The following is a 115,343-nucleotide window of genomic DNA, read 5'->3' as shown; positions in this document are numbered from 1 at the left end:
CACAAACGAGATTATCGCCAATGCTGCGGCGGCAATTGTCATTATTGGTGTTCTGGCGGTGGTCGGCTTGCTGACATGGTTTAGACTTTGGGGGCCGCTGTGGCGAGACTGGCTGACCAGCGCGGATCACAAGAAAATCGGCATCATGTATATCGTCTTTGCCATCGTGATGCTGGCGCGGGGGGTGTTGGAAGGCGTGGTCATGCGCGCGCAACAGGCGGTGGGGCCAGGCGATGGATTTCTTGAGGCCGAGCATTTCGCGGAGTTGTTCAGCACCCATGGCACGATCATGGTCTTCTTTGTGGCTGTACCTTTTGTCTTTGGCGTCGCGAACTATGTGATCCCGCTGATGATCGGCGCGCGGGACGTGGCGTTTCCCAGACTAAACCAGATCGGGCTTGGGATTACCGTCTCGGCCGGGATGATGCTGATGGTCTCGCTGGTGGTCGGAGAGTTTTCGACTGGCGGCTGGACTGCCTATCCGCCATATACCGGGGCCGCGTTCAATCCTGGCGTTGGGCCGGATTACTGGATCTGGGCCATCGTGGTTTCAGGTGTCGGTACCACCCTGACAGGCATAAACTTTGCCGTGACGATCTATAAGCTTCGTGCGCCTGGGATGAAGTTCATGCGGTTGCCGATGTATTGTTGGACGATCATATGCAGCTCGATCCTGATCATCTTTGCAATGCCGCCTTTAGGGGTTGCCGCGCTACTGCTAGCTGCCGACCGATATCTGGACTTCCATTTCTTCACGAACGACCTCGGCGGCAACATGATGAACTATGCCAATTTGTTCTGGCTGTTCGGCCACCCAGAGGTCTACCTGCTCGTCCTGCCTGCCTATGGAATCTATTCCGAGGTTTTCGCCACATTCTCAGCTAAACGGCTGTACGGCTACAACTCACTGGTCATCGCTACCATGTCGATTGCGGTGTTGTCCTTCACGGTCTGGCTGCACCATTTCTTCACGATGGGGCAAAGCGCCTTGATCAATGCGGTATTTGGCATCGCGACCATGCTGATTGCCATCCCGACCGGCGTAAAAGTCTATGACTGGATGGCGACGCTGTGGCGTGGGCGCATTCGGTTTTCGGTGCCGATGCTCTATAGCCTGGCGTTTCTGATGTTGTTTGTGATCGGCGGGCTCAGTGGTGTTGTACTGGCCAACCCGACTGTGGACTATCAGGTTCACAACACCCTGTTTCTGGTGGCGCATTTTCACAACGCGCTGCTGCCGGGTGTGCTGTTCGGCCTGTTGGCGGCCTACAACTACTGGTTCCCCAAGGCTTTCGGGTTCCGTCTGAACGAATTCTGGGGCCGCGTCTCAGTTTTCTGCTGGACCGTTGGGTTCCTGCTGACATTTATGCCGCTATACTTTGTCGGGCTTATGGGGATGCCCCGGCGGTCTTTCAGTTACGCTGACCCATCATTTCAACCTTATATGATCGTCGCCATCATCGGCGCATTGGTTATCACCTGCGGGCTGTTCTCGATCCTGATCCAGCTGTGGGTCAGCATCCGAGACCGGGATAAGACACGCGTGCCTGTGGGCGACCCTTGGGACGGGCGCACGTTAGAGTGGTCAATCCCATCGCCGCCACCGCCCTACAACTTTGCTATTATCCCTGAAGTCACTGGTAGGGATGACTTTGCAGCTACCAAAGAACGGGGCGAGGCCTATCCGACGCCCGACGCGTATGAAGATATTGAAATGCCGCGCAACACCGGTATTGGCTTTGTCCTTTGTGTTCTCAGCGGCATCTGGATGTTTGCACTGGTCTGGTGGATCTGGTGGCTGGCGGCGTTGATCACCGTTCTAATCATCCTGTCCATCATTGTCTGGACCTTTGATACCAGTACTGAACTGGTCATCCCGGCGGAAGAAGTCCGAAAGGAACACGAGGCCTGGCTGGCACTGGTTCACAGTTCAAGCGCAGTTGACCGCGATCATGAAACAGCAACGGAAAACTGCGGCCTTGCTCGTCCTGACATGGAGGCCGCGACATGAGACGCGCACCATCGCAAAGTTATCCGGGCCTGAACCTTGGTGAAGACCACGCCAGTGCCGACAAGTTCTCTGAGGTTGTCACATTTGGGTTCTGGGTCTTTCTGATGAGCGACCTGGTCTATTTCGGTCTGATGTTCGCCATCTACATCACGATGATTGATGCGCAAGCTGGCGGGCCCGGACCGCACGAGCTGTTTGACCTCAAAAGCATCTTTGCCCAAACCATGATCCTGCTGACCAGCAGCTTGACGGTCGGTCTGGCCATGTTGGCACTGAAATACAACTTGCCGCGGGCGCGCATTGTTCTGTGGTTCGCAGTGACGCTTTTGTTAGGCCTCAGCTTTCTGGTTCTTGAAATCCGCGACTTCATGGCCATGGCCGAAAAGGGAGGTATCCCTCAGCGTAGCGGGTTCTTGTCGGCATTCTATGGGTTGGTGCCATTGCACGGGCTGCACGTGGCGGCAGGATGCCTCTGGCTGATCGTGCTGGGTATCCAGTTGCGGGTGATGGGCCTGACTGATCTGCTGATGTCGCGCGTCGTGCGATTGGCTCTGTTCTGGCATTTCCTCGACCTGATCTGGATTGGCATCATCACCATCGTGTATTTCGGAGGCTTGGCCTATGGATAGACGAACCGAGATGCACCATCGCGAGCGTCGGCGTTACGTGATCGGCTATGGCGGGTCGCTGTTGCTGACATTGGCAGTTTTTCTGATCGCGTACTGGATCGGGATAGAAACAAAAGGTGTCTACCTGTCCATCGGCTTGCTGGGCCTGGCGCAGTTGGTCGTACAGCTGGTGTATTTCCTGCACATTGATCGACGCCGAAGCAGCCGCGAAGATCTGGATCTGATCCTTTTTTCAACGCTTGTATTGTTGATCATCATTGGTGGAACAGTTTGGATCCTGGGGAATCTGGCAATCCGCATGCATATGCACGTTATGTAAAACCGCCCGTCAGCACCAATCCGACCCACAAGGCCAGCCAGCACAGCATCAGACTGAGCAGGATGTTTCCGGCTGCGAATACAATTGTGCGATTGCGGTGCAGTTCCAACGATTGATAGGCAAAACTGGAAAAGGTTGTGAAGCCTCCGCAGAAACCAAAGACCAACCGTTTTTCTTCCTCTGCCATCTCGACAGGGCCACCAAGGTAGCCAATCCAGAGGCCCAGCAACAGGCTGCCCGCGACATTCACGATCAATGTTGAATAGGGCAGATCGTGGGTTACCCGCCGCGTAAGCCAGTGACGCATTACAGCCCCCAGGCCTCCGCCCAGCCCGAACATGGCGTGTAGATAGAGATCGGTCATTCCCGGGCCCTCCCGATCCGGGATCGGCGACCCAGCGCCTCGCCAAGAATGGCAGCGCCAAGACCAAAGATGATCTCGGCAGTGATTGCAGCAATGACGGACCAGCCGTCGGTTTCCGCAATCCGCTCCAACTCGGCTACGAAAGATGAAAACGTCGATAAGCCGCCACAGAACCCAACCGCGCCCAGATGCAGAAAATGGGCATGGATCCGGTGACGCACTGCGTAGAGCCAGCCCAGAATGAAACAGGCTGCCACGTTAATGCCAAAAGTGGCCGTCAGCATAGGCGCGCCGGGGACTTCCAGCGCAAACGCCTCGCGCAGCAGCGATCCCGCTGCCCCGCCAACAAAGACGGCGCAGTACATCAGGGCGCGATCACTGACGTTGCGTGCTGAATTTGCCATTGCGATTGATCCTGCTCTGGCCTGCGTTCTTATTGCCATACAGTTTGCACATGCGCGGATCAACGGTCTGGATGGGGTCATCAACCACCGGTCGCCAAACCGGAGGATTCCGCGAAAGGGGCTTCAAATACTTGCAATCTAAGGCCTATCTGTTTCACGATTGAACCAGGGTCGGGCCGGCTGGGCCTGCAACTGCGCTCGGCGCGTCCAAAAGGAGATCATTTATGATTGTTCGCAGGATCTATTTTGCTGTCACCTTTTTCATTCTGCCCCTGACAGTTTTGCTAGGGTTGTTCTGGGGGCACGCCTTGTGGCTGCTAGTGCTGGTCGTTCCTTATGTTCTGATCGGTTACTACGACCTGAAAACAAACAAGCACAATGTTCTGAACAATTACCCGGTACTAGGCCATTTCCGGTACATGCTGGAGTTCGTCAGTCCCGAAATCCGCCAGTATTTTGTGGAAACGAATGAAAGCGGGCGCCCTTTCAACAGGATCATCCGCGGGTTGGTCTATTCGCGCGCGAAAGGGCAAGTTGATACTCAGGCTTTCGGCACCCAATACGATATCATGACCGTTGGCTACCATCGCGCCAATCACTCGCTGGCACCAAAAGACGTGGACGCTAGCGAAGAACGCGTGGTGCTGGGCGGCCCACAATGTACGAAACCCTATAGCGCGTCGCGGTTAAACGTGTCTGCCATGAGTTTCGGCGCCCTCAGCGCCAATGCCATCCGTGCATTGAACGGCGGGGCCAAAGACGGCGGTTTCGCCCACAACACTGGGGAGGGCGGTCTGTCGCCGCACCATTTGGCCGAGGGTGGAGACATCATCTGGCAAATCGGCACCGGCTATTTTGGCTGCCGAACACCCGAGGGTGGGTTCGACAAGGACAAGTTTGCCGAAAAGGCGCAAAAGGATGTCGTCAAAGCCGTCGAAATCAAGCTGTCGCAGGGCGCAAAGCCTTCCCATGGTGGCGTGCTGCCAGCGGCAAAGGTCGACAAAGAGATTGCCGAGATCCGAGGTGTACCGGAGCATCAGGACGTGATCTCGCCACCGATCCACTCGGCGTTTGAGGGCCCGACTGGGTTGATGGAATTTGTGCAGCACCTGCGCGAAATGTCGGGCGGAAAACCCGTTGGATTCAAACTGTGCATTGGTAACCCATCCGAGTTCATGGCAATTTGCAAGGCGATGCTTGAGACGGGTATCCTGCCCGATTTCATCACTGTGGATGGCGCGGAAGGCGGAACCGGCGCAGCCCCGGTCGAGTTCACCAACCGTCTCGGTATGCCAGTGAATGAGGCATTGATCTTCGTGAACAATTGCCTGCGCGGTATAGGAGTTCGGGACAAGATCCGCATTATCTGCTCGGGGAAAGTTGCAACCGGGTTTGATATGGTCGAGAAATTCGCTTTGGGCGCGGATATGTGCAACGCCGCACGGGCGATGATGTTTGCGGTCGGATGTATTCAGGCGTTGCACTGCAACACCAACCGATGTCCTTCAGGGGTTGCCACACAAGACCCGATCAGGGGAAACGCGATAAAAGTGCCGCAAAAACGGCAGCGGGTGCATCGTTTCCATGACAGCACGCTGGAAAGCTTTCGCGAATTACTGGGGGCAATGGGCAAAGAGAAAGTCTCGGAACTGCGCCCCTCGGATATTCGCCGCCGCACAGCGGACGAGCGTGAACGATCTTATGCCGAACTCTACGAGTCTATCGATGAAGGCGCATTGTTGGCGGATAAGGTTCTGCCGCCCTATGCCGAGGATTGGAACCGGGCTTCGTCAGCTCATTTCTGATCTTTAGCAGAACCAAGTCACAGTGGGCGCCAAAATCGCTCTCGGGGCTCGACTAAGAGCGCGAATCCCGAGGATTATTAGCCGAATGCGTATGGATCCTTCGAACGCTCCACTCGACAGCATCCCGCATGGTTTTCCCAAGGGCTACATCGAAGGCTTCGACCAGATCGGGGGTCTGATCGCTGACAGCTAACACGTTTTCCCGAAACGAGCTGGAGGCGATAATCTTGTCTTCGTACTCGTCAATGATCTTGATGTTGATTCGAACTTCCACACGCACGGTCTTTGCGTCTTCGGTTTCACTGACCACAATACCCTGAAACTCACGCAAATCGGGCGCGATGACGTAGTCGGCCCGCAGCCCGACAGTCGAACGGCCCACCGCGGCCACCTTGCCGGAGTTCTCGTAGCTTTCGACCATCAGGGCCTGCACGATTAGGGGTGCGCGGTCCACCCAACGGGCTCGGGGCAGGTATTGCACTTGCAGTGCCGTGGGCTGAACCGCGATTTGATCCGTATTGACTGCTGCCGTAGCAGTGGGTTCTTCAACGACGATCTGCTTTCCTATGCGCGGCAGCGACGGTGAAAACGTGCTTTTCGGCGTCAGAAGGTACAGGTCGTTCGGTTTGGACGCCTGTCGCAAGGTGTCAAGCCCAGTGCATCCAGCCAAAAAAGCCAGAACCAGAGTCATAATTAGAGGCCGGATCATTGGCGAAACTCCGATGCTTGAGTGCCGAGTAGGAAGCGGGCCGGATCGCGTTCGACCTTGTCGACCAGCCGGTCCAGACTGATGACCAGACGCTGCGATTCCTCGATGAACCGGACGAATTGCGGCAGGCCCACGCGAAGGAAGTCCGAAACCTGCCTGCGGTTGTCCTGAACAATACCGTCGATGGTTCCAAGCAGGTCTGATGCTGATTGAGATGCGCTCAGGATATCATCCGAAACCTGGTCGATCTTGGCGGTGATATTTGATACGGTTTCGGTCACTTGGTTTGCTGCCTTGCGCACATCTTCGGCAACCGGTGCAATGTCCTCGTCCATCACCCGGTTGGCCGAGTCAAAGGCGCGTTCCGCTGACGTCAGTGCGGCTTTGGCGGTGTCTATCGCCGAATTGATTGACCCGAGAGTCGTGTTCGCGTTGGCAAAGGTCTCGGTGACAGTGCCAAGCGTGAGACTGCCTTCTTCGGACAGGACGATCAGGTGATCCGCCAGCCTAGTGCCACGTTCGATGAAGGGGCGAATTTCCTGCGCAATAACCTGTTCGGCGGTTTGCAGGGTCTCGTTTGCCGTATCCAGCGTGGTTTTGGCGGATTCCGAGGCGTCCTTTAGGCTTTTCAGTGTGTCGGTACCGGTGGTCAGTGTCGTCTCGGCGGTGTCGGCCAGCGTATCCAGACGTTTGGTAAAGGCTCCGATGTCCTTCGCAGCACCGCCCAGATCGCCGGAGAGTGTTTCAAAGTCGGACAGGGTTTTGTCCAGCCGTCCCGAAGCAGATGCCAGATTGTCGAGAATGTCGGTTACGGATTTGCGGTTCTCTTCATCGACGACCTTATTCAAATCTTCCAACAGGGTCAGGGCCTTATCAAGCACTTGCGGGGCGCCCTCCAGCAATGACTGGATCGTGCTGCGCTTGCTTTGAATGACGCTGTTCTGCGACAAGCGCTCAGCCTTGGGTGAGCCGCCGGACAATTCGATATAGGCAACTCCGGTCACGCCCAATGACTGCAATTGGGCAATGGTGTCCTTGGTGATCGGGATGTTGGCGTCCACTTCGATGCGAACACGGACTTTGGAAGGATCGTCGTCATCCAAATTCAATGATATGACCTGTCCAACTGGCAATCCGTTGTAATTCACGCCACCCGCGGCTGACAGGCCTGAAACATTGTCGAACAGAACCTCGTAATAGGCATATTGCCGGGTCACCTCGAACTTGGCGAGCCATAGGAAAAAGCCGAAAACCCCAAGAATACCTGCAAGGGTGAACGCGCCGATCAAGATATAATTCGCTCGGGTTTCCATCGCCTCTACCTGCTTTGCCCCTTCTGTTGTGCCGCGCGGGCGCGGGGGCCTGTGAAATATTCCTGCACCCAAGGATGATCGACCTTGGTCATTTCTTCTATCGGACCTTCAACCAGCACGCGTTTTTCTGCAAGCACTGCGACGCGGTCGCATATGGCATAAAGGCTGTCCAGATCATGGGTTACCATGAAAACAGTCAATCCCAGCGCCTGTTGCAACTCTCCGATCAGATCATCATAGGCGGCGGCCCCGATCGGGTCCAATCCGGCAGTGGGTTCGTCCAGAAACACGATCTCGGGGTCCAGCGACAGGGCACGCGCCAAAGCAGCCCGTTTGCGCATACCGCCTGACAGTTCAGAAGGGAACTTGCTGCAACTAAGTTGCGGCAACCCAACGAGGCTGATCTTGAGCCCGCCAAGCGCTTCCATCAGGCTTTCACTTATGCTTGTATGTTCGCGCAAGGGCGCCATCACATTCTGTAGCACTGTCAGCGAGGAAAACAGCGCGCCGTCCTGAAACGCAACACCCCAGCTTTTTTCGATGCGCTGGCGGTCTTCTTCGGGCCCGTTCAGCACGTCGACACCAAGTACTTCGATACTGCCTGCTGCAGGTCTGTTCAGGCCGACAATTGTACGCAACAACACCGACTTGCCGGTGCCAGAACCACCTACGACGCCCAGCACTTCGCCTCGCCAGACATCCAGGTTCAGGTCCTCATGAACCACCTGTTCGCCAAACCGGTTGGTCAGATTGCGCACACGGATCACGGCTTCGCGCTGTGCATCGGATTTGACGGTGTCCTGCAAGGCGGTTCCGTCCATGTCAGACCCCAAGCTCGGAGAAGAAGATCGAGAACAGCGCGTCTATGGCGATGACCATAAAGATGGATTGCACAACCGACGCGGTGGTTCTTTGCCCCACGCTTTCGGACGAGCCCTTGACCTGCATTGCCTGCCAGCAGGCAATCACACCGATTACCAGCGCAAAAAACGGTGCCTTGATCAAACCAATCGCCAATTGCCAGACATCGGTGTTTTCTTTCAGGCGGGTGACGAACATGCCGGGGCTGACACCCAGATCGATCCAGCTCATCAACGCGCCACCGATCAGACCTGCCATATCGGCCACAAAACCCAGAATAGGCAGCATGATCAGCAGGGCCAGAACACGTGGGATGACTAACACCTCGATCGGGTCCAGGCCCAATGTGCGCATAGCGTCGATTTCTTCCTGCACCTTCATCGACCCGATCGAGGCGGTAAAGGCCGATCCCGACCGACCCGCAACGATGATTGCAGTTAGCAAGACGCCCAGTTCACGCAGGATCGATATCGAGATCAGCTCGACCACAAATATTTCGGCTCCGAACTGCTTTAGCTGTGTCGCTCCCTGAAAGGCCAAAACAACGCCGATCAGAAACCCCATCAACGAGACGATGGGCAGCGCTTTGAACCCGGCTTGCTCCATCTGCGACACCAGCGCTGCACGGCGCAAGCGCCAAGGCATGATCATCGTTCGCGCCAGTCGGTGGAGCGTCAGACCCAGAAACTCGAGTATGGATAGCGTGTCCTGCCACCCGCTTGCTGTTCGCTCGCCCAGACGCGCGATCCAGTTGACGATCCCGCCCGGAGGAGCCTGTTCACCGACTGCTTTGGGGATATTGCGTGCAACCGTGTCGATTAATGTGGAGTGCGCAGGCTGGACCCCCTTGATTTGTACGTCGGCGCCACCTGAGGTTAGACGTTGCTCTAGTTTGGCGATCAGCCAGGCGCCGCCTGTGTCCAGAGCCTGAACCTCTGACATGTCCAGAACAACCGCTCCGCCAGCGGGTTTGACCGCCTTGAACCCGTCCTCGACAAACTCGAGCGATTGGGTCAGCAAGTCGCCGGTAATCCGTATGCAAACACCAGTTGCATCGCTGTCCGAGGTTATTGTGGGTCGCGTCATGAGCATATGTGAAGTGAAACACCAGATTGCTGCAACGTGTTTGTGCCAACCTGTTGGAATTTTTAGGTTCAGGGTGCGCTGCGGTTACAGTGGGGCGAGCGAGTCGAGCCGGGACATATTCCAAAAAATGTAGACAAACGAGATACTAAAGGTATCGTTGCCACGAAGATTTCTAGTTTTGATTGAGTGGTGTCAGGCAAATGACGGGGCCATCAAGGGACCCTCCCGTCGACGTTTCATCCGACCTGTTGCACGTCTGCGCTTAGGAGGAATTTCATGATCAATTGGTTTGTGAATATTCTGCAAACTTACCCGGAACTTGCGGTTTTTCTTTCCATCGGCATCGGGTTTCTGGTTGGCCCCTGGAGGTTGATGGGCTTCAGTCTCGGAACCGTCACTGCAACCCTGCTGGCGGCCGTTGTAATCGGACAAGCGCATATCGACATCGATTCCGCGGTCAAATCTACCTTTTTCATAATGTTCATTTTCGCCGTTGGTTATGGTGTCGGCCCGCAATTCATACGCGGCCTCAAGGTCGATGGGGCACGGGAAGTTTTTTTCGCGCTCAGCGTTCTGGCTCTTTGCCTGATCATTCCATTGGTGGCAGCCAAGGTGGCCGGGCTCGAGCTGGGTTATGCCGCAGGCCTTTATGCTGGTTCACAGACGATATCGGCCGCGATAGGCGTGGCCACTGACCAGATAGACCAGCTGGGCTTGTCGGCCGAGCAGACCAAGACCTACGCCAACCAGATTCCTGTCGCTTACGCGGTTACTTATATCTATGGCACTATCGGTTCCGCGATCATTCTGGCCAAGATCGGCCCTCGTCTGATCGGTGTTGATCTAGTTGCAGCCTGCAAGGAATACGAAGCCAAGCTGGGTGGCGGAACTGCTGTCGATACCGGGGAAGGTATCGTTTCGGCCTATCGCGCGATTGAAGCCCGGGCCTTTGAAATTCCGGAAGGCAGCGATCTGTTGGGGCAGCCGGTCAAGGATTTGTTGCCGGGTGTTCGCATCTATGCGGAACGGCTCCGTCGTGGCGACCAGATCATCGAAGTGGACGGCGATACTTTGCTTGAGGCCGGCGATGTCGTGATGTTCTCGGGCCGCCGCGCCGATTTGGTTGGGCTACTTGAGACCAATCTAAAAGAGGCCGATGCACCGGATCTGCTCAGTATCCCGTCGGAAAAATTGGATGTTCTTGTCACCAGCAAGCAAGTGCATGGCAAGACTCTGAAAGACCTCAGCAAGATGTCGATTGCTCGGGGGGTATACCTGTCGAAATTGATGCGGAACATGGTCGAGTTGCCATTGTTGCCCGGTACGGTTGTCCATCGCGGGGATATTCTGACATTGCAAGGCAGTAAGCGCCACGTCGAGGCCGCAATCGCCGAAATCGGTTATGCGGATCGGCCCGTGGACACGACCGATCTGGCCTTTGTCGGCTGGGGTATTTTTATTGGCGGCATTGTTGGAACGCTGGCCATCATGATGGGCGGCTTTCCCATAAGCCTGTCGACGACCGGGGGCGCCCTGTTGTCAGGGCTGGTCTTGGGTTGGTTGCGGACCGTGCATCCGACCTTTGGGCGCATTCCCGGGCCGTCGCTCTGGTTGATGAACACGCTGGGTCTGAACGTTTTTATTGCGGTGATTGGAATCACCGCAGGGCCGAGTTTTGTCGCCGGGTTACAACAGGCGGGTGTGGCGCTTTTGCTGTGGGGTATCGTCGCGACAACGCTGCCGATGATCTTTTCGGTCTATGTCGGTCATTACGTGTTTAAATTCCACCCTGCCATCCTTTTCGGCGCCTGCGCCGGGGCGCGCACGACCACGGCTGCTCTTGGAATGATCCAGGAAGCCGCACAAAGTCGCATTCCCGCCCTTGGCTATGGCATGCCCTATGCCATCGGCAACACGCTGTTGACCATCTTTGGCATGGTCGTTGTTCTGATCCTCAGTTGATTTGGAAAGGTTTTATCAATGGATAGAGTGAAGTTACACGACTACGAAGCGCTCAGCCCATTTCAAATCAAGGATGAGCTGATCCAGCTAGCCTCGGCTGAATCACGAAAGGCCAACAGTGCTTTTCTGAACGCCGGGCGAGGCAATCCCAATTGGATAGCCACGCGCCCACGCGAGGCTTTTTTTGCTCTGGGTCAGTTTGCGATCACGGAATCCAAACGGGTGATGAGCCATCCTGCCGGGCTGGGCGGGATGCCTGCAATGAAAGGATGCCATGCCCGCTTACAGGATTGGGCGGCAGAGAATGCCAAAATGCCCGGCGTCGACACCTTGGTCGATGTCATTGGACATGCCATCGCGGCCTTCGAGTTTGATGCAGATGAGTTCGTACACGAGCTGACAGATTCCGTCATTGGCGACAATTACCCGGTTCCTGATCGGATCCTGAAACACAACGCCGTCATTGCGCATGAATACCTGATGTGGGCTATGTGCCGGGGTCACCGCCCGGATACGGTATTTGATCTGTTCGCCGTCGAAGGCGGTACCGCCGCGATGTGCTATATTTTCAAGACACTTAAAGCCAACCGACTGCTGAACCCGGGCGACACAATAGCCCTGTGTACCCCTATCTTCACCCCGTATCTGGAAATGCCCGAGCTCGAGGATTACAGCTTGGAGTCTGTCCACGTGGAGACCGACGAAGAGGACGGATTCCAACTGACGGATGCGGCGGTGGAGAAACTGAAGGACCCAAAGGTCAAGGCGTTCTTTCTGGTCAATCCAGGTAACCCCTCTTCGGTCGCGCTGAGCACGGCGTCATTGCGGAAACTGGCCGATCTGGTGGAAAATCATCGCCCCGATCTAATCGTTCTGACCGATGATGTTTATGGCACTTTCGTTCATGACTTTACTTCGGTCATGGGGCATCTGCCGCGCAACACGATCGGGGTGTATTCCTATTCCAAATACTTCGGCTGCACAGGCTGGCGACTTGGCGTGATCGCAGTGGCGCAGGACAATATCTTTGACCTCAAACTTGCCGACCACCCGGAGGAGATCAAACAGACGCTCGACAAACGCTATGGCACACTCAGCCTGACGCCACGAGACATCCGCTTCATAGACAGACTGGTGGCCGACAGCCGCGACGTGGCACTGAATCACACTGCGGGACTGTCGCTGCCTCAGCAGGTGATGATGACACTGTTTTCTCTGTGCGAACTGGTGGACACGAAAAAGGCGTATCAAACCGCTTGTATGGAGTTGGTCCATCGCCGTTTCCAATTGCTAACCGACGCTATGGGCATCGAGGTCAAATCGGGTGAGCACTATGATGCCTATTACGGTATCATCGATTTTGAGTACTGGTTGCGCAAATATGTGGGCGAAGAGGTGGTGGAGTGGATCAAGAAGAACGTGCACCCGCTGGATATCGCCTTCAAACTGGCCGAGGACTACGGAATTGTGCTGCTCAACGGCAGCGGCTTTGATGCGCCTGACTGGTCGGCCCGGGTGTCGTTTGCCAACCTTCCTGACGAAGCGTACACCCAGATCGGCACTGCGGTACGTTCGGTTGCAAGGGGTTATGTTCAGGCCTATCGCGCGGCGAACAATCAACCACTTCACGGCTGAACCAGACCCCTACACCTGCGCCTGAACTGGTGCTACCCATGGGCGCAGGAGAGAATGATTTGAACGTTAGCGAACAGCGCATCAAGGCAATGACCACGGCCGGCCTGAACTTGATCGGTCAGGCCTTGTCGATTTACGACAGCCAGTTGCGGCTGGTTCTTTGCAACTTGCGGTTTCAGGAAATGTTTGACCTGCCCGACGATCTGGCACAGCCAGGCGCTCGGTTCCACGACACAATTCATTTTCTGGCCAGTCGTGGTGAGTATGGTGAATTGGCTGACGTCGACGAGATGGTATCGCAGCGCGTTGATCAAGCACTGGCGTTCGAACCACACTACATGGAGCGCACTCGCCCCAATGGTCAGGTAATTTCCGTTGAAGGCGCGCCTTTGCCTACGGGCGGCTGGGTGGCTGTTTACACGGACATTACCCGAACGAAACAGGCCGAGGACTTGTTGCGTGCCCGATCCGAGGAGCTGTCCGGCCAACTGTTGGACAGGGCGGAAGAACTTTCGGCCTCCAACCGGAAACTGGCCGCAACCATTACTGCATTGGAAGAGGCCAAGCGGCAGCTCACTGAAATCGAAGCCCGAACGCGCATGACAACCGAGATGATGCCGGCGCATATCGCCCATCTCGATGCGGATGCGCGGTATGATTATTCCAATCGTCGCCTCAGCGCGGTCATGCCCGGCCGCCCATCGGATATTCTGGGATTGCACATCTCGCAGGCTCTTGGTGCGGCGGCTTTTGAGCGAGTCAAACCGCATCTGGACAAGGCCTATAACGGCCAAACTTCGGTATTTGAGTTTACCGAGGATCAGGATCAACGCCGCATTCGGGTTTCGTTCACGCCAGATGGGTCAGGTGGCGTCTATGTGATGTCTGTGGATATTACCGAAGAGACGCAGACGCGTGTTGCCCTGCAGCAAACCCGCCGTCGTGAAATGGCGGCTCAAATGACCAGCGGATTGGCGCATGATTTCTCGAATCTGCTGACGATCATTCTGGGAATGCAGTCCAAACTGGCCAAGATGGGTCTGCCGGATGAGGCCGGCACGTTGGTTGCTGCGACCCAACAGACTGCGCGCCGTGGCGGACAGCTGCTGAACCGAATTGCGGACATGACCGGACACCGAACACCGCAGCCGCAGGCCACCGATATGCGGGCCTTGCTTGAGGATCTGCGGACGCTTGCCTCTCCTTCATTACCACGTGGGATGGGGCTTTCGGTGGTCAATACTTTGCCCGAAAAGGCATTAATGCTGGATCCCGGCATGGTGCAAGATGCACTGTTGAACCTTGTATTGAACGCGCGCGACGCATGTGGAGCCTCCGGCCAGATAACCATCAGCGCCCACGCCATAGGCCAGATTTGGGCGGAAATTACCGTCTCGGACACCGGTCCGGGTTTCTCTGCTGAAGCGCAGGAAAAAGCACTTAACCCGTTCTTCACAACCAAGGGCAGCGACGGATCCGGGCTGGGCCTTCCAATGGTTTATGACACGGTCAAACTGGCGGGTGGGGACCTGCAGTTGCGCAACACGCCGTCGGGCGCGTCTGTGGTTTTGCGTTTACCCTACCGGCCAGCACCACCTGCCCAATCTGGCCTTGTTCTGTTGGTCGAGGACCAGGACGATCTGCGTAGCCAGTTCCGCGATATGCTGGTCGATCTGGGGTGTACTGTCATTGAGGCTGCTTCGGTTGATGAAGCGATGGCGCTGACCGCCGATATCGAGGACATTGCGATGGTACTTTCGGATATTCGCCTTCAGGCTGAGGATACCGGACTCGACCTGATTGAACGCCTGAACGGTGCCGTGCCTTGCATCTTAATGACGTCGCTGCCCTATTCCGATCCATTGCACGTCCAGGCGCTTGCTGTGGCGCCAGTGCTGCACAAGCCGTTTACCAAAGCGCAATTGTCCGCGCTGATCAGAACCGAGGCCTCCTGATGACCCAACCGTTGGTTACAATCCTTGATGATGAACCGGAAATCCGACAAATCCTGACCGATACTCTGGAGGAGGCAGGATTTCGCACTCAGAGCTTTTCCCGTGCGCGCGAGTTTGAAGCCTCACTGAAACGGGTCACACCGGATGTCTGCCTGGTTGACCTGTCGTTGCCCGACACAGATGGGCTGGCGCTAGTACATCGTCTGGCACTGGAGCAGGGGGCCGCAGTCATCATCATTTCGGGTCGGGCACAAGTGCAGGATCGGGTAACTGGGCTTGAACTCGGGGCCGACGATTACATCACCAAGCCGTTTGATCCGGCTGAGGTGGTGGCAAGGATCCGTGCCCGCCTGCGCGCGCCCCGGAGCGGAGTGCAGGCTTCAGATGTGGCAAAATTCAACGGATGGACCGCGCAGTTTGATCGCTACGTATTGATTGACTCTGAGGGTTCAGAAACCCCGTTTAGCCACGCGGAAGGAGAGGTTCTGCGATTGTTCCTCGAAAGTCCAAAGCGCTTGATAAGCCGTGCCCGTATGCAGGAGATGCTGGGCGGCGGCGCCGGTGACAGTTTCGACCGCGCGATGGATGTTCGCATATCGCGGCTGCGCACAAAGCTCGGAGAAGACCCTAAAAACCCAAGATTGATCAAAACGATATACGGTGCCGGTTATATTTTCCTCGGGGATGTGGAGTGGCGACATTGATCTAATGCCCGGGCCGTTTTTTAAAGGATGCGCCGCCGGAACCTGATACCATAAAATGTGGAACAAGTTCTGTTTTGCAGCTGACTTTATTCGCGTAAAGCTTGGTCCTTTATCTTGAGAACTGGTTGAATCAGGTATTCAAGAACTGTTTTACGCCCCGACAGGATATCGACCTCAGCAATCATGCCTGGGATGATCTCGACGGCGATTCCACCTGCATCCAGCATTGTGTTCTCAGTGCGGATTTCAACAATGAAGACCTCTTCTTAGTTACGTTCCGATCGTGTGACGGTGTTGGCCCCGATGCGAATAATCTCACCTTGCAGGCCGCCATATCTTGCAAAATCATATGCCGTGATCTTGACCTTTACACGCTGACCAGAATGCAGAAACCCAATATCATCTGGCCGGACATAAGCCTCGACCAGCAATGAATCATCCAGCGGGACGACTTCAATCAATTCTTCACCGCTGCGGGCCAGCCCGCCGATGGTTGAGCGGTGAATCCTGTTAACCACTCCACGGACCGGTGTGCGAACTTGTGCCCGATCGGCGCGACTACGCAGCGCGGGCAGGGCAGGTTGAAGCGCTGCCAGCTCTGCCATGACCACCGCCAAATCGGTGAGCGCGGCGCTGCGAAATCGACTGCGGACGGACTTAATCCGATCGTCGACCTCGTCCAAGCCTGATTTTAGTCGCGTGATCACCGCCTCAGCCCTGACTTTGCGGCCTTTCCATTCCGCCTCGTTGCGGCGCAGATCAAGCAGAGTTGTAGTTGGTTCCATACGCTGCTCGACAAGCGGCGCCATGATTGCTCGTTCTTCGGCCAGAACTAATAATGTCTCATGCGCCATGACCTGATCAACCAAGCCTTCTTCGAGTTCCTGTTGCCGTTGCTGCCGTTGGCGTTCCAGGATGGCTATTTCGGCCATCAGCTCAGCTTGCCGTCCCTGATACAACGCTGTTTCCGATCGAACAACATCAGGAGCCCCCCGGATTAGCCGCGGTTCAAAAGCAAGATGCGTTTTGTCTATTTCCGCCTGTAGTCGCTGAGCCCGAGCCATCAGCCCAAATGCGCGCTGTTGTTCCTGGCTCAACTCGCTGTCAATCTGGGTTGCATCGAACTCCATCAACAAAGTGCCGGCGTCGACGATTTGCCCTTCGCGCACGTGCAAGGTCTGCAGAACGCCAGGTTCAGTCGCCTCGATCATTTGAATGTCGCCCGAAGGCACGATGCGTCCGTCCGCCCGCACAACATCATCCAGTTCCGTGAAGTTGGCCCAAAGACCCGCCGTCAACAGGCATCCCAGGATCACCAACAACAGCAGCGATCCACGCAACGGGGCACGCCCCCGCATCTCGCGCGCCAGAGTGTCCAGATCAGGATGCCGCGACATTCAGATGCCTCCTGGATTTGTCTGCATTTCTGGTCAACAGGCTTTTGGGCCCATCCGCGCCAACCTTGCCGTCCTCGATAACAATGACCCTGTCGACCAGTTCCAATAGGCTGGTGCGATGCGTCACAATCACCATTGTCGTGTTTCTTGTTGCTTCTTTTAGCCGTGCGATGACTTCGGCCTCATTCTTTACGTCCATCGCACTGGTAGGTTCGTCCAGCAGCAAGACCGGAGGGCAGCCGATCAGTGCCCGTGCCAGAGTGATGGCCTGTCTCTGGCCGCCGGAAAGACCTTCCCCTCGTTCCTCCAGCCGCAGGTCATATCCGCTGGGGTGCCGGGCGACGAACTCTTCGACACCGGCAATCCGACCCGCCCGGATCAGGGCTTCGTCGCTGGGGCGAACGGTGCCAGCGCTGATATTGTCTCGCACCGATCCGGAAAATAGCCAGACGTCCTGTAACACCGACCCTATGTTGCGCCGAAGGTCGCCCGGATCTATTTGCCTGATATCCAGGCCGTCCAACATCACCGATCCCACCCGTGGCTGGTAAAGTCCCAGCAACAGTCGGGCGACCGTACTTTTGCCCGAACCTATGCGACCGAGGATTGCCACCTTTTCCCCGGGCGCAACGGTGAACGATACGCCTTTCAGGGCGTCCTCCACCTGGTCGGGATAGGCGAAGTGGACATTGTTGAAGGTGATTCCACCATCGAAACTGGAGCGGCTGATCCAGTTGCGCCCTTCAGGGCGCTCACTTTCGGCACGCATCATGGCGTCCAGGTTTCGATAGGCGCTGCGCGCCTGATTTATGCGGGTTAAAGTCTGTGCCAACTGTCCCAGAGGTGCTAGTGCCCGCCCGGTCAACATGACGGAGGCAACAAGCGCTCCCATGCTTGCCTGGCCATCTGCGATCAGAAATACACCGTAGAACACAATCAAGACCTGAGCTGCTTGTTGCGTAAATCCGGTCAGGTTCAACGCAAGCTGGGTCACGGCCCTGCTTCGCATTCCGTGGTTCGATTGACGCTCGATTGCCTCTTCCCAGCGGCTTCGCATTTGTTGACCAGCAGCTGTGGTCTTGATGGTTTCAAGACCAGTGACTGCTTCGACAAGTACGGACTGTTTTGATTGGCCGTCCGCAAAGCTTTTTTCAGCCAACCGTGACAACAACGGTTGAATTGCCAGTCCAGTCAGCAAAACCACGGGTACGGCCAAGGCCGGTATCATCGCCAAAGAACCGCCAACCATATGGATCACAAAGATAAACAGACCGATGAAAGGCAGATCAACAACTGCAACCAGCGTGGCCGATGTGAAAAACTCACGTAACGTTTCGAATTCACGCACAGTGCTGGCCATCGCACCGGTTGATCCGGTGCGGGAGGTCATGCGGATGTTCAACAACTGGTCGAAGACACGCCGACCCATGAACAGATCAGCGTTCTGACCGGCGCGATCGATGAAGCCAGCGCGTAATATCTTGATAACAAAGTCAAAAACCAAAGCCAGGCAGACGCCGGTTGTTAAGGCAATCAAAGACTCGGTCGCCTCATTGGGAAGAACTTTGTCATACACGATCATTATGAAAATCGAGGTGGACAACCCCAGTACATTTGCCAATGCAGCCGCCAACGCGACCTGGGCGTAGGACCAGCGGTTCGCTGCCAGAGCTGACCAAAACCAGTGACCGCTTTGTTCCGTTGATCCGGGCGCAGAAGTTTCACGGTGTTCGCGCCGAAACAGCAGTGCATAGCCGGTGTATCTTTCGCTCAGTTGGCCTTCTTTCAGTTCGCCGATACCGTCTCCGATTGCCGGATCATAAATCAGCAAATCTCCTGTCTGCGAGCGGCCGTGATAGACAACGGCTCTGTCATTTTCCAACAGCAAAATCGCCGGGACCAGGGCGGCATCGAATAATCGAAGTTGTCGCGCTCCGAAACCCGCCTGAAGCCCGACTCGGTTCGCCGCGGCAATCACATCGCGGACGGAAATGTCGCTACCCTTTCCTGATTGGACCGCGTGCAGAGCAGCAACCGTCATGGGACGTTCGAGTGTGGTGGCCACATGGAGCACGCAGGCTTCCAGATCAGTCAATCGCATGTCGGTCATCATAGATCGATCCATTGGTTGAGCGTGATGCCGAACAGATCCAGAATGTCGCCTGTCAGGCTCAGTGCTGCATAGTTCGTCAGAAAGAAGCTCTGTTCCGCCAGAATGAGACGCTCTTGCGCGTTCACGAAATCCCGTTGCGCATCCAGAATTTCGATCAGGCTGCGGCGGCCAATTGAAAACTGCGCGCGGGCCGCGGCCACACTGTCTGCATTCGCGCGCATTGCGACCCGTGCATCGCGCAACCGTTCAGCACCGGCCTTTTGGTCCGAGCGAATGAAATCCAACTCGCGCCTGATTTCTCGAACCAATGCTTCGCGACTGGCTTCGGCTTCCTTTACACGGGCCTCGGCTGCTGCAATGGCAGCGCGACGTTGGCCTGTACTGTCCAACTCGTAATTTAAGGACAAATCTACGCCAAAATTTGCGTCCCTGCTATCGTCTTGGTTGGCAAAAGCCGCAACACGTATGTCAGGTTGGCGTCGTGCTTGCGCAGCTGCCCATTCCGCCTTGGCAGCCATCAGGCTGGCGTCTGCCCGCCGGACTTGTGGGCTGTCCATGACGATCTGTGTGTTGCTGCGGTTCAGATCCGGTGCCGCAACAGGTGGAGATAAACCGCCTGGCGCTGCACCAAAAACTTCACGAAACCGCGCTTCGGCCCGATCTGTCCGGGCTCGAGCATCTGCGAATCTGGTTCTGGCGTCAGCGACACGGGACCGAGCCGTCAGTACATCCGCATTTGACCCCAAGCCACCCGAAACGCGGTCAGCGATCTGTTGTTCGATCTCTTCATGTACTTCGACATTCTCTCTTGTGATCTCCAGGATTTCCCGACGATCCAGAACCAGAACATATGTTTCAATGGCTGCCAGCGCTGTCGCCGCCGCAGTCTGTATCTGGTCTCCGCGACTTTCCAGAACACGTGCTCGCGCAGCGACCAGATCACCTTTTGCCGCGCCTCCGTCGTAGACCAACTGGGAAACACGAAGATATGGAGAAACATCCGCGACATCAGAGTCTATGCGTTCAGATCTCGCATTCACACCCAACGAAACCTTCGGGAGAAACGCCCCTTGTGCAGCATCCCTTTCAGCTTGTGCAATATCCAATCGCGTGTCGCTTTGTGTAAGGTTAGGGCTGTCCTGCACCGCTAATCGCACTCGTTTCCCAAACGAACTATCAGTAATTCGGCTTGATGCTTGAACAGCTCCGGCTCCGGTGCTGCCTTCCGAAAACGACATCTCGACCGCCGACAAATCCGGTGCACGCGTGCAGGCAGTGAGTTGCAACACCAATCCCAGGGCAGTCACAACTCTGATGAGGCACCTAAACTGCATGGGCGATCTCCCAATCTGAATGCTCTACGGCGGAGTCCATGGCCAGTGCTGTGATGAACCCGCTCAGCTCTGCAGTGGGTTCAGTGGTTTGAGGCGTCAGGGAAGCGCGTTGATGAGCCCGTGCCAGCCAGTTGCAGTGTGAAAGAGAGACCTGATGTGCGTGGATCATCTGCATGGCCCCGCTGTTGAAGAGGACCGATATATGAGACTGTGGCAGGCGCTCCAGCCGCGACCCGTCAATTCCGAGCAGGCCATTGGGAAGGGGGTTGCCGTCATACTCCTGCAGCGGCGTGAACAGGTTCATCTCTTCAAGGATCAAACAAAGTTTGCGCGCTTCAGACAACGTGAATTCGCGGTTCTGAAAAAATCTGAGAATGTCGCGCAGTTCGGAAGTCAGTCTGCCGTCATTGGCAAAGAATGCCTGATCACGGTCATCCGTTGTTACCAGGCCAGACGCCTCGTTGACGTACAAACGGGACTGGCTGACACCGCACGGTGTTGTCTTATCCACTGGCTCAGCCAGGAAAGGGTAACACCGCAGCGCGGAGGGGACGTAACTTGCCAGCCAGCTTCCGCTTGGCGATACAAAAGGAGTTCCGGCGCCGCTGTCCATTGCTAACAAAGCGAATGGGTAGACGCTTTCCGCCTCTTTTCGAAATACGACGGGAAACGCTGCTGCCGCCAATAAAAGCTCAGCTTTGACTAGGAGGCATTCATTAAAGCCCTGCGCAAATTCATATGAGGTGTAACGACGCCAGTAACGATCACGATGGCGATCAATGCTTACTGGGAAAAGGCCATTCTGTGCCATGCTAACCCTTCGTGTTCGTTAGGGCGATGCGATCAGTCCGCATCGCCAGTGTTCGCACTCGTGGTTCAGGCCGACGCGCCTGTGGGATCAGTATGTAGAATATTGTCGGAGCTCAGCCCGCTAAGATCAGAGAGCCCGTCGAATTGGGCAAGTGTTTCAACAGAAGCAGTGCCTGGTGTCGTGAAATCGACCTTGACCAGTACACCGTCGGTTCCGTTGGTTGCCATGACGTAAATCTCGTCGCCGGATTTTGCACCTGCCAGCCCTTCTACGGCGGTCGCAATTGTGTCAACGGACAAATCTGCCAGCGTATCCTGAAGCCCGACAAACCCGGTATTGGTTCCCAGGGTATCCCCGACGATCAAGGTTTCTACGCCAGTACCGTTCCCTCGCAACGATGCAACGTCCAGCCCGTGGAATATCAGTGCATCGGAGACGTCCTCTGCAGAACCCAACGTGAATCCGTTGATGGTATCCACGCCATTGTCCGCTGGTGCAGCCTCAAACACTACAACATCCCGGCCTGCACCGGATATGTCGATGGTGTCGTCCCCATCCCCTCCGCGGACAACGTCGTCGATATCTGACCCAGTCAGACTGTCATCGCCGCTGGTGCCCAAAAGAAATTGTGATGGGCCACCATCAGGGGTTGTGATTGTCAGTTCGATTGGCTTCGTCGAATCCTGAACCGTCATGGTAAAGGTGACAATGGGTTGAGACAGGTCGCCATAACTTGTCGCAGCACCCGCAAAGCTGATGGTAGACGGACCAGCAGGACTTGCGAGAAACAGGTCGAAATCGCCGTTTTCTGTGTCTGATCCATTGTCATACGAAACAACCGACGGGTCAAAGCCAAGATCAGCGGTTACGGCCAGGCCACTGGAGATGTCCCGATCCGCGTCGGCGTACACTTCGAATGTTATCGTCGCACCGTTTTGATCCGCTTGGGTAATGATGTAGGCCGCAGGTGAATGTGCGGTCACATGATCTGATGCAGGGTCGGGGTCAGGTCCACCAGAGACCGCTGCCTGAGCTTCGAAATTCATCGCGTCCCCGGCAACAAGCCCTGCGAAATCCGAAGCCGGCAAGCTCAAGCTCCAACTGCCGTCCGCAGCAATGGTTGCGCTTCCTACGGAAACAGAATTGAGCGTCACATCCACTGATTGGCCTGCCGCTAGACCAGCCGAAGAGCCGGTTACCGTCAAACCGCCGAGCTGGGCATCGCTCAGCGCGACAGTTTCGTTTGTTCCAACTGGGTCAATGCTCAGGGTCGGCCTGAAATCGGTGGTCAGAGATGCTGTCGCGTCCGGAGCAGCGTTTCCGGCAATGTCCTGCACGGATGCCGTGACTGTATAGTTGCTGCTATCTGCCAAAGTTGCCAGATCCGCCGATGGAACCGTCGCGACCCAGGAACCGCCAGAAACCGTAGCCGTGTAGTTTTGCCCTCCCAGGTTAACAGTCACAATCTGTCCGTCTTCTGCCGTGGTCGTGCCGGTTACGGTCAGATCCGCCCCTTGTTCTCCGATGTCCAACACGGGGCCTATCGGTAATGGGTCGACCGTTATTTAAGGCGAATTGAAGTCTGTCCCAAACCTTGCCGATGCGCTGGCGCTGTTACCCGCCGCATCCGAAACAATGGCACTAACATCGTAGGTTTCGCCGTCTTGCAAACTGCTCAGCGAAGCGGCAGGGGCGGTGTATACCCAAGCACCACCGGTTACTGTTGCGGTACCGTTTACATCTACCGTACCATCGGGGCGGACAATTTCGATTGAAACAACCGTGCCGTCAGGAGCGTCCGAAGCGCCCGTCACAACCAGATCCGTCGACTGCTCCGCTGCATTCATGATTGCACCGTCAGACAATGAGGAAATGCTCAGAGTGGGGGCAGTAAAATCGGTGTCGAAACTGCCTGACGCTTGCGCTGCGGGGTTTCCTGCAGCGTCCGATACATCCGCCGTTGCAGTAAGTGTAGCTGCATCCGACAATGCGCTCAGGTCAGTAGAAGGGACAGTTACAGTCCACCCACCGCCGGTTGCTGTGCCGGAATAGGTTTGACCATTCAGGGCAACCGTTACAATCTGACCGTCCTCTGCTGTGGTTGAACCGGAAATGATCAGCTCTGTACCCTGCTCTACTGCGTTCATCACGGCGCCGTCCGAGAAATTGTCGATACTCAGAGCCGGGGCTGTTACGTCTTTGGACACCGCAACGTTGGCTTGTGGGGCAGAGAGCCCATCGGTGTCCGAGACATCCGCAGTCACGGTGAAATTTCCGCCGTCAGCCAAGGCACCCAGATCGGCACTGGGAACGGTTACCGACCAACTGTTGCCGGAAACAGTGCCAGTGTATGTCTGCCCATCGAAAGTTACAGTGACCTGTTGACCATCAGTTACATTGCCGGTCATCCCGCTGATGACCAAGTCAGCGCCAACTTCAACTGCGTTGATGCCTACACCCACAGACAGAGGTGTGATCGCGATCGTAGGTCCGGTCAGATCAACCGGTACGGAAACGGAGGCCGGAATGGCTGGGTTGCCTGACGTATCGCTGACCATCACACTGATCGTAGCCGGGGTGCCTGTCGACAGGCTTGCTAAATCGGCGCTTGGGACCGTTACACTCCAACCGCCACCCGAAGCGGTACCAGTGTAATCTTGGCCATCAAATGTCACGGTGACGGTCTGACCATCTTCGGCAGTTGTTGTTCCTGTTAGAACCAGATCGCTGCCCACATCCAAAAGGTCGATCAAGCCGCCGGCCACGGTATCCAACGTTACAGCGGGCGCACTGAAATCCGTTTCAAAACTGCTACTTGCCTGATCGGCCGGATTGCCGGCGAAGTCAGAGACATCAGCGGTCACGGAGATCGTAGAAGCATCGGGCAAAGAGGTCAGGTCCGCTGTTGGCACGGCGACGGTCCACTCACCGTTGGTGACTGTACCTGTGTAGGTCTGCCCGTTGATCGTTACCGAGACAGTCTGTCCGTTTTCAGCATCCGTCGTCCCTGAGATATTCAGGTCTGAGCCTTGCTCCACGGCATTCAGAATTGCCCCTGCTGAGAATTCAGAAATGCTGAGCGTCGGGGGAATTGTGTCAACGACGTACTCTACTGTTTCAACAGATATTTCGCCGCCACTGTCGTCCAAATTCCGAATTGTAACGATCGAAACCCCTTGCGAAAGACCAGCTGCCTCGACCTCAGTCAAAGACAGGCTCCAGTTTCCATCAGCGTCTGGCGTAACAACCTTTGTCAGAGACCCGATAGTGATTTCGACCGAAGCCGTGCCCTCTGGGGCGGTAAGATTGGCGCTGTTGTTGTTCAGCGCGTTCGCCTGCAATCCGGCGAGACTTAGGCTTGGCAGTTTTGGAGCAGGAGGAGTGACCCCAGTGTCGCCTCCATTGTTCGTGTCGCCCCCATTGTCGGAAGCATCGCTACCACCACCCCCTCCCGCTGCTGCGGCACCTGCCAACCCAACGCCGCCCAGAACAGCGCCGATGCCACTTACGCCACCGGTTGCGGCCGCACCGCCCGCCTCGGCGACTGCGCTGAATTCCACAATCTCGCCAACGGCGGCGTCGGCAATCATGATTGCTCCGTTTTCAAGGACCTGAACGTTCTCGGCGGCTACGATCAGTGTTCGACCATCCGCCATTTTCAGCTGCAGATCTCCGTTGGACAGCAGCTTGACCGAGCGAACGCCCGGGATCGATTCTGCAAACTGATAGGTGGCCAGCTCGGCATCAGTGGCTTGTGCCAGCGCGGGCAGGGCCATCAGCGTCGAACCCAGCCCACCGGCCAATCCTCGCCCGGCCCATTTTTGAAGCTTGCCATCGATCCACTTGCGGACATGACGATTGCGCCCTCTTTCAGGAAGGTTTTCCGAATTCTCGTTGGTCGAAACGGGTTTTTTGGTCATGATGCCCTCACATTTAACGGTTGCAATCTGCCGGGATACGCCCCGGAAATCGCAGGGATTTGTCAGTCAGTCTTGCGGCCGGGTGACCCATGCAGTCGAACCGGAAAAACTTGAGTTAAACTGAAACCGAACTCCTCGTTTTCACCACATTCCTGCTCTGGTTTCGGCCTGGGCATTCGCTCAACCTGTTGTCACGACCAAGGGTGGCTAGGGGTGAGTGTGATGATGCTTCAATTCGAAAGTGTGGTGGCAACGGGGACCGCGGCGCTCGATTCAGGTATCGGCGATACGGCTTTAAAAACGTTTAACGGTGAAACGTATCTCTTCAGTATGACCGGGATCAGCGGAGGCGTAGTCTCATGGCATTTGGTAGACGGAGCCGCGCCGGTCATTCAGGATCAGCAGTACTACGACGTTACCATCAGCCAGCAAGTTGGCCGCAGTGGTGTCCCTGTGACGCTGGCGGGCAGCGACCAATTGCTTCTGGATGTAGATAGAGCAACCGGACTTGTCAGTTACGATCTTAATTCTGACGGTACCATCGGTGCATTGCGCGAAACCGGAGGCCTGATCGGTGGCGGGGATGTTTCGTCAGCAGTGCAGGTCTCGTTCGGTGCGGTTGATCTGCTGGCTCTGGCCCATTCGGATACCGGGCAAATCAGAACCTATCACATCAACAATGATGGTTCCCTAACGGCTACCGATTCGGTGATGATGCAGGCGGGTATGCTGCAAACACTGCAATCAGGTGCCGGCCAGTTCGTTATTGCCGCTGACACGACGAGTAACGCCATCACAACCTTTGCCGTCGAACCGAGTACCGGCGACCTCACAGAAATCACTGGTAACAGCGCCATCCAAACCCTAGGAATCAACGCTCCCACAGCTGTCGAGGTCGCCCAGGCCTATGGTGAATCGTGGGTGGTCGTAGCGGCGGCCGGCAGCAATTCGCTAAGCGTCATGAAGTTAGGCAGCGATGGTCGATTGACTGCGACGGACCACGTCCTGGATACATTGCACACCCGATTTGGATCCGTTCAGGATATGTCACTGGTCGAGGTCGCGGGGCGCGTGTTCGTAGTTGCGGGCGGTGGGGACGACGGGGTCACCCTATTCACACTGACGCCGGATGGCCAGTTGGTCCATATGGACAGCTTCGCTGACACGCTGTCCAGCGGACTTCAGAATGTGGAATCGCTGAGCGTTGCTCAGGTCGGTGATCAGCTGCAAGTTTTTGCCGCATCACAACAGGATGCCGGTTTGACCCAGCTGAGCGTCGACGTCTCGGATCTGGGTGACGTCCGGCAGGGATATGGCACCGTTACCGGTACGGCGCAGGACGATATGCTGAGTGGAGGGGTTCTGGACACAGTATTGAAAGGCGGTGCAGGCGACGACATCCTGATCACCGGCACCAGTGCTACAACCATGACCGGGGGCGCAGGGGCGGATACTTTTGTAGTGCGCGAAGGCAGCGGCCTGACAACGATCACCGATTTCCAGGCGAGGACAGATCGATTGGACCTGTCTGACTTGCCGTTTCTGCGGTCTCCGGCGCAACTGAATTTCACCAGCACTGCCCAAGGTGCGCGCATTCAATATCGTGACGAGACGATCGATGTTGTCTCGGCCTCTGGCGGGTCTTTGAGCAGTTCCGATATCTTTGGCGCAGGATTCGATGGCCCGGACCATATTCCCGTTAACTTCAGTAATGTTCCGGACAACAATGCGTTGCCCGGCGTTCTGGGTGCCGTGGCCTTGGATTCCGATACGGCAAACCCGGCTCTGCAAGGGGCTGAAGTTCAATTCACACCGGACGGCGGGTCGACCATAACCGCACAGGCCAATGATCAGGGAGAATTCCACTTGGGCATACCGCCGGGCACATTCCCCGGCGACTTGGATATCGTAAAATCCTATTCCACGGCCAGTGGAGAGATCACTGCACTGGATGCGTTGCAGGTTCTGCGGATTGCGGTGGGGCTAGACCCGATTTTCGGTCCTGCCACAGCGGAAAACCTGATAGCGGCGGACATTACCCGCGATGGAACGGTCAATGCGCTTGACGCCTTGGCAATCCTGCAGGTTGCCGTCCGCCAACCTACTGCCCATGATGCTGAATGGGTGTTTCTAGATGCTGCAGCCGATTTGTCAGGGATCACCAAATCCAACGTCACATATGATACTGGTGTTTCCGTCACTGTCGTGGATGGGGCGGTAACCGCAGACATGACCTCGATCCTGCTGGGCAATGTCGAGGCCGTCTGACGGTCCTGCAGGTTCGCCTTATTTTTCGCGAAACGCCCGGTAGAAATAGTCCGACATCGGTTTTACCAGATAAGAAAGCGGTGTGCGCTCATCGGTCTTGATCATTGCCTCAACTGGCATACCCGGCAGCAACTCCTGATCGTTGAGCCGTTCGAGCTGACCGTCATCGGGCACGACTTCGGCCCGGTAGAACGTGAATCCGGTGCTTTCGTCAGTGAATGTATCTGCCGAAACGTTAATAACGTGGCCATAGAGTTCGGGTGTTTCGCGTTGGTTGAAGGCAGGAAACCGCAGCGCAACTTCCTGACCCCGATGCAACTGGTCGACATGCAGCGCATCCACCTTTGCCGCCACGACCAGAGGGGTGTCCTGCGGCACCACATACATCATTGGTTCGGCAGGCCGGATCACGGACTGCACTGCAAAGACCTGGCTGTCGTAAACCGTACCGGCCACCGGGGCGCGAATGTCCAGCCGCGACATCCGCTCGGTTAGTGACAATCGCTGTTCCGACAGTTCAACCACCCGTGCCTCGACATCGCGCAGCTCGGTGATGGCCTCTTCTCTGCGTGTCGCTTGCAGCTCAACGATCTGGATTTCGGTCGTTGCGATTTGCCCTTTCAAGCGCGCGACTGAGGCTTCGAGACGGCCGATTTCACCCGTTAGGCTCGCCTGCTCGCGTTGCAGGGCAGAGACCCGGCTGGCCTGGGTCAGGCCGCGTTTCAGCAGCCCCTCCTGATCGGTCAACTCATTCGCGATCAACTCCAGCTGAGTCCGTTGGGATACCAGCTGCGCCTGCGTTCCCTCGATCTCGCTTTCGATTTGGATACGCTGTTTTCCCAGCTGCTCGGTTTTCTGGTTCAAGGTGTCCAGGCGCGCAGAGAACAAGCGTAATTGTCCTTCCAACAGCTCAGGAGCAATCTCCTCCTGGCTTTGCAATTCCTGCAGCCTAGTGGCCAGACCCTGATCATCTTCGTCATCGCGTTCGGCCTCTAGCCGGGCCTTGCGGGACAGGAGTTCGAAGAGTTGGGATTCGACTATCGTTTTCTCCGAAGCCAAAAAAGTATCGTCCAGCCGCAAAAGCAATTCGCCGCGCACCACAGAATCTCCGTCGCGTACGAAGATTTCGCCGACAACGCCACCGTCGGGGTGTTCAATCACCTGCCGGTTGCTTTGCACCTCGACGATACCTTGCGAGATGACTGCCCCTGCCAATTTGGTTCGAATGCTCCACACACCTAATCCGATGACAAGAATGGCCAAAGCCGAGAAACCAATGATAGCCGGAACCGTGATGTTCCAGGCTGGGCGTTCAGGGGATCCCATCATTTCTCACCCACCTTGTTCAGGTGCCGTTTGATGACATTTGCGTTTTGCACCATTGAATTGAGAACCTCGTCCCGAGCGCCGGATTTGACGATTTGACCTTTTTCGACAACAACCAGATCATCACATTCCGAAATAGCCTGCGGCCTGTGTGTCATGATAATCGCTGCCTTTCCGGCAGTCTTGAAACCGCGAACAGCCGCGTTCAGTGCTTCAGTCCCTTCGGCGTCAAGGGCAGAGTTCGGTTCGTCGAGGATCAAAAGAACCGGGTCGCCATATAGCGCACGCGCCAGCGCGATCCGCTGTTTCTGCCCGCCCGACAACTGGCTGTCATTGCCCTCAAGGAACGTGTCATACCCTTTTTCCAGACTCAGGATCATCTCGTGCGCGTTGGCCTTCTTTGCTGCGGCAACAACGGCTTCGGCATCCGGTGTCTCTGACATCCGGGCGATGTTTTCAGCAACGGTTCCGTTGAACAGGGTTACTTGCTGCGGCAGGTATCCGATGTGATTTCCCAGATCGTCGGAATCGTATTGATCCAGTGTTGCGCCGCCCAAACGAATTTCACCCGCTGCGGGGATCCACAGACCCAGCAAAGCTTTGGCTAAGGTGGTTTTACCGGAGCCACTTTTCCCGATCACGCCAAGCGCCCGACCCGGTTCAAGATTCAATGACGCGCTGCGCAAGGTTGGCGTTTTTATTCCGGGCGGGATGACGGTCAGGCCCTTGGCTACCAGTCGGCCGGTCGGAACCGGCAGTTTAGTGCGCGGTTGCTCGGGCGGAGTCGAGTCGAGAAATTTGTTCAGAGAGAGCCAGCCCGTGCGCGCGCGTTCAACCAGCGCCCATTGGCCTACTGCCATTTCCACAGGCGCCAGCGCCCGTCCTAGCAGGATCGAACCGGCAATCATTGCGCCTGGTGTCATCTCGTTGCGTAGTACAAGCAATGCCCCCAACGCCAGCATCGCAGATTGCAGGAAAAGCCTCAGCGATTTGGTCAGAGAAGTGAAGCTGCCAGTCCAGTCATTTGCGGCGATGGTTTGCGAGAGGGCCGCGGTGCGCTGTTTCAGCCAACGTGTCGTCACATCCTTTTGCATCCCCTGCGAACGTACGACTTCAGCTGCTTGCCGCGCGTGTTCGGCAAAGGAATTTGCCTGTGCTGACGCGCCCTGCGCCTCGGCCACCTTGCGGTGAGTCATTGCCTGGTTCAGCGCGGCAATAGCGATCAGAAGCGCGCCACCAGCGACCGCAAGCCAACCTAGCAGCGGGTGAAACAAAAAGATCGCTGCTAAGAAAATTGGCGTCCATGGAATGTCCATCACCGCAAGGAAAACAGGAGATGCGAGTAATGAGCGGATTGTTTCCAGATCGCGCAAAGCGGTTGCTGGTGCCGACCTGACTTGCGGGAATAGCGACCGGCGCATGGTCGCTTCGAACACCCTTTCGTCAAGCATGGATTGGAACCGAGCCCCAAATCGCGCCATGATCCGGCCGCGGGCGTAATCCAGCATCGCCATCAATGCGTACAGCAGCGCAACCAGCAAAAACAGCGCGGTCAGTGTTTCAACCGAACGTGATCCAAGAACCCGGTCGTAAATCTGCAACATGAACAGCGGTCCTGTCAGCATCAACAGGTTCACGAAGATGCTGAACAGAAATGCGAGGGATAAGAACACGATCCCCTGATTGCCCACATTCAGCAATTCCTGTCGCCGCGGTGCGGGCATACGATTTCTAAAAATCACGACTGTTGGTCCTTATTATCCCCAGTTGAGCCCGACCGGTGGTGACGACCCAATTGTTGCTCGACATCTCAACACTGTATATCGGCGCGCTCAACACGAACAACGGGGGTTTGTAATCTCGCCTTAATAGATGAGCCAGTTGTATAGTCCTGAACGTGGATTTCCAGCAAAAACACGCCGAGTGAACATGAGAAAAAGATGTTTCGTCGTCTCATTTCCAAATACGCAACAGGACGGCAGTAGCGCAGAAAATCTCCGCCATTTGAAACTGTTCCAGCCGTTTGGAGCTAAGTGAAGTCAGCGTGTCCCAGGTCAGCAACCGCGATCAGCAACATCACGCCAGTCGTGGGGATAAATCACTGTTCGACGAAACTCAGAACTGCGCTCTGCATGAACGCTTAGATATGGCTCCTTTTCCGATTTGGTAACCTGCCTTCGCGACTCGCGCCCATGTGCATTTTTCCTTCATACAGCGCAATCTGGATGCCGACTACGCTCGCAAAATGGCCCGGTGTTCCAAAACGGGAGGGACGATGATGCTCCAGTGTCAGTCAATGTAACCTGCTGGACAGTGTCCAGAGGCGGAACTACCCTGCTGCAAAACTGCCTAACAGGAGGTTTCACTTGATGTCCAAGATACTTGCGATCACTGCAGCGTCATTAGCATTCTCAACCGCAGCTTTTGCCGAGGGGAATTGCGCCGCTGGTAAAACTCTTACAGACGGGAAATTCACCGTGGCAACCGGGAACCCTGCTTACTATCCTTGGGTACTGGATGACGCGCCAGAGAAAGGTGAGGGGTTTGAGGCCGCCGTAGCCTTTGCCGTGGCCGAGGAGATGGGTTTTGCCGCCAACGACGTCGTATGGATCAGATCGTCCTTTGATGAGGCGATTCAGCCTGGCGCAAAGGAATTTGACGTCAATATGCAGCAATACTCGATTACGCCTGAACGAGATCAAGTGGTCGATTTCTCGGCACCCTACTATACGGCTCCGATGGCCGTTCTGGTCAGCCCGAATGCAACCGACACCGCTCCGACGCTGGATGCGTTGAAAGGTCTGCAATGGGGCGCTGTTGGTTCGACGACGGCTGTGCCGAAACTGGCGGCCATCATACAACCGGACAATGACCCCCTTCTTTACGGCGACAACGCGGATGTGAATGCGGCGATGATTGCAAACCAGATCGACGCCGCGCTTTTCGACTTGCCGACTGCCTTGTTCCTGAGCGCAGTGATGATCGAAGGCTCTAAAGTCATTGGCCAATTCGCGCCGGATCAGAGCGACAACCCCGATCAGTTCGGCATGCTGATGGAGGAAGGCAACCCATTGAAATCCTGCATCGATGACGCGCTTGCAAGTTTGTCCGCAAGCGGCAAACTGGCAGAGATTGAGGCAAAATGGCTGCAGGACACCACGGGTGTTCCATTGATAAAGTAATATGAGTAAGTCCAAAGCGGCGGGGATGACCCGCCGCGAACGCTATGAGGCGCAGCAGAGGCGCCGGTCCATGGTGATCGCTGCAACAAGCACTGTCACCGTGATCGCCGCTTTTTATTTCCTGGTGCCGCTGGCACCTGGCTGGGCAAAGGTGCAGCAAAGCTTTTTCAATGGCGCGGTGCTGGTCAAGACCTTTCCCAAGCTGCTGGAAGCCTTTCGTGTCAACGTAATGATCTTTGCGTGGTCGGCACCTGCGATTGCCGTTCTCGGCCTTCTCATCGCGCTGGCCCGTGATGCAAAATCACCTGCACTGTTCCCTTTGCGTATTTTCGGTGCTGCCTTCACGGATATTTTCCGGGGTGTGCCCGTTATCCTGACTGTTTATCTGATCGGGTTCGGGATTCCCGGTCTGGGGCTGCCACGCCCGTGGAACTCACCTTATATTTGGGGGTCGTTGGCTCTGATCCTGACATATTCGGCCTATGTGGCCGAGATTTTCCGCGCAGGGATCGATAGCGTCCACCACAGCCAACGGGCCGCAGCCTTGTCCTTGGGCTTGTCCGAGCGGCAGGTGATGCGCGACGTGGTGCTTCCTCAGGCGATACGCAACGTGGTTCCTTCGCAGATGAACATGCTGATTGCATTGCAAAAAGACGTTTCGCTGCTGAGCTTTATCGGACCAGTGGAGATCTTCCGTCAGGCCGGGGTTTTCAAATCACTTCTGGCCAACTTCACCCCATATGTCGGAGCGGCCATCATCTTTCTGATCGTGACGATCCCGGCAACACGCTATGCGGATCATCTGATGGCACGACAAATGCGAGAGCGCAGCTGATGGCTAAACTTGAACTGCAAGGCGTGGTCAAGCGCTTTGGAGATCGCACTGTGTGTGATGGAATTGATCTCTCTGTCGAAGAAGGGCAGATGGTTTGCCTGATCGGAGCGTCAGGTGGAGGTAAGTCTACCCTCTTGCGCTGCATCAACCTGCTTGAGCCGATCGAGGATGGGGCAATATTCCTGGATGGCGAGGATATCTCGGTCCCCGGTCGTGACCCACAATCTGTCCGGGCGCGTATTGGAATAGTCTTTCAGAGCTTCAATTTGTTCCCGCACATGAATGCGCTTGAGAACGTGCTGCTTGCGCCGCGCCGTGTACGTGGATTGTCGCGGGCGGAGCTTCAGCCGGATGTCGAAGCTCTGTTCGACCGGTTTGGGCTTGGGGACAAGATGTACAACTACCCCGATCAACTATCGGGCGGACAGCAGCAGCGCGTTGCTATTGTCCGCGCGCTTGCGATGCAGCCAGAAGTCATGCTGTTTGACGAAATTACGTCAGCGCTCGACCCGCAACTGGTTGGAGAAGTGTTGGATGTCCTCCTGATGCTGAAAAGGCAGGGCATGACTATGGTAATGGCCACGCACGAAATGGGTTTTGCGCGCGAGGCCGCGGATAAAGTGTGTTTTCTGAAAGACGGTCGCATCATAGAAGAAGGCCCGCCTGAGGTTCTGTTCGAAACGCCGGCGCACGAGCCAACACGCAGGTTTCTGGCTAGGGCCTTGAAGTAGGCTAACAAACCTTTGATTTCGTCAAGGCGCAAGCGTTTATCGCAATTTACAGGAGCCGACAGTTTCAGCGACAATCGGCGAGAGCCTTAGCCGCGCGGAGGTGCCGTACTTTTTCGAACAACCACGTCATGAGGCAGGAATAGCGGGCCGGTAGGCGCCGAATGGTTCTCCAGTAAAGACAGAAGCGTTTCCACCGCGCGTTGTCCAATCAAGTTTCGCGCCTGATGCGTAGTTGTAAGTTTAGGTTGGAAAACGCGCGAGAACGGAATGACGTCGAAACCCATAACCGAAATTTGTTCGGGAACGGAAAATCCCGAGGCTTGAAGGCTGCGAACGAAACCCATAGCTGATTCATCGTTCGCACAAAAAACAGCCGTCGCCGCAGTGTGTTGCTTCAGAAGAACTTCGGTTGCCTTTTGACCGTCCTGAAAAGTAAATCCGCCGGGTATCATTGCGATGTTGGCCTGCAGTCCCGCAACTGTCATAGCTCTGGTATATCCGGCCAATCTGTCTTCGGTCAGCGTGTTACTTTCGGGTCCGCTAACGTGCACAATGGCGCTGTGCCCCAGGGACAAAAGGTAATTGGTGGCGTCATAGGCCGCCTTTTTATTGTCCGTTCCAACGTGCGGCACGGTGCTGCTCTCTATGCGTTCAGAAATAGATACGATTGGAACATCATCAGGTGTATGCCCTTGCGGTGGCGCAGTGCCGTTCAGAATTAAGGCGCCATCCGCGCGTCCGTTGCGCAGGTTTTCGAGAATGCTGGCATATCTTTTGTCGTTGCCATTGGTATTGCCGACCAAGATTGTCAGTTTCGCGCGAGTGGCGACCTCTTCGATCCCGGACGGGAATTTGGAAAAGAAAGGGTTTGCGATGTCGGGCAGAATGACCAAAACCGTGCCGGACCGGTTTCGCCGTAACATCTGAGCGGTCGTATTGACGCTGTAACCTGTTGCAGTGACGGCGTCGAATACAGATTTTCGGGTGGTTTCTGAAACAATATCAGGGGATTGCAGGGCGCGGCTTACCGTTGTCGTGGACGCGCCTGCAACTCGTGCGACGTCCCGGATTGTCGGTCTTTTTTTGAGGGTTCTTGGTCATACTGCCACACTCGTGGCGGCGAAAAAGTCAATTCGTAATGGGCTAAAATAAGAATGAAACGATTTCATAAGGCGCGCGGCTATGAATACTTCGATCTTCCGGGGAAGGGGCATGAAGTTGGGCGTAAACCTGCTTTGCGAGGGTGGATTAATTGGCAAGGAGCACTTGGAGCACTGACGTCTGGCTGCGCAAGAGGGCTTTGATGGCGTCGAAATTCCTGTTCTCGATGGAACGCCACATCATCGCGCCTGGTTAGCCAGGGAGCTAGATACGATAGGGCTGGAGCGGACGTGCGCTTCCATCGTTCCTGACCCAAATGCGAACCCGACCAGTGCATAACCGGAAATTCGTGCCCGCAGGTTCGATCATTTGGATTGGATCCTGTATTGTGCAACCGCGCTGGATTCCGGCAGTTTTAGGGCGTGGGCCGGGGAGGCTCACGCGCTCGCCGGCGAGAACGGTGCAGGCAAATCCAAGCTGATGAAGTTTCTGTCCCGGTTCTGTCAGGCGGAAGAGGGCGAGATCTACCTGCACGGTCAGAAGGTTCGGTTTCAGCACCTGCTTGAAGCGCTCGCCCAAGGTGTGAGCGTAATTTATCAGGAGTCTTCTCTACTGCCCGACCGGACAGTTGCCGAGAATTTCTTTCCGGGAAGTGAGCCCGTAGGGGATGGGGGTTTTTGGATGCTGAACGGATGCGGTCGGAGACTTCGGACGTTCTGGCCTTGTTTGGCAACCACCATAGATTCGAACCCGACACGCTGGCGGGGAGTTGGATGTCGCGCAGCGGCAGATGGTTGAAATCACCAAGGCTTTGTCACTGAACGCCAAGGTCATCGTTATGGATGAACCGACCGCTGCGCTGAACGAAGCGAAATGTAAGCTTTTGTTCCAACCGGTGGATGACTTGCACGGCCCTGGCTAAAACGGGTTTTAGGGCGCCGAGAGCAGAGAAAATCACTGGCCTGCCATTGGGGCATTTATGTGTTTTGCGACAAGCCTCTGACGACGTCCGCGTGGGAAGCTCGCGCCTTTTTTGCGGAGCAGGAACAGACTGGTGTGTTGTCCATACTGACCCACAACTATCGGGGCACTCCGATGGTTCGGCAAGCGCGCCATATACAGGTGGAATATGTGCAGGATTGGCTTACCGAGCCCGCCCCTGATGGCAACAAGCAGGCTAAATGGCGCACCGATCCATTGAAGTCAGGGGCAGCGGGTGAGTTGGGGGACATTGGTGCGTACGCATGTCAATTGGTGTGCTTTGTCAAAGGACAACGGGCGACCCAAGTTGCGGCGGGCTTAACGGCATTTATGCCTGAGCGCTGGGTAGATGATAATGTCGCGGTTCTATTGCGTTATTCCGATGGTGCGAAGAGTATGCTTTGGGCTAGCCAAATCGCGCCAGGCAACGAAAACGAATTGTCTCTGCGGGTTTGTGGCGACAAGGGCGGCATGGAATGGAAACAGGGAGATCCCTATCGATTGTGGTACACACCTTTCGGAGAACGCAAGCAGCTGCTAACCCGAGGTGGCGGAGGAGCCAAGACGGCGGCCAATGCGGTCACACGGGTGCCCGGTGCCATCCCGAAGGGAATTTGGAAGCCTTTGCGACGAATTACACTTCGACTGCACACGCGATCCGGTCACATCAGGGCGGCCTGCAACCTGATCCGGAAATGTTATTCACCAGCTTGGAAGAGGGTGTGCACGGGATGGCCTTTGTGGAAGCTTGTTTACGTTCGTCAGCCGGAAACACGGTTTGGGAGGCCATTAAAAGCTAAAGCTGCAAGGGTTATCTGCTTGGTTGGCAACGATCAAATGGCCTCGGGGCGGAAAATCAGGCGACAACTCTGACAGCCTATCTGGTTTCGAGCCAACTCGGTCCAATATTCTCAGCTCATTTGTACGATCAACGAAGCTTGTGGTTGTATTGCGAGCCGTCCAACTGCGAATGGTATCGTTTTCCCGGGGCAATAAGCCAGTTAGAACTCTCCGACGGCCCCGGTTTCTCCGAACGTCAGCCAATCCAACATCGCTGATTGGTCAGTTTTCAGCGGTTATAAAGCCGGACTTAAGTTACCCACCCGTGCCTACAGAAAACCGGCGGGTTCGCGCTCTACTTCGGAGTTTGAAGTACAAACCAGTTTTCGCAATGTGAAAGATAGGCCGTGGCTATACAATGCCGGTGACTCAAGTTAAGAGGCTTCCTTTAACTTTGGATGATGCGCTGACTGCAATACCGCACGGCTCACATCACCTGGCCGATACAAAGAACCATCACCGTGAAACAAACCATCGCAAACGCGCTTGCCCGCAAGGGTTATGATACATTGACACAAGTCCAACAGGCCGTGACCCAGCCTGAATTGGATGGGCGCGACATGCTGGTATCAGCGCAAACCGGATCAGGAAAAACCATCGGGTTTGGTCTGGCGATTGCACCTACGTTGCTGGGCGACGGCGACACGTTCGGGACGTCCGGCGCCCCATTGGCCTTGGTCGTCGCGCCGACACGGGAGCTGGCGCTGCAGGTAAAGCGTGAACTTGGCTGGCTCTATTCCGATGCAGGTGCGTTTCTGGCGTCGTGCGTCGGTGGTATGGATATGCGCGACGAACGACGTGCACTGGCACGCGGTGCACATATCGTAGTCGCTACTCCGGGCAGGCTACGTGATCATATCATGCGGGGCTCGATTGATCTGACCGCGATCCGAGCTGTGGTTCTGGATGAAGCCGACGAAATGCTTGACCTTGGGTTCCGTGAGGATCTGGAGTTCATTCTTGACGAAACGCCTGCAGAACGTCAGACATTGCTGTTTTCTGCCACTGTGCCGCGCGCAATTGCCAATCTGGCGACGCGGTATCAGCGCGATGCAGAACGTGTCAGTACGGTTAGCGAACAAACCCAACACGCCGATATTGACTACCGAGCCATGGCGGTGGCCCCGCGCGATGGTGAAAACGCGATTATCAATGTTTTGCGCTATTATGAAGCGCCCAATGCCATCGTGTTCTGCAATACTCGAATGATGGTATCGCGCCTGACTACGCGCCTGTCGAACCGGGGGTTTTCGGTTGTGGCTCTGTCCGGCGAGTTGACCCAAAGCGAACGATCCAATGCATTACAAGCGATGCGTGATGGTCGGGCTCGGGTTTGTGTGGCGACAGATGTGGCAGCGCGTGGAATCGACTTGCCGAACCTCGATTTGGTGGTGCACGCCGAACTGCCAAACAGCCATGAGACCCTGTTGCACCGTTCCGGCCGAACAGGTCGTGCAGGGCGCAAGGGCGTCAGCGCATTGGTTGTGCCGCCGTCATCGCGAAAAAAGGCGGAACGTATTCTGAAGTTCGCCAAACTAACTGCGGACTGGGGGTCCGCTCCGTCAGCTGATGAGGTGCAAGAGCGCGATCAGGCCAGGTTGTTTGCATCTGATGACTGGCAGGTAGAGATCACCGAAAGTGAACGCGCGGTAGTTGACCAACTGGTTGAGGAGTTCACCCCCGAACAAATCGCCGCAGCTTACCTCCGCCAGTACAATTTGCGCCATTCCGCCCCCGAAGAGCTGGCTGCGGTAAAATCGGAGAGCCCAAAGCCACGTGCCGCCTTTGGACCGAGTGTTTGGTTTTCGTTGTCTGAAGGGCGCAACCAAAATGCGTCTCCGCGTCATTTGCTACCTATGGTGTGCAAGGCTGGCAACCTTACCAAAGACGATATCGGTGCTATCCGAATTGCCGATGACGTGTCTTACGTCGAAATCCGTGAAGCCAGTGTTGAGGGTTTTCTGGCAGCTGTTGGTCCCGACATGAAAATTGAAGGCTCAAAGGATCTTGTGCGACAGGACAGAGCGCCGGACCTACCAGCGTTTGAACGGTCCAAATCCAAGCGCGTAGCCAAGGGTAGTTCGCGCTCATCCAAAGGGGACGCAACCCCCATTGATTGGAACGACGAACCAGTACCCCGTCACCGCAAACCGAAACCCGAGGATCGAAAGCCCCGAAAACCGAAAGAGAAGGGATCCAAAGCGGATCGCTCGACCGATCACGCGGATGCCCCTAAGCGTCGCCAATCCCCCTCGGCCGTGGCCTCCAAAGGGGAGCCGGATGTCAAATTCAAAGCAACGGGCGCCAAGAAACAAGGCCGCAAGGCTCGCGATGGTGTACGCAAAGGCGGCGATTTCAAATCCAGTGGCGATTCCCGAAAAGGCCCGCCACCGCCCAAGGGCAAACCCAGCAGCAAGAAAAACCGCGCACGTGCCGCTGCTGCAAAGGTTGCCAAGGGCGGAGAGGCGGTACCAAAACGACGGAAGACATAGCCTTGGTTTGTCTGCTCTCGGTCCAGGTCAGCCATGGCCTCGATCTATGGTATTGCAACGCGGATAGCGCATTGCTGCCCGGCACGCATTTTGGAGCAAACCGAACTGTGAGGAGATTAACACGACCGCCATATCGCCGCCCCGTTGCCGAGGCGGCGCGATTTCGCTTTTAGTGCCCGTTACCACGTTTCGCGTTGGTGATAGTCTGTTCCAAAGGGTTGTAGCCTTCGGGAACCGGAACGAGATTTACCTCCTTGGTATAGCTTTCGAAAAAGGTTTTCATTTTTGCTACGCGTTCCGGCATTTCGGTGGCCGGATCATGAAGTTCCGACGGATCGGCCTCGATGTCGTATAATTCCCATTCACCAGTGCCTTTCGGGGGCAAGTTTTGCATCAGCTTGTAGCGCCCGTCGAACACCGCAGAAGAACCTGCTAATTCGTATCCAACGGGATTGCCGTCTCCCCGAACCGTCAATGCTTCACCTTTGAGGACGGGCATCATACTGATACCGTCCGGAGCATAAATCTCTCGCCCTTTATAGATGGAACTCGGCATTTCTACGCCTGCCGCATCCAAAAGCGTTGGGACTATATCACTTGCAAAGGCGAATTTGTCGATCTGTGTGCTTGGCTCGACGACACTCGGAAAGCGTACGATCAGTGGGACGCGCAATCCGCCTTCGGTGGAAAACGTCTTGAAGTAGCTGCCAGGAACCGCCGCTGCCGCCGCCCAACCGGGACCATAGTCAGCGAAAACGCCCTTTTGGCCCATATCGGTAAAGTCGCCTTCGAAATCTTCCATGTAGACCTTGTGGTAGTTGGCCTTGGACCAGGCGGTATGCCTCTGAGAGCGGTAGCTGGTTCGGGTTCGGGCTATTGTTGGCAAGGAAGATCACGATCGTATTGTCTGTGATACCTTTGTCGTCGAGATAGGTCAGCAGCTTGCCAATATTGACGTCCAAATTGTCGGGCATACCGGCATAGGTCTGCATCCTCCGCGCATTAAATGCTTTCTTCTACTCTGCCAGTTTTCCTAATTCGGCAAATGCCGCGGCTCGTGAAAAGATGCATAAGGCTGCGCCACACAATTGTCGGCCGCTCACTCATCCAGCATGAAGGACTTCTCGAACCCGCGGGCATGAGCAATGGTTTCGGGTTCGTGGCCGAGATGCCATTTGCCGGTCAGGGAGGTGTGGTAACCCGCGTCGCGAAACAGTTGTGGCAAAGCGACCACTTTATCGTTCAGGTGACCCTCATAGCCCGGTTTTCCGAATTGGTTGTCAGCTTGGATTTCCAGCATGTTCCCCAAGCCCGCCAGGTGATTGTCAACTCCGCTGATCAACATGGTACGGGTAGGCGAACAAAAAGGCGCCAACATGAAAATTGGTGAATAGCATGCCCTGTTCGGCCAACTGGTCGATGGTCGGAGTTTCGATCTCGCTGCCAAAAGCGCCGACGTCGGAAAAGCCCATGTCGTCTGCAATAAGTATTAGTATGTTGGGCCGGTTGTCGTCGGTTTCAGCCGCGACTGAAGCTGCTGAAATCGCCGCCGTACTAATTAGTGCAAAAAGTAACCTTATCGGAACCATACAGGTCCTCCGCTCATTGCGCGTTTCCTAGGCGAAGTGCCCACTGCCTTGCTTTTTCTCAGTAAATTGTCAGTCGAGCTATAGTAGAACGCGTGCGTTTCAGATATCGGTTCACGTGTTCCAAAAATGAGATGAGGCATACCGTTGTTTGACGCCAAGATTGCAGCTGCAGTGCGGTCTTTGACCAAGCACGGAAATTTTAGGGCAGGCGCAGATGCGCTTGGCACGTCGCGGCCAGCTTTTCACGCTACATCCAGCAAGCTGAATCCTATGTTGGTCATGCTTAGTTCGAACGCAGCGGCAAGGGCGTTTCCCTGACCCGATCAGGGCAGAGCTTTCTGAAACTGCTTGATACGCTAAGCTAGGCAACCAGCCAGTTCGAGGCCGACGTCGAAAGGGTTCGTTCCACAGGTCCTGATTTGCTGAACATCGGCTGTGGGCCCTTGGCGACGCGCAAAGTCATTACTCCGATACTGACCCAATTGCTGCAAGAAATGCCGGATTTGCGAGCAAGGATCGACGTCCGAGCAACCAGGGAACCCCTGGAGGCGCTGCGCATGGGAAAGCTCGATGCGGCAGTTTGTGATCTGACCCATGCCCCTGATCTGAGTGATCTGGATATTCAGGTTCTTCGTAATGAACCGGTATCTTTCTGGGCACGCCCCGAACACCCTTTGCACTAATGCAGCCCGGTAAGCGCCGCTGACGTGTTTCGCAGCCCATTTGTGACTGCGCATCTTCACCGGCATTGGCGAGCGGCAATAGCGACAATTCTGGGCGGTGAGCAAGCTGCCTGGCAAATCGTGGATCGCCTGCCTCAGATTGAAAGTGACGATTTTTCTCTGGTTGTCGACCTTGCAGCAAAACGGATTTGATTTGTGGTGGTATGCAGGCAGACTTTGCACAACACGCCGCTTTAGGTTTGCTTAAAGAAATCGAAACCACCAAAACACTTACGTGGAATATTTGTGCGGCCCGGCGCAAGGACATGGATTTTTGCGCTCTCGATCGCTTCTGGTCGCACGTCCGCGAGCAATTCGGATCCTCCTGACCCTGACCCTGACCAGCCAGACCGAACCAGCCTGCTTCGCAAACTTTGCGGGCGTTCAGGTTTAACAAAACACCGGTCACACCTATCCTGGTGTTTCAGAAAATAGTCGAAAGCCAGATGTCTTCGTGCATGAATATCGCCGTTTTCCGATCATGTTGGCGACGTCGACACCATCTGGCGTTGCCGTTTCAAAGCTCGTCGCTGTCCACGTTTTAGAACAATGTCTAGAAACCGGTCCACACGATCAGCGTCCGCGGTCATGTTGTCGGCGAGCATACAGCGCTTTGAATGGCAGTAGGGGTGGTTCAAGTTCTTACGGACCCATCCTGAACCCAAGCGTCAAATTGGGCCAATACCGCATCGCAAAACGCGTCATCATTGATATGGGCGTCCAACTCAGTCATTGGAATGCGCCCGGGCATGACCATTCTTGCCTCGTCGACCATGTCGGCAAGTGCATTAGGGTCATGCGCTTCCTCGCCCTCTTTGTCCCAGGCTTCGACGCCCTGAACGGGCAAAAAGAAATGTACAGGACCAGTTGCCGCTTCCAACCGGTTGGCTAGTTCGCGAATCCAGGCACGACGCTCCTCTCCGTTAAAGACCGAGCTTTTGATCAGCCGGTTATGTTCGTGAAATGGACGGTTGGCGTATTGCTCTGGTATGTCTTGCCACCCGGCGAAATCCAGCAGATCCAGCGCGCCGGGCGCGACCATCTGAGGTGTGCCCACACGTCCGGCATTGGTCACACGGTCGTCACCGCTTGACACAACAGAACCTGCCATCAGGTTGCCGAATTCCTGCATGCAGAAATCCATGACGCAGGCAAACGCACCCTCGCTCGCCAGTTTTTCAAACGCCATGCCGCCCATGCCAGTGGAATGGAATACAGCCACTTCGAAACCACGATCTTCCAAAGCTGGTTTGAGTGTTTTCATGTAGCGCAAGCAAGAGGAGCCCAGGCTGGTCATCCCAATCAGCGGCTTGCTGCGATCTGGCGCGATGGCTGCGTTGGTCGCTCCGACGACACCACCGGCCGCCTGACTGAGGGAGGATTTGCAAATCGAATTCATACCATAAAGACCGCCGGCCCACAGGATCATCTGTATGTCCGGCGCCAGACGGTGCGGTGGGATCAGGGATGAGAAACTTACGGTCGACACGATGTATTTCGGCACGCCCATGGGCAGCGCCTGCGCACAGTCCAGCGCCAGATCCGTGCCCATCGTGCCACCTGTGGCCAGCATACCGTCGAGCCGCCCATCCGCATAAGCTTGTGCCACCACTTTGGCGGCCCCTGCGGACATCACGCGAAACGCCTTGTTTTCATCGCCCAGGGCGATCACCTGATCGATGGTCAGTCCCTCGGCTGCAGTCACGTCATGCTTTGAAATGTCAGTTGGCGTCTTCGGGTCGCCCAGGACCGAGACGTCCATGGTCAGTACGTCGGCGCCCTGTTCGCGGATTGTCTGTTCAAGAAACCGCATCTCGGGTTCCTTGGTGTCATAGGTGCCGATCAGCAGGATTACTTTCGTCGCCATTTTTCCTCCTTGTAGTGCAGCTTACCTAAGATATTGGCTTACCAGTTTTCGGGCGGTAGCAACGAACCGTTGGTTGCGAATTTTCGAGCCGTCTTCCTGCATGCGGGTCGAAACCCATCCGACATATGTTGCTGCCCGCAAAGCCATAAACAACTCAAGGTGTGTAGTATCAATTGGGCGTTGCGACCGGTAACCAGTCGTAAGCGCTGCTTGCAGCTGATTGAAGTCTGGCTCATTCATGTTTTTGATCAAGGTTGTCGCGATCTCGAAAAGGCGAAAACCAAAGCCTGAATCGTCGAAGTCGATCAACGATACTTTGTCGCCGTCGATAACAACGTTTTCGCGTACAAGATCGGCGTGAATCAGGCCGTAATCCAGTTCCGGCTCAAGCTGTCTCAGGTCCTGATTTGCGGTATCGCGGAATCGTTCGAACAGCGTGCGGTCGTCTTCGCTGAGGGTCGGGTTTTCCCAAAAGCGGCCCCAAACCGGGTCTGAACCTACCAATCCGCGGCGATCCCATGACCAGCGTGAAAACCCAGCCGGTTGTTGCCAGTTGTCGCTGATTGAATGCAGACGGGCCATTTCTAGCCCAAGTGCAAAGAAGACGCCAACCCGATCCTCATGGTTGATCCCAGACGTGGTTTCGCCCCACGGACGTCCCGGCAGCCAGGTCAGTACATCGACCTGAATTCCGTCAATAACGTGCAAGTAGTCTCCCGTTGCGCTGGCTATAGGCGCAGGCACTCTGACACAATTGGCGGCCAGCGCCTCCATCCATTGCAATTCGGACCACAGCTCTTCATTCGTTCGATAACCATGACGGTGCAGTCGCAACGCATAGATGCGTCCGTCCGCCTGAACGCGGTAGACATGGTTTTCTCGGGCGGCAACCAATTCACATTCCAAGTTCTGAAACCCCCAGAGGGCAAGCGCCTGATCTACGGTTTTCCTCATGCGGATGCCTGGGTTTCGGCCAGAACCGTATCCAACGTGTCAAACAGCAGATCCGCGTTTTCGATTGAGAATGGCATTGGCGGTCGGATTTTCAGAGTGTTCTTGTGACGCCCAAGTTTCGAATGAATGATCCCGCGCTGCCGCATTTCATTGATGACCTGATCTGTGAGTGCGCTGGCGGGTTCCTTACTGTCGCGGTCCGCAACAAATTCGGCACCGAAGATAAGGCCTGAACCCCGCACATCGCCGATGAAATCGTATTTCTCTTCAAGCGTGTTCATCCGTTTGCGGGCGTGATCACCAACTATTCTGGCGTTTGCAATCAGCTGTTTGTCTTCGATTTCCTCCAGCACAGCCTTGGCCGCGGCGCATGAAACTGGGTTACCGCCAAATGTGTTGAAGTAGCGATAGCCTCTTCTGAAAGTCGCCAGGATTTCTGCACGGGTCACAACTCCGCCCACCGGATGACCGTTGGCCATTGGTTTACCCAGGGTCATGACATCGGGTACCACACCCATTTTTTGATGCGCCCACATATGAGTGCCGGTGCGACCGAAACCTGATTGTACTTCGTCACAGATCAGCAGACCTCCGGCCTTACGAACAACCTCGGCCGCGGGTTTCAGCCAACCATCGGGGTGGTCCGGGAAACCCTCGTTCAGGAAATATGGGCAGACGACCAAGGCCGCGAATCCTACACCGGACTTTTCATGTGCGGCGATCTGTTCGGCGACGCAATCTGCAAATTTCGTACCGTCCGGATCGGGATCGCGATAGCTGTCGGGCGCCTCTACAAAGCGGAAAAACTGGTCCAACCCAAAGCCAACGCTTGGGGCGTTTGATTTGCTGAGCTGGCTGACCAGCGAGGTATTGCCGTGATAGGTGGCATCCGTTGCGATGAGACCACGCTTGCCAGTCATACTTTCGGCCATGCGCAGCGCAATGTCGTTGGCTTCGGACCCCGTGCAGGTCAGGATCGCAGTATCCAATGAAGCGTCAGTTGTTCCGGTCAGTTTTTCCACATATTCCAGAATCCCCTCATGCAGGTATCTGGTGTGAGTATTGAGTATACTTGCTTGACGACAGATCGCTTCGACAACGCGCGGGTTGCAATGGCCGACATGGGGAACATTGTTGTAGCAATCCAGATACTTGCGCCCATCAGCATCCCATAGCCAGACCCCTTCGCCCTTAACGATGTGAAGGGGCTCGTCATAAAAGGTCGAGACATTGGGGCCCAGAAACCGAGTGCGGCGTTTGATCAGGTCTACGGATCTTGGGGAAAGGGTCATGCCGATGCCTTGTTCAAAGCTTGATCCAAGCGGTTTTGAGATCTAAATATTTCTCGAACGCATGCAGGGATTTGTCGTGCCCGTTGCCCGACTGTCCAACGCCGCCCAGCGGAACGGTAAGGTCGGCGCCGCCATAGGTATTCACATGCACGACCCCGGTGCGCACCGCTGACACCATGCGGTGCGCGCGGCTGAGGTTTGAAGTCCAGACACCACCAGCCAATCCATAGACAGTGGCATTGGCCAGTCGGATTGCCTCATCCTCGCCCTTAAAAGGTGTAACGGCCAGAACCGGCCCGAACACCTCGTTCTGGAAGAGGTTGTCAGTTTCCTTGACCCCTGCCATGACCGTCGGAGCCATGTAATAGCCGCCGGTTTCGGTCAGGATGCGTTCGCCGCCGGTGCGGCGCTCAGCCCCCTCGACCTCAGCCTTGGTAGCGAAGTCCAAGTTGGCTTCCAACTCGGTCAGGCTGTGGACGGCCCCGATTTGGCTGTTCAGGTCCAGCGGGTCTCCGACGCGAAAGCTTTCGGCGTGGCGTGTAATCTCAGAGACAAAATCCTCGTAGATTTCTTCCTCAACCAACAGGCGCGAACCTGCGACACAGACCTGACCTGAATTGCGAAAGATACCGGCGGCAGAAACCTTAGCTGCTTCGGCAAGATCGGGTGCGTCGGCGAAGACGATGTTGGGGGATTTCCCACCAAGCTCCAGATAGCAGCGCTTGAGGTTCGAGCGGGCGGAGTATTCAAGCAGCCGGCGACCCGTCGCGCCCGAGCCGGTAAAGACCATGATATCCACGTCCATGGACAAGGCCAGCGCTTCACCGACGACTGAACCGCGCCCGGTAACCACATTGAGTACGCCATCCGGTAGCCCGGCCTCGGCTGCCAACTCGGCAATTTTCAGCAAGCTAAGCGAAGCGCTTTCCGCCGGTTTCAAAACGATGGAGTTGCCCGCCGCCAGTGCAGGCGCAATCTTCCAGCTGCCGATCATCAGCGGGAAGTTCCACGGAACGATCGCACCCACGACACCGACAGGGGCGTGATGCACCAAACCCAAAATGTCATGGCCGGTTGGAGCGATCTGCCCATAGATTTTGTCAATAGCTTCGGCATAATACCGAAAGGTCGCAGCTGCCGACAGAGCCTCGGCCTTATAGGCCATGTTTATTTCGGTACCGTTGTCACGCACGCCCAGAACCGCGATTTCCAAAGCTTGAGTTTCGATCAACTCAGCCAGTTTCAGCAGAACTTTTTTCCGCCCTGCAGGAGCCCTGCGTGACCAACGGCCGTCTTCGAACGCCACCCGTGCGGCACGCACAGCGTTATCAACGTCGGTCGAGTTGCCTTCGGCGATCCGGGCCAGAGGTTGGCCATCGATCGGCGACAGAACCTCGGCCTGGGCACCCGTTTCTCCGGAATGGAAAGCTCCGTTTATGAAATGGCCGCGGGGTGAGAGTTCCTGCGCGCGCAGTGCGTCAATCGTGGATTGATCCATTTAGTTCATCCTTGCTGCGTGGATTCTTCTTCGCCTGTTGGCTGCGGTTTAATCCGTTCCCGATGTTCCTGAACCAACGTGCGGATATGCAATAAGATGATGCCAAGGATCATTACGAACAGGATTGCGGCAATCGGACGGTCGATGAAATCGAGTGGCGTTTTGACCCGCGCCATCGCGCTGCGCAGTTTAACTTCCATGATCCCGCCCAGAACCATGCCCAGAATGATCGGCACAATCGGCAGGTTCAGGCGCTTCAGGATCAGGCCGAACACCCCGAAACCGGCGGCGATGGCGCAGTCCGAGATCGAGTTGCGCAGGCTGAACACGCCGACAAATGACAGTGTCAGGATCATTATGCCCAGAAACCGCGTTGGAATCTGGATGATTTTCAGCAGCAGGTTGGTCGAAAACAGCAGGAAGATCAGCACAATCACGTTCAACAGGATCAACGACATATAGAGCGCCATGACGAAGTCCATCTGGTCCGCAAACAGCTGCGGGCCCGGGATCACGTTGTGCACGTAGAACACGGACAACATCATGGCAGTCAGTGCCTCACCCGGGATACCCAACGCCAGCAGCGGGATCATCGCCGCGCCCGGGACCGCGTTGTTGGCAGCCTCAGATGCGACAAGCCCTTCCGGCGAGCCTTTGCCGAATGCATCGGGATCTTTCGACGTTTTTTGTGCGTAAGTGTAGGACAGGAACTGCGAGGTGAACTCACCCGTGCCCGGGATCATGCCCATCAGCACGCCCAGCGAAGACGATACTGTGGCAATGCGCTTAATACCTAGCAGCTCTTTGAGGCCGGCAAAGATATTACCGCGTACATGTGCCTCTCCCGGGGCGTGTTCCTTGTCTACCAGCAGCAAAAGTGCCTGACTGATTGCGAAGAGGCCCAGAACCACCACAATTAGATCAACCCCCGAAGTCAGCCAGCTTTGGTCAAAAGTGAAGCGCTTGGTGTATTTGACCGGTTCAAGCCCGACCGTGTTCAGAAAGATCCCGAAAAATGCGAGCATTGCCGCGGAAAAGACCTGGCCACGATGGGCAAGGATCACCAGCAAGACCCCCATGAACGCGGCCAGGAAAATCTCTCTGCTGCCGAAATGCGGCGCGACCCAGGCCAGGACAGGGGACAGGATGATCAGGCACAGGATCGAGAAGACCCCGCCAAAGAAAGACGCGGAATAGGCCAGCGACAAGGCACGATGGCCTTCGCCACGTTTGGTCATGGGGTAGCCGTCATAGGTGGTCAGCGCATTGACTGCCGTGCCGGGCGTATTGATCAGAATAGCCGGGATCGCACCGCCATACATTGACGATCCGTATATCCCCAACAGCAGCGTCAGGCCCACAATGGGTTCAAATGCGAAGGTGGCGGGCAGCAGGATGGCGATGGCTACGGCGGCACCGACGCCTGGCAGGGCTCCGATGATGACCCCTCCGATTGATCCAATGAACAGGGCGACGATGACCTGCCACTGCGAAAGAATAGCGAAGCCGGATATCAGGTTGTCCATAACGGCCTCACAGATAGGTTAAAGCAAAGACGCGCACGGCGTCCGGTAGAGCTTCGTACACGCGGCCCGCAGGTATATTGACCTGAAGAAGCGCCCGAAAAACGACGGCAACAACCGCTCCGAACAGAAGTGCGATGCCTATTAAAGCTGGCGATCTGAACCCGGTGCGCAACGCCAGAAAGGCCGCGAACAACATGGTCGAAGGCAGATAGCCAAGCCACGGGACGGCCGCCACATAGATCAGGAAATAGATGACGTATTCGAGGGACTTCACCCAGAAGGTGAGCTCTCTCCAGCGACCGGGAATGCGGGGTGATATGACCGAGCTTAGCAAGTGCAAGCCGCTGAATATCACCATGCCCCAGATGGCAATTGTTGGCCACAGCGAGGGTTGTGCGAACCACTTGGTACGCTTGACCACTTTGGTTTCGACGCTGATCTGAGTCAGCAGAAAAAGAGCAAACGCAAAGAACAGGATGGCAAAAACGATATCCCCGGGTCGACGGTATCGCCGGAACATGTCTTGCAGCGTTTTGGCGATCATCGTGTTCCTCCCCAGAATACGACAGGACGCTGGTTGTTCACCTGCGCCCTGTCAGATGCTCATTCGCCCAGAATCTCTTCGATTTTTGCGAAAGAGGCTTTGTCCTGTTCGATCTGCGCATTGGATGCGTCTGGGTCTTGCCAGTAAATCAGAGCCCCGGTTTCCTCTCCAAGCTCTTTGGCTTTGTCGGACTGCAGTGCCTTTTGTGCAGCAGCAGTGATCTTTGCTCGGGCATCGGCTGGTGTGTCCTTGTGAACGAACAAACCATTCCACAGCGCCAATGGCAGGTCCGGGTTCAGTTCGACAATTGTCGGTGTGTCCGGCACCAAAGAAATTCGCTCGGAACCGATGCTGGCCAGAACATTCACCTGATCGAGGCAAGGAAGCACAAGTTGCAGCGTGGTGTTGATGACATCCACGTCGCCCGAAGCCAGCGTGTTGCAATCCAGCGCGTCAAATGCGGCTTCGCTTGCAAAGTCGAACCCGCTGCTGACTGCAGCCGCAAAGGTGACCTGCGTGGGCGGAAGAACCGAGCCGAAATGGCCAAGCGCCAGGTCATTGTCCTTGCCGTGGGCTACCAGTTCTTCCCAATTCGAGAATGGCGCATCTTTGCTCGATGCAATCACGAACGGATAGGTCAGGAAGATACCGATTGGATCGAATGGGTTCGGATTGAGTTCGGGGATGCCGATTTCGGGTCCGATTACCGGCACGCCAATTACAAATGACCCGATCGTATACCCGTCAGCCGGAGCGGTTGCGACCTCGACTGCACCGGGGAATGGTCCACCGCCGCCACCGGGCTTGTTAACTACCGCAGCAGGTACCCCATACATCGCCTGGAATTCATCCGCGATCAGACGAGTCAGCACGTCTTCCAGATCGCCCGGAGGCCACGGAACCACAAAGGTAACGGGCTTTTCAGGATACTCAGCCAGTGCAGCGGTTGCAGTCGCTGCAAAGGCAGCTGCTGTTAAAAATTTTTTCATTTACGCCTCCCATAATGGTTCAATAAATGAACCGAAGTAACATTATTAATGTTGCTTTGTTAAGTTCATTCTGTCAAGTATTACATGACGAAAGGAGAGGCGGAGAATGGGAACTGCAATTAATGCATTGAAGTTGCTTGATTTGTTTTCAAGCTCGCAACCGGAAATCGGCCTGAGCGGTATTGCCCGGCGGTCCGGATTGAACAAAGCAACTGCTTTGCGCCATCTTCGTGCGCTGGAAGATTTCGGTTTGATCGAACAGAACCCGCTCACAAAATCCTATGCTATTGGACCGGCAGCTCTGCGTCTTGCCGCCTTGCGCGAAATTGCCAAGCCAGGCCTGGAAGGAGCGCGCCTAAAGATGCAAGCTGTCATGCAAACAGTCGGTGAGAGCCTGCATCTTTCGCTTCTTGAAAAAGGCATTCTCCAGACCTCTCTAGTAGTCGAAACGACGCAGCATACTGTGCGGGTCAGTTTAGATCCTGCAGAAATTTTGCCCGTAAATGCAACGGCCTCGGGTCTTTGCATGCTGAGTTTTGGTCCGGCCTTCCTGCTGGAAAACCTGGACACACGGTCGCTGAAGCCTTTCACAAAAAATACACTCACGACTTCGGATCAGATCGTAGAACGCGTTGCGCAGATCAGGAAAAAGGGCTGGTCGAATAGTAATGGCGGTTTCGAAGACGGTGTCTACGGGTTCGCCGCGCCTGTCTTTGGTATCGATCAGGTGGCGCTCGGTACGATTGCGATTGCGGTACCTGAGATTCGCGCGACCGAAGCGCGCTTGCCTCTGATTCTGACGTCATTACAGACCCTCTCGCACGAGCTGACCGCGATTTTTGGCGGCCAGCGCCCCGTAAATTTTCCAACTGAGTTTCAGCCCTGACCGATTGGCTGAATCAACCGCCGGAGACCCGCGACATGAAAGACTCTAACTTTCTCAAAGAAAACAATGCCCGCCATTTCTGGCACCCCATGGCGCACCCGGCCGACAGCAAGAACAACCCCCCAACCATTTTGACCGGAGGCGAAGGTGTCAGTATCATTGATATCGATGGTCACAAAGCGCTGGATGCTGTCGGCGGGCTTTGGAATGTCAATCTGGGCTATTCCTGTGACCCGGTGAAACAGGCCATTACCGATCAGTTAAACGCGCTTCCTTATTATTCAACGTTCCGCGGCACCAGCAATGACAAGGCAATTGAGCTGTCTTACGAGTTGGCGCAGTTCTTCGAGCCCGACGGGTTAACACGGGCCTTCTTTACTTCTGGCGGTTCGGATTCGGTCGAGATTGCGCTGAAGCTGGCGCGCCAGTATCACAAGGTTCGTGGTCAGGAAGGGCGCACGAAGTTTATCAGTCTGAAGCAAGGCTATCACGGCACCCACTTTGCCGCCGCTTCAGTCAATGGGAATCAGAAGTTCCGCACGGCATATGAGCCGATGATGCCCGGTTGTTTCCACGTGCCAGCGCCCTGGACCTATCGCAATCCATTCGACGAGACTGATCCGGAGCGACTGGCTCAGCTCTGCGTCAAGGCGCTGGAAGCCGAGATTGCATTCCAGGGTGCGAACACGGTCGCTGCGTTCATTATGGAGCCCGTCTTGGGGGCAGGGGGCGTAATCCCGCCGCACAAAACATTCATGCCTATGGTCCGCGAGGTTTGCACGAAACACGGCGTTCTGCTGATCTCGGACGAAATCATCACCGCCTTCGGTCGGACCGGCAGCGAAAGCGGCGCGCGGCATTGGGGTGTGCAGCCCGATATCATGACAACGGCCAAGGCTATCACCAATGGCTATTTCCCGTTCGGGGCCGCAATGATTTCCGGCGCAGTGGCAGAAGTGTTCGAAAGCGATACAACTGGCAAGGCCTCCGTCGATCAGGGGTATACCTATTCCGGCCATCCGGTAGGTGCAGCTGCCGCATTGGCAGCGTTGTCAGAGATCAACCGTTTGCGAGTCTGGGAAAATGCAGCCGTTCGTGGCGATGAGTTGTATGCCGGACTGCAAAAACTGGCCGACAAGCATGACGCGATCGGAGATGTGCGCGGTGGTGAGGGCTTGATGTGCGCGTTGGAACTTGTCTCGGACCGCGAGACGAAAACGCCCATTGCCAAGCACCTGCCGCTGCAGGTTCAGAAGGCAGCCTATGAGGATGGTGTGATGGTCCGCGTTTCCGGCAATAACATCATCCTTTCGCCGCCTCTGGTTCTCACATCAGATGACGTGGCCAAAATACTGTCTGCATTGGATGCAGGTCTGGCGAGCCTTTGAAGACCGTTTTGACCCCGTTCTTTTTGAATGGGGTCAGACTTTGACGGCTTGTAATTCTTCGAGCAGGTCCAGCAAGTGATCCAGCTTTTCCCGACCCATCTGAGCCTCGATGTTGTTTGAGATCGCTAGCGAGTTCACTAGGTTTTCTTCAAGAATGCGACGACCCTCATTCGTGATTTTAACCTTGGTCCGGCGCTTGTCTTGACTGTCCTGACGACGGGTGATCTGACCTTCGGCCTCCATCGTGCGCAAGATTCGCGTGAGACTGGGCAGCAGCAGGCAGGCCTCGTTGGCTATGGCACTTTGTTCCACTTCGCCCAGCTCGTCCAGTACGCGCAAAATGCGCCACTTCTGCTCGGTCAGGTGAATGCCCTGCAGCATTTCTCGAATGGGCGCCATCACTGTTTCGCGGGCGCGCAACAGCGCAATCGGAAGCGAGCGAGAGGTGCTTTTGGTATGGCTTTGAGTGTTCATGCTGTCTTCTAGAGTGCGATTTGGGAAATTGCAAAGATTAACAAAGCAAGTTCTTGACACTCTGATTTCAGAATACTAAACATGTTAACCAAAGGAGAGGGTAGCATGCCGCATTTTCACGTCGAGTATTCCAGTAATCTAGAAGATCGGATCGACATGGGTGATTTGTGCGAGTGCATCCGGGCAAAAGCGGCAGAGATCGAAACCTTTCCAATGCCAGGCATTCGTGTGCGCGCGACGCGTGTTGATCACTATGCCATTGCCGACGGCAACCCCGAGCATGGTTTTATCGACATCTCGATCCGCTTGCGGGCTGGGCGTCCTGATGACGTTAAGCAGGATGCCACTCAGCGTATCTTTGATGCCGTAAAGACGTATCTGGCCCCGGCCTTCTCAAAGCATTCCATCGCGCTCTCGCTTGAGATGCGTGACATAGACCCAGACCTTTCGCCCAAGACCGGCACGATCCGGGACCACTTGGGCACGACCACGCAGGAGACCTGAAGAATGAGCGCTCTGGACACCAATATCGAGAAACTGACGGGTTTTCTGGCACGGTTCAAAGACAAGGGGATCAAGAACCGCATCGCCGGTGAGGACCGGGATGGTACCGCAGGTGTGTTTCAATCCACCTCGCCGGTGGACAAATCCGTGATTTGCGACGTCGCCCACGGCACGGCAGACGACATCGACGCGGCCGCAATTGCGGCACATGCTGCATTCGCCGAGTGGCGTGACATGCCTGCAACCGAGCGTCGCCGTATCCTTTTGAATGTCGCTGATGCTATCGAAGCCCGTGCCGAAGAAATCGCGCTGTGCGAATGCTGGGATACCGGTCAGACACTACGTTTCATGGCCAAAGCCGCCCTGCGAGGGGCAGAGAATTTCCGGTATTTTGCCGATCAGGTCGTGCAGGCGCGCGACGGTCAGCATTTGAAATCGCCGACTTTGATGAACGTCACCTCTCGTATGCCAATTGGCCCGGTTGGCGTGATCACCCCTTGGAACACTCCGTTCATGCTGTCGACCTGGAAGATCGCCCCGGCGCTGGCAGCTGGATGCACCGTGGTCCACAAGCCAGCCGAGGATTCTCCGCTATCGGCCCGCTTGCTGGTTGAGATCGCTGAAGAGGCCGGTTTGCCCAAGGGCGTGTTGAACACGGTAAATGGCTTCGGCCCGGACGCGGGCAAGGCACTGTGCGAGCACCCCCTGATCAAAGCTATCGCCTTTGTTGGCGAAAGCCGCACGGGAAGCCTGATAGTCAAACAGGGAGCGGACACACACAAACGCAACCACCTTGAGCTGGGCGGCAAAAACCCGGTCATTGTCTTTGACGACGCCGATCTGGACCGGGCGCTGGATGCAGTGATCTTTATGATCTATTCGATCAATGGCGAGCGCTGTACCTCGTCCTCGCGCCTGTTGGTTCAAGACACGATCAAGGAAGAGTTCGAGGCTAAGCTGATCGAGCGTGTGAACAACATTAAAGTTGGCCACCCTCTGGATCCTGCCACAGAGATTGGCCCGCTGGTGACCGAAGAGCATTACAACAAGGTCACCAGTTATTTCGACATCGCCAAAGAGGATGGCGCGACCATTGCGGCTGGTGGTGTAAAGATTGGCGATGAAGGCTACTTCATTCGCCCGACCCTGTTCACCAATGCCAACAACGACATGCGCATCGCCCGTGAAGAGATTTTTGGCCCGGTTCTGACCGCCATACCGTTCTCGACCGAGGAGGAGGCGTTGCAGGTTGCCAATGACACACCTTATGGCCTGACCGGCTATGTCTGGACCAACGACCTGACGCGAGCGTTGCGCTTCACCGAAAAGCTTGAGGCAGGGATGATCTGGGTAAACTCGGAAAACGTTCGTCACCTGCCGACACCGTTTGGCGGCGTCAAAGCCTCGGGCATCGGTCGCGACGGCGGTGACTGGAGCTTTGAGTTCTACATGGAGCAAAAGCACATCGGCTTTGCCACCGGTCAGCACAAGATCATGCAATTGGGCAAGCTATAACTGCTGACCCTTCGAATAACGCGCGAGAAACTCTAACTCCAGGAGGAGACCATGGGAGAAATCGTCCTTGCTGCCAAGATGACCCACGTGCCCACCCTGCTCATGTCCGAGCAGGAGGGACCGATCAAAGGCACGCGCCAACCGGCCATTGATGGCCATCGGGAAATTGCCCGCCGTGCGAAAGAGCTGGGTGCCACAACGGTGATCATCTGCGACACACACTGGGTGATCAACGCAGGCTTTCACATCAACGCCAATAAAAAATTCGAAGGTCTGTTCACCTCAAACGAATTCCCGCAGTTCATTCAGGATTTGCCTTATTCCTATCAGGGCAATCCGGACATGGGCGACGCGATTGCGAAAATCGCGTCGGATAAGGGCGTTCATACTCTGGCGCATCACCTCGACAGTCTGGAACTGGAATACGGCACGTTGGTTCCTATGCGGTTCATGAGCCGCGAGCACGACATGAAGGTCGTCTCGATTGCTGCCTGGGCCACAGTGCACAGCCACGATGAAAGTCGCATTGTGGGTGAGGCGATACGCGAGGCGGTTGAAGCCAGCGATGAAAAGGTGCTCTTAGTTGCCTCAGGCTCGCTGTCGCACAAGATCTGGGCGAATAAGGACTATGCCGCCAATAACGGCACCTTCACCATCAGCTCTGAATTCAATCGTCAGATGGATCTGCATGTGCTTGAGATGTGGAAGAACGGCGATCATGCTACTTTCCTCAAGATGCTGGGCGATTATGCCAACTTCTGCTGCGGCGAAGGCTCGATGCATGACACGTCGATGCTGTACGGAGCGCTGGGTTGGGACGCCTACAACAAGAAATGCGAGGTCGTGACCGAGTATTTTCCCAGCTCGGGCACTGGCCAGACCAACGTCATTTTCCCAGTATAGCAGGAGGCTTAGATGCCCGTTCCAGCTCCCAATTTGTACCCCGATTTCAATACCATCCGGCTGAGCCATGTCTGTCTGAATGTAAGTGACCTGGCTGCCTCGCGCAAATTCTATTCCGACGTACTGGGCCTGCAGGTTTCGGATGAAAGTGACAGTCATGTCTATTTGCGCGCGATGGAGGAACGCGGTCACCATTGCGTTATCCTGCAGAAATCCGATCAGCCGGGCACTGTTGAGGTGATGGGGTTCAAGACCTTCGACGAAGGGGATCTGGACCGGGCTGAGGCATATTTCCAGTCTAAAGGACGCTCAACCGAATGGGTCGAACGCCCCTATCAGGGACGAACGCTGCTGACCTCGGATAACATGGGGATTCCGTTGGAATTCTATCACAAGATGGATCGGCTCGAGCCGATCCATCAGAAATACGCGCTCTATCGCGGGGTAAAGCCGCTGCGGATTGACCATTTCAACTGTTTTTCGACCAGTGTTGATGACAGTGTGGCCTTCTACAGCGACTTTGGCTTCCGCGTGACGGAATACACCGAAGACGAAGACAGCAAGCGCCTGTGGGCTGCTTGGATGCACCGAAAAGGTGGCGTGCATGACATGGCCTTTACCAATGGCAAAGGCCCGCGCATGCATCACGTAGCCTTCTGGGTGCCAACACCGCTGAACATCATCGACCTGCTCGATTTGATGTCGACCACTGGATATGTCGACAACATCGAACGCGGGCCCGGGCGGCATGGTATTTCCAATGCATTCTTCCTGTATATCCTTGATCCCGACGGTCACCGGATCGAGATCTATTGCTCGGATTACCAGACTGTTGACCCTGATCTGGAGCCGATCAAATGGGATCTCAAAGACCCGCAGCGCCAGACACTTTGGGGGGCGCCTGCGCCACGCAGCTGGTTCGAACACGGCACATCCTTTGTAGGTGTTGACGTGAATGAGGCCAAATTGGCTGCTTCACCCATCATTGCACCGTAAGGGGTGGACATGATCACACTAAAAGACCCTGGATTGCTGCGCGAGGCCGCGCTGGTGGGTAAGCGCTGGATTGAAGCTGATCCGGCCTCTGGTCTGGCCGTCACCAACCCGGCCACGGGGGAGGTCATTGGCTATGTGCCCAATCTGGGCGCCACCGAGACCGCCGAGGCCATTGCCGCCGCCGAGACCGCGCGGCACAGTTGGGCCAAACGCACCGCGAAAGAGCGCTGCCAGATCCTGCGCCGCTGGTATGAGCTGATGATGGAGAACCAGGACGATCTGGGCGCCATCCTGACCGCCGAACAGGGCAAGCCGCTGGCCGAGGCCAAGGGCGAGATCGCCTATGGCGCCAGCTTCATCGAGTGGTTTGCTGAAGAGGCCCGTCGCGCCTATGGTGACGTCACCCCTGGCCACGCGCCAGACAAGCGGATCGTGACGGTCAAGCAACCGATCGGCGTTGTTGCCGCCATCACGCCGTGGAACTTCCCCAACGCGATGATCACCCGCAAGGCGGGCCCCGCGTTGGCGGCGGGTTGCTCGATGGTTCTGAAACCGGCCAGCCAGACACCGTTCTCGGCCATCGCGCTGGCGGTTCTGGCCGAACGCGCCGGATTGCCTGCGGGCTTGTTCTCGGTTGTGACCGGCTCGGCCCGCGGCATTGGCGGCGAGATGACCGGCAACCCGACGGTACAGAAGCTGACCTTTACCGGCTCGACCGAGATCGGCGCGCTGCTTTATGCGCAATGCGCACCGACGATCAAGAAGCTGGGCCTGGAGCTGGGCGGCAACGCGCCCTTCATCGTGTTCGACGATGCTGATCTGGACGCCGCTGTCGAAGGCGCGGTGATCGCCAAGTTCCGCAACAACGGCCAGACCTGCGTCTGCGCCAACCGGATCTATGTGCAGTCCGGGGTCTATGACGCTTTTGCGGCCAGGCTGCGCGACAAGGTGGCAACGCTGCCCACCGGCAACGGCTTTGACGAGGGCATCGTCTTTGGCCCGCTGATCGATCAAGCGGCGGTAGAGAAAGTGGCCGAACATATCTCGGACGCCACCTCCAAAGGGGCCGAGGTCACTCTGGGCGGCAAGGCGCACGAACTGGGCGGCACGTTCTTCGAACCGACCATCCTGACCGGGGTCACCTCGCAGATGGCGGTGTCGACCGAGGAGACCTTTGGCCCCGTCGCCCCGTTGTTCCGGTTCGACACCGAAAGCGAGGTTGTGGCCGCCGCCAACGATACCGAATTCGGCCTCGCTTCATACTTCTACTCGCGCGACATGGCGCGGGTCTGGCGGGTATCCGAGGCGTTGGATTATGGCATGGTCGGCATCAACACCGGGCTGATCTCCACCGCCGAGGCGCCATTTGGCGGCGTCAAGATGTCCGGCCTCGGTCGCGAAGGCTCGCGCTACGGGCTCGATGACTTCATGGAACTCAAATACCTGTGCATGGGCGGAATAAACGCCGACGAGGAGGCATAATGCGCTTTGCAACTTTCAACGCCAATGGTGAATCCTTTTTCGGTGCGATCACCGACGAGGGCGCGATTGCACTGAACGGCGATTTCCCGGATCACGACAGCCTGTTTGAGGTGATTGCTGCCGGTAAGTTCGACCAGCTGACCAAGGTCGCCAACGGAAAGCCCATATCGCATACGGACTTCACCTACGAGATGGTGATGCCGGATGCCCGCCGCATTCTATGCGTCGGCGTGAATTTTCCGGACCGCAATGCGGAATATAAGGATGGCAGTGCGCAGCCAAAATACATGTCTCTGTTTCCGCGCTTTGCCAGTGGTTTCACAGGCCATGACTGTCCACTGATCCGCCCTCCGGAAAACCACACATTGGATTACGAAGGAGAGGTGGCCATCGTAATCGGCAAGGCAGGTCGCCGAATTTCGCAGGCTGACGCTTTTGACCATATTGCCGCGCTGACCTTATGCAATGAAGGCACGATCCGCGATTGGGTGCGCCACGCCAAGTTCAACGTCACACAAGGCAAAAACTGGGACAATTCGGGTGCGATCGGCCCATGGCTGGTGCCCTTCACCAATGCAGCACAATTGGATGACGCCCGCATTCAGACCCGTGTGAACGGTGAACTTCGCCAGGACGACACGCTCAACCGCATGATGTTCCCGATCCGACGCGAGATCGAATACATCTCAACCTTCATGACCCTTCAGCCCGGGGACATCATCGTCACGGGTACGCCGACAGGCGCAGGTGCGCGGTTCGATCCGCCAAAATATCTGGTTCCGGGAGACGTGGTGGAAATATCGGTTGAAGGTATCGGGACCTTGCGCAACAGCATCCAGGATGAACAGGTATGACACCCGAGGATCACGCACGCGCCGCGGCCGACTTGCTTCAGGCTGAACGCTCGCGGAAACAGATCGGGTTGCTAACCCTGCGCCATCCCGAAATTGGAATGGATGACGCGTATGAGGTGCAGAATGCCATCTACCGCCAGAAGCTGGCCGAGGGACGCCAAGTGATCGGATGGAAGATCGGGTTGACTTCGAAGGCAATGCGATATGCGCTGAACATCGACATTCCTGACAGCGGGATATTGTTTGATGACATGGTCTTTGACAACGGAGGTACCGTTCCGGCGGGCCGCTTTATCCAACCGCGGATTGAGGCTGAGATTGCCTTTGTCATGAAGGCGCCGGTGGGTGGTGAAAATGTCACCCGCGAGGATATCGTCGGAGCTACGGATTACGTTGCTCCGGCCATCGAAATCCTTGATACCCGTATTCAACGGGTTGACCCTGAAACCGGCAAGGCGCGTACCGTTTTTGACACGATCAGCGATAATGCCGCCAATGCCGGCATCGTGCTGGGCGCAGACCGTCATGCGGTCGATGCTTTCGATTTACGATGGGTCGGTGCGATGACTTTCCGCAATGGCGAGATTGAGGAAACAGGCCTGGGTGCAGGTGTGCTGAACGACCCGGTTGAGAGCGTCGTCTGGCTAGCCCGCCGCATGGCGCAGTATGGTCAGAGTATCGAACCGGGTCAGGTGATCCTGTCGGGCAGTTTTATCCGGCCCGTCGAATGCCCTTCGGGCACCCAAATCCACACTGATTTCGGATCGTTCGGATCGGTCAATATCAAATTTGCTTAAAGGAGCGTGCCCATGCCCGCCCCCATAAACGCGTTCAAGGCCGCGTTGAAAGCCGGGAAGCCTCAGGTTGGTTGCTGGATCGGAATGGCCGATACCTATGCGGCTGAAATAGCCTCGACCTCTGGGTTCGATTGGCTGCTGGTCGATGGTGAACACGCGCCGAACGATCTGCGTTCGATTCTGGAACAGGTACGGGTTATCGAAGGCACCGGCAGTCATCCGGTTGCGCGCCTGCCCATCGGCGAGACGTGGATGATCAAGCAATACCTTGACGCTGGCGTTCAGAGCATTTTGGTCCCCATGGTCGAAAGCGGGGATCAGGCGCGGGATTTGGTCCGGGCTGTTCAGTATCCGCCACATGGCGTACGCGGAGTAGGATCTGCCTTGGCGCGCGCCTCGCGTTTCGCGGCGATTCCGGATTATCTGACTACGGCGGATAAAGAAGTCTGTTTACTGGTTCAGGTTGAAAACCGGCTGGGACTGGAAGCCCTGGATGATATTCTCGCCACCGATGTGGATGGTGTTTTTATCGGGCCGTCAGATCTGGCCGCAGATATGGGTCACATCGGTAATGCTGGTCACCCCGAAGTGGTCGAAGCGGTATTAGAAGCGCTGACACGGATCGTCGCTGCCGGCAAAGCGGCGGGTATCCTGACGCTGGACCCTGCAATGCAGCGGAAATGTTTGGAACTGGGCGTAACCTTTCTGGCGACCAATATCGATGTGACCTTGTTTGCCAGGGCAGTGCGCGGGGCAGCTGATGCAGCCCTGGCGCTGTTGCCGGATCAGGCAGTGTCAGGGATTGCCCGAACGGCTTCGGCCAGCAAATACATGCAGCAGCTTTGCAAACATTGGTCGCATAAAGCCGAAGTTTCCTTCGATGCGGATCGTGGAACCGTATCCTTTGCCAGCGGTAACCGAGTTTCAATGCAAGCAGATTACTCCGGTCTGAAGCTGAAGGCTGAAACCGGTCCAAGAGGTGACTTGGCTAGATGGCAAGGGGTCATTGAATCTCATCTTGCTCGGTTTGCTTTTCGTGAAGAATTCCACATCGAGTGGACGAGCTAAGTCCAGTTTCAGGGCGGTCGAAGGTCAAAGCAAAAGAGGGCAACCATGCCAGAACCGATATATGCCATCGGGGATATCCACGGTCAGTTGGGGATGCTTGAAGATGCGCTGTCTCGGGTTGAAAGAGATGGCGGTCCGAACGCTAAGGTCGTTTTTTTGGGCGATTACACTGACCGTGGACCGCATAGCCGCGAAGTTCTGGATTTGCTGATCGAGGGGCAGGGCAGTGGCAGGAACTGGGTTTTTCTGCGGGGCAATCACGACCAAATGTGCGCGATGTTCCTAGAGGACTATCCACGTACTGATGCGCGACAGTTGGTCGGTTATCACTGGCTGCATCCTCGCGTCGGCGGTGTCGAGACCTTGAATTCGTATGGTATCAAGGTCGCTGAAGGTGATCGAATATACCAGGTCCACGCTGAAGCCAAAAAGGTAGTACCTCAAGCTCATATCGACTTGTTGACCAGCTTGGAAAATTACCATCAGGAAAACGGGATTCTTTTTGTCCACGCCGGAGTCCGACCCGGTATCGCATTGGAGGAGCAAGATCCGGGTGACTTGATCTGGATTCGCGATGAATTCCTGGATGACCGCCGCGAATTCCCTTGGCTTGTTGTGCATGGGCATTCACATGTTTCGAAACCCCAACATCACGGAAACCGTATCAACCTTGATACTGGTGCGGGCTACGGGCATGCGCTGACCGTCGCGGTATTTGAAGGAACAGAATGCTGGGTATTGAATGCGGGCGGTAGAGATCGTCTGTTGCCGTAAACGGATGAAACGACTTGAAATTCGTTTGTCGGCAAAGCGAACGTGTCTGAGACACGAGCCCGTCTGGGTATCAGGTGACGCCAAACTACTCCAGTGCGGCAGGCCTTACCAACTTCGCGGCAATAGGACACAAGGTTGGTTTCTCTGGGATGAGCTGACTTAATTTCCAACCTTCTCCGATGTTCTGGTTTTTTAGAAGTGCTATACGAGCGCAGCCCGTGGATAACCGTTTGAGCCCTCTATCGCAGGCAACAAGGTTGAATACCATTTGCAGCATTCTGCTCGCTCGACCTCAAGGGCCTTTGGCTGAGGGGATCCGGTTTGTGAGGGTAAGAAAATCAATGCCCTCTCGCCTCGGTATCCTCTGATGTCAACGGATTTTTCTATCGAAACGTTGCTTGCATTGGGGATCGCAACAGGAATTCAGCTTGAGTTGAAGCGATTAATTCGCCCATGTCCTCGTCAGGTGTCACACACGCGCTTGTGCACGTATTCTCACGCGGTGTAACAGCAAAATCCCTCTTGCACATCAGGGTCGCCAGGTATAGATCACCCGCCACGGTCGGAGTGTAGCTCAGCCTGGTAGAGCACTGTCTTCGGGAGGCAGGGGTCGGAGGTTCGAATCCTCTCACTCCGACCAATTAAATACATAATTACAATTCGTTATGGCAAATTCAGTTGACTAGCGGAGTCACTCGTTGTCTGGGGCAGCACCGTTAGAATTCGTTGAATCTGGGAAACAACTTGCTCACCGTGACGGCTCGTATCCGTTGAGCATCCGATTTCTCAACCAATTCGATTAGGTTGACTATTAAATCTTCGCGGTAACGACGCTGGATACTCTTCTTTTGTGTCCTTGTTGAAGTATCGTGCGAAATTATAGATCCGTCTTGCCGCCGGATACGTTCCTATTTGTCGTCTACTCAATCCAGACAGAGACATCGTCACAGTTTGAACAACCCGCAATTATTTCCTGTGGATAGCCAATTTTCGAAGCACGGATCACGACAACTGTCCCATCAGCTTCGTTAAATTAATCCAGCCACTGTGAGAGACGCCAAGTGAATCAACCTGACCGGAGTTCAATAGCGCCATTGCTTCGTCTACCGTTACTTGATCCACTTCTAGGGACTGCGCGCAACCAGTAAGAGCGAAAAAACAAGTCGCAACCAAGGCCGAACATAATGCCTTTTTAGCCCTCACGGCTTCTACCTCCTTATTGTGAATCCTCTATGCAAGAGCCAACATTTCCCTTCTACTCAAGACCTTATCTGATTTCACGACAGTGTTGACGATCTTAATCCTACGGAGACAGCGTGACAGAATAAGCAGGTTTTCAGCTTTGACTGAAGTCTCCAAGTCGCCAGAACGGCCCATAGCGGTCTTTTCGGCTGTTCGATTGCAAGAATCGAAGTTTTGGGTGATCCTTTGAGAAATTAAAGGATCGCAATATGTTCAAATATCTAATATTTTCGCTCGGTATTGGCGCATCCACTGCTCTGTTTGCGCAAGAGGCATCCGATGACGCCGCTGCAACGGAAGACGCCTCAGCGACCTCATCCGATATTCTTACTGATGCTGAACTGCAAACTTTGGTCGCCCCGGTGGCTCTTTATCCCGACACGTTGCTGATACAAATTTTCGTCGCGGCCACGCAGCCGTTGGAAATTGTGAAGGCAGAGCGCTATTTGTTAGACAATGCCGACCGCGACCCCGCAGAGCTTGAGCCGGAAATCGAAGCAATGGGGTGGGATCCTTCTGTAAGTGTATTGGCGACAGCGTTCCCCGAAGTTGTTGGTCAGATGGCCACACATATTGATTGGACCGAGACAATGGGCACTGCGATGCTGGCCCAATCCGATGATGTGATGGACGCGGTTCAGGTCATGCGGGATCAGGCGATTGACACCGGTGCTCTTGTTTCTGGGCCCGAGCAAACCGTCGAGGTGTCTAACGACGACACGATTGTAATCACGCCGACAGAGCCCGAAACAGTGTACGTCCCGCAATATAACCCCGAGACAGTTTATACTGGCCCCTCTACCGGAGACGTGGTGGGCGCGGCGTTGCTGACTTTTGGCACCGTGGCCCTGATCGATGAGATATTTGACGACGACGACGATTGGTATGGTTACTGGGGATGCCGAAATTGCGGTGGATGGGGCGGTGGCCCGATATACAGAAACCCGGATATCGACATAGACGTCGATGGCAACGTCAACATAGGCAATGATATTGATCTTGGCGATCGTACCGATATCGAATGGAAACCCGATCCTGACCGTCAACAGCAAGCCCGAGACAAAATCTCGGATCACAAGAGGCCCGAAGGTGGTCGTGGCGATATGCCGGTCAACCGCCCCGAGGGACGCACCGATGAACTGCGCGCAAAGTTGAGCCGTGAATCCGGTGCCGCGGACATTAGCCGGGATGGCGCGGCGGCGGTTGCAGTCGGCGCAGGGGCAGGGGCCGTCGCCGGTGGCGCTCTGGCGAACCGGGGCAACGTTGATCGAGATAAGGCTGCCGCCAAGCAGAAGGCCGTCGACCGAACCAAACGTCCGGATGCGGCGAAAAAGCCTGTCGCACAAAGACCGCAGACGGCCAAGAAGCCTCAGGCAAGGAAGGCTTCAACGACCCAGCGTAAACCCACCGCGTCCAAGGGGCGGGCGATGAAAAAAAATGCGTCAGGCAGCAGAACTCATAGCGCGTCCAAACGTGGGCACGCCGCAAAAGGCAAGCGGAGACGGTAATATGCGTAATTCGGTTTTTTCTATTTTGCTGCTTGCTGCGACCACCGGCCCGGCGCTGTCGGACGGAGCCCGATTTGACACTCCGCAGGCCGCTTTGGACGCTTTTGTCGAAGCGTTGAAGGCAAATGATCAGAGCAAGTTGCTCGAGATTTTCGGACCCGAGGCCGAAGATGTGATCGGAACGGGTGATCCGGCGGAAGACCGGGAAAGAAGGCAGGAAGTGCTTGGCATGTACGCTGAGGGGTACCGTTTTCAGCCCGAGGATGATGGGGTTGTTCTTCTACTGGGCGAGGACAGTTGGCCTTTCCCAATCCCAATTCTGCAAGGGGAAGACGGTTGGCAATATGATCTTGAAGCAGGGATCGAAGAGCTTTCGGCCCGCGAAATCGGTTTGAATGAACTGGAAGTGATCGAAATGCTTGAGGCCTATGTCGACCTTCAGGCGGCGTTCCGGCTGGTGGATCACAATGGTGATGGCGCCATGGAATTTGCTCAGACGATCATTTCCGACCCCGGATCGCGAAACGGACTTTTCTGGCCAGAAGAAGACAGCTTCGTCGGTGCAGCGCTTGCACGTGCGGCCGCCTCGGGGTGGAGCGACGGTGAGGCTGACTATGACGCGGAACCCTTTCTTGGCTACTACTACACAATCTTGCAGGAGCAGGGGTCGAACGCCCCCGGTGGTGCCTACTCGTACTTTGTCGGGGATCGGTTCGTTGCGGGACATGCCTTGCTGGCAGTACCGTCTGATTACGGAGAAACGGGTATCCATTCCTTTCTCGTGGGCGAAAACGGCATCGTCTACGAGGCGGATTTCGGCCCGGAGACACTCGATCTAACTGCCGAAATCTCTGGTTACGATCCCGGCCCGAATTGGTCACCTGTCGAGTAACTGTCGATTGTCCGAGCCCTTCCAGCCAAGTTTCAGCAATACCTGATCGACCATCACCTCGATGTCTTCGGTCATGCGTTGTCAACACTGGGATGGGGCACAGGCGGCACACTAGGGACGTATATTTTTAGCCCGATTTGTGGCACCCTTCCCAAATAGTGAACAGGGGGAATATCATGGCAATCCGAAATACAAAGGGGCGGGGACGCCTATTTGACAGCGTTCTTGACACGGTGGGCGACACGCCATGCATCCGCATTACTAGGATCGCGCCGACGCATGTGAAGGTGTATGTCAAGGTCGAAGCGTTTAACCCTGCTGGGTCTGTCAAGGATCGATTGGCGCTTAACATCATTGAGGCAGCTGAGCGCGAGGGTCGACTGAAGCCAGGTCAAACCATTGTCGAGGCGACGTCGGGCAACACCGGGATCGGCCTCGCTATGGTGTGTGCGGCCAAAGGATACCCGCTTGTGGTTACCATGGCCGATAGTTTTTCAGTGGAACGAAGGAAGTTGATGCGTTTTCTGGGCGCGAAGGTCGTGTTGACGCCGCGGGCCCAGAAAGGCTTCGGTATGTACACAAAGGCAAAAGAACTGGCCGAGGAGAATGGATGGTTCCTGGCCAGCCAGTTCGAGACCTCCGCCAACGCCGCTATTCACGAGACCACAACCGCCCAGGAAATCCTCGCCGACTTTAAAGGGGAACAGCTTGATTACTGGATCACGGGCTACGGTACCGGCGGAACTGTTTCGGGCGTTGCCCGTGTTCTTCGAAAAGAGCGCCCCGACACAAAGATTATTCTGACTGAACCGGACAACGCGGCCATTGTTGGCTCGGGCTACGTAAACACCCGAAACGAGGCCCATCAGCCGACCGAAAGTCATCCAAACTTCGAGCCGCATCCGATCCAGGGTTGGACGCCGGACTTCATCCCCTGGGTGCTGCAAGAGGCAATTGATCAGACTTACTTTGACGAATTGATCCCAATTCCAGGCAACGAAGGAATTGAGTGGTCTCGCCGCCTCGCCGCCGAGGAAGGCATCTTCATTGGTATTTCCGGCGGCTCCACTTTTGCGGCTGCGATGAAAGTCGCGGAAAAAGCGCCGGAAGGGTCCGTCATGTTGGTGATGCTGCCCGACACAGGCGAGCGTTATCTCTCGACACCTTTATTTGAAGGTATAGAGGAGGACATGACAGTAGAGGAACAGGCAATTTCTATGTCCACGCCCTCTGCACAGATGGTTGCTGAGTAGACGGGCGGCATCCCGCGCGAAGCAAACTTCGCCCGATGCGTAGTCGATGATAGCGTCGCAGACCGTACTGACCAATCTCGTGCGCTGTGCACGCACTTGTTGAAGAAACGACACGGTGAGCTTTTCTCTTCCATATCATGGCAGATGATGAGGTTGTGCCTGACCCTCTCACGATAATCGATCCAAGGCTTTTGACCTTTTAACCAATTTGGGTTGATCGGGAAGACAAGGATTTGGGTGCCCAATTCAAGACTGACATTGAAGGCGGGCGCGGCGATTTATTTGCGGGAAGAAAACCATACAGCTGCCATGTTTGGGAATTTGTGTGTTTCTCTTGCGGCCTCCAAGCTTTCCATCAGGGCGGAAAAACCGCTGTTTTCTTGACCGTTCCATAGACAAAGCTGGTATCGATCGAAGCTATCCCACCAATCGGATGAATTCGGTTTCGAATAAAATCCTCGTAGGCCTCGAGATCCGACACTAAAACCCGCAACTGGTAATCCATTGCTCCGGTCAGCACGTGGCATTCCAGAACTTCGTCGATCATCCGAACGCGCTTTTCGAAGTTTTGTACATCCGTTTCATTATGCCGCTCCAACCGGATACGCACGAAGACAGTAATGGCCATCCCATATGCGGCAGCGTCCACATCGGCATTGTATCCCTTTATGATCCCGCTGGCTTCGAGGTTCTTGACCCGGCGCAAACACGGTGACGGAGACAAGTTCACCTCGTCAGCGAGATTCTGGTTCGTCATACGCCCGTCCCGCTGCAGCGCACGGATAATCTGCTTGTCCTTAGCGTCCATTACATCCTCACAATTGGCATAATCTGCTAATTTCTCTGCGCCTGTTAGTATAATTTGAAATCAATCGCCTGATGTAAAGGCGTAATCTAGTCTCAATACGCATCAGGAGCTTGCAATGACACAACCGACCGGATTTGCCACCCGCGCCATCCACCATGCCTACGATCCGCTGGAGAACGACGGCGCTCTGACGCCACCGCTTCACTTGACGTCCACCTTTACATTCGAGACGGCCGAAGCGGGTGGCGAGATGTTCGCAGGCGAGCGTGAAGGCCATATCTACAGCCGTATCTCGAACCCAACTTGCGATCTTCTGGAACGTCGTATCGCCGTGTTGGAAGGGGCTGAGGCGGGGCTGGCCCTGTCCAGTGGAATGGGCGCGATTACGGCGGTACTTTGGACACTGCTGTCGCCGGGTGACGAGGTGATCGTGGATAAAACACTCTACGGCTGCACCTTCGCCTTCATGCGTCACGGTCTGGCGAAGTGGGGTGTCACAATCACCCATGTTGACATGACAGACCCCGAGAACCTGAAAGCAGCCGTTTCTGACAAAACCCGCGTTGTCTATTTCGAAACACCAGCCAACCCGAACATGCGCTTGGTGGATATTGCTGCTAGCGCCGAAGTCGCGCATTCAGTTGGTGCTCAGGTCGTGGTCGACAACACCTATGCCAGCCCTTATCTGACCCGCCCAATCGAACATGGGGCGGATATCGTTCTGCACTCCGCCACGAAATACCTCGGTGGGCATGGCGATGTTGTCGCTGGTCTGGTGGTAGGAAACGCCGAGCAGATTGCAGAAATCCGTCTTGTCGGGATGAAGGACATGACCGGTGCGGTGATGGCACCTTTCAACGCGATGCTGATCTTGCGTGGGCTGAAAACACTGAACTTACGTCTGGATCGTCATTGTGCGTCCGCCAAGGTAATTGCTGATTTCCTCGAAGCACATCCCGCTGTTGACGCGGTTTATTTCCCCGGGCTCGAGAGCTTTTCTCAGCACGATGTCGCACTCCGCCAGATGTCCCAACCCGGTGCCATGATTGCTTTTGAAGTCAAATCCGGCCTGTCCGGTGGGATTGAATTCATGAACCGCCTGAGCATGATCCAGCGCGCGGTATCCTTGGGCGATGCCGAGACACTGATCCAGCACCCGGCATCTATGACCCATTCGACATACACGCCGGAAGAGCGGGCCGAGCATGGGATTAGCGATGGATTGATCCGCCTCTCTGTCGGGCTGGAAGATGTCGAAGATATCCTTGCAGACCTAGAGCAAGCTCTGCCTTATCCTGCCCGCAGCGCCGCCTGAACCCGGAGACCGCCATGCACATTGATCCCACCCAGCTAAAGATCGTTGAACAACGCCTGCTGTGGTTGTCGCACTGGATGATTCACCATGCCAACCATGTGCGGCCCAAGGTGGATGGGATCAAGATCGGCGGTCATCAGGCGTCGTCTGCGTCGATGGTGTCGATCATGACCGCGCTCTATTTCTCGGCCTTGCGCCCCGAGGACCGGGTTGCGGTCAAACCCCATGCGTCGCCGGTTTTTCACGCGATGCACTATCTCATGGGCAATCAAACCCGAGAGAAGATGGAGAACTTCCGCGGATTTGGCGGTGTGCAAAGCTATCCCAGCCGGACCAAGGATATCGACGACGTTGATTTCTCGACCGGGTCAGTTGGTTTGGGTGTCGCGATAACCTCGTTTGCCTCGATCATTCAGGATTACATCAAGGCCAAAAGATGGGGCTCGGACGCCCCAATGGGACGCATGGTGGCACTTGTTGGCGATGCGGAGTTGGACGAAGGCAACGTTTACGAGGCGTTACAGGAAGGCTGGAAGAACGACCTGCGCAATACGTGGTGGATAATCGACTACAATCGTCAATCGTTGGACGGTATCGTCCGCGAGGGGCTTTTTGAACGGATCGAAAAAATCTTTGATGCGTTCAGTTGGGATGTCGTCCGTGTGAAATACGGGGTCCTCCAACGTGCGGCCTTTGAAGAACCCGGAGGCGACCGCCTGCGCGACTGGATCGACGCTTGCCCCAACCAGGATTACTCGGCCCTGACCTTCATGGGCGGTGGGGTCTGGCGTCAGCGCCTCATGGACGATCTGGGTGATCAAGGGGAAGTGACCGCCTTGATTGAACGGCGCACGGATGCAGAACTCTCTGCCTTGATGGAAAACCTTGGCGGCAACTGCGTCGAGACCATGGCCCAAACATTTGCCGCAATCGATCATGATCGTCCCACGTGTTTCTTGGCCTACACCGTCAAAGGATGGGGAACACCCATTGCAGGTCACAAGGACAATCACGGCGGGCTGATGAATAACAGCCAGTTCTCTACATGGCAGAGCCATATGGGCGTGCCTCAAGGAGAAGAATGGGAGCCGTTTTCAACTGTGCAAAACCCAGGCGCGCTCAAAGGTTTTCTGGCGAACACGCCGTTCTTTGCCAAAGGTCCGCGCCGCTGTTTTGATGACAAGCTGGATGTGCCGCCGATCGCAATCGACACCAGTCGGGAAATCTCGACCCAGATGGCGTTTGGGAAGATCCTTGACGATCTGTCAAAGGGCGACAGCCAATTGGCCGAGCGCATCGTGACAACCTCCCCAGATGTGACAGGCACAACAAGCCTTGGTCCCTGGGTGAACCGGCGCAAGCTGTTTGCCCGATCCGAGCAAGCCGACGCCTTCATTGAGCACCGCATCCCATCGACTGCGAAGTGGGAGTTTACACCGGAAGGGCAGCATATCGAGCTGGGCATCGCCGAGATGAATCTCATGTTGCTTCTGGGCGCGGCGGGTCTGTCGCATTCCCTGTTCGGTAAGCGATTGATCCCGATTGGCACCGTCTATGATCCTTTTGTCAGCCGCGGGCTCGATGCTCTGAACTACGCCTGTTATCAGGACGCGCGCTTCATGCTGGTCGGCACGCCATCGGGCGTTACACTGGCACCTGAAGGCGGGGCGCATCAATCCGTTGGCACACCGCTGATCGGGATGAGCCAGGACGGGTTGGCCGCGTTTGAACCGGCCTTCGCTGATGAGCTGGCCGTGATTATGGAATGGGCCTTCGATTACCTGCAACGTGATGGCGAAGGGCAACCGGACGAGCGCACGTGGCTTCGCGACGAAACCGGCGGCTCAGTCTATTTGCGCCTGACAACCAATCCGATTGAACAACCGGGCAATCGCGTGGATGACGCGTTTCGTCAGGGTGCTGTTGACGGTGCATACTGGCTGCGCAAGCCGGGGCCAAATTGCGAGGTTGTGATTGCTTACCAAGGTGCAGTCGCGTCGGAGGCAATCAAGGCCGCAGGCATGATTGGCCAAGGTCGCCGGGATATTGGTGTCTTGGCTGTGACTTCGGCCGATCGGTTGAATGCCGGGTGGACGGCCGCACAACGGGCGCGTTCGCGCGGCAATCTGGCGGCACGTTCCCACGTCGAAACTCTGATGTCCGGCCTTCCGCCTCACTGCAAGCTGATCACCGTTATTGATGGACATCCTGCGACGCTTTCCTGGCTTGGGGCCGTGCTTGGACATCAGACCATTCCAATGGGGGTTGAGCATTTTGGTCAGACCGGAACGATCGGCGATCTCTATCGCCACCACGGCATTGATGCGGATGCCATCCTGGAGAAAGTGAATGGCTTAACCCACGGCAGGACTCTTCATCGTGCATAAATGGATTGAATTTGGGGTAATACAGTAAAGAACGACCTGGCTTTTAACTCGGGCCAGGGTATCTGCCGGGGCTATGCAGGTAGTGCCCCTTGGTCAATGAAACTGGCGAATCTGATCCAAGCTGGCTAATCATCTCAGAAAACAGCATTCCTTTGAAGGAAGTCAATAGCTTGGCTACCTGCAATGGTCTTCGCAAGGTAGAATTCAGAGGTTCGATTCCTCCCGCCGCGATTAGATCAACTGCTGGTCAAATACAGAACCGGCTCCTGAGGTCACAGGCATTCGCCCGATCTACCGTACCAATGACGTGAGTTTACGCCCCGCAGGCAAGCTCCATTCCATGAGAATTGCGCTTCGATCCCACCAATGGCACTTGGGCTGGCATGTCCATTGCATATGCTACCCAGATAACAGGTCGGAACAAGTCCAGCCGTTCAAGCACTGTGCATCTAAGGTTAGAGACGAGCTCATTGTACCGATGTTCTCCATCGCAACGAACGGCTTTTGTCACCCACGAAACCCGCGTTATCCGTCTCGTCCGGGTTCGTCTGGATCGCTGGAGAACAAAGCGATCTTGTTACCTTGAGGGTCGCGAAGGTAGCCAACATAAAATTGAGATCCATACGAGGCACGGAAGCCCGGCTGGCCCTCGTCAAAACCGCCTGCGGCAAGAGCAGCGGAGTGAAGGTCACGAACCTGCTTTTGATTGCGAGCCTCGAATGCAACCATAGTACCGTTTCCAGCCGAGGCCGGACGTCCATCAAAGGGGGATTTAACGTAGAAGTCCGGCATAACAAAAGACTGGTCCGGCTCTACGGGCAGCACGTAGCTCAGGTCTCCATGAAACTCTTCTAGCTCGTAACCAAGGGCTGGCAGGAACGCAGAGTAAAAACGCTCCGCGCGAGCGATGTCGTCAACACCAACGGTGACGTAGGCAATCATTCAGTGTGTTCCTTTTCGGAAATTTGGTTATTGCAACGAAATTACTGCATTTTGTAGGTCAACACATAATTTGCCTCAATGAACGATCCTTTGTTGAGTCCCCCAAAGCCGACATCGGTGCAATCGCAGCGAAAAATCACTTCGTCCGCATAGGGTTAGTCCTCTTCACAATCACTTAATTCCCGCAAATGGAGGCGGCGGGTCTGCCGGTCCTGTCACTTCCATGTTCGGGTTGATTGGATTTAACCAAGTCAAACGCTTTCCGTGATTTGAGAGAGGTTTCTAACCGCCCCTTCAGACAACGCAATTTTGCGGGCGGGGTTCTCGGCTGCATCTGCAAGCTCAAAAAACAACCGATCCATCAATCGATCCAGACACACGGAGGAATTTTTTTTGGCTGGAAATGTAAAGCTCCTGCATTGCTGAATATACTCCCAAATTGGACATAGAGCCTTAGGCTATTGAAAATGAATTAGTATTTATGCATGTGACATTGGCGTATTACGCCTATGATCTGTTCCTGAAAATACAGCTATAATCCAAGCTGTTCGCTGTTGCTGGATCGCAATCAAGGACCCGTTGTGTCTCACATGCCTGGGTGGCGTCCGTTGGCACAAATACTGTGGTCGGTTCGTTCCAAAGAAATATCCAAACATGACAAGCAACTCTCGTTGCGGCTAGAGTTGAACATTATTGGATTTTTGCTCGTCCGCAATAGCAGGGGGAGGAGTTTGATTTGCAGGATATTCAAAGCTGGCTGGCCGAACTGGGGTTGGAAAAATACTCTGAAGCCTTTGCCAAAGCCGAGATTGATTTGGAGATATTGCCAAGTCTGGATAAGGACGATCTCAAGGAACTTGGACTGCCAATCGGACCTCGTCGCAGGATCATGGACGCAGTTTCCCAAACCTTGCTAGGCAACTTCGACCATGGATCTTCTTCCGAAAGCGCGAATTCGACTGAGTCAACCGAGGCGTCACACAATTCTTCTATAGATGCGGAGCGCCGCCACCTGACAGTCATGTTTGTCGATCTCGTCGGGTCGACGGAGATAGCCGGACGTATCGATCCTGAAGACATGCGCAATGTCATAACAAACTACCAAAACACTGTCGCGGGTGTAGTTGGGCGCCATGAAGGGTTTGTCGCCAAATTCATGGGCGATGGGGTGCTGTGTTATTTCGGGTGGCCCCGCGCTAACGAAGATGATGCGGACCGCGCGGTGCGAGCTGGACTAGAGGTCATCACCAGCGTGCAGAATACAAAGGCACCTGACGGTACCGCCCTTGCGACCCGTGTTGGAATTGCCACCGGGATTGTCATTGTTGGTGACTTGGTGGGCAGCGGCGCATCACAGGAAGCCGCTGTGGTTGGCGAAACGCCCAATCTGGCGGCAAGATTGCAAGGTATCGCTCAGCCAAACCAGCTTGTGCTACCTTACGAAACCCAGCGGCTGTTGGGCGGCACCTTCAAGCTGAAGCCCATTGGTAAGCAACGATTGAAAGGTGTTGGCGCGCCGGTCGAAACTTTTGCTGTCGAAGGTGAAAAGGCAGTCGAAAGTCGGTTTGCCGCCCGGCAATCTGGAGCCCTGACCCCCATCATAGGGCGAGACCACGAGATAGAGCTGATGCTCGAACGTTGGTCTTTGGCTCGGGCGGGGCAAGGTCAAATGACCGTTGTCAGCGGCGAAGCAGGTATTGGTAAATCTCGCATCACGCGGGCGGTTGTCGACAGCATTTCGCATGACGATCATATCCGTATCACTTATCAATGCTCGCCTTATCATACAGATAGCGCATTTTACCCAATCATTCAGCAGTTGTCTTTTGCCGCCGGCTTCACAGCGAATGATGATTTAGCGGCGCGTCTTGACAAGCTCGAGGAGCTGATAGGAAAGGATCAAGATACGCTGAGGTTGATCGCGCCGATGCTGGGATTAAATGGCACACAGCGCTATGGTGACCATAACCTGACACCTGTCCAATTGCGCGCACATACCATGCAGGCATTGATCCGGCTGCTGGCGCAACAAGCCTCGGAAAAGCCTGTGCTGTTGATCTACGAGGATCTGCACTGGATTGACCCAACCTCGCTTGAGCTTCTTGACCTTATTTTGGATGCGATCACGAAACAGCCGGTCATGATCCTTGCAACAGCGCGGCCAAGTTTCGAACACGGGTTTGGCGGGCATCCACTTGTGACACGCTTTGCACTCAACAGGCTGGGCAAAGATCAGATCGTGGCCATTGCTGGAAAACTGACGGGCGGCAAGGCGTTGCCGGACGAGATAATGGAAATTATTGCTCAGCGCACAGATGGTGTCCCTCTTTTTGTAGAAGAACTGACCAAAACGATCCTTGAATCTGGTGTGCTGAAAGAAGAGAGTGACCAACTCGTCATGGTTGGTCCGCTGAGTGCTGTGGCCATTCCGACCACTCTGCATGATAGTTTGATGGCACGACTGGACCGATTGCAACCGATCAAGGATGTGGCGCAGACGGCTGCTTGTATCGGACGTCAGTTTAGCCACGACCTTCTGGCGAAGGTTACGCACCTTCCAGAGGACGAACTCCGAGCTGCGTTAGAGGGCTTGATCACGGCGGAGCTGATCTATCGGCGCGGTTTACCGCCCGAGGCCACCTATATATTTAAACACGCACTGGTTCGGGATGCCGCGTATGAAAGCCTGCTGAAAGAAAAGCGCAGGGCAGTTCATACGCGCATCTTGGCCGCGTTCGAAAACGATGCCGACATTGCGCCGGAAGTACTGGCGGCACATGCTGAAGCCGCAGGCCAAACTGATCGGGCAATAGACCTATGGGAAAGTGCAAGCAAAGTTGCATTTGCAAGGCCCGCATTCGAAGAAGCGGTTTCGCACCTTAGACGGGCCTTCAGCCTGAATAGCCAAAAACCTAATGCGGAGGAGCCTGAAGGGTTGAAGCGAGCGCTGGACCTCCAGGTGCAGATTGCGCCCTTACTGCTGGCTCTGCATGGTTACGCTGCGGACGAAACGGCTGAGGCATATAAAGTTGCCTTGTCTTTGGCCGAGCAGCTTGGAGATTCACCGCTTAGGTTTCCTGCGCTTTATGGTCTATGGGTGGGAAATCTGATGACAGGAAGGCATGAGGAAGCCCTAAGAATAGCACGACACGTCGCAACTGAAGCAACAACTTCAGGTGTTCGTGTCAACAAAATGATCAGTGCCCGTCTGATAGGTGTTTCATGCTGCATGCTTGGTAAGTTCCAATCAGCGAAAGCTGAGTTTGACCGTGCTTTAAATCTATATGTGCCCGCGGAAAACAGTGGATTTGAAAGCCGCTTCGGGCAAGATCCGGGTGCTGCAATTTATGCTTATCAATCACTAAACCTTTGGTGTCTGGGCAGAACGCAAGAATCCGACTTTATGGCGAAAAGAGCAGAGGACGCAGCATCGAAAACTGATCACGCGACCACGATCTGTTATGTGCACATGCACGTTGGGCTGCGTGAGCTACTGAACCGATCCCATTCTTCAGCCCGTCGGCATGCCGATGTGCTTCAGGAAACAAGTGAAAAATTCGGCTTGAAACAAATGCGCATTTACGTTGATGCCATTAACGCATTGGCCACGGGGGTCGAAGAAGACGATGAGTGGGTAAACTCCTACAATAGGTTTGAAGTTACGTATGAGGAATTGAACGCGCGTCTATACTTGCCAATATTCAGAAATTTGGCTGCATGGAAAGCTCTTGGCGCGGGCCAAATGAACCTCGGAGAAATGTTCGCGGCGCAGTCACGGCATGCACTCCGTGAAACCCATGAGAACTTCATTAAGAGCGATCTGTTGCGTCTCGAAGGTGTCATTGCGGTGAAAACCGGCGACGGGAAAACCGCAGAGGGTTGTTTTACAGAAGCGCTGAAAGTTGCAAGGGAACAGGGCGCGAAAACATGGGAACTGCGGGCGGCCATTAACCTTGCCACTCTGTGGCAGGTAAGCGGTCGGGTGAACGAAGCAATTTTCGTCCTCGAGTCTGCTAGCAACAAAATTGCAGATGGAGATTGCGTTGACGATCAAGCTATTGCCAAGAAACTGCTTGCAGAAATTGCCGAATAGTCAGACACGGCAAGCTTCGAGCGACTGCCTAAAAAATCTTACGCAAACAGGGCACCTAAGAAACGGCGCTCCTTAGTCTCGAGTCTCATAAAACGCATCGATACCACATTGCAGCAGCATCTCTTCATTTTCGCGCAAGCTCAAAAGTAAAGCACACTGCGTGAGCAATGATCTGAGGAGAAAAGTGGTGGCGCTTGTAGCTGGTAGGCGATGACCTCGTCGACGTTAGTCTTGGTATCGAAAAATCAACGGCGGGCGGTACGGGTGCCCGCAGCTACTGTGTCACAGGGGCTTTGTCGCTCCCTTCTTTGTATGATGATTGCAGCTCGGTCGCGTCTGGTCAGGCGGGGCGTGAAGGTCTCCAGAGGCCACCCATTTCCCGCCTTGCAACATATGTTGTCATGAGCAACGCAATAACCCACCCGGTGACAACAGCCGTCGCGGTTCCAAACCATACGCCGATTTCGCTGAAGTCCCACAGGCCGACAAACACCCAGACAAAGAATGCAACGCCGAAACCCTGGCGGTACAGGCTGATCCAAACTGTCCAAATGGGTCTTTTGAGGGCCTGAAGCAGTGAGTTTATAGAAAACAGCATCATGTAAAACGGCAAAATCAAACTGTCGACGCGCAGGTAGCTGACGCCAACCCGAATGACCTCGGGGTCGTTGGTGAAAAAACGCATTACGAATGGCCCCAGAAACCACAAGATGGGGGCAGCGACTGCTGTCATGACAAACCCAACTTTCCAACAATAAAACAGGGCGTTGCGCATGCGGTGATACTCGCGCGCTCCATAATTCTGTGATGCAATTGGTAGCAGAGCGCCGGTGACACCAAGCACGGGCAGAAGCAGGATTTGTTCCAGCCGGATGGCGATACCGAACCCGGCTATTGCGTGCTCTCCAAATATCTTGAGAGCAAATTGCATGACAAAGCCAGACAGCAACATCACCATGAAGGACACAGCTGTTGGCAACACTTGAACGGAGATTTCAGCAAATCGTTTCAGGCGAGGTGCGAAATACGCGGCTCGCATCCGCTTCATCCGACGTCGCCTCAGAACCTGCCGGATCATGTACGCCATTACACCGGTCTGGCTGATCACGGTGGATGCCGCCAAACCGTCAAATCCGATACCCGGAACCAACCCGGGAATACCGTAGATCAGCAAGGGATTCAGCCCGATATTGGCGAAAAATGCAATGATCAGTGCTCGTTGCATGGACACGGCATCGCCATGCGCCAGCAAGATACCATTACACCCATGCGCCAACAAAAACCCGGGCAACGCCAAGAGAAGCCAATAGAAATAGCGCATTCCGGCATCGCGATATTCGCCCGGTACCGAGACCAAGTGTATCAAGGCCGGCCCATACCAAAGCCCCGCCAACGCGAGCAGACCGGCGGCGATGAAGCCAAAGGTCATTCCCTGTGCGGCCAGACGCCGAGCCATGCGGTGGTTTCCCGCTCCAAGAGCATTTCCAACCAGTGCGCTCATGGCGGCACCAAGGCCGACGCCCACTGACATCGCGATGAAAAACGCCTGAAAACCAAGGGCCAGTCCGGCCTGTGCACTTGTCGACAACAGTCCGGCAAAAAAAATGTCCACGACGTTGTAGAGTGTGCTGAATAGCATCCCAACCGCACCAGGCACCGCCAGCGTTCGGAAGTGTCCCGAAATGGATCCGCGGGTCAGGTCAAGGTCGACTGCAAGAGCCATATTACCGGGGCATCACGGCCGCTCAGCCTGAACGGTCAGAAAGACAAACTCAGGGGTCAGAACCTCTTCAAAACCGTGGTTCAGTTCTGCGTCCACGCTGATACTGTCGCCCGTCTTAAGTTTGAACCGGGCGTCGCCGTAACGGTAGACGGCCTCTCCCTCGAGTGCTTGTACAAAGACGACGCCATGCCCGACATAGGTGGGCGGCTGTCCGCCGTCGCGCAACAGTGTGACGCGCCGCGCCTGAAATCGCAGATCTTTGCGCGAGTGCAGTGCTAGATTGACATACTCATGACTATGCCCGCCTGCGATCCGCGTCGACTTCAAGCCTTCGCCGTGACGTACTAGGGTATAGTCAGTATGGTCGGTGCGGGCTTCGCGGAACAAAGACACGATCGGAACTTCAAGGGCCTCGGCAAGCGCCGCCAGCGTGTCGATCGACGGTGAGACAAGCCCATTCTCAATTCGGCTGACCATCGCGGCGGAGATTCCCGACTGTTCGGCCAGTCGGCGAGCCGATTGCTTGCGGCTTTGACGCAGTTCTCTGAGCGATGAGCCGATTGCGCGGTCGATCTGTCTTCCCGGAGGGTCTCCCTGCATGATCTGTCCTATCAATCGTTGCTGTAATATCCCACAACATCGCCGTCAGTTGTCACACCCAGCCCGTTCAACAAGCGGTTCGCGTAGTTGAAGTATCCTACGATCTGATTGATTTCGAGGATTTCACCATCTTCCCATCCTGTTATTTTCAGGGCAGCGACGTCAGCTTCGGTCATGGCGCCTGGTGATAGTGTCAGTTTCTCGGCATAATTCAGCGCTGCAAGATGGGCGCCGTCGAACGCATCCTGCGGGCAACGCGCCTTAAGCGCGGCCTCGATTTCGTCGGCCCGCGAGTCGTCGTCGATCAGATGTCGGGCATTTGTCCAGTGGTTGGCGTAAGAATAGGGGCAGGTGTTTAGCGTGGAAACGTAAGAGCTGATCACTTCCTGAAACCACATCGGAACTGTGTTGGCCTGATCGTGCAGACAAGCGCGATACAAAATCACGTGCCCCTTCATGGTGTTAGGCCGCAGGGAATGAACGCGCATGACATTGTCTACTGTTCCATGTGGCGTCCGCGCCAGATCCAGAGTGGCCTTCAGCTGCTCGTCGGCATCTTCATCGGAAATCATCCTGATCCAGGCAGACATTCGCGGTTCCTCCCTTGGTCGTCAGCTCGAAATTTGGGCGCTGTAATTCTGTCCCATGAGTTTTTTATTGACGAGTATTGCATATTAAGCAACCATATTAATCAGAGTGCAACGAATTTGAGGATTCTGAAGCCTTGCCCGATTGCCCCGCTCAATCCCAGCGCCTGGCTGGAACTGGCTGTTTCATCGGTTCTCATGCCGCCCTGCGACCGGAGATCTACTCGGCGACCATGTGGAGAATTGCAAAGAATGCACACCACACTCATCACCGCAATGGACACTCGAACATGATGTCCCGAACCCAGACAGGCGCAACATGAACCAAGCCACTCCGATGATTGAAGTGACCAATCTGGATAAGTACTACGGCTCGTTTCACGCGTTGAAGAGCATCGATCTGACGGTGCATCAGGGTGAGAAAGTCGTGATTTGTGGCCCATCTGGATCTGGAAAATCCACTCTGATCCGCTGTTTCAACGGATTGGAATGGCACAATTCCGGCCGTCTCGTGATTGACGGGATCGAGGTGTATGACGGTGCCAAGGAAATCCGTGAGCTTCGTCAGGAAGTGGGTATGGTTTTTCAGCAGTTTAATCTGTTCCCGCATCTGACGGTATTGGAAAACCTGATGATCGGCCCGATGAAAGTGCGCAAGATCCCTAAAGCGCAGGCCGAAGAAACCGCCCGCAATTATTTGGAGCGCGTACACATTCCCGAACAGGCTGACAAATACCCGGCGCAGTTGTCAGGTGGGCAACAGCAGCGCGTGGCCATTGCACGGTCGCTCTGCATGGAAACTCGGATTATGTTGTTCGATGAGCCAACATCCGCGCTGGATCCCGAGATGATCAACGAGGTTCTGGATGTTATGGTCGAGCTCGCAGATACCGGTATGACCATGGTTGTCGTTACCCATGAGATGGGATTTGCCCGAAAAGTTGCCGATACGATGGTCTTCATGGAAGCAGGCCGCATCGTCGAGGTTTCCCCGCCCCAACAATTCTTTACCAACCCATCCAGCGAACGGTGCCGCCTGTTCTTGGATCAGATTCTGGCGCATTGACGTGGCCGATTTGGGCATATCAGGGCCAAAAGGTCAGCCGTTGCCGAAACCGCCGGTCTATAAGCGGTTTTTCGACTCGGTTCTGATCTCGATTACCATCTACGCGATCATTGTGGGGCTTATCGCATACGGCGCGTATGTTGGTGCGCAGGGCATGGGGTATAATTGGCAATGGTACAGGGTGCCACAGTTCCTGTACCGCAACACGGAAATTGGGTTTGAATGGGGTGAAATCCCGATTGGGCTGGTGGCAACGATAAAGCTGTCGGTCACCGCTTTCCTTCTTGCAACCGTCATCGGCCTGCTGGTGGCGCTTTTGCGGTTGTCGGGATTGGTGATCGGGTCTGCCGTCGCGGTTGGATACCTTGAACTGATCCGTAATATCCCTCTGCTGGTTCTGCTCTATTTGTTTTATTACGTTCTGGGGCCGATATTCGGGTTTGACCGCTATGTTGCCAGCATCCTGACATTGGCCGTTTTCCATTCCGCCCTGATTTCCGAGATCCTGCGCGCGGGGATTAACGCCATTCCCACAGGCCAGTGGGAGGCGTCTAAGTCCATCGGGATGACGACCTATCAGTCTTATCGCTATATCATACTGCCACAGTCCGTTCGCTTCATGCTGCCGCCCATGACCGGCGAAATCGTTCACCTGATCAAGTCTTCTGCGATTGTTAGTGTGATCGCGGTTGCTGAACTGACCACGTTCGGACGCAACATCATTTCCGATACCTACATGAGTTTCGAAATCTGGTTCACCATCGCACTGGTCTATCTGGTGGTGACCCTGATCCTGTCGATCGGCGTGAGCCACCTGGAGAAGAAATATGCCGTCGACCAATAAATCTGAAAAATTTGTCGGACAACAAGGAGAACCAAGATGAAGCTTTCTCGCAGAATGCTCGGGGTTGCACTCGGTGCGGTTGTGGCAACTGGAACCGCGACCTCTAGCTGGGCGCAAAGCACAACGCAGGAACTGTCCAGTGAAAGTGTAATTGAAACAATCAAGCAGGACGGCGTAATCCGGATCGGACTGTCACTGTTTGTTCCGTGGTCGATGCGCGACAAGAATGGCGACCTGATCGGGTTCGAACTGGATGTCGGTCGCAAACTAGCTGAAGACATGGGTGTTGAAGTCGAGTTCGTACCAACCGCATGGGATGGAATTATCCCAGCACTCGTGTCGTCCAATTTTGATGTGATCATTTCCGGCATGTCGATGACTGCGCAGCGAAATCTGACGATCAACTTCACTGACCCCTACGCCTATTCAGGACTGGCCATCCTTGCCAACAAGTCGATGACCGAAGGCATGACGCTGGAGGATTTCAACAAGCCAGAAGTGACCTTTGCGGCCCGTCGCGGCGCAACTCCGGCGGCAGTGATCGCACAAAACTTCCCGGATGCGACACTGTTGTTGTTCGATGAAGACGGTGCCTCGACCCAAGAGGTGCTGAATGGCAATGCTCATGCCTCGATGGCGGCGCAACCAACCCCGAACCGTGAAGCCGGACGCAATCCCGAAACGCTGACCGTGCCTTTCGAAAACCTTTATGATCCGAGGGGCGAGGCATTTGGCGTACGCAAGGGCGACCCAGATGCCATGAACTTCTTCAACAACTGGATTGCACAGCAGTGGCGGTCGGGTTGGCTGGAAGAGCGCCACAACTACTGGTTCGCCACTGAAGAGTGGGCAGATCAGGTTGCTCAGTAACTGAAATGATCGGGGGCGGCTTCGTCGCCCCCGAACCTGACACGGAGCGTGCCCGGTGCAAAACTTCCTGAAGAAACTGAGATGGCCTGACTACCTGATCGTGGCAGTTCTGACTGTCTTTTTCGGGTACATCTGGCTGTCGATCGAAGGCACGCTGAACTACAAATGGCGGTGGGAGCTGATCCCAGGATACATCGTCGGCTGGCATTCCAGCCGCGAGGAGTATTTTGCCAACCTCCTGTTGCAAGGGCTGGCTGCGACGGTCCGCATCAGCATCTACTCGGGCATTCTGGCGTTGATACTTGGCACAATTCTGGGTGTTGCGCGGTGTTCGGCCAACCTGACGATCCGAATGCTGGCACGAACTTACCTTGAGTTTCTGCGTAACGTGCCGCCGGTCGTCGTTGTCTTTATTTTCTTTTTCTTCCTATCCCAGCAGTTGATTGATGCACTCAACCTGGAACGTTGGGCGAGGGGGATCGCTCGGCAGGAAGACAATCAGATCTGGGTGTTTTTCTTCGGTGAAATGCGTCGTTTCCCGTCGCTTGTCTCAGGCGTCATCGTACTGGCCCTGTTCGAAAGCGCCTTTGTCGGCGAGATTGTTCGGGCCGGAATTCAGTCAATTCCGAAAGGTCAGCGCGAAGCGGCACGTTCGATCGGTATGAGCCGACTTCAGGAGCTGCGTTATGTGGTCCTGCCGCAAGCGATGAAGAAAGTGGTGCCGCCCCTTGCCAATCAGTTTATCTCGCTGATTAAAGACAGCTCGATCCTGTCACTGATTTCGGTGCAGGAGCTGACCTACAAGACAGTTGAACTTGTCGCATCATCTCGCATGATCTTTGAGGCGTGGATCACCACGGCCGCCTTTTACTTTATCGTATGCTTTGGTCTCAGTCGCATCTTCGCAAGGCTCGAGAAACGGTCTGAGAAGCAATAGTAATCGCGCCCGGATGATACGGCTTTATGACTTCAGTTTATCGAGTAGCTGTCACAAAGTCCGCTTGCTGTTGTCGATGTTGGATTTGTTCTGCGCGACAGCACAGCAATCATGATTTACACTGGTGCAGAAGTATGGCGCGGCGGACTGGGTTCCGGTGACACATGATGATTACGGCGACATCCAGCAATGGCTGTCCTTTTCCGTGAACGAAGTTTTCCACTACGTTGCGACGGCTCACTTTTGCCAAATCCTAAAGTGCGCGTAGGGATTGCACGTATCGACGCCCTTCCGGGATATGTGATCATGTCTGGCTTGTCGGCCCCGCCTAAGACAAAAGGGCCGGAATCCTTCAAACCCTTACCTGCACAATGCCGTTTTCGATCCGCGTTTCAAACACTTTCATCGAACGTGTGGCAGGTGCGGAAACAGGCCTTCCATCCCGCACATCGAAGGCGCCCTGATGCAGCGGGCACTCGATGACATGGCCATCGAAATACCCGTCACACAGGTCCGCGCCGCCATGATTGCACAGCGCCAGCGAGGCAAAGACCCCGCTGGGCGTATCATAGATGGCGATCAACCGAGTTCCGATTTCAACGCGCGTAACCCAGTTCTTCTCAAGCCGGGATGCTTCAATCACATCCCGCCACGGTTTCTCCCCTGCCATGGATCAAACCCCTGCCTTTTGCTGGCGTCTGTTTCGCAAGATCTGCCGCAGAATGTCGCGATGCGCGGCGAGATATCCACCGGGTTCGACGAAGATGTGATCTTTCAGCTTCTCATGCAGTCGCGGCAAGGTATGGAAAGGTACCGAGGCCACATAGTGATGTTCCGCGTGGTAGTTCATGTTCCAGCAAAGGAAAGCCCATGGGGCGGACACCAGATTTGTGCGTGTATTCTCCGACATCTCGGCCACAGTCGGCCGTCCGACATGCTCAGTCATCCGAACAAAACGCATTACCGGCTCGCCCAGTAACAGCGGTATGATCCAGTACCAGACCAGGCCCCACCAGCCAGTCAAGGCCATGGCCAGAAAGACTGCCGCGTAGATGGCTAGCATCCTCCGCGCATCTCGATAAACGGCTTGATGTTCGACCTTGGGAATAAACCGCAGCTCAACCTCGCTGAGGCGTCCACTGGCATGACGGAACAATTCGGTGAATTTGCCGCGCCAATAGGGCAGTGCGGACAGATACAACAGGTATTGCCCAAGTGTTTTTGGCAACGGGATCAGTTCAGGATCTTCGCCTGTCAGTTGTGTGTATGTGTGATGGTCGCAATGCTCGTACCGAAAAAACCGATGCGGCAGAACAATGATAAGCCCACAAATCTGACCAACAAGATCGTTTAGCCAACGGGTCCGGAACACGGTGTAGTGCACGCATTCGTGTTGTAGCGAGAAGTGATGAACCAAAACCACCCCTTGCAGGAACATTGCGGGCCAGATCAGCCAGCTGTTCCAGGCCAGAGTTACAAGGGTGGTTGTACAGGCGAGCAAAATGACCCAAAGCGCCAAGTGACGCAGGCCAGGCCCGTTCGAGCGTTGCATGAAGTCTTTCAGTTCAGCGCGTGTTAGCTTTCCTTCGGCCAAGGCCTGAGTCAGTGGCGTAACGATTGCTTTTGACATGTGAGTTCCACAGATTTGCCGGTGCGGGGGCTTTGCCCTCATCGCATTATCCGGCACCGGAGACGGGAGTGCTCCGCACCATAGGGCCATCTCGAACAGGCTCTATTAATCCCGGATTATCGTTACACGGCGTGATTCGATCAAGCCGGGAATGGTCATCCCGTCTTGCGAAATCCGATATCCGGATCAGGATTCGCGAACAGAGCGGCCGCACAGGGATGCCTGTCCAGAATGGAAACTCCGCCCGGCAACCGATCAGCATGGAACACGCCATGGTCCCAGAATTTTACGCCGTCGATTACAATTGTCGGATCGAATGCGTTCCAGCTGATCTCACCCGGTGCGTAGGCACCACAGGTGTGAAAATGCAGGATGCGTGGATTCCCAAAGGCGGCTCCACCCCATCTTTCGAAATTATCGCGCATGTCCCAGGGATAGCCGCAGCCGGGGTGAATGCCGGCGTGCCAAGAGTGCACAAAGTTGCGGTCGATACCGAAGTGACCTGCGACGCGATCATAATGGGCGTCGGCCCGGGCTGTGTCAGTAGGATTACCCTCGAACCCGGTCAGGCGACCATTTTCCAGGATCGCGAACACGGGACGTTCGAATTCGACTGTATAGTCGTCATAGTATTTTGAACCGGTGCCCGTCAGAAATTCCAGCGCAACACGGCCCGAGAAGCTGTGGGCCGGGACCGGAGTAAACACCGACATAGGAAAGCGCAGGATCGAGGTGTCGCCCGCTGGTTCAAGGTTCATCTCTGGCCGTCCTTGCACGTCTGTGCCGAGCGGGCAGGTTATCCGCACTTCACTTGCCGTGTTCAGCACAGAATTGATTCCGGCCTTGATTTCCATGAACGCGTCATGGTGCCCGTTGGAAAACCCGGACCCGAACAACTCGCGAGTCAGTGCAAAACTTACTATGATTTTTTTCCCCTGCGGCATTTCGGAGAAACGCAGCTGGTCCCCGAGGCGGGCGAGAAAGAGGATTATGTCGGCAGCTTCGAACCGCGCCAGCAGATCGGGCGACAGATGTGGATTGTCCGGGTTGAACCCAACATCAACCGCATCCACGGACAATCCCATGGATTGCGCCACCCCAGAGACTATATCGACACTGTCCGCGTCGAAATAACCGAATTCCGGCGGTTCATAGGCGATCAGCAATCTGTCGCCGGCCGTTGCACGGGCACAGTTCAACAAAAGGTTATGCGCACCACGCTCGGGCGTTATGTCGGACATTCACGTCTCCTCCGGATTGCTCCCAGTATAGATTACGCGCGTGCCTGCCGCCTAATCCATTTGAAAGTGATTATGGCTGGCATTAGGGTGACTAATATGATTGTGAACCTGCCTTACTCCGCTCTGCGCGCCTTTGAGGCAGTCGTCCGCCATTCCGGGTTTTCCCCTGCCGCGACCGAACTGGGTGTCAGTCAAAGTGCGGTCAGCCAGCATGTACGCTCGCTGGAGGAATGGCTTGGCAGGGACCTTCTGGTGCGCGGCGCGCGGCAATCGCGCCCGACACGCGAAGGCGAGCAACTCGCTCTCGCGATATCCGAGGGGTTGGGCCGTATTTCGGATGTTTGCACCCAATTGCGAGACAAAACCCGAAACGACCGAACAATCGTGATTTCATGTCTGCCAGGCTTTGCCTTCAACTGGCTGTTTCCGCGGTTGCTACACTTTGATCTAGCCCACCCAGACCTGTCCATTTCGATTGCAACCGACACCGGACAAAACCCGTTCTCTGGGGCGGATGCCGATGTTGGCATTCGGTATGGTCTGGGGGATTACGCTGGTTATCAGGTCGATCTGCTGATGACCGAGACGTTGTTTCCGGTGTGCGCCCCATCCCTGTTGCCGAGCCTTCAGGGGATCGAAGATTTGGCGCAACACACTTTGCTGGTGGATGAGAATCTTCCCTACGGAGCGGCAAGCCCAACATGGGATTTCTGGGCACGGCAATGTGGCGTGACCTTACCCGCACCGTTGCGTACGCGGCAGCTGGGGCAATCAAATATGGTTGTGCAGGCGGCAATCGAAGGCCTGGGTGTCGCTCTTGGGCGTGAACCTCTGGTCATTGACACATTGTGCGATGGGCGACTGGTTCGACCCTTTCCCGAGATGACGCAATCGCCCTTGTCCTATTGGTTGGTACGTCCCCAAGAAACCAAAGACAGCCCGAAGGTGGGTGAGTTTCTGAATTGGATTCGTGCCGAGGTGGCTTCACAGCCTGACATTCCAGATCTTGTGCCTGCCAAAAATTAGTTTGACTTATACGAGCCATTACCAATCCGGCATGGCACATGGCCGATCTGGTGCCCATACTGGCGCAAGCCATCAGATGATATGGAGAGCTATCCAATGTACCTGAGAAACTGCTGGTATGTCGCCGCCTGGAGCAAAGACATCGGTCGCGAGCTGAAGGGTGAGACGTTCCTTGGCGAGAACGTCGTGCTGTACAGACAGCAAGACGGCACTCCGGTGGCACTGGAAGACGCCTGTCCGCACCGAAAATTGCCTTTGTCGAATGGCAATCTGAAAGGAGATCTGGTGGAGTGCGGATACCACGGATTGACCTTCGATTGCTCAGGCAAATGCACTGATAGCCCCACCCAGCGTGGCATGACTCCGCGGCGGGCGGTGGTCAAATCTTATCCCGTGGTGGATCGCTATCGCCTTGTTTGGATCTGGATGGGGGATCCGGCTCTGGCTGATCCCGACAAGATTTTCCCGGTTGAGAATTTTGATGACCCCACCTGGGGTCTGACAGATGGCGGAGTGCTGGATATTGACTGCCATTACCTGTGGATTTGCGACAACCTGCTGGATCCCAGCCATGTCGCATGGGTCCATGTGTCTTCGTTTGCGGGCGCAGGAACGGATGAGGAACCACTGAATGTTGAAAAGACTGATCGCGGTGTGATCGTCTCGCGTTGGATCGAAAACAAGCCGCCGTCGCCCTATTATGCTAAACTGGTCGCATTCGAGGGCGATTGCGACCGGTTGCAGCATTACGAAATGTGTCTGCCCGCCATCGGGTTGAACAAGTCCATCTACACCCCCGTTGGAACTGGTGGATATGACAAAGCACCAGTTGATGAGACGTTCATCAATATATCGTACAATTTCATGACCCCGATTGACGAAGATCGAACACGGTATTTCTGGTTCCAGCACCGCAATTCGGATCCCGACAATGCGGAAGTGTCCAAATTCATGAATGACGGGGCCTACATGGCCTTCAACGAAGACCGAGAGGTGTTGGAGAAGGTTCATCTGGGTATGAAACACGCCAAAACGCCCCATATTGACCTCGGGCTTGATGCAGGTGCGAAACAGTTCCGTCGCGTACTGGACCGGGCCATTGAGGCTGAAGCTCCCGAAAGCATCGCCAGGCAAGCTTGAGGAGAGGGCTGGTACCAGCCCTCTGCTATTTAAACGGCCTGGTAGATTATAGGAAACCGACCCCCGGCAAATGGCGCGCCGGGGCGCATGGTGTCGTCGTGCAGCCATTCGGTAACGGCGTCGCGCGGTTCATAAATTGCGCCGTCTACCGCGAACCGGATTGCATAACCTCGTCTGCGTCGCGTCGTGGTTCGGTTTCCCATCGCTGAATGAACCGTCATGCCGTCGAATGCCAGCGCATCACCGGGTTCCATGCTTGGATAGTGAAAGATGTCGTACTCGGCTCGGTTTGCCTCAAAATCCGGCATGTCGATGTAATCGGGGTTGTCTTTTTCCATGTAGTGCAGGAACCCACCAAGCTGATCGGTTTTGAAGGGTCGGTATTTCGCGCCCCAGGCGTGAGATCCCCGCACAAATTCCAGGGCTCCGTTGTCGGGATCTACCGAATCCAGCGCGATCCACATTGTCATGATCGGTCCTGAGACCGGCCAATATGGTTGGTCCGTGTGCCAACCGGTTTGTGTTTTGGTTCCCGGTTCTTTCACAAAGATCTGGTCATATATGAGCGAAGCCCAGGGGCTGTCTGCCACCTCGGCCACGCGCTGCCCGATATCTGAGTTGAGGCAGTAATCCTGAAAAACACCCGGCTTCTCACGCATATTCTTATAGGCAAAATAACGATCGCCCTTGGCGACTTCAGTATCGACCGCTTGACGGAGTTTGGTCAGCCAATTTTCCGACAAGATGTTTTTCAGCAGCACAACGCCGTCGCGGGCATAATCATCCTGAGTTGTTCTTAGTTCATTTGCATGTGTCATGTAACGTCCATCCACTTCGCCTCGAATGAAGAGGCGGGTTTAGAGGCAGGCGCAATGCGCCTGGGCGGCAAGGCGTTACGAGGCGGGTGAGCTGCGGCAGTTTATGATGAAACAGGGCCAAAGCGACCGCGCCGACCATTTGCCAGCGAGACGTCGATGGAACTGTTCAACGCGGAGTTTCATGATGCCGCCTTTCCGTTAACAGCTTAATTGAATTTTCCAATTAGGCCAGAAAAGAGATTGGCTTCCGTCGCCCCCATTGGTCCGCATAGAGGGGAATTAGCTTGTCCGTGGGTAAATAAATTTATTGACTGAAAATGCATGATGATAAATATTATTACCACCATGCAAAATTATTCCGTGTTCTCACTCGCCCGCAATGCGCTTTCGGGACATCGAAATTGGCCGTTGGCGTGGCGCAGCCCACCCCTGAAAGATCACTATGATGTGGTGGTGATCGGAGCAGGGGGTCATGGGCTGGCGACTGCCTACTACCTGACCAAGGAATTCGGCATCACCGATGTTGCCGTCCTGGAACGCGGTTGGCTGGGTGGCGGCAATATTGCGCGCAATACAGTGACTATTCGGTCGAACTACATGCGAGATGAGTCGGTTCCGTTCTACGTCAAGTCCGTCGCGATGTACGAAGGTCTCACGCATGAGCTGAACTTTAACATGATGCATTCGAAACGGACCATGGTGGACGTGGTCCAAACCTGGCCAAAACTGCGCGAACTGAGGCGGCGGCAGTTGGTGATGGACATTTACGGTTCGACCTATGAACAGATCACGACCGAGGAATTGCGCCGCCGTATCCCGGCGTTGACCGGGGGCGGGCCGGATGCGCGTCTGCCGGTGATCTGCGGTATGGTTCATACGGATGCGGGCGTGAACCGGCATGACGCAGTAGCCTGGGGCTACGCGCGCGCGGCTGATGCACGAGGTGTCGAGATTCATCAGCAAACGGCAGTGCAATCGCTGTTGCGTGGCACAGATGGTTCAATCGAAGGAGTCGAAACCAATCGTGGCAGGGTCCGGGCAAGCAAGGTGGTTGTTGCGGTGTCGGGTCACACGACTACTTTGACCGAGACGGCTGGTCTGAAACTGCCTCTGCGTACGATGAACCTGACGGCCTTCGTCTCAGAGCCGGTGCAGCCTCTGATCGACGTTATCGTGAACTGCCCCGATAGCGGCTTTTACTTCAGCCAGTCCGACAAGGGCGAAATGGTGATCGGCGGCGCACCCGATATGGGGCAGAGTTTTCGCCGCGATATCAAACAGAACGTCTTCGAAGACACGGTGACTGCAATGCTGTCGCTGTTCCCAAGCTTCAAAAAGCTCAAACTGATGCGGCAATGGGGCGGGCACTTGGACATTGCCCACGACGCCTCACCGATCATGGATCAGACCGACGTGCCGGGTTTGTTCGTCACCGCCGGTTGGTGGGGTGGTTACAAGGCGATCCCGGCGGGAGGTCTGACTCTGGCCCATCTGGTGGCCAGGGGCGAGCCGCATCCGCTGATGGCCTCGTTTACCATGGACCGGTTCCGCCATCTGGATTTCGTGATGGAAGCCGGTACCACCACCGCGCGATAGAGAGGACAGGATCATGTTGCTTATACCCTGCCCTTTCTGTGGCAAACGCAATGAAAGCGAATTTATCTACGGCGGCCCTGTCGGAGCCGATCGGCCTGACCCTAACGCAGTCAATGACGTTGAATGGGTCGAATACCTTACCGTGGCACCGAACCCCTTGGGGCCAGTGCAGGAAAAGTGGTGGCACGCGCGTGGCTGCGGTGAATGGCTGACGATTTGGCGCGATACCCGCACCCATGACATCGCAGAGGTGCCCGATGATGCAAAGTAACCGCCGCGCTGAAGGCGGGCGCATCAATCGAAACCGCCCGCTTCGCTTTACGTTCAACGGTAAGCATTATGAAGGCTATGAAGGGGATACACTGGCCTCAGCTCTGCTGGCCAACGGTGTCCGCGTCACCGCCCGTAGTTTCAAATACCACCGTCCTCGCGGCATCATTGGCCATGGGCCCGAAGAACCCGCAACACTGGTAGAGCTGGACGGCGAAGACGCCTCGGGCAACTGCCCAGTTACCACTGTACCGCTGCGTGAAGGGTTGAGCGCGCGGTCGGTCAATTGCTGGCCGTCGCCAGAGTTCGATCTGGGTGGCATTAACCAGCTATTTGCCCGTTTCCTCCCGGCGGGGTTTTATTACAAGACATTCAAATGGCCCAACTGGCATCTGTTCGAACCCTCGATCCGCAAAGTGGCCGGGCTGGCCGCTGCCCCTGCAAGCCCCCCTGCGTCGGGGCATTTCGAAGCCCGTCATGCCCATGCGGATGTTCTGGTTGCCGGTGCCGGGCCCGCCGGTTTGCAGGTCGCGCTTGAGGCCGGGCGCGCGGGCAAGCGCGTGTTTCTGGCAGATGAAGGAACCGAGGCAGGCGGCAGCCTGTTAAATCGAACCCTGACTATTGGCAGAAAGCCTGCGATGAACTGGGTGGCCAACACTGTGGCCGAACTGGACAGGATGGAGAACGTCACCCATCTGCAAAACGCGACCGTCTGGGCATATCGTGAACACAACCTGATGATCGTGAACGAGCGCGAACCTGGCCGCGACGGTATTCTGGAACGCAGCTGGCGGGTGCGTGCCGGAGAGGTGGTGATTGCCACAGGGGCAACAGAACGCGCCATGGTGTTTGGTGGCAATGATCGCCCAGGGGTCATGCTGGCGTCGTCGGTTCAGGCCTACGTCAACCGTTGGGGGGTAACGCCCGGGCAGCGCGTCGTCCTTTTCACAAATAACAACAGTGCTTATGCAGTAGCTGCTGATCTGACGGCTGCAGGGATTTCTGTGCCAGCCATCCTGGATAGCCGCAAAGCTGTCGCGCTAGAGGTTCTTGATCTCGTGCCGGGAATTGAAGTTCACTTCGCAACTGTTGCCAGCGATGTGCGCGGGCGGAAAGGTGTTCGTGCCGTAAAGGCGGTACCCCTAAATGGGGGTCAAGGCAGCTGGATCGAGTGCGATTTACTGGGGCACTCGGGCGGCTGGAATCCAACCGTGCATCTTTGGTCGCAGTCCCGTAGTAGTTTGCGATTTGATGAAGAATTGGCGGCATTTGTTCCTGATCAGGCGGTTCAGGCCTGTCGAACCGTTGGTGCAGCAACCGGAGATCTGGCGCTGAACCGGATCATCGAAGGCGGTACAGATCTGGCCTACGGGATTGAGCCGTTGTGGCGTGTTGACGTTCCCGGCCAGCAGGGGAAGGCGTTTCTGGATGTTCAGAATGATGTGTCGGTCAGCGATGTTCATCTGGCTCTGCGCGAAGGCTACTCAAACGTCGAACATGTCAAACGATACACCACCGGCGGTATGGGGATTGACCAGGGCAAGACTGGCAATGTCAACATAATCGGCACAGTAGCGATGCAAAAAGGCGTGCCTTTGCAGGACGTTGGAACAACTACGTTCCGCTCCCCCTATACACCAGTGTCCTTCGGAGCCATCGGTGGATTGCGTGAAGAGTCAGTGCTGTTTCCTTATCGGCACACGCCGGTGACGCAGTGGAACAAGGACAATGGCGCGGTGATGTATGAGGCCGGTGCACGCTGGCGTCGCCCGGGTTACTTCCCGAAGCAAGGTGAAGGTTTGCAAGAAGCCGTGAACCGCGAATGCCACGCTGTGCGTGAGGGTGTCGGCGTCTATGATGGTTCGCCCCTGGGTACATTCGAGCTGAAAGGGCGTGATGTCCCGAAGTTCCTCGATTTCATTTACTCCAACATCATGTCCAGCCTGAAACCTGGCGACGGGCGTTATGGGCTGATGCTGTCAGAGGATGGGCTGATCCTGGACGACGGGGTAGCGTTCCGGCTGGATGAGCACCGCTGGATGATCTCAACCTCAACCGGGCATGCGGATGCGGTGAACCAGCATATGGAAAAGCTGCTGCAGACCGAGTTCCCTGACTGGCAGGTGATGATCACCACTGTCACCAGCCAATGGAACAACGCCACCATCTGCGGTCCCCAAGCGCGCGAGGTCATGCAGGCACTTGGTACAGATATCGACCTCTCGCCGGAAGCGTTTCCCTTCATGTCTTTCCGCGACGGTACGGTTGCGGGGTTCCCCGCTCGGGTCGTGAGGGTCAGTTTCACTGGCGAGTTGTCATATGAAGTCAACGTCGCACCTCGCCATATGGCTGCGCTATGGGACAAGGTAATGGAGGCTGGCGCGCCCTTTGGCATTCTGCCGGTCGGCTCGGAATCCAGTCACGTGCTGCGGGTCGAAAAAGGTTTTCTGTCGCTGGGGCACGAGGTGGATGGCACCGTCGACGCCTATGATCTGGGCATGGGTTGGGTCATGTCGAAGAAGAAGCCTGACTTCATAGGCAAACGCTCGGTTGCGTTGCGCCGTGCAGGCGGTGGTACTCGGCGAGAGCTGGTTGGGATTTTGCCGGAAGACCCCAACCGGCAAATTCCCGAAGGCGCACCGCTCACTCCCGGAGGTCGGAAAGAAGCGACTGAGGGTCTTGTGACTGCCTGCGTCTGGAGCGTGGTGAATGACCGTTGGGTTGGGCTGGCTCTGCTGAAAAACGGCCATTCCCGGCAGGGCGAAACCGCACATGTCCGGCTGCGTGACGGGGTGATCGCGGTCACCATTACAAAGCCGGTTTTTCACGATCCTGAAGGCAAGCTGCTGAGGTCATGAGATGAGTTACAACGTCACCTTCCAACGAAGCGAAATGGCCGCGCTGTTCGACCTCAAAGGGTCGCCAGGTGCGATTCAGGATTGGGCAGGCGAGACACTTCCACCATTGCCGGACCGCCCCAATACGCGCGCCAGCACAGGCGAAACCGATCTGTTCCACATTGGTCGCAATCACTGGATTGCCCGTGCGCCGTTATCGCAGGAGGAAAAACTGGATGTCCGGCTGAAGCCCACAAACTGTCCGTCTGAGATTAGTATAGTGCGGATTTCGGACACTCTGACTTTCTTTCGCCTCACTGGGTCAGAAGCCCCCGAGGTGATGACAATTTCTTGCCCGCTGGACCTGCATGAAGCTGTATTCGGCACGGACGCCGTCACTTATACTGAGTTCTTTGGCCTCAAGGCCCTTGTGCTCCGGTGTGAGAATGGGTTCGAATTTGCAGTCGAGCAGAGCTTTGCGGATTTGGTGGACGATTACTTGAAACGCGCAACATCGTGAGCGGCGCATTTTATCTAAGCCCCTTTGGAGTCAGGGCAATTCACCGCGCATTCAAAAGTGATGCAAATGATCTGAAACCGGTGTAGTTCCGAGGTTAGACTATCACTTTTTGGGGGTGTGACACGCATATAGCGGATACCGCCCTGCAGGGGCGTCAGTTCGTCGCCATAGCAATGGAACTTGTGTCGCAATGCTGATGACGCTGACCTCAATCTTACCAATTTTTTTGATTATTGCGCTCGGGTTGGCTTTGCGCAAAGGCGGCATCCCAAGTACTGATTTCTGGAACCTGAATGACAAGCTGGTTTACTGGGTTCTAATGCCCTGTTTGCTGTTCAGCAAAATCTCTCTGTCTCCTTTGGATAAGTCGGCGTTGGGCCTTTATTCTGTGGCCATTCTGGGCGGATTTGCTGCAGCCTTGATCTTTGCCATTCTCGGCGCTCGGTTGATGGGATATGAGCCACCGCAGGCGACCTCGATCATACAGGGAAGTGCGCGGCACAATTCCTTTATCGGTCTTGCTCTGGCGGCGAACCTGTTCGGACCCACAGGGTTGGACATTGCAATTCTCGCAACGGCCATTTTGGTACCAATCACCAATATCGTGATGGTCGTCCTGCTGGTTGGGGCATTGAAAAGCGACCGGGCCAACAGTCTACCGGTTGCGATCGTGCGAGAGTTGGCCCGCAATCCCTATGTGATCTCAATTCTTTTGGCGGTGTGTGCAAACCAACTGATCGGCGACCGGATACCTGTGCTCCATGACGTGACGGATGTTCTGGGGGCAGGAGCGTTGCCGATTACCTTGCTGGCGGTCGGTGCAAATCTGCAGGTCAAGGCCATGGCGGCAAGCGCGCTGCCTTTGATCCTGGCTTTCGCTGGGAAGATGGTTGTCTTCCCTCTCGCCGTATTGGTGATCGGTTTGAATGTAGGTTTGCCGAAGGATGTCCTGCAAATTGCCGTTGTCTATTCGGTGGTCCCAACCGGTGCTTCGTCGTACACTCTGGCCAAGCAACTGGGTGGGGATGCGCCGTTGATGGCAGCCATCGTCACTCTTCAGACGTTGATCGCGGCCATTAGTATTCCTGTGTCCCTTGCGTTGTTTCTGCCGCTGATCCCATAAAACGACGTGGTCAACCCGTGAGTACGCCGTGAACCCAAGTTGCAATGTCCAGCAGACGGGCGTCTGCTCCTTTTCGCCCGATCAGCTGAATGCCCAAAGGCAACCCATAGTGATCCTTGCCAAAAGGCAGCGCGACCGAGGGGACCTGCAATAAAGTCCACATCCGTGAAAAGATCGGGTCGCCCGTTGCGTTCAGCCCCGCCGGCGCAGGGCCGGGCGCCGAAGGCACAAGCAACGCGTCCGTGTCGCGAAACAACTGATCCAACACCTCTGCTGCGCGATCGCGGAGCCTCAGTGCGTTGCAGTAGTCATCATCACTCACAGCCAGCCCAGTGGTGACTAAGTCGTGGAACTGTTGGCTGATGCCCGGCACACCCACGGCGTATTCCGTTTCGCGCAATCGCGCTGCTTCATATCCCATGACAACGATCTGGGCCTTAGTCAGCTCGGAAAAAATCGGTGGGTGGGTTATCTCACCGGTATCGGCCCCGGTTGCGGCAAGGGTGGACAGGGCTCGGGTGCAGGTGTCTCGCATCTCGACGGTTCCGTCCTGCCAATAAGGGCCGCGCATCAGGCTGACCCGTGGCAGTGCCTCATCAAAGTCGGCTGGAGGCAACAAGTCCGTGCCGCGCAGCACTGCATCGGCCAACATCAAATCCCGCGGATCGCGGGCCAGAACGCCTAATGTGTCGAGGCTTTGGGACAGGCTCATGACACCGGTCAGATCATAGCTGCCAGTGGTCGGTTTGAACCCGCAGACACCACAATAGGCGGCAGGCCTTATCAATGAAGCAGCCGTTTGCGAGCCAAACCCAAGGGGCGTCATGAAGTCAGCGACCGCGGCGGCAGAACCGGAAGACGACCCGCCGGGTGTGCGCGCCTGATTGGCCGGGTTGGCAGTTTTGCCGGGGCGGAAATAGGCAAATTCAGTTGTGACTGTCTTGCCGATGGGGATTGCGCCTGCTGCCAGAAATGCCTGCACACAGGCGGCATTCCGATCAGGGCATCGACCCGCATACAGATCACTGCCCCACCCGGTCGGCATATCTTCGGTGTCGATGATATCCTTGATGACAAAAGGCACGCCATAGAGCGGGCCGCCGATTGGGAGAGCATCGGCAGCGTGAGCGCGCTCCATGGCGCGGTTCGCATCGAGGTGCTGAAATGCTCCAATCATGGGCTCCCTCAGTTCGATTTGATTCAGATGTGCCGCCATCACCTCGGATGGTTTAATGTCACCTTCGCGGATTAGCTCTGCCAATTCACAGGCACTGAATTTGTTCAGGGCGGTCATGTCTTGAGCGCTTTCAATGCCTCGACAAAAGGAGTGACCGGCATGTCGTAGATACCACCGCCCAACCGACCCGCCTGACCCAGTCGGTCGAGAATGCCCAGACCAATTAACGGACCCGAACCCTGAGCCACCGCGCCGCGCGCAGTACTGCCGAGACGGACATCAAGGTCCCGGAAATAAGGGTGCGCACCAACAGACAATCCAGACATTCGCGCCTGTGCGTTATCGGGCAGATAAGCGCCCAACGCTCGCTTTTGCTCGGGGCTAAGGTCGATCGCCATGGCTCCTAGCCCAAATGCTTCGACCACAGCACTGTCGCCAATCGCACCCAAAGCGCGATCTTGCGGCAGGTCGACATCAAACGCCCCTATGGGTGGACTGGCCGGGGTCGTGAACCACCGACCCGGCAGACCCGAGATCTGGATGCCGATCTCGTACCCGTTGCCTCCGGCCGCTGTGACGAAGCTGGACCCGTCAATACCTTCAGCCAGTTTCATCATACATTTGGTAGCGGCCATCCAGAGGTTGAGAAACAGAGAGGGTGAACTTTCCATGAATTCCAGCGCGTCTTCGTCTGATATTCCGCCAGGCGTGCGATCTTTGAGTTCAGCAACCAGTGCACGGGCCGCGACTGGTGTGCGCCCATGGCAATCGTCGCCTCCCATCAAGCCGATCACGGCCAGCGGTACCAGCGCGATCCCTTCGGCCAGCCCCTTGTCCAGCACGTCCAGAAACCGGGTGTTGAGCCAGCGAATATGCTCCAACACCGCCTCGGACCGCAGCCCCAGCCGCATCGCTGGCCGGTTGCCCGCGTTAATCGGCGCGAACACGCGCTGCTGACCGCGCCAGGCGTCGTAAACTGTGTGCAGCGGCATGTCAGCTGAGACCACAGCGGCCAATGGCGTCACCACGTCATGATCCTGCGCCGGTTCCAAGACAATCTCTCTTGCGCCAATCATTGCCTCGGCCTGATCAAAATTTTGGGCCAGACCTTGCCAGACCGCCGCCACACAGGCTGAATTCAGGATTGGAGTGGTGATCTGTTGCGGACAGTCAAAAGCGGGGCCTGCATGCAGCAGAACATTCTCGGCCAGACCCAATGCCTCTGCCGCGGTGTTGAACCGGTTCCAGACCGGTTGAGTCACCATTGCCCTGTCAAAAGCCAGCTGATCTGCGGTATGCAGCGTCATGTAGCCTCCGGCGGGATGATCCAGGTTTCCGAGAAATACAGGAACGCGGTCGTCGTCTCGTACCCGGCCTGAACCCGCGTGCCCAGCTTGCCTGGAAGCGCCCGACCATTGACAATGATCTGTGCCGAATGTGCAGGTACCAGCAACGAGAACATGTTTTGCTCGCCCGAGGCGACCTCATGTGGCGATAGCTCCAGTGCACGCGGCGGCTCGAACCCTTCCCAGACCAGTTCGACAGTCAGGTTTTCCCCGGCGATGGTCTCGGAATAGCGGTGACTCATCGCGTCGCCCGAAGTCCGCACGGTTCGAGCGCCGATCTCGGGCAGGGTGGCGAAGGCGGGGGCATTTGCAAACGCGGCCAGTTTGCCGATGAAATTGGCCTTCAGGAACTGCGTAAGATCGGGATTGTCACTCAGGATCACATTCGGCGCGTCCGGTGGCCCATCGACCTGATCCGGCGTTCCGAATAAAAGTAAAACCTGCCCCTGACCAACCGGCGACCAGGCCACACGAAAGAACAGTGCCATAGCACTGAAATTGCCGCTGTCGTCCTTTAACAGAATACCAGGGTTTTCGCCTGTCCAGTCGACCGTTCCAGGGGTGATCGGTTCATTCAATGGCATTACAGATCCTCCTGCGGCGTCACCCAGGTTTCGGAAAAGGCGAGAAAGGCGGTCGACATGGTGCGGCTAAAGAACTGGCGGCTGGCCACGTGACCGGGCAGGGGGGTGCCGTTGATCACGACCTGCGCCGCCTTCGCCTCCAGAAACACCGAATACATCTCGTGCGCCTTGGTCGCCGAGTTCTCCTTGGTCACTTCGACCGGCAGCGGCGGCCCCATGTCCTGCCAGATCATCTCGACCGTCACGCCAGAACCGCGTAGGGTCTCGGAGTATCGGGCTCGCAGATCCCCGGGACGTTTTTCGACGCTGTCGCAGTCAAGCCAGCTCATCGCGCCCAGACCTGCCTTGCCGATGAAAGTGGGCATCTTCGCCACCCATCCATCCACGATCCATCGCATCAGGCGCTGGTTGTCGGTCATGATCAGATTGGGCGCGTGTGGCCAGCCTTGCGGTTGGTCAGGCGCACCGAGAATAAGTGCCGCATGCCCTCTGCCATATGGCGAAAGAACCACACGAAAGAACAGTGCCAGCGTGTCGTAATGGTCCTGCGCAGGGTTCTGTTTCAGATAGATACCCGGGTTTTCACCTGACCAATCGACCCGACCCGGATTGTGGGGGATACGCGTGGTCATGACCAACTTGCCTCGTAGGATTTCAACGCATCGACAATGAAAATCTTGCGGGCCTCGCCTTGCAAGTGATCGCCGGATTTGTAGATCTCCGCCACCTGATGCGAGATTTCCTTGAGTACCGCACCATCGTCGCGCCCGTCCTGCACCGGAATGCGCAACATCGTGTCACCGGCATAAGTGGGGATCACTTTGCCGGGGAAACTGTCCGTAGGCTGGGGCGGGCGCTCGCCATTTTGCAGGGCGCGGATGGCGCTGCGAAGCAGGCGCCTTGCCTTGGCTACACCCCGGTCTGTAAAGCTGAGGTTTTCGCGGGCGTGAACGTTTCTGGGTCCCTGACTGACCCAGGCATCATAGTCCCCCGGATCCCGCTGACGCATTTCATACGGGCGGTCAGGGTCCTGACCATAGAAATCGGTCATCCCGTAGCCCACCTTGCTTCTATCTGTCAGGCCCTTTGGGTCGTCATTGGCTGCCGCCTCGCGGAAATGGCGCCAGGCGATGACCATTGTATGCGTGTCATCGATCGGAGTGATCCAGCGCGACAGTCCGCAGCGTCCAAAATAGCGTGACCCGTCCGGTACCGGGAAATGTCCACCGTTCTGAGTGAACGAGGGCAACATGTGGTCGTGGATGCGCACCCAAACGATATCATCCACGCGTCGGGCGTTGGTGTAGAAATCACCTGTCTGGCTTTCGTGGAATTCGATCATCGGCATTTCGGCGAAGGCGTCAATGAACTGGCTGCGAACGGCCAGTGTGTGCAGATAGACCACATGGAATGGATCCCAGGCGTTTTCCATGACTTGTAACCAGTTGCATGGAGATTTGATGAGGTAAGGCACCAGTTCATCGCCGTCGTCGTCGAACGTATCCATGACCGGGAATGGAGGTTGTTCTTCGGCGGGACCCAAATAGGCAAACGCCAACCCCTTGTATTCGACCACCGGGTAGGCGCCCAGATAGGCCTTTTTCTTGACCTGAGATGCAGGCGGTTCGCACGGTGTTTCCAGAATGGTGCCGTCCAGGCCGTATTTCCAGCCGTGATAGGAACAGCGGATGCCACCTTCTTCGACGATACCGAATTCGAGGCTCATGTTTCGGTGGCAGCAATGCAGGTGAGTCAGGCCCAGCTTACCTTCCTTCTTCTCTCGAAACAGCACCAGATCCTCGCCCAGAATGCGGATGCGATAGGGCAGATCGCTGATCTGATCCGTCATTGCCACCGGCATCCAGAACCGGCGCAGATATTCACCGCAGGCGGACCCTGGCCCAACCTCGGTCAGCTCGGGATCAGGTTGCTGGTGCCAGACGCTTTGCCTGTCGTGACCGCGGAAATTACCTTTTGGGGCTTTGAAGTGGTCGTTCATTGCGTCCTCCTTGCGCTCCGTGTCTGTGTTGGTCAGGGGAACGGATCAGGCACCGGAGCGGTGCCGGTCCAAACAGATTTGACCTGACAGAAATCTTTGATGGCGTTGGGACCCAGCTCGCGCCCATAGCCAGACATCTTGAACCCACCGATAGGACTGGCAGGATCCACGCTGCGATAGTGGTTGATGTAGACTGTGCCCGCCGCGATGGCTTGGGCCACCCGCGCGCCCTTGTCGGGATCTGATGTCCAGACACCCGCTGCCAGCCCGTAATCAGTGTCATTCGCCAGTGAAATGGCCTCGGTTTCAGTTTCGAAGGTCGTGATGGCCAGCACTGGGCCAAATACTTCTTCACGCCACAGCTGCATGTCAGTGGTCACGCCGTCGAATACCGTGGGTCCAACAAAATATCCGGTACGGTCCGCAGCCGTTTTGACACCATCCAGCAAACAAACCGCGCCGTCGGATTTTGCGCTTTCGATCATCGCCGTCACTTTTTGCAAATGTGGTTCGTTTGCAAGTGGCGCCACTTGGGTTTCAGGATTCATCGGATCACCAAGGCGCAATACGCGCGCCCGATCAATCAGGCGTGATACAAGGATTTCCTTCAGACTTGCTTCGACAATCAGCCGGCTTCCGGCCACGCAGGTCTGACCATTGGACAGAAATATTCCGGATAAAACCCCGTTGATTGCGTTGTCCAAATCGCAATCGGCAAATACGACCTGTGGAGATTTGCCGCCCAGTTCCAATACAGTCGGAATCACACCAGCCGAGGCTGCCTCGGCCACCTTCCGCCCACCAAGATCAGAGCCTGTAAAAGTAACTTTGCGCGTCAAGGGATGACGAACCAGAGGCTCACCCACTTCATGACCCAAGCCGGTGACGACGTTCAGAACTCCGGGTGGCAAGCCCGCCTCATGCGCAATCCGGGCAAATTCCAAAGTCGAGGCTGAGGCCAGTTCTGATGGCTTCACAACAACCGTATTACCCGCTGCCAGCGCTGGGGCAAGTTTCCACGCCAGGATCATCAGGGGTGAATTCCAAGGCGTTATTGCCACGACCACACCAAACGGCACATGGTGGCCGGTGCTGCTTACGCCGGCAATCGTATTGGCTTGTGGCTCTGGTTGTAATTTTCGCGCCTCGGAGGCGAAATGCCGGAACCAGCTGTGCAACCCGGAAAGTTGCCCTCGCACCTCGTTGATCCGCTTGCCATTGTCCCGGATTTCAGGGGCGACAAGCTCCTCCCATCGGGATTCCAGCGCATCGGCGAGTTGGTCGAGCATATCGGCCCGGTCTTTCGCGCCCGTTCGGGCCCAAGGGCCGGAGCTAAATGCACGGTCGGCGTCCCGGACGGCCTGATCAGCGATTTGTGCGTCGCAGCGCGCGAGCCTGCTCCATTCCGCACCGGTTGCGGGATCAACGCTGGGCAGTGTCTCTCCGTCCCAGTTCTGAAATGCACCAGCAATGAACGGAGTGTAAGTTTTCATTCAGTGATCCTCGGACACTGGCTGAGCAACCAGGGCCAGCAGATCGCCGCGGCGCACCATGCCGCGATTGCCGTGGGCCAGAATGTATCCAGAAGTGGGGAAGGTCAGGTCAATGGGCGTGCGCTCTGGCTCAATTGGGAAGTGTAGTGTGCCCGCTGATGCTCCTGCCGCGACTTGCTGCCCTGCAGCGCAATATCGGTCGAACAATCCATCGGCCGGGGCGTAAACCGTGTGCATTGGATCGGCAATCTCAACGCTTCGCGCCGCGATGGGGTCGGGTGGCTCGCCGGGAAGAACCCCCAAATATCTCAGGCAGCGCATCAACCCGGCCTCGGCCATACCGGTTACGCCCGGCTCAACTCCGCCGCCGCCGCCCAGTTCGGCGGCGATCATTGGAACCTTGGCGCGCGCAGCAGCGGCATTGACTGATCGATCGTCGTTATGCGCCCCAAGCACCCAGATCAGCGGTAAGCCAAATGCTCTGGCCAGATCCATATTGGCCTTTGTAAGGCTAGCGTCATCTGTCCGCGCAGCCAGCGCGCAGGGTTCAAACACAGAGGCCTTGCCGCCGGAATGTAGGTCGATGGCCGCATCTACACGGGAGAGCAACTCGGTTTCGACAAAGTCTGCCAGCATTGCAGTTGGGCCGCCATCGGTCTCACCCGGGAATGCGCGGTTCAGATTCTGACCATCCAGTGGTGAGACGCGCGCTGATGCTTGAATTGCTGGTGCATTCAGTGCCGGAACCAGTATCACCTGCCCGGTCAGCGTTGACGGATCCAATCTCGCCAGCAGTCGAAGGATCGATGCAGGGCCCTCGAATTCGTCACCATGGGTGCCGCCCAAGATCAGTACAGTCGGCCCCGGTTGACCCCGAATGCTAACGACGGGAATTGGATGGTATCCAAGCGGGACAGAGTTGTCGGACCACTTCAACATCAGATCGCCAAAATTTCGACCCGGCGCATCCAGATCGGTTTTCAGGTGAAGCCTGCTGGATTGGGGTGGATGAGTATCGGCCATGCTAGTCCTGCGTTTGGTCTGCTATTCTCATAACATAATTTTTTTGAAAGTGAATTGCTAAAATCTACACAGCATGTGATATAACAAATATCTGCCAAAAACACACGACGGCAGTTCCGGAGGATTCGAATGACCCTTGCCCTAGCAAAAGCTGGAATAATTAGGATCAAACCTCACATGGTTAACGGGGTCGGGCAGACTGTCCCTCCGGCAGCAGTATTGCTGAATTCAAACGAAAGCGTATTCGGGCCAAGCCCTACCGCCCGTTCTGCGGCGCGGGCCTCAGTCAGCTCGATCGAGCGATATCAGGAAAACCCTGACCAGATCCTCGCACCTGCGATTGCCTCGCACTATGGGTTGGATGCGACACGGATCACGACCGGACAGGGCTCGGACGATCTTCTGGCCCGTCTGGCGCGGGCCTATCTGGGACCGGGCGCCGAGTTGATCCGAAGCGCCAATGGCTATCTCAAGGTGCCGAACTATGCTTATGCCAACGACGCAGAGGTGGTTTCAGTCGCCGACGATCATTTCAAACCATCCGTCGACAGGATGATCGAAGCGCTGACAGAACACACACGTGTAGTTTATCTGGCTAATCCCGAGAACCCGGCTGGCACATATCTGAGCGGTGCAGAAGTGCGGCGTCTGCACGCAGCTTTGCCGGATAATGTGCTGCTGATAATTGATGCCGCTTACGAGGAATATGTCGACGCCGAAGACTATGAACCTGCCCATAAACTTGTTGAAGACGCCAGTAACGTTGTCATGTGCAGGACGTTTTCAAAGATTTTTGGATTGGCCGGTGCGCGCGTGGGCTGGATGTACGGACCAGACGAAGTTGTGGACAGCGTGCGCCGCATTGGATTGACTTTTCCAGTGGCTTCTTCTTCGGTTGCGGCGGCACTGGCGGCGTTGGAAGACAAGGCGCACACACGTTTTGTCCGTTATGCGAACCGTAAGGGTCGGGACTGGATAACTAATGAGCTGGCGGCTTTAGGGCTGCATGTTATTCCCAGTCAGGCAAATTTCGTTCTGGTCCGGCTTTCAATTGCTGGCACATCGGCCGCGGCAGTTGATGAAGCGCTGCGGCAGAAAGGTATCGCGGTGCGCCGTTTCGCATCGCCTGCTTATCGGGACTATGTTCGCATCACCGTTGGTTATCCGCATGAATTGGCTGCGGTGCGCGATGGGATCGCTGAATTTCTGGTCGGAGGAAGGTAATGGGCGCGTCCATGCACCTGTCCGACGACGCGCCGACCGTTGCGCATCCTTCTGGTGCGGCCATCATCGCAGCGATTAAGTCCGCTAAGGTGCATGAAATTGTGGCCCTGCCGGACATCGTCACCAGCGATGGCCTGCTTTGGCCTATCTCACGAGATACCGACTTCCGGCTGACCCGCATCTGCAAGGAAGATGAAGGCGTCAGTATCTGCGGAGCGATGTCCTATAATAGCACCCGTGCAATCCTGATGATGCAGCAAACCGGGTTGATGGACTCGCTGAATGCGATCCGGGCCATTGGGGTGGATTATCAACTGCCCGTTATCATGATGGTAGGGCTGCAAGGTAAGGAGCCGCATTGCCATCCCGACCGTTCCGCCTCGTATGGTGTCCGGATAATTCGACCGGTGTTGGACGCGATGGAACTCTCGCATTCCCTGATCGAAGAGCCGGGGGATGAAGCCCATATCACGGCGGCTGTGGAGGCCGCTTATGCTACATCAACACCTCATATCTTCCTGATCGGCCGATCTCCGGAGGTCCCATGACCATGCACCGTGACGCAGCGCTGAAAGCCCTGATCCCACATATCCGAGACGAGGATATCGTGGTCGCTGTGTATCAGAGCTGTTTCGACTGGCTGGCACTGAACCCGCGCGAATTGAATTATGTGGCCGTGGGCGCAATGGGGCAGGCCTCGTCCCATGGTTTGGGGCTGGCGCTGGCCAATCCGGATCGGCGGGTGATCGTTCTGGACGGCGATGGCAGCTTGCTCATGAATCTTGGTTCGCTGGTGACGATTGCAAATTCAGGGGTGACAAACCTGTATCATTTCCTGTCGGTCAACCGGGTGTACGAGGTAAACGGGTCGCACCCTTTGCCCGGCGCGGACAAAGTGGATTTCGCAGCCATGGCTTGGGCCGCCGGATATTCTGGTGTGCAGCAATTTACTGATCTCAATCAGTTCTCCGCCGCCGTGCCTCAGGTTCTGTCGGCCAAAGGTCCGCAATTTGCTGCGATGGAGATTCAAGCCGGCGCCGCTTATCCCAGGGATTACACGTACATTCACAGCGCACAGGCGCGATCCAGCTTCCGAGAGGCACTTAACCGTCGCTGATCCGGGCTTGCACAATCTTCAAGAAGGACTGCCCCACTGCCGATAACGGTTTGTTCTTTGACCAAAACAGTACTGCCTGGAATGTCAGCGGGGCTGCAAAAGGTATGGCCACGCAATCCGGTATCGTTCTGAGGTAGTCCAGACTGGCCCCGACTACAGACACACCCAACCCTCGCGCAACGAGGCGGCAAACTGCGTCAGTGGTCCGGGTCTCATACTGCAAGTGACGCTTGATACCCTTGGCTTTAAAAAACTGGTCGATCTCAAAGCGGAAACGCGAGGACGGCATGTAGGAAATAAAGTTTTCATCCGCCAGGTCCCGAGCCTGAACGATGTTTTTATCAGCCAGCGGATGGTTGGTCGGAACCACACAGCAGACGTCGCTGTCCGTTATTACCAAACTTTCAAAGGATGGATTCGCCGGTTCGGTCGTGGTGATCCCAAAATCGTAGTTTTGCGATACCATCCATTCAACGGCATCGTCGCTTGAGGCGATTTCCATCCGGGCCATGGCCTGAGGCCATGCAGTGGCGAACGCTCCAATCAGGTCTGGCGCAAGTTGCGATGAAACACCCGGTGTGATTACCAGATTCAGGCGGGCGTGCCCGAATTTTCCGATTGCTTGCGCCGAATCCTTGATGTGCTCCATGCCGCTGACGGCTTGGCGTACCTCTTCTACAAGCAGGCGGGCCTCATCTGTGGGTACCAGAACCCGGCCGGACCGCTGAAACAGCTGAAATCCGACTTCAGCCTCAAAATCAGATAGCAGGCGGCTGACCGCAGGTTGCGAGATGCCCAGCATTGACGCTGCCTCGGTTACGGTCCCGGTCGAGACCACGGTTCGAAATGCGTCAACCTGTCGGAATGTGATCTTCATTGGCTTTCACTGATTTCAAGTCTTTGGACCAAGGAGGGCTTAATCATAGTATTTTTTTATGCGGAGGCTGATGGTGATATGACTACGCTATATATTGCTGCTCTGCCAGATTGAATTCGGAATGCCCTGCTACTGTGGGCGCGTCGACACAGTAATAAACTCGATCTCATCCGAGAGTATCTCTCGAAAACCGTGGGGAAGCTTGGCATCGAAGCTTAGTGTGTCGCCGGATTCCATGACAAAATCTTCAGTACCGCATCGATAAATTGCATTGCCCTGTATCATGTACAAAAAAACATATCCTTCATGCTGATAGCTGGGCAGGTGTTCAGATTGATCGCGCGCGATGGAAATGTGTGCAGACTGGAAAGAGCCTCCTGGTCCGCCATGTTTGCCCAGCAACAAATAATCGTGCGCGTGGTCCAGTGTTATGCGTCGGGACGGTAATCCCTGGCCAGCCTTTACATGATGGACATCCGCCGCAACCTCGGAATACGTGAACAGCGCCATAAGGGACACGTCCAACGCATCAGCCAAAGATTGCAGCGTGCCCAGTGAGGGCGAAACGTGTCCGTTTTCAATCCGGCTGATCATTGCAGTCGAAACCTGCGCCCGGGCAGCGAGATCCGCCAAGGTCAGATCGCGCTCTTGGCGCAACCTTTGCAGCGTCTGGCCAACTTCGCTTTCGGTGTCGGTGTTACTAGCCAATACGCAAATCGCTATTCTTCCAGGTTAGAGCGTTGATACCATTAGACCTGTGCCTCGGCCAAGCCCATTTAGTGAGTGGCAGAATTGGTAACGTCGTCAAGGTTCAACTCAAGGCCCCCAACCGCAGTAGGATCCAAATTCTGCCGTTTAGGATCTTCGCCAAATCCGGTTCCGCTTTTTGAGCTAGCGCCAGGTCAAGAACGTCCTGAACAAGAAGAATGTGATGTCGGATAGCATCTTCTTCGGCTTGTGGGTACCGGTCGGCGGTGCTTAAACACCCGAGGTCGCATCCGACGACATGAAGGGGTTCGTCCAGCGCGCACGGATACTTTCTGCGAATACAACGTCGAGTCGAACACCAAAGCCAATAAGTTGGAATACACACTGGCTACCTTAAAAGCCAACCTTGCTGGCGTAGGCGACGTCCAAGCGATCCAGACCGCTAAGGGCATGTTAGAAGCGCCCAACGCCTTTTTGAGGGCGATACTGGCGGGATTGTTCGTTGCTGTTGTGATAGGTGTGCCCATCCTGCGGTTGCGTGGTGCCTACTTCGCCATGATACCGCAGGCGCGGACACAGGTTGTCACTCTGACCGCCCTGCCTGTTGCCGATGGTCGATGGGGTAGCGTGTGCCATTGCGTTTGTTGAAGCCCTGGAAAAACGAAGCTAACGGCGCCGAAATTGTATTCTTATGCGTGATCGAGATACATCAACCTCCGGTGGCCTGCGTCGTTGGAGCAACTCCCAACCGGGATACGTCAACTCCTCAGAATTGCCTGTTGATACGCTCCAATGCCGACCCCAAGAGCTGGGCGAATTCACTCGCCAGTGCTGATGGGGGGCGATGCGCGGGGCGCATAATCGAAACGTTCAGGCCTACGTCAGGACGGAAGGAACGAAAAACCACAGGTCGGGGATCAGGACGCATGTTGATGTATCCGGCTGCAGTGATCGGGTCACAGATACAGTAGCACAGCCCCTTTTCCACCAGAGTTAAAGCCGGGTGAAAGGTTCTGAGTTCAAACCGGTGTTCAAATCTGGCTTTTTGACCGGCAAATGCCCTGAGTGTTGCGACAAGGTTTGGATGCCCTTCCTGCAATGCGGCCATCGGACGACTCGACAGATGGTGCGCCTCGACGATGTCCAGCTCGGCCAAGGGATCACCCGCAGGTATCGCACACACGCATCGCATGTCGAAGTCGATGGTATCAATTGCTGCCGACGTATTCGGGGTCTCGCCCAGCCCAATGTCGTACTGCTGTGAGGCAACCCACTCTTCGATCACCGGAGACGCCCGCATCATCAAAGAAGCCCGCACGTCTGGCTTGTCTTGCAGGAACTCACCCAGAAGCTGCGGCATCAAAAGACTGGCGGCGGCGGGCATGCAGGCGATGTTCAGGCGCCCCTTCGTCAGTGCCCCAATCTCGCGCATTGTTCGCGTCGAAAGCGACAGGCGATCCAGGATCGCTTCGGCCTCGGTGATGAAGTATTGGGCCTCGGGGGTAGGGGCCATTTTGCCACGTTGCCGGCGGAACAGGGCGATGCCCAGTTCCGCTTCCAGGTTGGCAATCAGCGCACTGACAGCCGGTTGGGTTCGACCGAGGATTCGGGCAGCGTCAGAGACCGAACCCGTGCGCATGACTTCGCGAAAGGCCTGCAATTGACGAAAACTGAGGTTCATGTGCTGTTGTTAATCCACGTCTTTTCCCAAGGCTATAAAGTAACTTTATTCTATGATCAATTAAATCGCTTTGACTTGATGTCCCCGTCTCGCAACTTTTCTTGCCACGGATGCACCACCTGCATTCGCAATGACGGAGGGGGAAATGACACGCTTTTCAAGCGTCTTGCTGACAGTCCTGATCTGCCTGGTTGCCATCGGGCAATTTGTGCAGGTGATCACCCGGTATGTGCTGGAAATCCCGGTGATGGGGCTGGAAGAAAGCCTGCTCTATCCCACCCTGTGGCTATACATGCTGGGGGCGGTCAACGCCTCGCGAGAGAACACACATATCCGAGCAAACGTGCTTGAGATTTTTCTGTCGACCGAAAGGCAACATCAGGTTCTTGCCGTCATCGGAGAAGTCATCAGCCTGGTTGTCGGCATCTGGCTGACAAGCTGGGCGTGGGACTTCACCAAATACTCGATGCGTGTCTGGCGTGAGAGCCCGACATTGTATCTGCCAACCTTCTACGTCGATGTCGCTTTGTTTGTCGGGATGGTGCTGATGATGATCTTCACCGCCTGGCATCTGCTGATGCACCTGCGCGCCCTGTTTTCCCCCATTGCCAGCCCTGTCGTTGAAGGAAGCCTGAAATGATCGAGATCGCGCTTTTCGCCGTACTGGTTCTGGTTATCCTGCTGACATTGGGCGTTCCGCTGCCGTATTGCTTCGGCGCAGGTCTGATGGTGATGTACTTCGCCGGTGACGTGGTCATGAAGGGAAACATGCTGTGGGGTTTCCAGCAACTTGGAAACCCGGTGCTGCTGGCCATTCCACTGTTCGTTCTGGCTGGCACGATCATGTCCGTATCCGGCATTGCGGCAAGTCTGCTGAATTTCGTCAACATATTTATCGGCCACTTGCGGGGCGGTCTGGGTGTTGTTGCCACCGTGTCCTGCGCGTTGATCGGTGCGATCTCGGGTTCAGGTCTGACCGGTGTTGCTGCCATTGGCCCACTGTTGATCCCCGAAATGGAGAAACAGGGCTATCCACGTGCATATGCGACGGCCTTGATTGCGAACGCATCGCTTCTGGGCCTGTTGATCCCGCCATCGGTAACTATGATCGTCTATGGCTGGGTTACAGACACTTCGATCCTGGCCTGTTTCCTTGCGACGCTGGGCCCCGGCCTATTGATCATGACCAGCTTTTCAGTCGTCAACATCCGCATGGCCCGCAAGTTCCCGTTGCAATTGAACGAGCCTCTGAAGGGTTCAGCCTTTGTATCCGAGGCAACCCATCGCGGGCTCAGGGCCACTCCGGCGCTGCTGATGCCAGTGATCATTCTGGGCGGCATCTATGGCGGTATCATGACCCCGACCGAGGCCGCGGCGGTCGCCGTGATCTATGCCATCCCGGTGGGTTTCCTGATCTACAAGGGGCTGGATGTCCGCACGTTTCTGGGCGCTGGCAAAGAGGCCGCAACTTCGGTTGGCGCGATCATGCTGATGATCTTGTTCTCGATGATCCTCAGCCAGATGTTCGTACTGGAAAGTATTCCGCAGGCGATCGTACAGGGCATCTTTTCGATCACTGAAAACAAGGCGTTGCTGCTGGTCCTGATCAACATCCTGTTGTTCCTGGTTGGCATGGTGGTCAATGACGTTACGGCGATCATCCTGATTGCTCCGTTGCTGTTACCTTTGATGCAGGCGATCGGTGTCAGTCCGATACAGTTTGCAGCAATCATGGGCGTCAACACCGCCATGGGCGGGGTCACGCCGCCCTATGCCTCGATCCTGTATTTGGGCGCACGCATCGGCCAGGTGCCGGTCACCAAGGTGATCCGCCCCGCGATGACACTGATTTTGCTGGGCTATCTGCCAGTCGTATTTCTGACCAGTTTCTGGCCGGACCTGTCGATGTGGCTGCCCCGCTTCTTTGGCTACTAAGCCGCCAACTTCATCACTCACGGAGGAGACTTATCCATGATGAACTTTCTAAAATCCACTTGCCTGACTGCTGCTGTGGTCGCAACAGCGGGCATCGCAGCCGCCGACACGCTGAAGATCAGCCATATCCGGCCGCAAGGTGCCACCATCGACAACGAGCTGCGTACCTTTGCAGAAGAGCTGACAACCGCAACAGATGGCTCGGTAGAGCTTAACCTGTTCCCGGCTTCGGCGCTGGGGGATTATACTTCGGTTCAGGAGCGTATCTCGGTTGGCGCAATCGACATGGCCGTGCAGCCCGCTGCGACGGCTGTTGACCGCCGTATGCAGATCTCGGCTTTCCCTTACGTGGCCTCCAACTGGGCTGAGGCGAAAAAGATCTACGGCCCCGGCGGAGCAATTCACAGTGCGATGAAAGATCTTTACGCCAAGCAGGACATCACCATGCTGGCCGCCTATCCGGTGTATTTTGGCGGCGTGGCCCTGAATACCGACGCTGTGAACCCGGGCGATCCGACCTCCGCAAAGGGTATCAAGGTTCGCGTACCTGGCATCAAAAGTTTCCAGCTGACTGCCGACGCACTGGGCTATATCTCGTCGCCGATCCCCTTCTCTGAAGCCTTCACTGCGGTGCAAACCGGTGTTGTCGACGGTGTCGTCGGTTCGGGCGCCGAGGGTTACTATGCGTCGTTCCGTGATGTGACGACGTCTTACGTGCCTGTGAACACTCACTTCGAAGTTTGGTACATGATCATCAACTCGGGCACTTTGGCCGACATGAGTGAAGAAGACCGCACAGCGCTGGAAACAGCTGCGTTGGAGTTCGAAGCCAAACGTTGGGAAACAGCCGAAGCCGATCAAGGCGCGTTTGAACAGAAACTGGCCGATAATGGCGCCACGATCGTTTCGCTGACAGACGAAGAGCTTGCTGCGACTGCTGCCCATGTACGCGCGCAAGTCTGGCCGCAAGTCCTGCAGGACGTAGGTCAGGATTGGGGTCAGGGCATTCTCGACCAGATCGGTGAATAATTCCGCCTGACCCTGAATTTGGGCAAGGCGCCTCCTCCCTGCGCCTTGCCCTCCTTTTTGACGGAGATCAGCCCATGTTCAGATCCCTGCAAGAAAACAACCCTGATCAGGTGTTGCTGACCATCAATGGCAAGCGGGCGACAGCCTACGCAGGTCAGTCCGTATGGTCCGCGATGGCGTTGGCCGGTCAGGTTGAAACCCGCCAGGCAGCGTTGTCGGGCGAAGCGCGAAGCGCATATTGTGCGATGGGCGTCTGCTTTGAATGCATGGTCGAAATTGACGGTCTTGCAAACCAGCAGGCCTGCCTGAGGCAGGTGGCGGAAGGCATGACCGTAACCACCCAAAGCATCACCGAACACACCGAGGCGGGCGATGCACACCTTTGATTGCGCGGTTGTAGGGGCAGGGCCGGCAGGTATGTCTGCTGCCATCGAGTTGGCGCGCGAAGGGGTGCAGGTGGCTGTACTGGATCGGGCAGCAAAGGCTGGCGGACAGATATATCGTTCAGCTGCAGACAGCCCCCTTCCAGACGCTGGCGTTCTCGGCCCCGACTACAGCGCGGGGGCTGCGCTGATTTCCAGATTTGAGCAATCCGGTGTCACGCACTTTTCTGGCGCGGACGTGTGGCACCTGGGTGACGACGGTCGCATCCTGTTTTCCCACAAGGGCGACACTCGGGAATTGCACTGTCGTGAGATGCTGCTTTGTCCCGGTGCTATGGAACGACCCATGCCGATTCCGGGTTGGACATTGCCCGGCGTCATGACGGCCGGGGCCGCGCAAGTGATGTTGAAATCTGACGCGGTTGTCGCCGACGGCGCGATTTTTGCAGGGTCTGGGCCTTTGCTTTACCTGATCGTGGCACAGTATTTGCGACTTGGGGCGCCAGTGGCGGCCTTGGTCGATACCACACCTCGGCAGCATTTTCTTGACGCTGCGCCTTATCTGTTCCGGGCATTAAGGCATACGGGTCAGCTGCGCAAAGGTCTGTCTTTGCTGCGGGAAATTCGTTCTTCGGGCGTTAAAGTACACAAGTGCGCCGAACATCTCGAAGTGATGGGCGGTGAAAGGGCCGAGGGCCTTCGGTTTGTCTCGGGCGGTAAGATGCACGAAATTTCTGCCGAAACTGTCTTTTTGCATCACGGGGTTCAACCCAACCTGAACATGACGCGGGCGATGGGCTTGGAGCATAACTGGAATTCTGAACAGATGTGCTGGCAGGTTTCCGTGGATGACTTTGGCCAAAGCTCGGTCGCGCACGTTTCAGTGGCTGGCGACGGTGCTGGAATTGTCGGGGCTGATGGTGCCCAGGCTGCAGGTCGATTGGCGGCCCGGAATATTCTGTTTCGCTTGGGTAGTCTTTCGCGGTCTGAGCGTGATCAAAAGGCGGTGGCTGATATGGCTGCCGTATCCTCGCAGAAACCGTTTCGCCGTTTCATAGACAGCCTCTATCGACCCACCGAGGCGTTGCGCCTGCCGCGCGATCCGGAAACAGTGGTTTGCCGCTGTGAAGAGCAGACTTTGGACGATCTGCGAAGGGGGTTCGAACAGGGCGCGCGCGACCCAAACGCGTTGAAATCTCTGACCCGCTGCGGCATGGGGCCGTGTCAAGGTCGTCAATGCGGTCACGTTGTGGCGGGACTGCTGGCGCAATGGCGCGGTGAAAGCCCGGATAGGGTTGGATACTATCGGCTCCGCAGCCCTCAACGATTGTTGAGCCTGGACGAACTGAGCCGGTACCACACCGTACAGGCGGAGGCTGCGGAATGAAGGCTGACGTTCTGATTATCGGCGGCGGCATTCAAGGCTGCGCCACCGCCTACCATCTGGCGCGGCAGGGCGTGTCTGCGATTGTGATCGAGAAAGACTATGCCGGACGTCATGCCTCGGGTGTGAATGCGGGTGGTGTTCGACTGCTGGGGCGTGACTTGGCCGAAGTCCCATTGTCCAAGTCATCGATGGAGATGTGGCAGACACTTGACGAGGAATTGGGTCATGAGACCGGATTTTGTCGCCAGACTCTGATCAATATTTCCGTGGATGAGGCGGACCAGGCCACGCTATTGGAGCGTGAAAACAAGATGCGCGCTGCGGGCTACACGCATGAGCGTATCATTGATCGATCTGAACTGATGGACCGCCTTCCGCATGTTAACCCGAAATGTGTCGGTGGGGTGATATCCGACTTGGATGGCTATGCGATCCCGTACAAGGCCACAGCAGCCTATCGCCGGGCAGCCGAGGATTTAGGCGCAATAGTGGTCGAAGACGAAGAGGTGCTGGGGCTAAGACGGGTCGGAAATACCTGGCTGGTCCAAGGCCGGCAGGAAAGATACGAGGCCGAATCCGTGGTCAATTGCGCGGGCGCCTGGGCAGATCGGATTGCCTTGATGATCGGGGACAATGTGCCGCTCAGCCATGCGGCCCCAATGTTAATGATAACAGCTCGGATGCCCCATTTTGCCAAGCCCGTTGTTGGAGCAGTCAGCCGCCAACTCAGCTTCAAGCAGTTTGAAAACGGTACTGTATTGATCGGTGGCGGGGCAAAGGGGTTTGCAGATCGCGCCAACAACCGCACTCGGTTAGATTATGCCAAACTTGCTGCCGCCTGCCGCATCACGGCCGAGTTTTTTCCGATCATGCGCAAGGCGAGCATCAACCGGATGTGGTCAGGGTTGGAAGCTTACATGCCGGACAATCTGCCGGTCATCGGCCCGGCCGTGAATGCCGCTCGTGCGTTTCATGCCTTTGGCTTTTCAGCACACGGATTTCAGATGGGCCCAGTGGTCGGACAAGTGATGGCTGATTTGGTGACTGGCGGACAAAGCCGTTTCAATCTATCGCCTTTTCGCATCGACCGATTTGACCGTAAGGTCCTGTAACAGGAGACACCAGACATGACTATCACGCGTATCGAAACCGGCCAGCGCATGAGCCGGATCGTTAAGCACAACGGAACGGCCTATCTATGTGGTCAAACATCGGACGCGGCCACAGTGGCTGACCAAACGCGCGACATCCTTGCCAAAGTGGAAGATCTGCTGGCCAAGGCGGGCAGCGACAAAACCCGGGTGCTGCAATGTGTGATCTGGCTGGCGGACATGGCGGACTTTGCCGAGATGAATGCGGTTTGGGACGCCTGGGCTCCAGAGGGTCACGCTCCGGCCCGTGCGTGTGGCGAAGCCAAATTGGCACGCGATGCCCTTAAGGTCGAGATGATCGTTACCGCTGCTTGCGACTGACCGCGGGATGATGCCCGCGTTGCGCCCATTTCTGGTGCAACGCGGCCATACAGAAAGTTCCTCTGCCGAGTGTGCGTAACAGCTTTCCTCGGTAAACCATTCGCCGGTTTCAGCCCATTGAACGTTCTCATAGCCGATGTCAAAAATCGTCTGCCAATCCCGATCAAAGACGTCCGCCTTAATAGTCGTGGGCCCTGCCGTTTAGGGAGTTATTTCGGTGCCAATATCAGCGCTGTTGGCATTGGCCTCGTCCTTGGCTGCCAGCCAATTCCGAGGCCACAGTTGTCGAGGTCCTGCTGCAGATGAACTCGCCACCCTCCGCCACTGGCCAGGTACCTGCTTCAAGGTCCAGTGCTGTGGTAACGCCGTCCTTGGCTTGTAGAATTCTCCGCATGGAAAAGGAGTATTTGTGCAGGCGATGAAACCGGCACCACCAGATGCCCTGTGGCATCAATATCGCGTTTTCCGTTTAGATTGTCTTCTGAAAGCGTGACCATTTCGCCATCCGCAATTCCGGTATTGAGAATTTGATCCCGACCGGTTGCCGGATCAAGCACGCGACCGTTTTCTATCACCAGATCGTATCCCGGGTCGTCCGGTAGCTGCGCAAGCAGATCCGTCTGTGCCTGAGATAGAGTGCCAACCCAAAGTGCCATCCACGAAAGAACAAACGGCGAAATCCTCCACAATCCCACGTTCACCGAAAATCTCGCTGGAATTGAGTAATCTATTACTCGAGGCCGTCCGGCATTGGTGCGCCTCGGGGCGGCATTGCCAACTTGTCATCGTAGCGAGAATTTCGGTGAGCTAGCCCAATGGAAAGACATCACATGATCTGTAGTTTTCCCTATGTTTACTGGGCCGGGCTTGAGGGGTTGGCCTCATTCGCAGGAATTGGCAGCTGCAGACTGACCTTTTTGCGCCCCATGA

General features: G+C 55.8%; 102 protein-coding genes, 1 tRNA gene and 2 pseudogenes (2 of these 105 running past the window's edge). 56 read left to right on the top strand and 49 right to left on the bottom strand.

All coding sequences use genetic code 11. The features are described 5' to 3' along the window. The 3 genes in view from AC2TDA_RS16270 to AC2TDA_RS16260 are tightly spaced (each overlapping or abutting the next) and all read left to right on the top strand, a layout consistent with a single transcriptional unit that may run on beyond the window. On the top strand, window positions 1–2,011 hold the 3' portion of the coding sequence (locus tag AC2TDA_RS16270; protein WP_480879749.1) for a cbb3-type cytochrome c oxidase subunit I. Its footprint begins 80 nt before the window's first position; 2,011 of the gene's 2,091 nt are visible here — the last part of the coding sequence; its start codon lies beyond the left edge, outside the window; it ends in the stop codon at window positions 2,009–2,011. Beyond that, a complete protein-coding gene (locus tag AC2TDA_RS16265; RefSeq protein WP_480847118.1) occupies window positions 2,008–2,640 on the top strand; it encodes a cytochrome c oxidase subunit 3 in 633 nt (210 codons plus the stop codon). The genes AC2TDA_RS16270 and AC2TDA_RS16265 overlap by 4 nt, the downstream gene beginning before the upstream one ends. Beyond that, window positions 2,633–2,959 (top strand): cytochrome o ubiquinol oxidase subunit IV, encoded by a 327-nt coding sequence (locus AC2TDA_RS16260; RefSeq protein ID WP_480879748.1) that lies wholly within the window; start codon window positions 2,633–2,635, stop codon window positions 2,957–2,959. The genes AC2TDA_RS16265 and AC2TDA_RS16260 overlap by 8 nt, the downstream gene beginning before the upstream one ends. Here the strand turns inward: AC2TDA_RS16260 and AC2TDA_RS16255 are convergent. Both AC2TDA_RS16255 and AC2TDA_RS16250 read right to left on the bottom strand, forming a co-directional pair. Next, window positions 2,952–3,323, bottom strand: a complete 372-nt coding sequence (locus AC2TDA_RS16255; RefSeq protein WP_480879747.1) for a fluoride efflux transporter FluC — start codon at window positions 3,321–3,323, stop codon at window positions 2,952–2,954. The genes AC2TDA_RS16260 and AC2TDA_RS16255 overlap by 8 nt on opposite strands. Further along, the gene (locus tag AC2TDA_RS16250; protein ID WP_480879746.1) at window positions 3,320–3,727 is read right to left on the bottom strand and encodes a fluoride efflux transporter FluC; all 408 of its coding nucleotides are present in this window, start codon (window positions 3,725–3,727) and stop codon (window positions 3,320–3,322) included. The genes AC2TDA_RS16255 and AC2TDA_RS16250 overlap by 4 nt, the downstream gene beginning before the upstream one ends. A 224-nt stretch (window positions 3,728–3,951) precedes the next feature. Here AC2TDA_RS16250 and AC2TDA_RS16245 point away from each other — a divergent pair, with 224 nt between their 5' ends. Next, window positions 3,952–5,532, top strand: coding sequence for an FMN-binding glutamate synthase family protein (locus AC2TDA_RS16245; RefSeq protein WP_480879745.1), 1,581 nt, complete (start codon window positions 3,952–3,954; stop codon window positions 5,530–5,532). A gap of 52 nt (window positions 5,533–5,584) precedes the next feature. Here AC2TDA_RS16245 and AC2TDA_RS16240 read toward each other — a convergent pair whose 3' ends face one another. Genes AC2TDA_RS16240 through AC2TDA_RS16225 form a run of 4 tightly spaced genes read right to left on the bottom strand, consistent with a single transcriptional unit; the run spans window position 5,585 to window position 9,501 of the window. Further along, the gene (locus AC2TDA_RS16240) at window positions 5,585–6,241 is read right to left on the bottom strand and encodes an ABC-type transport auxiliary lipoprotein family protein (protein ID WP_480847124.1); all 657 of its coding nucleotides are present in this window, start codon (window positions 6,239–6,241) and stop codon (window positions 5,585–5,587) included. Continuing rightward, the gene (locus AC2TDA_RS16235) at window positions 6,238–7,554 is read right to left on the bottom strand and encodes an MlaD family protein (RefSeq protein ID WP_480879743.1); all 1,317 of its coding nucleotides are present in this window, start codon (window positions 7,552–7,554) and stop codon (window positions 6,238–6,240) included. The genes AC2TDA_RS16240 and AC2TDA_RS16235 overlap by 4 nt, the downstream gene beginning before the upstream one ends. Window positions 7,555–7,559: 5 nt before the next feature. Beyond that, window positions 7,560–8,375 (bottom strand): ABC transporter ATP-binding protein, encoded by an 816-nt coding sequence (locus tag AC2TDA_RS16230; RefSeq protein WP_480879742.1) that lies wholly within the window; start codon window positions 8,373–8,375, stop codon window positions 7,560–7,562. Window position 8,376: 1 nt separating this feature from the next. Next, window positions 8,377–9,501, bottom strand: coding sequence for an MlaE family lipid ABC transporter permease subunit (locus AC2TDA_RS16225; RefSeq protein WP_480847129.1), 1,125 nt, complete (start codon window positions 9,499–9,501; stop codon window positions 8,377–8,379). A 276-nt stretch (window positions 9,502–9,777) separates the two neighbouring features. Here AC2TDA_RS16225 and aspT point away from each other — a divergent pair, with 276 nt between their 5' ends. Genes aspT through AC2TDA_RS16205 form a run of 4 tightly spaced genes read left to right on the top strand, consistent with a single transcriptional unit; the run spans window position 9,778 to window position 15,757 of the window. Further along, the gene (gene aspT / locus AC2TDA_RS16220; protein ID WP_480879740.1) at window positions 9,778–11,463 is read left to right on the top strand and encodes an aspartate-alanine antiporter; all 1,686 of its coding nucleotides are present in this window, start codon (window positions 9,778–9,780) and stop codon (window positions 11,461–11,463) included. Between the two features lie 18 nt (window positions 11,464–11,481). After that, a complete protein-coding gene (locus AC2TDA_RS16215) occupies window positions 11,482–13,098 on the top strand; it encodes a bifunctional aspartate transaminase/aspartate 4-decarboxylase (protein ID WP_480847132.1) in 1,617 nt (538 codons plus the stop codon). 38 nt (window positions 13,099–13,136) lie between these two features. After that, window positions 13,137–15,053 (top strand): PAS-domain containing protein, encoded by a 1,917-nt coding sequence (locus tag AC2TDA_RS16210; RefSeq protein ID WP_480879738.1) that lies wholly within the window; start codon window positions 13,137–13,139, stop codon window positions 15,051–15,053. After that, entirely contained in the window at window positions 15,053–15,757 is a 705-nt protein-coding gene (locus AC2TDA_RS16205; protein WP_480847135.1) for a response regulator transcription factor, read from the top strand. The genes AC2TDA_RS16210 and AC2TDA_RS16205 overlap by 1 nt, the downstream gene beginning before the upstream one ends. Window positions 15,758–15,843: 86 nt before the next feature. On the opposite strand, the gene AC2TDA_RS16200 is transcribed toward AC2TDA_RS16205, so the two are convergent. From AC2TDA_RS16200 to AC2TDA_RS16170, 7 genes are all read right to left on the bottom strand, one after another. Further along, window positions 15,844–15,984 carry a hypothetical protein gene (locus AC2TDA_RS16200; protein WP_480879736.1) on the bottom strand — a complete coding sequence of 47 codons (141 nt, stop codon included), beginning with the start codon at window positions 15,982–15,984 and terminating at the stop codon, window positions 15,844–15,846. Window positions 15,985–16,023: 39 nt separating this feature from the next. Then, window positions 16,024–17,154, bottom strand: coding sequence for an HlyD family type I secretion periplasmic adaptor subunit (locus AC2TDA_RS16195; RefSeq protein WP_480879735.1), 1,131 nt, complete (start codon window positions 17,152–17,154; stop codon window positions 16,024–16,026). Beyond that, window positions 17,138–19,267: a type I secretion system permease/ATPase gene (locus tag AC2TDA_RS16190; RefSeq protein WP_480879734.1), complete on the bottom strand. Its 2,130-nt coding sequence runs from the start codon at window positions 19,265–19,267 to the stop codon at window positions 17,138–17,140. The genes AC2TDA_RS16195 and AC2TDA_RS16190 overlap by 17 nt, the downstream gene beginning before the upstream one ends. Then, complete coding sequence (locus tag AC2TDA_RS16185) at window positions 19,264–20,601, bottom strand: TolC family protein (protein ID WP_480879733.1); 1,338 nt, start codon at window positions 20,599–20,601, stop codon at window positions 19,264–19,266. The genes AC2TDA_RS16190 and AC2TDA_RS16185 overlap by 4 nt, the downstream gene beginning before the upstream one ends. Then, window positions 20,591–21,412, bottom strand: coding sequence for a SapC family protein (locus tag AC2TDA_RS16180; RefSeq protein WP_480879731.1), 822 nt, complete (start codon window positions 21,410–21,412; stop codon window positions 20,591–20,593). Before AC2TDA_RS16180 ends, AC2TDA_RS16185 begins: the two co-directional genes overlap by 11 nt. A 65-nt stretch (window positions 21,413–21,477) precedes the next feature. Further along, window positions 21,478–22,977: a hypothetical protein gene (locus AC2TDA_RS16175; protein ID WP_480879865.1), complete on the bottom strand. Its 1,500-nt coding sequence runs from the start codon at window positions 22,975–22,977 to the stop codon at window positions 21,478–21,480. Further along, entirely contained in the window at window positions 22,978–25,332 is a 2,355-nt protein-coding gene (locus AC2TDA_RS16170; protein WP_480879729.1) for an Ig-like domain-containing protein, read from the bottom strand. 222 nt (window positions 25,333–25,554) lie between these two features. Between AC2TDA_RS16170 and AC2TDA_RS16165 the strand changes: the two genes are divergently transcribed. After that, the gene (locus AC2TDA_RS16165; RefSeq protein ID WP_480879727.1) at window positions 25,555–27,600 is read left to right on the top strand and encodes a dockerin type I domain-containing protein; all 2,046 of its coding nucleotides are present in this window, start codon (window positions 25,555–25,557) and stop codon (window positions 27,598–27,600) included. An 18-nt stretch (window positions 27,601–27,618) separates the two neighbouring features. Here the strand turns inward: AC2TDA_RS16165 and AC2TDA_RS16160 are convergent, their stop codons facing one another. Further along, entirely contained in the window at window positions 27,619–28,929 is a 1,311-nt protein-coding gene (locus tag AC2TDA_RS16160) for an HlyD family type I secretion periplasmic adaptor subunit (protein ID WP_480879726.1), read from the bottom strand. Then, complete coding sequence (locus AC2TDA_RS16155) at window positions 28,926–30,650, bottom strand: type I secretion system permease/ATPase (protein WP_480879725.1); 1,725 nt, start codon at window positions 30,648–30,650, stop codon at window positions 28,926–28,928. Before AC2TDA_RS16155 ends, AC2TDA_RS16160 begins: the two co-directional genes overlap by 4 nt. 645 nt (window positions 30,651–31,295) lie before the next feature. Here AC2TDA_RS16155 and AC2TDA_RS16150 point away from each other — a divergent pair. From AC2TDA_RS16150 to AC2TDA_RS16140, 3 genes are read left to right on the top strand one after another with little or no spacing between them, the layout of a single operon-like run. Beyond that, complete coding sequence (locus AC2TDA_RS16150) at window positions 31,296–32,108, top strand: ABC transporter substrate-binding protein (RefSeq protein WP_480879723.1); 813 nt, start codon at window positions 31,296–31,298, stop codon at window positions 32,106–32,108. Window position 32,109: 1 nt separating this feature from the next. Continuing rightward, window positions 32,110–32,943 (top strand): amino acid ABC transporter permease, encoded by an 834-nt coding sequence (locus tag AC2TDA_RS16145; RefSeq protein WP_480879721.1) that lies wholly within the window; start codon window positions 32,110–32,112, stop codon window positions 32,941–32,943. Continuing rightward, the gene (locus tag AC2TDA_RS16140) at window positions 32,943–33,674 is read left to right on the top strand and encodes an amino acid ABC transporter ATP-binding protein (protein ID WP_480847153.1); all 732 of its coding nucleotides are present in this window, start codon (window positions 32,943–32,945) and stop codon (window positions 33,672–33,674) included. The genes AC2TDA_RS16145 and AC2TDA_RS16140 overlap by 1 nt, the downstream gene beginning before the upstream one ends. 86 nt (window positions 33,675–33,760) lie before the next feature. Here the strand turns inward: AC2TDA_RS16140 and AC2TDA_RS16135 are convergent, their stop codons facing one another. Both AC2TDA_RS16135 and AC2TDA_RS16130 read right to left on the bottom strand, forming a co-directional pair. Then, complete coding sequence (locus AC2TDA_RS16135) at window positions 33,761–34,597, bottom strand: substrate-binding domain-containing protein (RefSeq protein ID WP_480879719.1); 837 nt, start codon at window positions 34,595–34,597, stop codon at window positions 33,761–33,763. A 27-nt stretch (window positions 34,598–34,624) separates the two neighbouring features. Continuing rightward, window positions 34,625–34,744 (bottom strand): annotated as a pseudogene (locus AC2TDA_RS16130) (LacI family DNA-binding transcriptional regulator); the annotation flags it as partial. Window positions 34,745–35,144: 400 nt separating this feature from the next. Between AC2TDA_RS16130 and AC2TDA_RS16125 the strand changes: the two are divergent. The 4 genes from AC2TDA_RS16125 to AC2TDA_RS16110 all read left to right on the top strand — a co-directional run bounded on the left by AC2TDA_RS16125 (window position 35,145) and on the right by AC2TDA_RS16110 (window position 39,088). Further along, on the top strand, window positions 35,145–35,573 hold the full coding sequence (locus AC2TDA_RS16125; protein WP_480879718.1) for an ATP-binding cassette domain-containing protein: 429 nt from the start codon (window positions 35,145–35,147) through the stop codon (window positions 35,571–35,573). Continuing rightward, window positions 35,566–35,697, top strand: coding sequence for a hypothetical protein (locus AC2TDA_RS16120; protein ID WP_480879716.1), 132 nt, complete (start codon window positions 35,566–35,568; stop codon window positions 35,695–35,697). Before AC2TDA_RS16125 ends, AC2TDA_RS16120 begins: the two co-directional genes overlap by 8 nt. Window positions 35,698–35,870: 173 nt before the next feature. After that, window positions 35,871–36,629: a Gfo/Idh/MocA family protein gene (locus AC2TDA_RS16115; RefSeq protein ID WP_480879863.1), complete on the top strand. Its 759-nt coding sequence runs from the start codon at window positions 35,871–35,873 to the stop codon at window positions 36,627–36,629. A gap of 428 nt (window positions 36,630–37,057) precedes the next feature. Continuing rightward, on the top strand, window positions 37,058–39,088 hold the full coding sequence (locus AC2TDA_RS16110) for a DEAD/DEAH box helicase (RefSeq protein ID WP_480879715.1): 2,031 nt from the start codon (window positions 37,058–37,060) through the stop codon (window positions 39,086–39,088). A gap of 169 nt (window positions 39,089–39,257) precedes the next feature. Here AC2TDA_RS16110 and AC2TDA_RS16105 read toward each other — a convergent pair whose 3' ends face one another. Beyond that, window positions 39,258–39,890: a sulfatase/phosphatase domain-containing protein gene (locus AC2TDA_RS16105; RefSeq protein ID WP_480879714.1), complete on the bottom strand. Its 633-nt coding sequence runs from the start codon at window positions 39,888–39,890 to the stop codon at window positions 39,258–39,260. 297 nt (window positions 39,891–40,187) lie between these two features. Continuing rightward, window positions 40,188–40,560: pseudogene (locus AC2TDA_RS16100) on the bottom strand (sulfatase-like hydrolase/transferase). 536 nt (window positions 40,561–41,096) lie between these two features. Between AC2TDA_RS16100 and AC2TDA_RS16095 the strand changes: the two are divergent. After that, complete coding sequence (locus AC2TDA_RS16095) at window positions 41,097–41,360, top strand: LysR substrate-binding domain-containing protein (RefSeq protein WP_480879712.1); 264 nt, start codon at window positions 41,097–41,099, stop codon at window positions 41,358–41,360. 673 nt (window positions 41,361–42,033) lie between these two features. Here AC2TDA_RS16095 and AC2TDA_RS16090 read toward each other — a convergent pair. The 7 genes from AC2TDA_RS16090 to AC2TDA_RS16060 are packed head-to-tail and all read right to left on the bottom strand — an operon-like array spanning window position 42,034 to window position 50,069. After that, entirely contained in the window at window positions 42,034–43,266 is a 1,233-nt protein-coding gene (locus AC2TDA_RS16090) for a Tm-1-like ATP-binding domain-containing protein (RefSeq protein ID WP_480879709.1), read from the bottom strand. A gap of 21 nt (window positions 43,267–43,287) precedes the next feature. Next, window positions 43,288–44,220 carry a phosphotransferase enzyme family protein gene (locus AC2TDA_RS16085; protein ID WP_480879708.1) on the bottom strand — a complete coding sequence of 311 codons (933 nt, stop codon included), beginning with the start codon at window positions 44,218–44,220 and terminating at the stop codon, window positions 43,288–43,290. After that, a complete protein-coding gene (locus tag AC2TDA_RS16080) occupies window positions 44,217–45,512 on the bottom strand; it encodes an aspartate aminotransferase family protein (RefSeq protein WP_480879707.1) in 1,296 nt (431 codons plus the stop codon). The genes AC2TDA_RS16085 and AC2TDA_RS16080 overlap by 4 nt, the downstream gene beginning before the upstream one ends. A gap of 13 nt (window positions 45,513–45,525) precedes the next feature. Beyond that, entirely contained in the window at window positions 45,526–47,010 is a 1,485-nt protein-coding gene (locus AC2TDA_RS16075; RefSeq protein ID WP_480879705.1) for an aldehyde dehydrogenase, read from the bottom strand. 5 nt (window positions 47,011–47,015) lie between these two features. Next, a complete protein-coding gene (locus tag AC2TDA_RS16070; protein WP_480879703.1) occupies window positions 47,016–48,536 on the bottom strand; it encodes a tripartite tricarboxylate transporter permease in 1,521 nt (506 codons plus the stop codon). 7 nt (window positions 48,537–48,543) lie between these two features. Continuing rightward, a complete protein-coding gene (locus tag AC2TDA_RS16065) occupies window positions 48,544–49,080 on the bottom strand; it encodes a tripartite tricarboxylate transporter TctB family protein (RefSeq protein ID WP_480879702.1) in 537 nt (178 codons plus the stop codon). A 59-nt stretch (window positions 49,081–49,139) separates the two neighbouring features. After that, window positions 49,140–50,069: a tripartite tricarboxylate transporter substrate binding protein gene (locus AC2TDA_RS16060; RefSeq protein ID WP_480879701.1), complete on the bottom strand. Its 930-nt coding sequence runs from the start codon at window positions 50,067–50,069 to the stop codon at window positions 49,140–49,142. Window positions 50,070–50,175: 106 nt separating this feature from the next. Here AC2TDA_RS16060 and AC2TDA_RS16055 point away from each other — a divergent pair, with 106 nt between their 5' ends. After that, the gene (locus AC2TDA_RS16055; protein WP_480847178.1) at window positions 50,176–50,955 is read left to right on the top strand and encodes an IclR family transcriptional regulator; all 780 of its coding nucleotides are present in this window, start codon (window positions 50,176–50,178) and stop codon (window positions 50,953–50,955) included. A gap of 35 nt (window positions 50,956–50,990) precedes the next feature. After that, entirely contained in the window at window positions 50,991–52,343 is a 1,353-nt protein-coding gene (locus AC2TDA_RS16050; RefSeq protein ID WP_480879699.1) for an aminotransferase class III-fold pyridoxal phosphate-dependent enzyme, read from the top strand. Window positions 52,344–52,376: 33 nt separating this feature from the next. Here the strand turns inward: AC2TDA_RS16050 and hpaR are convergent, their stop codons facing one another. Continuing rightward, complete coding sequence (gene hpaR, locus AC2TDA_RS16045) at window positions 52,377–52,817, bottom strand: homoprotocatechuate degradation operon regulator HpaR (protein ID WP_480879697.1); 441 nt, start codon at window positions 52,815–52,817, stop codon at window positions 52,377–52,379. Window positions 52,818–52,922: 105 nt separating this feature from the next. On the opposite strand from hpaR, the gene AC2TDA_RS16040 reads away from it, so the two are divergent. The 13 genes from AC2TDA_RS16040 (at window position 52,923) to cysK (ending at window position 66,605) form a co-directional block, all read left to right on the top strand. Next, entirely contained in the window at window positions 52,923–53,321 is a 399-nt protein-coding gene (locus AC2TDA_RS16040) for a 5-carboxymethyl-2-hydroxymuconate Delta-isomerase (RefSeq protein ID WP_480879696.1), read from the top strand. 3 nt (window positions 53,322–53,324) lie between these two features. After that, window positions 53,325–54,836, top strand: a complete 1,512-nt coding sequence (gene hpaE / locus AC2TDA_RS16035) for a 5-carboxymethyl-2-hydroxymuconate semialdehyde dehydrogenase (RefSeq protein ID WP_480879695.1) — start codon at window positions 53,325–53,327, stop codon at window positions 54,834–54,836. A gap of 51 nt (window positions 54,837–54,887) precedes the next feature. Further along, complete coding sequence (gene hpaD, locus AC2TDA_RS16030; protein WP_480847184.1) at window positions 54,888–55,739, top strand: 3,4-dihydroxyphenylacetate 2,3-dioxygenase; 852 nt, start codon at window positions 54,888–54,890, stop codon at window positions 55,737–55,739. Between the two features lie 12 nt (window positions 55,740–55,751). Then, a complete protein-coding gene (hpaD, locus tag AC2TDA_RS16025) occupies window positions 55,752–56,735 on the top strand; it encodes a 3,4-dihydroxyphenylacetate 2,3-dioxygenase (RefSeq protein WP_480879693.1) in 984 nt (327 codons plus the stop codon). A gap of 9 nt (window positions 56,736–56,744) precedes the next feature. Further along, window positions 56,745–58,217, top strand: a complete 1,473-nt coding sequence (locus AC2TDA_RS16020; RefSeq protein WP_480879691.1) for an NAD-dependent succinate-semialdehyde dehydrogenase — start codon at window positions 56,745–56,747, stop codon at window positions 58,215–58,217. Continuing rightward, entirely contained in the window at window positions 58,217–59,071 is an 855-nt protein-coding gene (locus tag AC2TDA_RS16015; protein ID WP_480879689.1) for a fumarylacetoacetate hydrolase family protein, read from the top strand. Before AC2TDA_RS16020 ends, AC2TDA_RS16015 begins: the two co-directional genes overlap by 1 nt. Further along, entirely contained in the window at window positions 59,068–59,868 is an 801-nt protein-coding gene (hpaH, locus tag AC2TDA_RS16010; protein WP_480879687.1) for a 2-oxo-hept-4-ene-1,7-dioate hydratase, read from the top strand. The genes AC2TDA_RS16015 and hpaH overlap by 4 nt, the downstream gene beginning before the upstream one ends. 12 nt (window positions 59,869–59,880) lie before the next feature. Further along, window positions 59,881–60,936, top strand: coding sequence for an aldolase/citrate lyase family protein (locus AC2TDA_RS16005; protein ID WP_480879685.1), 1,056 nt, complete (start codon window positions 59,881–59,883; stop codon window positions 60,934–60,936). A gap of 45 nt (window positions 60,937–60,981) precedes the next feature. Beyond that, window positions 60,982–61,710: a metallophosphoesterase family protein gene (locus AC2TDA_RS16000; protein ID WP_480879683.1), complete on the top strand. Its 729-nt coding sequence runs from the start codon at window positions 60,982–60,984 to the stop codon at window positions 61,708–61,710. Between the two features lie 563 nt (window positions 61,711–62,273). Next, window positions 62,274–62,350 (top strand) — tRNA-Pro (locus AC2TDA_RS15995). Between the two features lie 811 nt (window positions 62,351–63,161). Then, window positions 63,162–64,460, top strand: a complete 1,299-nt coding sequence (locus AC2TDA_RS15990; protein ID WP_480879681.1) for a DUF3300 domain-containing protein — start codon at window positions 63,162–63,164, stop codon at window positions 64,458–64,460. A gap of 1 nt (window position 64,461) precedes the next feature. After that, window positions 64,462–65,352, top strand: coding sequence for a DUF2950 family protein (locus AC2TDA_RS15985; RefSeq protein WP_480879679.1), 891 nt, complete (start codon window positions 64,462–64,464; stop codon window positions 65,350–65,352). Window positions 65,353–65,528: 176 nt separating this feature from the next. Further along, window positions 65,529–66,605 (top strand): cysteine synthase A, encoded by a 1,077-nt coding sequence (cysK, locus tag AC2TDA_RS15980; RefSeq protein ID WP_480879678.1) that lies wholly within the window; start codon window positions 65,529–65,531, stop codon window positions 66,603–66,605. 355 nt (window positions 66,606–66,960) lie between these two features. Here the strand turns inward: cysK and AC2TDA_RS15975 are convergent, their stop codons facing one another. Next, window positions 66,961–67,413 (bottom strand): Lrp/AsnC family transcriptional regulator, encoded by a 453-nt coding sequence (locus AC2TDA_RS15975; protein WP_480879676.1) that lies wholly within the window; start codon window positions 67,411–67,413, stop codon window positions 66,961–66,963. Between the two features lie 115 nt (window positions 67,414–67,528). Between AC2TDA_RS15975 and AC2TDA_RS15970 the strand changes: the two genes are divergently transcribed. Both AC2TDA_RS15970 and AC2TDA_RS15965 read left to right on the top strand, forming a co-directional pair. Next, window positions 67,529–68,728 carry a methionine gamma-lyase gene (locus tag AC2TDA_RS15970; RefSeq protein ID WP_480879675.1) on the top strand — a complete coding sequence of 400 codons (1,200 nt, stop codon included), beginning with the start codon at window positions 67,529–67,531 and terminating at the stop codon, window positions 68,726–68,728. A 14-nt stretch (window positions 68,729–68,742) separates the two neighbouring features. Then, the gene (locus tag AC2TDA_RS15965; protein WP_480879673.1) at window positions 68,743–71,115 is read left to right on the top strand and encodes a 1-deoxy-D-xylulose-5-phosphate synthase N-terminal domain-containing protein; all 2,373 of its coding nucleotides are present in this window, start codon (window positions 68,743–68,745) and stop codon (window positions 71,113–71,115) included. Between the two features lie 525 nt (window positions 71,116–71,640). On the opposite strand, the gene AC2TDA_RS15960 is transcribed toward AC2TDA_RS15965, so the two are convergent. Beyond that, entirely contained in the window at window positions 71,641–72,057 is a 417-nt protein-coding gene (locus tag AC2TDA_RS15960; protein WP_480879672.1) for a VOC family protein, read from the bottom strand. 736 nt (window positions 72,058–72,793) lie between these two features. Here AC2TDA_RS15960 and AC2TDA_RS15955 point away from each other — a divergent pair. Then, on the top strand, window positions 72,794–76,150 hold the full coding sequence (locus AC2TDA_RS15955; RefSeq protein ID WP_480879670.1) for an AAA family ATPase: 3,357 nt from the start codon (window positions 72,794–72,796) through the stop codon (window positions 76,148–76,150). 340 nt (window positions 76,151–76,490) lie between these two features. Here AC2TDA_RS15955 and AC2TDA_RS15950 read toward each other — a convergent pair whose 3' ends face one another. The 3 genes from AC2TDA_RS15950 to AC2TDA_RS15940 are packed head-to-tail and all read right to left on the bottom strand — an operon-like array spanning window position 76,491 to window position 79,063. Beyond that, the gene (locus tag AC2TDA_RS15950; protein ID WP_480879669.1) at window positions 76,491–77,873 is read right to left on the bottom strand and encodes an MATE family efflux transporter; all 1,383 of its coding nucleotides are present in this window, start codon (window positions 77,871–77,873) and stop codon (window positions 76,491–76,493) included. Between the two features lie 12 nt (window positions 77,874–77,885). Continuing rightward, complete coding sequence (locus tag AC2TDA_RS15945; protein ID WP_480879668.1) at window positions 77,886–78,473, bottom strand: helix-turn-helix domain-containing protein; 588 nt, start codon at window positions 78,471–78,473, stop codon at window positions 77,886–77,888. An 11-nt stretch (window positions 78,474–78,484) separates the two neighbouring features. Continuing rightward, window positions 78,485–79,063 (bottom strand): carboxymuconolactone decarboxylase family protein, encoded by a 579-nt coding sequence (locus AC2TDA_RS15940; protein ID WP_480879666.1) that lies wholly within the window; start codon window positions 79,061–79,063, stop codon window positions 78,485–78,487. A 316-nt stretch (window positions 79,064–79,379) separates the two neighbouring features. Between AC2TDA_RS15940 and AC2TDA_RS15935 the strand changes: the two genes are divergently transcribed. From AC2TDA_RS15935 to AC2TDA_RS15920, 4 genes are read left to right on the top strand one after another with little or no spacing between them, the layout of a single operon-like run. Next, window positions 79,380–80,126, top strand: a complete 747-nt coding sequence (locus AC2TDA_RS15935) for an amino acid ABC transporter ATP-binding protein (protein WP_480847230.1) — start codon at window positions 79,380–79,382, stop codon at window positions 80,124–80,126. A 1-nt stretch (window position 80,127) separates the two neighbouring features. Beyond that, window positions 80,128–80,970 carry an amino acid ABC transporter permease gene (locus tag AC2TDA_RS15930; protein ID WP_480879664.1) on the top strand — a complete coding sequence of 281 codons (843 nt, stop codon included), beginning with the start codon at window positions 80,128–80,130 and terminating at the stop codon, window positions 80,968–80,970. Between the two features lie 36 nt (window positions 80,971–81,006). After that, complete coding sequence (locus AC2TDA_RS15925; protein WP_480879663.1) at window positions 81,007–81,840, top strand: transporter substrate-binding domain-containing protein; 834 nt, start codon at window positions 81,007–81,009, stop codon at window positions 81,838–81,840. A gap of 55 nt (window positions 81,841–81,895) precedes the next feature. Continuing rightward, window positions 81,896–82,777, top strand: coding sequence for an amino acid ABC transporter permease (locus AC2TDA_RS15920; protein WP_480847236.1), 882 nt, complete (start codon window positions 81,896–81,898; stop codon window positions 82,775–82,777). Between the two features lie 352 nt (window positions 82,778–83,129). Here the strand turns inward: AC2TDA_RS15920 and AC2TDA_RS15915 are convergent, their stop codons facing one another. The 3 genes from AC2TDA_RS15915 to AC2TDA_RS15905 form a co-directional block, all read right to left on the bottom strand. Further along, a complete protein-coding gene (locus AC2TDA_RS15915; RefSeq protein WP_480879662.1) occupies window positions 83,130–83,447 on the bottom strand; it encodes a non-heme iron oxygenase ferredoxin subunit in 318 nt (105 codons plus the stop codon). A 3-nt stretch (window positions 83,448–83,450) separates the two neighbouring features. Then, on the bottom strand, window positions 83,451–84,407 hold the full coding sequence (locus tag AC2TDA_RS15910) for a fatty acid desaturase family protein (RefSeq protein WP_480879661.1): 957 nt from the start codon (window positions 84,405–84,407) through the stop codon (window positions 83,451–83,453). 155 nt (window positions 84,408–84,562) lie between these two features. Beyond that, window positions 84,563–85,648 carry a hypothetical protein gene (locus tag AC2TDA_RS15905; protein ID WP_480879660.1) on the bottom strand — a complete coding sequence of 362 codons (1,086 nt, stop codon included), beginning with the start codon at window positions 85,646–85,648 and terminating at the stop codon, window positions 84,563–84,565. A gap of 96 nt (window positions 85,649–85,744) precedes the next feature. Here AC2TDA_RS15905 and AC2TDA_RS15900 point away from each other — a divergent pair, with 96 nt between their 5' ends. Then, window positions 85,745–86,674: a LysR substrate-binding domain-containing protein gene (locus AC2TDA_RS15900; RefSeq protein ID WP_480879659.1), complete on the top strand. Its 930-nt coding sequence runs from the start codon at window positions 85,745–85,747 to the stop codon at window positions 86,672–86,674. A gap of 96 nt (window positions 86,675–86,770) precedes the next feature. Beyond that, the gene (locus AC2TDA_RS15895) at window positions 86,771–87,814 is read left to right on the top strand and encodes an aromatic ring-hydroxylating dioxygenase subunit alpha (protein WP_480879658.1); all 1,044 of its coding nucleotides are present in this window, start codon (window positions 86,771–86,773) and stop codon (window positions 87,812–87,814) included. A gap of 29 nt (window positions 87,815–87,843) precedes the next feature. Here the strand turns inward: AC2TDA_RS15895 and AC2TDA_RS15890 are convergent, their stop codons facing one another. After that, on the bottom strand, window positions 87,844–88,632 hold the full coding sequence (locus AC2TDA_RS15890) for a phytanoyl-CoA dioxygenase family protein (protein ID WP_480879657.1): 789 nt from the start codon (window positions 88,630–88,632) through the stop codon (window positions 87,844–87,846). 321 nt (window positions 88,633–88,953) lie between these two features. Between AC2TDA_RS15890 and AC2TDA_RS15885 the strand changes: the two genes are divergently transcribed. The 5 genes from AC2TDA_RS15885 (at window position 88,954) to AC2TDA_RS15865 (ending at window position 94,978) form a co-directional block, all read left to right on the top strand. Then, window positions 88,954–90,228, top strand: coding sequence for an FAD-dependent oxidoreductase (locus AC2TDA_RS15885; RefSeq protein WP_480879656.1), 1,275 nt, complete (start codon window positions 88,954–88,956; stop codon window positions 90,226–90,228). Window positions 90,229–90,241: 13 nt separating this feature from the next. Beyond that, on the top strand, window positions 90,242–90,499 hold the full coding sequence (locus AC2TDA_RS15880; RefSeq protein WP_480847248.1) for a sarcosine oxidase subunit delta: 258 nt from the start codon (window positions 90,242–90,244) through the stop codon (window positions 90,497–90,499). Further along, complete coding sequence (locus tag AC2TDA_RS15875; RefSeq protein ID WP_480879654.1) at window positions 90,486–93,356, top strand: 2Fe-2S iron-sulfur cluster-binding protein; 2,871 nt, start codon at window positions 90,486–90,488, stop codon at window positions 93,354–93,356. The genes AC2TDA_RS15880 and AC2TDA_RS15875 overlap by 14 nt, the downstream gene beginning before the upstream one ends. A gap of 1 nt (window position 93,357) precedes the next feature. Next, window positions 93,358–93,855: a sarcosine oxidase subunit gamma family protein gene (locus AC2TDA_RS15870; protein WP_480879652.1), complete on the top strand. Its 498-nt coding sequence runs from the start codon at window positions 93,358–93,360 to the stop codon at window positions 93,853–93,855. 190 nt (window positions 93,856–94,045) lie between these two features. Then, window positions 94,046–94,978 (top strand): AEC family transporter, encoded by a 933-nt coding sequence (locus AC2TDA_RS15865; protein ID WP_480847251.1) that lies wholly within the window; start codon window positions 94,046–94,048, stop codon window positions 94,976–94,978. A 10-nt stretch (window positions 94,979–94,988) separates the two neighbouring features. Here the strand turns inward: AC2TDA_RS15865 and AC2TDA_RS15860 are convergent, their stop codons facing one another. Genes AC2TDA_RS15860 through AC2TDA_RS15830 form a run of 7 tightly spaced genes read right to left on the bottom strand, consistent with a single transcriptional unit; the run spans window position 94,989 to window position 102,600 of the window. Further along, a complete protein-coding gene (locus AC2TDA_RS15860) occupies window positions 94,989–96,272 on the bottom strand; it encodes an amidase (protein WP_480879648.1) in 1,284 nt (427 codons plus the stop codon). After that, window positions 96,269–97,462, bottom strand: a complete 1,194-nt coding sequence (locus AC2TDA_RS15855; protein WP_480879646.1) for a YlbE family protein — start codon at window positions 97,460–97,462, stop codon at window positions 96,269–96,271. The genes AC2TDA_RS15860 and AC2TDA_RS15855 overlap by 4 nt, the downstream gene beginning before the upstream one ends. Then, entirely contained in the window at window positions 97,459–98,085 is a 627-nt protein-coding gene (locus AC2TDA_RS15850; RefSeq protein ID WP_480879645.1) for a hypothetical protein, read from the bottom strand. The genes AC2TDA_RS15855 and AC2TDA_RS15850 overlap by 4 nt, the downstream gene beginning before the upstream one ends. Next, window positions 98,085–98,717 carry a hypothetical protein gene (locus tag AC2TDA_RS15845; RefSeq protein ID WP_480879643.1) on the bottom strand — a complete coding sequence of 211 codons (633 nt, stop codon included), beginning with the start codon at window positions 98,715–98,717 and terminating at the stop codon, window positions 98,085–98,087. The genes AC2TDA_RS15850 and AC2TDA_RS15845 overlap by 1 nt, the downstream gene beginning before the upstream one ends. Further along, window positions 98,714–100,084, bottom strand: coding sequence for a Rieske 2Fe-2S domain-containing protein (locus AC2TDA_RS15840; RefSeq protein WP_480879642.1), 1,371 nt, complete (start codon window positions 100,082–100,084; stop codon window positions 98,714–98,716). The genes AC2TDA_RS15845 and AC2TDA_RS15840 overlap by 4 nt, the downstream gene beginning before the upstream one ends. Window positions 100,085–100,116: 32 nt before the next feature. Next, window positions 100,117–101,577: an aldehyde dehydrogenase gene (locus tag AC2TDA_RS15835; RefSeq protein WP_480879640.1), complete on the bottom strand. Its 1,461-nt coding sequence runs from the start codon at window positions 101,575–101,577 to the stop codon at window positions 100,117–100,119. Beyond that, window positions 101,578–102,600 (bottom strand): succinylglutamate desuccinylase/aspartoacylase family protein, encoded by a 1,023-nt coding sequence (locus tag AC2TDA_RS15830; protein WP_480847262.1) that lies wholly within the window; start codon window positions 102,598–102,600, stop codon window positions 101,578–101,580. 129 nt (window positions 102,601–102,729) lie between these two features. Between AC2TDA_RS15830 and AC2TDA_RS15825 the strand changes: the two genes are divergently transcribed. From AC2TDA_RS15825 to AC2TDA_RS15815, 3 genes are read left to right on the top strand one after another with little or no spacing between them, the layout of a single operon-like run. Beyond that, entirely contained in the window at window positions 102,730–103,824 is a 1,095-nt protein-coding gene (locus AC2TDA_RS15825) for a pyridoxal phosphate-dependent aminotransferase (protein WP_480879638.1), read from the top strand. Further along, complete coding sequence (locus AC2TDA_RS15820; RefSeq protein WP_480879636.1) at window positions 103,824–104,372, top strand: decarboxylase; 549 nt, start codon at window positions 103,824–103,826, stop codon at window positions 104,370–104,372. Before AC2TDA_RS15825 ends, AC2TDA_RS15820 begins: the two co-directional genes overlap by 1 nt. After that, a complete protein-coding gene (locus AC2TDA_RS15815) occupies window positions 104,369–104,941 on the top strand; it encodes a thiamine pyrophosphate-dependent enzyme (protein ID WP_480879634.1) in 573 nt (190 codons plus the stop codon). Before AC2TDA_RS15820 ends, AC2TDA_RS15815 begins: the two co-directional genes overlap by 4 nt. Here AC2TDA_RS15815 and AC2TDA_RS15810 read toward each other — a convergent pair. From AC2TDA_RS15810 to AC2TDA_RS15795, 4 genes are all read right to left on the bottom strand, one after another. Further along, complete coding sequence (locus AC2TDA_RS15810) at window positions 104,928–105,818, bottom strand: LysR substrate-binding domain-containing protein (protein ID WP_480847267.1); 891 nt, start codon at window positions 105,816–105,818, stop codon at window positions 104,928–104,930. The two genes, AC2TDA_RS15815 and AC2TDA_RS15810, sit on opposite strands and share 14 nt — an antisense overlap. A gap of 129 nt (window positions 105,819–105,947) precedes the next feature. After that, window positions 105,948–106,526 (bottom strand): helix-turn-helix domain-containing protein, encoded by a 579-nt coding sequence (locus AC2TDA_RS15805; RefSeq protein WP_480879633.1) that lies wholly within the window; start codon window positions 106,524–106,526, stop codon window positions 105,948–105,950. Window positions 106,527–106,979: 453 nt separating this feature from the next. Next, window positions 106,980–107,162 carry a hypothetical protein gene (locus tag AC2TDA_RS15800; RefSeq protein ID WP_480879632.1) on the bottom strand — a complete coding sequence of 61 codons (183 nt, stop codon included), beginning with the start codon at window positions 107,160–107,162 and terminating at the stop codon, window positions 106,980–106,982. 130 nt (window positions 107,163–107,292) lie between these two features. Next, the gene (locus AC2TDA_RS15795) at window positions 107,293–108,207 is read right to left on the bottom strand and encodes a LysR family transcriptional regulator (RefSeq protein WP_480879631.1); all 915 of its coding nucleotides are present in this window, start codon (window positions 108,205–108,207) and stop codon (window positions 107,293–107,295) included. Window positions 108,208–108,352: 145 nt separating this feature from the next. Here AC2TDA_RS15795 and AC2TDA_RS15790 point away from each other — a divergent pair, with 145 nt between their 5' ends. From AC2TDA_RS15790 to AC2TDA_RS15760, 7 genes are all read left to right on the top strand, one after another. After that, complete coding sequence (locus tag AC2TDA_RS15790; RefSeq protein WP_480847272.1) at window positions 108,353–108,847, top strand: TRAP transporter small permease; 495 nt, start codon at window positions 108,353–108,355, stop codon at window positions 108,845–108,847. Continuing rightward, window positions 108,844–110,142 carry a TRAP transporter large permease gene (locus AC2TDA_RS15785; protein WP_480847273.1) on the top strand — a complete coding sequence of 433 codons (1,299 nt, stop codon included), beginning with the start codon at window positions 108,844–108,846 and terminating at the stop codon, window positions 110,140–110,142. The genes AC2TDA_RS15790 and AC2TDA_RS15785 overlap by 4 nt, the downstream gene beginning before the upstream one ends. A gap of 36 nt (window positions 110,143–110,178) precedes the next feature. After that, a complete protein-coding gene (gene dctP / locus AC2TDA_RS15780; protein WP_480879630.1) occupies window positions 110,179–111,171 on the top strand; it encodes a TRAP transporter substrate-binding protein DctP in 993 nt (330 codons plus the stop codon). Between the two features lie 74 nt (window positions 111,172–111,245). Then, window positions 111,246–111,557 carry a (2Fe-2S)-binding protein gene (locus AC2TDA_RS15775; RefSeq protein ID WP_480879629.1) on the top strand — a complete coding sequence of 104 codons (312 nt, stop codon included), beginning with the start codon at window positions 111,246–111,248 and terminating at the stop codon, window positions 111,555–111,557. Next, window positions 111,544–112,941, top strand: coding sequence for an FAD-dependent oxidoreductase (locus AC2TDA_RS15770; protein WP_480879628.1), 1,398 nt, complete (start codon window positions 111,544–111,546; stop codon window positions 112,939–112,941). Before AC2TDA_RS15775 ends, AC2TDA_RS15770 begins: the two co-directional genes overlap by 14 nt. Then, window positions 112,938–114,053: an NAD(P)/FAD-dependent oxidoreductase gene (locus AC2TDA_RS15765; RefSeq protein WP_480847278.1), complete on the top strand. Its 1,116-nt coding sequence runs from the start codon at window positions 112,938–112,940 to the stop codon at window positions 114,051–114,053. Before AC2TDA_RS15770 ends, AC2TDA_RS15765 begins: the two co-directional genes overlap by 4 nt. Window positions 114,054–114,068: 15 nt before the next feature. Then, window positions 114,069–114,413 carry a RidA family protein gene (locus AC2TDA_RS15760; protein WP_480847280.1) on the top strand — a complete coding sequence of 115 codons (345 nt, stop codon included), beginning with the start codon at window positions 114,069–114,071 and terminating at the stop codon, window positions 114,411–114,413. 341 nt (window positions 114,414–114,754) lie between these two features. Here the strand turns inward: AC2TDA_RS15760 and AC2TDA_RS15755 are convergent, their stop codons facing one another. Both AC2TDA_RS15755 and AC2TDA_RS15750 read right to left on the bottom strand, forming a co-directional pair. After that, window positions 114,755–114,988, bottom strand: a complete 234-nt coding sequence (locus tag AC2TDA_RS15755) for a hypothetical protein (protein ID WP_480896866.1) — start codon at window positions 114,986–114,988, stop codon at window positions 114,755–114,757. A gap of 278 nt (window positions 114,989–115,266) precedes the next feature. After that, window positions 115,267–115,343: the 3' portion of an Lrp/AsnC family transcriptional regulator gene (locus AC2TDA_RS15750; RefSeq protein WP_480847283.1), read on the bottom strand. It continues 412 nt past the right edge of the window; only the last 77 of its 489 coding nucleotides appear in the window; its start codon lies off the right edge, out of view; the stop codon is at window positions 115,267–115,269.

The sequence above is a fragment of the Ruegeria sp. HKCCD6426 genome (assembly GCF_057221115.1).
The sequence above is the reverse complement of the archived record's forward strand: the minus strand, read 5'-3'. Positions and strand labels throughout refer to the sequence as shown.

Excerpts from the sequence above, each read along its gene's own strand:
- AC2TDA_RS16265 (WP_480847118.1), top strand. The coding sequence starts at position 2,008 with ATGAGACGCGCACCATCGCAAAGTTATCCGGGCCTGAACCTTGGTGAA.
- AC2TDA_RS16260 (WP_480879748.1), top strand. The coding sequence starts at position 2,633 with ATGGATAGACGAACCGAGATGCACCATCGCGAGCGTCGGCGTTACGTG.
- AC2TDA_RS16255 (WP_480879747.1), bottom strand. The coding sequence starts at position 3,323 with ATGACCGATCTCTATCTACACGCCATGTTCGGGCTGGGCGGAGGCCTG.
- AC2TDA_RS16250 (WP_480879746.1), bottom strand. The coding sequence starts at position 3,727 with ATGGCAAATTCAGCACGCAACGTCAGTGATCGCGCCCTGATGTACTGC.
- AC2TDA_RS16245 (WP_480879745.1), top strand. The coding sequence starts at position 3,952 with ATGATTGTTCGCAGGATCTATTTTGCTGTCACCTTTTTCATTCTGCCC.
- AC2TDA_RS16240 (WP_480847124.1), bottom strand. The coding sequence starts at position 6,241 with ATGATCCGGCCTCTAATTATGACTCTGGTTCTGGCTTTTTTGGCTGGA.
- AC2TDA_RS16235 (WP_480879743.1), bottom strand. The coding sequence starts at position 7,554 with ATGGAAACCCGAGCGAATTATATCTTGATCGGCGCGTTCACCCTTGCA.
- AC2TDA_RS16230 (WP_480879742.1), bottom strand. The coding sequence starts at position 8,375 with ATGGACGGAACCGCCTTGCAGGACACCGTCAAATCCGATGCACAGCGC.
- AC2TDA_RS16225 (WP_480847129.1), bottom strand. The coding sequence starts at position 9,501 with ATGACGCGACCCACAATAACCTCGGACAGCGATGCAACTGGTGTTTGC.
- aspT (WP_480879740.1), top strand. The coding sequence starts at position 9,778 with ATGATCAATTGGTTTGTGAATATTCTGCAAACTTACCCGGAACTTGCG.
- AC2TDA_RS16215 (WP_480847132.1), top strand. The coding sequence starts at position 11,482 with ATGGATAGAGTGAAGTTACACGACTACGAAGCGCTCAGCCCATTTCAA.
- AC2TDA_RS16210 (WP_480879738.1), top strand. The coding sequence starts at position 13,137 with ATGGGCGCAGGAGAGAATGATTTGAACGTTAGCGAACAGCGCATCAAG.
- AC2TDA_RS16205 (WP_480847135.1), top strand. The coding sequence starts at position 15,053 with ATGACCCAACCGTTGGTTACAATCCTTGATGATGAACCGGAAATCCGA.
- AC2TDA_RS16200 (WP_480879736.1), bottom strand. The coding sequence starts at position 15,984 with ATGCTGGATGCAGGTGGAATCGCCGTCGAGATCATCCCAGGCATGATT.
- AC2TDA_RS16195 (WP_480879735.1), bottom strand. The coding sequence starts at position 17,154 with ATGTCGCGGCATCCTGATCTGGACACTCTGGCGCGCGAGATGCGGGGG.
- AC2TDA_RS16190 (WP_480879734.1), bottom strand. The coding sequence starts at position 19,267 with ATGATGACCGACATGCGATTGACTGATCTGGAAGCCTGCGTGCTCCAT.
- AC2TDA_RS16185 (WP_480879733.1), bottom strand. The coding sequence starts at position 20,601 with ATGCAGTTTAGGTGCCTCATCAGAGTTGTGACTGCCCTGGGATTGGTG.
- AC2TDA_RS16180 (WP_480879731.1), bottom strand. The coding sequence starts at position 21,412 with ATGGCACAGAATGGCCTTTTCCCAGTAAGCATTGATCGCCATCGTGAT.
- AC2TDA_RS16170 (WP_480879729.1), bottom strand. The coding sequence starts at position 25,332 with ATGACCAAAAAACCCGTTTCGACCAACGAGAATTCGGAAAACCTTCCT.
- AC2TDA_RS16165 (WP_480879727.1), top strand. The coding sequence starts at position 25,555 with ATGATGCTTCAATTCGAAAGTGTGGTGGCAACGGGGACCGCGGCGCTC.
- AC2TDA_RS16160 (WP_480879726.1), bottom strand. The coding sequence starts at position 28,929 with ATGATGGGATCCCCTGAACGCCCAGCCTGGAACATCACGGTTCCGGCT.
- AC2TDA_RS16155 (WP_480879725.1), bottom strand. The coding sequence starts at position 30,650 with ATGCCCGCACCGCGGCGACAGGAATTGCTGAATGTGGGCAATCAGGGG.
- AC2TDA_RS16150 (WP_480879723.1), top strand. The coding sequence starts at position 31,296 with ATGTCCAAGATACTTGCGATCACTGCAGCGTCATTAGCATTCTCAACC.
- AC2TDA_RS16145 (WP_480879721.1), top strand. The coding sequence starts at position 32,110 with ATGAGTAAGTCCAAAGCGGCGGGGATGACCCGCCGCGAACGCTATGAG.
- AC2TDA_RS16140 (WP_480847153.1), top strand. The coding sequence starts at position 32,943 with ATGGCTAAACTTGAACTGCAAGGCGTGGTCAAGCGCTTTGGAGATCGC.
- AC2TDA_RS16135 (WP_480879719.1), bottom strand. The coding sequence starts at position 34,597 with ATGTTACGGCGAAACCGGTCCGGCACGGTTTTGGTCATTCTGCCCGAC.
- AC2TDA_RS16120 (WP_480879716.1), top strand. The coding sequence starts at position 35,566 with ATGGTTGAAATCACCAAGGCTTTGTCACTGAACGCCAAGGTCATCGTT.
- AC2TDA_RS16115 (WP_480879863.1), top strand. The coding sequence starts at position 35,871 with ATGGTTCGGCAAGCGCGCCATATACAGGTGGAATATGTGCAGGATTGG.
- AC2TDA_RS16105 (WP_480879714.1), bottom strand. The coding sequence starts at position 39,890 with ATGGAAGATTTCGAAGGCGACTTTACCGATATGGGCCAAAAGGGCGTT.
- AC2TDA_RS16090 (WP_480879709.1), bottom strand. The coding sequence starts at position 43,266 with ATGGCGACGAAAGTAATCCTGCTGATCGGCACCTATGACACCAAGGAA.
- AC2TDA_RS16085 (WP_480879708.1), bottom strand. The coding sequence starts at position 44,220 with ATGAGGAAAACCGTAGATCAGGCGCTTGCCCTCTGGGGGTTTCAGAAC.
- AC2TDA_RS16080 (WP_480879707.1), bottom strand. The coding sequence starts at position 45,512 with ATGACCCTTTCCCCAAGATCCGTAGACCTGATCAAACGCCGCACTCGG.
- AC2TDA_RS16075 (WP_480879705.1), bottom strand. The coding sequence starts at position 47,010 with ATGGATCAATCCACGATTGACGCACTGCGCGCGCAGGAACTCTCACCC.
- AC2TDA_RS16070 (WP_480879703.1), bottom strand. The coding sequence starts at position 48,536 with ATGGACAACCTGATATCCGGCTTCGCTATTCTTTCGCAGTGGCAGGTC.
- AC2TDA_RS16065 (WP_480879702.1), bottom strand. The coding sequence starts at position 49,080 with ATGATCGCCAAAACGCTGCAAGACATGTTCCGGCGATACCGTCGACCC.
- AC2TDA_RS16060 (WP_480879701.1), bottom strand. The coding sequence starts at position 50,069 with ATGAAAAAATTTTTAACAGCAGCTGCCTTTGCAGCGACTGCAACCGCT.
- AC2TDA_RS16055 (WP_480847178.1), top strand. The coding sequence starts at position 50,176 with ATGGGAACTGCAATTAATGCATTGAAGTTGCTTGATTTGTTTTCAAGC.
- AC2TDA_RS16050 (WP_480879699.1), top strand. The coding sequence starts at position 50,991 with ATGAAAGACTCTAACTTTCTCAAAGAAAACAATGCCCGCCATTTCTGG.
- hpaR (WP_480879697.1), bottom strand. The coding sequence starts at position 52,817 with ATGAACACTCAAAGCCATACCAAAAGCACCTCTCGCTCGCTTCCGATT.
- AC2TDA_RS16040 (WP_480879696.1), top strand. The coding sequence starts at position 52,923 with ATGCCGCATTTTCACGTCGAGTATTCCAGTAATCTAGAAGATCGGATC.
- hpaE (WP_480879695.1), top strand. The coding sequence starts at position 53,325 with ATGAGCGCTCTGGACACCAATATCGAGAAACTGACGGGTTTTCTGGCA.
- hpaD (WP_480847184.1), top strand. The coding sequence starts at position 54,888 with ATGGGAGAAATCGTCCTTGCTGCCAAGATGACCCACGTGCCCACCCTG.
- hpaD (WP_480879693.1), top strand. The coding sequence starts at position 55,752 with ATGCCCGTTCCAGCTCCCAATTTGTACCCCGATTTCAATACCATCCGG.
- AC2TDA_RS16020 (WP_480879691.1), top strand. The coding sequence starts at position 56,745 with ATGATCACACTAAAAGACCCTGGATTGCTGCGCGAGGCCGCGCTGGTG.
- AC2TDA_RS16015 (WP_480879689.1), top strand. The coding sequence starts at position 58,217 with ATGCGCTTTGCAACTTTCAACGCCAATGGTGAATCCTTTTTCGGTGCG.
- hpaH (WP_480879687.1), top strand. The coding sequence starts at position 59,068 with ATGACACCCGAGGATCACGCACGCGCCGCGGCCGACTTGCTTCAGGCT.
- AC2TDA_RS16005 (WP_480879685.1), top strand. The coding sequence starts at position 59,881 with ATGCCCGCCCCCATAAACGCGTTCAAGGCCGCGTTGAAAGCCGGGAAG.
- AC2TDA_RS16000 (WP_480879683.1), top strand. The coding sequence starts at position 60,982 with ATGCCAGAACCGATATATGCCATCGGGGATATCCACGGTCAGTTGGGG.
- AC2TDA_RS15990 (WP_480879681.1), top strand. The coding sequence starts at position 63,162 with ATGTTCAAATATCTAATATTTTCGCTCGGTATTGGCGCATCCACTGCT.
- AC2TDA_RS15985 (WP_480879679.1), top strand. The coding sequence starts at position 64,462 with ATGCGTAATTCGGTTTTTTCTATTTTGCTGCTTGCTGCGACCACCGGC.
- cysK (WP_480879678.1), top strand. The coding sequence starts at position 65,529 with ATGGCAATCCGAAATACAAAGGGGCGGGGACGCCTATTTGACAGCGTT.
- AC2TDA_RS15975 (WP_480879676.1), bottom strand. The coding sequence starts at position 67,413 with ATGGACGCTAAGGACAAGCAGATTATCCGTGCGCTGCAGCGGGACGGG.
- AC2TDA_RS15970 (WP_480879675.1), top strand. The coding sequence starts at position 67,529 with ATGACACAACCGACCGGATTTGCCACCCGCGCCATCCACCATGCCTAC.
- AC2TDA_RS15965 (WP_480879673.1), top strand. The coding sequence starts at position 68,743 with ATGCACATTGATCCCACCCAGCTAAAGATCGTTGAACAACGCCTGCTG.
- AC2TDA_RS15960 (WP_480879672.1), bottom strand. The coding sequence starts at position 72,057 with ATGATTGCCTACGTCACCGTTGGTGTTGACGACATCGCTCGCGCGGAG.
- AC2TDA_RS15950 (WP_480879669.1), bottom strand. The coding sequence starts at position 77,873 with ATGGCTCTTGCAGTCGACCTTGACCTGACCCGCGGATCCATTTCGGGA.
- AC2TDA_RS15945 (WP_480879668.1), bottom strand. The coding sequence starts at position 78,473 with ATGCAGGGAGACCCTCCGGGAAGACAGATCGACCGCGCAATCGGCTCA.
- AC2TDA_RS15940 (WP_480879666.1), bottom strand. The coding sequence starts at position 79,063 with ATGTCTGCCTGGATCAGGATGATTTCCGATGAAGATGCCGACGAGCAG.
- AC2TDA_RS15935 (WP_480847230.1), top strand. The coding sequence starts at position 79,380 with ATGAACCAAGCCACTCCGATGATTGAAGTGACCAATCTGGATAAGTAC.
- AC2TDA_RS15925 (WP_480879663.1), top strand. The coding sequence starts at position 81,007 with ATGAAGCTTTCTCGCAGAATGCTCGGGGTTGCACTCGGTGCGGTTGTG.
- AC2TDA_RS15915 (WP_480879662.1), bottom strand. The coding sequence starts at position 83,447 with ATGGCAGGGGAGAAACCGTGGCGGGATGTGATTGAAGCATCCCGGCTT.
- AC2TDA_RS15910 (WP_480879661.1), bottom strand. The coding sequence starts at position 84,407 with ATGTCAAAAGCAATCGTTACGCCACTGACTCAGGCCTTGGCCGAAGGA.
- AC2TDA_RS15905 (WP_480879660.1), bottom strand. The coding sequence starts at position 85,648 with ATGTCCGACATAACGCCCGAGCGTGGTGCGCATAACCTTTTGTTGAAC.
- AC2TDA_RS15900 (WP_480879659.1), top strand. The coding sequence starts at position 85,745 with ATGATTGTGAACCTGCCTTACTCCGCTCTGCGCGCCTTTGAGGCAGTC.
- AC2TDA_RS15895 (WP_480879658.1), top strand. The coding sequence starts at position 86,771 with ATGTACCTGAGAAACTGCTGGTATGTCGCCGCCTGGAGCAAAGACATC.
- AC2TDA_RS15890 (WP_480879657.1), bottom strand. The coding sequence starts at position 88,632 with ATGACACATGCAAATGAACTAAGAACAACTCAGGATGATTATGCCCGC.
- AC2TDA_RS15885 (WP_480879656.1), top strand. The coding sequence starts at position 88,954 with ATGATGATAAATATTATTACCACCATGCAAAATTATTCCGTGTTCTCA.
- AC2TDA_RS15880 (WP_480847248.1), top strand. The coding sequence starts at position 90,242 with ATGTTGCTTATACCCTGCCCTTTCTGTGGCAAACGCAATGAAAGCGAA.
- AC2TDA_RS15875 (WP_480879654.1), top strand. The coding sequence starts at position 90,486 with ATGATGCAAAGTAACCGCCGCGCTGAAGGCGGGCGCATCAATCGAAAC.
- AC2TDA_RS15870 (WP_480879652.1), top strand. The coding sequence starts at position 93,358 with ATGAGTTACAACGTCACCTTCCAACGAAGCGAAATGGCCGCGCTGTTC.
- AC2TDA_RS15865 (WP_480847251.1), top strand. The coding sequence starts at position 94,046 with ATGCTGATGACGCTGACCTCAATCTTACCAATTTTTTTGATTATTGCG.
- AC2TDA_RS15860 (WP_480879648.1), bottom strand. The coding sequence starts at position 96,272 with ATGACCGCCCTGAACAAATTCAGTGCCTGTGAATTGGCAGAGCTAATC.
- AC2TDA_RS15855 (WP_480879646.1), bottom strand. The coding sequence starts at position 97,462 with ATGACGCTGCATACCGCAGATCAGCTGGCTTTTGACAGGGCAATGGTG.
- AC2TDA_RS15850 (WP_480879645.1), bottom strand. The coding sequence starts at position 98,085 with ATGCCATTGAATGAACCGATCACCCCTGGAACGGTCGACTGGACAGGC.
- AC2TDA_RS15845 (WP_480879643.1), bottom strand. The coding sequence starts at position 98,717 with ATGACCACGCGTATCCCCCACAATCCGGGTCGGGTCGATTGGTCAGGT.
- AC2TDA_RS15840 (WP_480879642.1), bottom strand. The coding sequence starts at position 100,084 with ATGAACGACCACTTCAAAGCCCCAAAAGGTAATTTCCGCGGTCACGAC.
- AC2TDA_RS15835 (WP_480879640.1), bottom strand. The coding sequence starts at position 101,577 with ATGAAAACTTACACTCCGTTCATTGCTGGTGCATTTCAGAACTGGGAC.
- AC2TDA_RS15830 (WP_480847262.1), bottom strand. The coding sequence starts at position 102,600 with ATGGCCGATACTCATCCACCCCAATCCAGCAGGCTTCACCTGAAAACC.
- AC2TDA_RS15825 (WP_480879638.1), top strand. The coding sequence starts at position 102,730 with ATGACCCTTGCCCTAGCAAAAGCTGGAATAATTAGGATCAAACCTCAC.
- AC2TDA_RS15820 (WP_480879636.1), top strand. The coding sequence starts at position 103,824 with ATGGGCGCGTCCATGCACCTGTCCGACGACGCGCCGACCGTTGCGCAT.
- AC2TDA_RS15815 (WP_480879634.1), top strand. The coding sequence starts at position 104,369 with ATGACCATGCACCGTGACGCAGCGCTGAAAGCCCTGATCCCACATATC.
- AC2TDA_RS15810 (WP_480847267.1), bottom strand. The coding sequence starts at position 105,818 with ATGAAGATCACATTCCGACAGGTTGACGCATTTCGAACCGTGGTCTCG.
- AC2TDA_RS15800 (WP_480879632.1), bottom strand. The coding sequence starts at position 107,162 with ATGGCACACGCTACCCCATCGACCATCGGCAACAGGCAGGGCGGTCAG.
- AC2TDA_RS15795 (WP_480879631.1), bottom strand. The coding sequence starts at position 108,207 with ATGAACCTCAGTTTTCGTCAATTGCAGGCCTTTCGCGAAGTCATGCGC.
- AC2TDA_RS15790 (WP_480847272.1), top strand. The coding sequence starts at position 108,353 with ATGACACGCTTTTCAAGCGTCTTGCTGACAGTCCTGATCTGCCTGGTT.
- AC2TDA_RS15785 (WP_480847273.1), top strand. The coding sequence starts at position 108,844 with ATGATCGAGATCGCGCTTTTCGCCGTACTGGTTCTGGTTATCCTGCTG.
- dctP (WP_480879630.1), top strand. The coding sequence starts at position 110,179 with ATGATGAACTTTCTAAAATCCACTTGCCTGACTGCTGCTGTGGTCGCA.
- AC2TDA_RS15775 (WP_480879629.1), top strand. The coding sequence starts at position 111,246 with ATGTTCAGATCCCTGCAAGAAAACAACCCTGATCAGGTGTTGCTGACC.
- AC2TDA_RS15770 (WP_480879628.1), top strand. The coding sequence starts at position 111,544 with ATGCACACCTTTGATTGCGCGGTTGTAGGGGCAGGGCCGGCAGGTATG.
- AC2TDA_RS15765 (WP_480847278.1), top strand. The coding sequence starts at position 112,938 with ATGAAGGCTGACGTTCTGATTATCGGCGGCGGCATTCAAGGCTGCGCC.
- AC2TDA_RS15760 (WP_480847280.1), top strand. The coding sequence starts at position 114,069 with ATGACTATCACGCGTATCGAAACCGGCCAGCGCATGAGCCGGATCGTT.